We start from the raw sequence: 100,233 nt of genomic DNA on the forward strand, positions 1-100,233 counted from the left end.
GCTCATCCACGCTCTCCTCACGGAGCCTGAATCAGATCGCGCCTCTCACATCAATGGGTCCTGACCCTAGGAAATAGAATGACGGAGCTAAGTTTCGGTGGATCGCTTCGCAAATGCTCTTGCCGGTCATCCGATGAAAGACAATTCAGTAAGTAATGTCTTCAGAGATCAGTTCGCCAAGCTTAAGTCTCGTTTGATTGGCAGCCCGGAAGCGGAAGCCGAACAGGCGGTGGAACGCCAGCGCAAGCTGGCTGAGGTCTTTGCGCGGCCGCAACAAGCGAAGTTTAGGCGCGAAGTCTTCGCCCTGTGGGGCGCGCGCTGCTTGATCAAGAAGTGCGAGACTTTGCCTGCTCTGGAAGCTACGTATCCGGAAGAGCGGGAAAGGCCAAGGTCTTGCTGCAACGCTTCGCAAGCGAACCCTTTGTTTGGTGGTTTAATGAACACGTGGTTGGGCGGCGAGCTCGCTACCGCAAAGACGCTAAGACCCATAATCGGTCATTTTTGCATGGGCTTGGGCTTAATAAGTTCTGCCATTCATTCATGAAGATGAACGGCAGAGCTCGGGAGCCAGTCCGCTGCTTAACCTCAGTCGAACTTAAAGCGCACACCAAGCGCAAAGGTTCGGTCGATCAGCAGCGTGCTGGAGTTGAACTGCTCAGGGTTACCGACATTGCCGAACTTGTAATAGCTCTGCTGATTTGCCTTGGTTAGATTCACAGCGTCGAAGGTCAAGCCAATATCGTTATTCACATTCAAGGTGAGCTGGAAGTCCAGGCTTTTTTCCGGCGCGCGCCAGAAGCCGATCGGGTTGGCAAACGCCCGGGCTTCGTTACTCTGCAAGAACCCTTTGCGCCAGACGTACGATAGACGCGCACCAATCGGACCGTTGTCGTAGGCCAGCGTCGCATTGTACGACAGTTTCGATACGCCGAAGAAGGCCGACTTCGTCGAACCCGTAATCTCGCCGACAGCGTTGGTAAGCGGAATGGTCTGTTCGGAATCTAGGATCGTAGCGCTGCCGGTGACGCCCAACCCGTTCAGCGGACCAGGCAGATAGGTCGGGAAATAGGTCAGACCCAGTTCGACGCCCTTCAGGACGCCGTCCGAGGCGTTCACCGGACGAGTGATGTTAAACAATTCGGTATAGGTTTCATTGCGCGGTAGATAGTTGTTCGGGATCGCTTCACGCACTGTGAGGGGCACGACCAGCCCGTCGATCTCACGACGGAAGGCTGTTACGTAGATCGCGCTGTTGCGTTCGAAATACCATTCGACCGCCAGATCGATATTCTTCGAGTGCGTCGGGGTAAGGTTTGCCGTTCCCGACGTGCCCGAACCGAAGCCGATGCGCGACAAGTCGCCTGTCAGCACTGGATTGGGGTTCAGATCGCCGAAACTGGGACGCCGGAGCGTTTCGCCATAGTTGAAACGGACGCGCAGATTATTCCTGATCGCATAGCGCGCGGTAAACGAGGGTAGCCACTTCTCCGAACCGGTGGACACGCTCGTCCGAGCAAAGTTGGCACCGCGATCGAAATAGTCATAATCGGTATCGATCGCGACATAGCGTACGCCGGCCTGCAGCTGCAGCGGACGCCCGAAGATGCTGACTTCGCCATCGGCAAGCGCATAAGCGGCCACGTTCTTTTCCGAGATGCCGAACACCTGGCCGAAGCTCAGCTGATCGGAGAGCAATAGGCCGGGGGCCACGGCGCGATACAGCGTGCGGACGGCGTCGCGGTCCATGCTGCGCGGATCCGCCAGCACCCAGCTCGTCGGAATGTTCGCCTGACCGTCGAAGAAGCCGCTGTTGGTGAAGGGCTTGCCCTCGCCGAACGCCGCCAGCGTGGTGCCCAGCCCACCCGCGCCCTGGTCGCGCACGTAATTGTCAGCCTTGCGATCATCGAACCGGAAGCCCGTCTTGATGCGCCGCAGGAATCCTTCGTCCCAGCCATATTCGCCATCGAGCATCATTGTCAGCGCGCTACCGGTATTTTTGGTACCGCTGTCGAACAAATTACCGATCGTCCACGCCGTCGCGTCGGTCAGCACGGACTGATTGCCGAAGCTGTAAGACGGCAGCCCACCGCCCGCGTTGAAGTCCACGTCGATGTCGAGCGGCCCGCGATCCGTGCGGATGGCGAAGAACGAGGTCTTGTTCTTGCTGTCCTGATACGCGATGTCGGCCGAGATCTTGCCGCGATCGGCCACGTCCCACTTGGCGTTTAACGCATAGACATAGCTGTCGGTCTTGCTGGTGCCCGTGTCGCCGCTGTTGAACCCCGCGACCGATCCGACCTGACGCGACTTGATGATGTTCGTCCCGTCGAACAGCTCAAAGCTTGCTCCAGGATTGGCCGGCAGGTCGCCCCACCAGTCGACGAAACTGAAGTTCAGGCTGTTGAACGTCTTGCCCTTGAAGCCGGTGTAGAAGACTTCCGCCGTGTAGACCGAACGATCGTTAGGCGCCCATTGCAGCGCTGCATTGAACGCGCGACGTTCGCGCTTGCCGTAAACATCGGACGCGATGACCGCGTCTCTCGACAGATAATACGGCGTATTCACGCCATTGATGTTGAGCGTGGAGCCCGGCGCGGTGGGCAGACCTGCATCCAGGCCCGGCGTCCAGTTCTGGTTCCTGTCACCCGGGAAGATCCGCTGCAACGGGGTAAGGCCCGAACCCGCCGCCGGGTTTTCCGTTGCGAACGGCACCATCGCGCCAGCCTGCAAATTCTGGTTGCGGAATTGAGCGCGCGTGTAGCTGCCGTTTACGAGCAGCCCGATATCGCCAATGCCGGTTTTCCAACGGTCGCTGATTAACAGCGCAGCGTTTGGGTTCACTTTGTCAGCGAGTTCCGAATAGAGTCCGCGTACGAGGCCCGATATCGTGAAGCCGTCAAAATCGAGCGGGCGCCGGGTCTGAACATCGATCTGCCCGGCCAGGCCCGTTTCCAGCTGGTCAGCCGAGCGGGTCTTGTAGACGTCCACCTGCTTGACGAGGTTCGCCGAGATATCCTGTAGGGCGAATGACGTGCCGGCCGCGGTGAAGATGTTGCGCCCGTTTAGCGTCGTCAACGGATCGGTCAGACCTCGGATGGTGATCGTCGCCGCTTCGCCGCCGGCGCGATCAGTGACCTGAATACCGGTAACACGCTGAAGCGCTTCGACGACGTTATTGTCGGGGAGCTTACCGACATCTTCCGACACGATCGAATCGACAATCTGGATCGAATTCTTGCGCACGTTAAGCGCACCGACGATGCTGGCGCGGACACCTGTCACAACGATGTCAGCGTCGGTCTGATCAGTGGCAGTCTGGTCAGTCGCGGACTGCTCAGCCGCGGGCGGCGTCTGGGCAGCGTTGTTAACGACGCCCGCGGGCGTACCGGTCGCTGGCAGGCCGTTTTGATCCTGTGGCGTGGTCGGCACGGCCTGCGCATGTGCGGGGGCTCCCAGCACCAGCGCTGCGATCGATGCGGAACACAGAATTAATGATTTCATCGCCATCTAGCCTCTCCCTATCATGTCTATCCGACCTTATTGGCAGTCGGTATTACTCGGACATTCGTTATGATCGGAAGGACGTTAAAGCAAGGGTTATTTGGCCGACTACTCAGCAGGATATTTCAGCGAGGACTGAGGCGGTGCAATGCGGCGCCGTGCGGTGGCAGGCTTTTTACTAGCGTACCCGACGCCCTTTCCAGATCGCGTCGTATCCAAAGATCACGGACACCGACCGGTCCGTTCAGGCCGATCATGTCGAGGCAAAACCGCACAGATCGCCGGGATTTGTCGGTGTTAAATAGAGCGAGATAGCGGTCTCGCGATCCCGGCACACGCGCCGACCAGACCCGAATTCCGTCGGCGACGAAATGCGGCTGGTTGTCGTAGCTTGCTTGATTGACCGCTATGACCTCAGGGTTGGCGAGAAGGTCGAGCGTCGGGCGGTCGAGATAACGCAGGTCGCCGCCCATAATCAGCGGCGATCGCGCAATCGACCACAGGGTCATCAGTGTGCGCTGTTCGTCGGACGTAAACTTGGTGTCGCGCGCGCCCAGCGCCAGACGCCCAAGCGGGAGCATGTCCGCATCGGGCCAGCCGCCACGTACGCGGTGCGGGTTCCAGTTCTCCAAGCGGGTGAACTGCGCTTCGAGCAACGGCCACTCGTCCCAGAAATCGTCGCTGATCCGCCACATCTGCGCAAAGCGGCGAACGTGATCGGCACGGGATAGGGGCGTTTCTCCGGGCGACAGGCTCAGGATGATCGACCGCTTAGTCGCGACGATCGCGGCATGTGCAGCTTCGATCTCGGGGGCATGCGCGTCATAGGGGCGACTCATGTCGTCCATCTTGACCAAGTCGACGCCCCAGGATGCGTAGAGTGCGAACACGCTGTCGTAATAGGCTTGTGCGCCGGGCTTACGCATGTCGACGCCGTACATGTCCGGGTTCCAAGCACAGATGCTGGCGGTGTCGGCGATTTCGCGCGCGCGGTATTTCGTCCCGAACACCGGCAGGTTGTGCTCCACCGCCAGTCGCGGAATACCGCGCATCAGGTGGATGCCGAACTGCAGGCCGAGCGCGTGCACCCGGTCGGCGAGCGGGCGGAAGCCCTTGCCGCCGGCACTCGACGGGAACCGGTTCGGCGCGGGCAGCAACCGGCCATAGCCGTCCATCGCCGGGGTCGACTTGGTCGCGTAGGTGTAGCTGGTCGCCCCAGGCTCGTACCACTGAATATCGACGGTGAAGACATCATAGCCCGACGGTAGCAGCTTCTCCGCCATGATCGTCGCGGTCTCGATCGCCTGCGCCTCCGTGATCGTCGTCGCAAAACTGTTCCAGCTGTTCCAGCCCATTGGCGGCGTCGGCGCCAAGAGCTTCGAGCCAGCACTTGCGCCAGCGCCGATCGCGGCCGCGGGTACGGCTGCGGCTCCTGCTGCAAGGAACGTCCGGCGATCGAGACCGCTCACCGCAATGGGCCGTTGGCAACCGGTTCGCCGAAATTGGGGGTGCCGTCGGGCATGTACGTGAAGGTCTGGACGCGGGTGTGGCGGTTGGGATCGAACAGCGGGTCGCCCTTGATCGCCTCATAGTCGCGCGCGTGATAGACCAGAATATCGCGGCCGCGCTCGTCAACGGTGAAGCTGTTGTGGCCAGGCCCAAAGACCTTGTGCGCTGGCGAGGACTTGAACACCGGCTTCGGCGATTTCGTCCAGGCTGCCGGATCCATGATATCGGCATCGTCGCGCGCGGTCAGCATGCCCAGGCAATAGCGCGCATCGGTCGCACTCGCCGAATAGGTCATGAACAGCTTGTCGTTGCGCGCCAGCAGCGCCGGAGCCTCGGCGACCTTGAAGCCGCGGATCTCCCAATCAAGCGTCGGCACTGCCAGCCGCGCGGGCTTCGCCGCCAGCGTCAGCGGGGTTGCGAGCGGTGCGAGATAGAGGTTGCTGTTGGTCTCGATCCCCGGCTCGCGCTGTGCCCAGGCGAGATAGCGCGTGCCGCGGTGAACGAAGCTGGTCGAGTCGAGCGTGAAACTGTCCCACGGCGTCGTCAATTGCCCCAGCACGGTCCAGTTGCCGGTCATCGCGTCGGGTCCGTCGCAGACCACCGCGAAGGTGCGGATACGGAAAACGTCCTCGCCGCCGCCGCTCGGGCCTGCCGCGAAATACATGATCCAGCGGCCGTCGATCATGTGCAGCTCGGGTGCCCAAAGAAAACCGGACATCGGCCCGGTTTTCTCATGCCGCCACAACACGCGCTCCTTGGCTGTCGACAGCCCTGCCAGCGTGCGCGAGCGGCGTAGTACGAGCCGATCGTATTGGGGCACCGAGCCGGTCATGTAATAATAGCCGTCGGTGTGCAGAAAGACCTGTGCATCGGCACGCTGGCGGACCAGCGGGTTGACCGGCAGCGGCACTTTGGCCGCAAGCCGCGCGAGGGCGCCGCTTGCGGTCGCTGCGCCGGCACCGGCCAAGAACAGCCGTCGTGTGAAATTCATCATCATGGTCGGTTCTCCGCAATTGGCCAGCCATCTGCACCCCAGGCGATCGGTGCGATGCGCAACGTCGGGGTGCCTTTGGTCTGGGAATCATAGGCATGGTAGACGACATAGTCCTTGCCGTCGGTATCGTGCATCACGCCGGGGTGGCCGGGTCCGCGAAAGCGCTGCGTTTCCTGCAGGTCGGCGCGCAGGAAGATCGTCCCCCCGCCCTGCATCATCGCGCTGCCGTCCTTGCCGAGATACGGGCCGGTGATCGCCTTCGATCGGCCGACGACGGTGTAATAGGTGCTGTTCACGCCCTTGCAACAATAGTCGTAGCTCGCGAGCAGCCAGTAATAGCCGCCATGGACGATGATGAACGGCGCCTCGACCGGGGCGGGTCCGCCGGCTGGTGCGGGGCGGCGCGCGATCGCGTGAGGCTTCTCTACGGGGTCGAGTAGCTTGCCGGTCTTCGGGTTCAGCGCGAACAGCTTGATGCCGGTCCAGAAGCTGCCGAGCGATAGCCACTCGCGGCCCTGCGCATCGACGACATGGTTGGGATCGATCGCGTTGAAATCGTCCTTGGGCGTCGACATTACCACGAGTCCCTCGTCGCGCCAGCCATAGTCGGGCGCCTTGGGGTCGAGCGTCGGGCTGGTCGCGAGCCCGATCGCCGAGCGGTTCGAGCCGAAGGTGGAGACCGAATAATAAAGCCGGTACCGCCCGTCCCCGCTCCGCGAGATGTCGGGTGCCCACATCCCCTTGGTGCCCGGCACCGCTTTGGTCGCCCAGTCGGGCAGGCGCGACAGCGGCGGCGTACCCGCGGTCCAGTGGACCAGATCGGGCGAAGTGCGTGCGCTCAGCATCTGGCCGTCGAGCCCGGTGCCGTAGACGTAATAGGTATCCCCCGCCCGGATCATTACCGGGTCGTGAACGGGCACGATATCGCCGGTTAGACTGGCATTTAGTGTCGGCGGCGCATCGGCGGTTTGCGCCAGCACGCTACTTGCGAGCGTCAACGCGATCAGCCCGGTCGCCCATTTCGATGCGGCCATCGTCTCTCTCCCGGTAGGTACGCCCGCCGGTTGCTCCGGCGGGCGTCACGATCACTTCAGTTCGAGCATCACCACCGACATTGGTGGCAACGTCACCGACAGGGTGCCACCGCTCAGGCTAGCGCCAGTGAATGCCTTCGGTGCGACCGCGTTGGGCGCCTCGAAGGTGTTGAGCGCAGTCATCGTCGGCGCGGTCAGCACCTGCCCGGTGACGGTCTGCGCCGTCACGCCCGGCAGCGCGGCGGACACGCTGGTAGGCTTGTTCGGATCGAGGTTCGAGAGCGCGATCCGCACCACGCCGTCCTTGCCGCGGACGGCAGATGCGCTGACCGACGGCATCGTCCACTGGTCCTTGTTGTACCAGGGCGACTTGATGTCGATCGGCAAGACAGTGCCGTCCATGTACGGCTTGTACATCGCGAACACGTGATAGGTCGGCGTCAGCACCATCTTGCTGCCGTCGGTCAAGATCATCGCCTGCAGCACGTTCACCATCTGCGCGATCGCGGTCATCTTCACACGGTCGGCATGCTTGGCGAAGATGTTAAGGTTGATCGCGGTGACCAGCGCGTCCCGCAGCGTGTTCTGCTGGCGCAGGAAACCGGGGTTGGTGCCCGGATCGCCGGCATACCACGTGCCCCACTCGTCGACCGCGAGCCACATCGTCTTCTTCGGATCGACCTTGTCCATGATCGCCGAATGTTTGGTGATCAGCTCGTCCATCCTGAGCGTCTCGGACAACGTCTCGGCCCAGCCGCGCTCGTCAAACACGGTCGCGGACGCACGCGGCGGCCAGCCACCGGGGATCGTATAGTAATGCAGCGACAGCGCATCCACCTTGCCGACCAGCTCACGCGCCATTGTCTCGGTCCAGTGATAGTCGTCGACGTTGGCGCCGCTCGCGATCTTCATGACGCGCGTATTTGCGGGCGCCTTGATGAAGGTGGCGTAACGTCGCGTGACGTCGGCGGCATACTCCGCGCGCATGTTGCCGCCACAGCCCCACAGCTCATTGCCGACGCCGAAATACGGCACTGCCCACGGCGCCTTGTGGCCGTTTTTTGCGCGTTCGTCGGCCAGAGCGCCGGCGGGCGAGGTCATATATTCGACCCACTCCGCCATTTCCTGCGGCGTGCCGTTGCCGACGTTGCCCGCTATGTAGGCTTCGGCGCCCAGCTGTCCGGCAAGCTCCATGAACTCGTGCGTGCCGACCGTATTCGGCTCGGTCACGCCGCCCCAGTGCGTGTTGATCTTGGTCGGGCGCTTAGCCTTGGGGCCGATCCCTTCTCGCCAGTGGTATTCGTCGGCAAAACAGCCGCCCGGCCAGCGCACCACCGGCACGCCTATCCCGCGAAGCGCGGTGACGACGTCAGTACGAAATCCGCGGACGTTGGGAATCTTTGACTTGTCCCCAACCCAGAGCCCGCCATAGATGCCGGTGCCGAGATGTTCCGCGAACTGCGTAAAGATGCGGCGATCATAGGTCGGGCCGGGCGTGTCCGCATGGACGGTCACGGTTGCCGCAGCCGACGTGGGGGCGTCGGTCTGCGCGGTGCCGATACCGGCGGTCGAGAGCAGCAGCGCGGCGGCGAGGCCCTTCAGCGTGCGGGTCATTTTTGCCTCAATCATTAAAAGTCTCCACGGATTTGCGGGTGCCGCGCAGGAATGCGTCGGCGACGAGTGTGAAGGGGGTCGTGTCGACCTCGCTGCGCCCGTCGCGGACCAGGGCGGCGAAGCGCGCGTAGAGCCCGGCATATTCGGCATCGTCATGCTCGCTGCTGCCTTCGGGCAGCGTTAGCACCGCGCCGCCTTTGGCGAGACGGAGCGTGCCGGCGTCGGTGTCGACGACGATGTCCCAGCTTTGCGGGCCCGTCTGGCGCCAGTCGAGATCCATCGTGATCGGCGTGCCCGACGCACTGCGGAAGGCAAGATCGGCAGCAATGGGCGCGGCACGATTGGCCGGTGTCGACAGGGTCGCAGACGCAAGGAAGAACGGCTCGGGCAGGATCTCCGTCGCGATCGACAAGGCATTGATGCCAGGATCGAACACGCCAAGCCCGCCCGGCTCCCAGATCCACGCCTGGCCAGGATGCCAGACGCGGACGTCTTCGCGCCAGACGATCGACACGCGGTCGATGCGACGGTCGGCAAGCCAGGCCTTGGCGGGTGCGACACCCGCCGCGAACCGCGAATGCCAGCCGGCGAACAGCGTTGCGCCGGTCTGTGCGGCCTGAGCCTCGAGCGCGTCGACCTCCGCGAGTGTCGCGCCCGGCGGCTTTTCGAGGAACACGTGCAGGCGCTTGTCGAGCGCCATCGCGGCGAGCGAGTAGCGCACCTGCGGCGGCGTGCAGAGCGCGATTGCGTCAATCGCCGGACCGTCGGCGAGCAACGCCTCCAGCGACCTGAAGTTGGCGACGCCCTCGACGCCCGCATCCCGCGGGCTGACGCTGGCGACGAGGTCGAATTCGGCGTTGCCTGCGATCGCGGGGAGATGCTGGTCGCGGGCGATCTTGCCCATGCCGACAATCGCGATGCTGATAGCTGCCATACTCAGAGCGCCTTCACGACGACAGGCTGCGGTGCTGCCTTGGTCAGCGTGTTGCGCAAGGGAAGCGTGAACGGCGCGGCCTCGATCTCGAATACGTCGCCTTCGCGCGTTGTCACGCCGTCGGCGAATGACAGCGTTGCGGTGCCGAAGAAGTGGACATGGACATCGCCTGGGCGACGGAACAGGTCATATTTGAAATGATGCGTCTCGAGGTTGGCAATGCTGTGCGACATGTTCGCCTCGCCCGACAGGAACGGCTTTTCCCACAGGACGGCGCCGTCGCGGTGGATCCGGCTCATGCCCTCGATATGCGCGGGCGGCGTGCCGACCAGCAATTCAGGCCCGAGCGAGGCCTGGCGCAGCTTGGAATGCGCGAGCCAGAGGTAGTTGTGGCGCTCCGTGACATGATCGCTGAACTCGTTGGCAAGGCACAGACCAAGGCGAAACGGCGTTCCGTCCGGACCGATCAGGTAGATCCCGGCAAGCTCAGGCTCCTCGCCGCCGTCTTCGGCAAAATCGGGCATCGCGAGCGCGGCACCCGGTGCGACCAGACCCGAGCCATCACCCTTGTAGAACCATTCGGGCTGCTGGCCGCGTGTCCCTTCTTCCGGCTTGCCGCCCTCGACGCCTTCGAGGAACATCCGCATCGAATCCGTCTGCTTCTCGGCGTCCGCGGCCGCGCGGTGCATCTTGTCGCGGCCCTCAGCGGAACCGAGATGCGTCAGGCCGGTGCCCGTCATTATGAGGTGGGCCGGATCGACATGATCGATCGGTGAGGTCAGGCGACCAGCGGCGAGCTCAGCGGCGATGTCGACGCTCGCGCCTGTTCCACAAGCTGCAACTGCGCCGGCGAGATCGGTGCCATCGGCGAGCGCACGTTCGGCGAGCGCGCGGACGCTGTCTACGCCGGTAACGAACGTGGCCCCTTCACTAGTGGCAGCGATCACCGATCGCGTGCCGTCGACGCCAACATGCTGCAACAGGCGCAAAATCATCACACTCTCTCTCCTAAGCGGGACGCCGTTGTTACGGTTCGTCCCCAGTATCTTGATTTAGATGGCGGGAACGCCGTCGATAAGTCGCGGCACGGTCGTGCCGTCACGCAGAACCTCCGGCAGTAGTTCGGGCAGCAGATTCTGGTACGACACCGGCCGCAGGAACCGGTCGATCGCCAGGCTGCCGACCGAAGTCGTGCGGCCGTCCGACGTCGCCGGGAACGGCCCGCCATGGACCATGGCATGCGCGACCTCGACACCCGTCGGCCATCCATTGGCCAGGATCCGCCCCGCCTTGCGCTCGAGCCGCGGGATCAGGCGCGACGCCATCCCGGCATCGCCCGTATCCATCTGGATGGTCGCCGTAAGCTGACCCTCGGCGGCACCCAGTACGGCGTGGAGTTCGTCCTCGCTCGTGCAGCGTACCAGCAACGACGACGCACCGAACACCTCATGGCCCAGCGCCTTGTCGCTCAGGAACTGTGCGGCGGTCGTTTCGAAGAATACCGCCTGCCCTTGCGCAACGCCTTCGCCGACCTTGCCGCGCGCGATCTCGTTCACCGCGTCGTGGCCGGCAAGGGCGGCGATGCCCTGCTCGTAGGCGGCATGGATGCCGCTGGTGAGCATCGTTGCGGCAGGAGCCTCGGGCAACGACGTTGCGGCCGCGGACACGAATGCGTCGAGCCCCTCGCCCTCGAGCGCGAGCACGAGACCGGGATTGGTGCAGAACTGGCCCGCGCCCATCGTCAGTGACCCGACGAACGCCGTACCGAGCGCAGCGCCACGGGCCTTCAGCGCTTCGGGCAGCAGCACCACCGGGTTGATGCTTGACATCTCAGCATAGACCGGGATCGGGACTTCGCGAACCTGCGCCAGCTTGGCCAAGGCCAGCCCGCCAGCCCGCGAACCGGTGAACCCGACAGCGGCGATCCTCGAATCCTGCACCAGCGCGCTGCCAAGCTCGTTGCCGGGGCCGACCAGATGGGAGAACACGCCCTTGGGCAGCCCACACGCCGCGACCGCGGCATCGATCGCGCCAGCGACCATTGCGCCGGTGGCGGGATGTGCAGGATGACCCTTGACGACGACCGGGCAACCGGCTGCCAGCGCCGACGCGGTGTCGCCACCGGCAGTCGAAAAGGCGAGCGGGAAATTGCTCGCCCCGAACACCGCGACCGGACCGAGCGGGATCATACGCAAGCGCAGGTCAGGACGCGGCAACGGTGCGCGATCGGGGAGTGCCGGATCGATCCGCAACCCCATCCAGCCGCCACGGCGAACGACGCCTGCGAACAGCTTCAACTGGCCGACGGTACGCCCGCGCTCGCCCTCCAGCCGGGCGCGCGGCAGGCCACTCTCGCGCATCGCGGTGACGATCAGGTCGTCGCCCAGTGCGACGATCTCCGCGCCGATCCGCTCCAGGAAGTCCGCCCGTGCGTCATTGGTGGTCGCGCGGTATACGTCGAACGCGGCTTCTGCAGCGGCGCAGCCCGCTTCGACGTCGCCATGACCATGAACCGCAATCGGATCGCCTACGGTCGCACCCGTTGCCGCCTCGACGGACCAGAAGCCTGTATCGTGAACCTTGTTCGTGAAAAACACGTCGGCCATGTGGTATCCACTCCTTATACTCTGACATATAAGGCTCGTTTGAGTTTGGCAATCTACGACATTCCTCCATTTGGAACGGCGTGGTATCTGTCGAACAGGGAGCGCGAATGACTAAGACTCAAGACGTTAACGACGTCGTTGATGCGATAAGTGAACCGCCGCGGGCCACCCGTGGTACGGGAAGACGGTTGCACGGGGCCGTAGCTCACAAGCTGGGAACGGCGATATTGTCCGGGAAATACGCGCCTGGCGACACGCTTTCCGGGGAGGTCGAGTTCTCAGCGATGCTGGACGTGTCGCGTACTGCTTACCGCGAAGCCATCCAGGTCCTGACTGCCAAGGGGCTCGTGGAGAGCCGTCCGAAAATCGGAACGCGCATACTGCCGCGCAGCCGGTGGAACTTGCTCGATCCCGACGTTCTGGCGTGGTCGTTCGCCTGCGAACCTGACATCGGATTGATCCGCAGTCTCTTCGAACTTCGCGCGATCGTCGAGCCTGCCGCGGCGGCGCTGGCCGCCCAGAGACGCGAGCGCAGCGACCTCAAGATCATGAAGGATGCGCTGGCGGCGATGCGGCGGCATACCTTGGCCACCGAAGCCGGCCGCGCGGCGGACCGCGAGTTTCACGATGCGGTACTGACCGCGACGCGCAACGATGCATTGATCGTACTGAGCGCGAGCATCGGCGCCGCGGTCGGTTGGACCACTCAGTTCAAGCAGCGCGCACGTGCCCTGCCTCGCAATCCCATCCCGGATCACGCGCTGGTCTACGACGCGATCGCTTCAGGCGATGCGAACGGTGCCAGCACGGCGATGCGAACCCTGGTCGATCTGGCGCTGGAGGATACGAAGCTGGCGATGGCGGGCTGATCGCACGCCACCGTCGTTTCGGCGTCCTTTGCTCTGACTAACCGGAGCCTGGTTAAGCTGAACTCTGATTAAGGAACGGGAACGGGATCAGGCAGCGCGTCGGTCACGCGCGACCCCCATACCGCGTAGAACAGGATATAGAGTTCGCACACGGCGGTCAGCAGGAACGAGATCTGCAACCCGTAGGTGTCGGCGAGCCAACCCTGGACGATCACTAGCGCGCCGCCGGCTATTGCCATGATCAGCAGCCCCGACCCTTCTTCGGTCAGCGGCCCCAGGCCACGGATGCCGAGAGTGAAGATCGTCGGAAACATGATCGAGTGGAAGAGCCCGACCGAAATCAGCGACCACATCGCGACATGGCCGGTGGTGAAGGTCGCGATCAACATGACGACGAACGCGCCGATGCTCGCCACCGCCAGCACGCGCTCGGCGGGGATCGTCCGCATCACTACGCTGCCGACCAGTCGGCCGACCATCATACCGCCCCACAGGACGAACAGGTAATGCGAGGCCTGCTCGTGCGTGAGGTTGCCGATGTCCGGCTGGCTGACGAAATTGATGAACAGGTTGGCGACGCCGATCTCGGCGATAAGATAGATGAAGATCGCCGGAATGCCGAGTACGAGGTTGCGGTGCGACCACAGGGACAGCCCCTTACGCTCCGTCTTTGCCGAGCGCTGCGTCGATGCGCCCATCGCCGGCAACGGGAAGCGCGCGATGACGATCGCGAGCACCACCAGTACGCCGGCGACGATGAGATACGGCAACACCACCGACTGTGCGTCGGCGAGCCGTTCGGCCGGCGTGAGGACTGCCGTTGACCCAGCAACCGCGGTACCGGAGGTTGAGCGGCCGAGGATCAGATATCCACCGAACAGCGGCGCGAGCGTGGCGCCCGCCGAGTTGAACGCCTGGACCAGGTTGAGCCGCGACGAGGCGGTCTCAGGCGGGCCGACGACGGCGACATACGGGTTGGCGGCGACCTGCAGCAGCGTGATCCCACTGGCGATCACGAACAGCGCGAATAGCGTGACGCCGTAGGAGGGCAGCCGCGCGGCGGGTACCATCATCAACGCTCCAACCGCCATCAGACCCAGCCCGAACACCATCGCGCGCTGGTAGCCGACCCGTTCGATCAGCTTGGCCGACGGGATCGACGCGAAGAAATAGGCGATGAACCAGACGCTCTCGATCAGCGTGGTCTGTGTGTAGCTGAGGTCGAACACGCTGCGCAGGTGCGGCAGCAGCGTGTTGTTGATGACGGTGATGAAGCCCCACATGAAGAACAGACTGGCCAGCAGCGTCAACGCGGATCGGTAGCTTGGCCCCCCGCTTGGCGGCACTTGTGTCGCAGCACTCTCAACCTGTCGTTGCATCTGTATCGGCATCGCCATAATCGTTCATCCTCCGTGCCATGTCGGCGACTGATCGACGGACTTTGGTCGATCGTCTTTTCCCGCACGGCTTGCCCAGAAATATATTGTCTGACTATATAGCCGCATAAGGCGCGTCAACGGCGCCGAACGATTAAGGACGGGATGCGCGCAATGATTAAGTCGGTGTCGAAGTCGGGGATCATACTATCAGTCGCACTGGCGGCGCTGACGGCTCAGGCCGCCAACGCCGCGACGGCCAAGCGCGGTGCATTCGGCACCCTGCCCGACGGTACCGCGATCGAGGCGGTGACGTTGACCGGCAGCAACGGCGTCAGCGCGAGGATCATGACGCTCGGCGCGACGCTCCAGTCGTTCAGCGCGCCCGACCGCAACGGCAAGACGGTCGACATCACGCTCGGCTATGACGATGCTGCAAGCTATGTCAGCGCACCGAACTTCTGGGGCCAGACGGTCGGACGCTATGCCAATCGGATCGCCGGTGGCCGTTTCGAGCTTGACGGCAAGGCGTATCAGCTCCCGCTCAATGACAAGACCAACAGTTTGCATGGCGGCACTACCGGTTTTGACAAGCGGGTCTGGAAGATCGTCTCGGTCACGAACGGCGCGCAGGCGAAGGTCGTGATGACGATGACCAGCCCGGCAGGGGACCAGGGCTATCCGGGCACGCTTGCGGTCAAGGTCGCCTATGCGCTTGACGACAAGGGCGGACTGACGATCGACTTCGATGCGACGGCCGACGCGCCGACGATCGTCAACCTGACCAACCATGCGCTGTTCGACCTCGCCGGCGAAGGCTCGGCGACCGGGATCTACGGCCAGCGTCTGACCATCCGCGCCCGCCGCTATACGCCCGTCGATGCTGCGCTGATCCCGACCGGCGAGTTGAAGCCAGTAGCCGGCACCGTGTTCGACTTCACCAAGGGCCGGGCGCTGTCAGATGGCATCCGTGACGGCCGCGATCCGCAGATCGTCATCGGCCGCGGCTGGGACCACAATTTCGTGCTCGACAAGGGCGCGAGCGCGGAGCCCGGCTTGGCCGCCCGCGTCGAGGACCCTGCATCGGGTCGCGTGCTCGAAGTATTCACGACGGAGCCTGGCGTGCAATTTTACTCGGGCAATTTCCTCGACGGCTCGCTGGTCGGCAAGTCAGGTCACGTCTATCGGATGGGCGACGGCCTAGCGCTCGAACCACAGAAGTTTCCCGACACGCCTAACCAGCCGGCGTTCGGCTCAGCGCGCGTCGACCCGGGCAAGCCCTATCACCACCGCATGATCTACCGCGTCTCCGTCGCCCGCTGACCCCCCGCTGATCCGATTTCCAGAAAGCCCAATCGATGACCGACTTGACCACGCCTCTTCAGAAGCTTCGTTCGCGCGCCTGGTTCGACAACCCCGAGAACATCGACATGACCGCGCTTTATCTGGAGCGCTATCTGAACTTCGGGTTGAGCCTGGAAGAACTGCGTTCGGGCAAGCCGATCATCGGCATCGCGCAGACCGGCAGCGACCTCAGCCCCTGCAACCGCCATCACCTCGTGCTCGCCGAACGGCTGCGCGAAGGCATCCGCGAGGCGGGCGGCATCGCGCTCGAATTCCCGGTCCACCCGATCCAGGAAACCGGCAAGCGCCCGACCGCGGGGCTCGACCGCAACCTCGCCTATCTAGCGCTGGTCGAGGTGCTCTACGGCTATCCGCTCGACGGCGTCGTACTGACGATCGGCTGCGACAAGACGACGCCCGCCTGCCTGATGGCCGCCGCCACGGTCAACATTCCCGCGATCGCACTGTCGGTCGGGCCGATGCTCAATGGCTGGCACAAGGGCGAGCGGACCGGCTCGGGGACGATCGTGTGGAAGGCGCGCGAGCTGCTCGCGACCGGCGCGATCGACGATGAAGGCTTCATCAAGCTCGTCGCTTCGTCGGCGCCCTCGACCGGCTATTGCAACACGATGGGCACCGCGACGACGATGAATTCGCTCGCCGAGGCGCTCGGCATGCAGCTGCCCGGCTCGGCCGCGATTCCGGCGCCCTACCGCGACCGCCAGGAAGTCGCGTACAAGACCGGCAAGCGCATCGTCGACATGGTCGCCGAGGATCTGAAGCCCAGCGACATCCTAACCAGGGAGGCGTTCCACAACGCGATCGTCGTCAATTCGGCGATCGGCGGATCGACCAACGCGCCGATCCACCTCGCCGCGATCGCGCGCCACATCGGCGTCGACCTGCCGATCGACGACTGGCAGACGCACGGTCACAAGGTCCCGCTGATGGTCAACCTTCAGCCCGCCGGCGAGTATCTCGGCGAGGATTATTACCATGCCGGCGGGGTGCCAGCGGTGGTCGCCGAGCTGATGAAGCAGGGCCTGATCCACGAAGACGCGATGACCGCCAACGGCAAGAGCATCGGCGACAATTGCCGCACCGCGACGATCGAGGACGAGCGCGTCATCCGCCCGTTCGCGACCCCGCTGCTGGAGGATGCCGGCTTCATCGTCCTGCGCGGTAACCTGTTCGACAGCGCGATCATGAAGACGAGCGTCATCTCGCCGGAATTCCGCGAACGCTATCTCAGCAATCCGGACGATCCCGAAGCGTTCGAAGGCCCCGCGGTCGTGTTCGACGGCCCCGAGGATTACCACCACCGGATCGACGATCCGTCGCTCGGCATCACCACCGATACGCTGCTGTTCATGCGCGGTGCCGGCCCGATCGGCTATCCGGGTGCCGCCGAAGTCGTCAACATGCGTCCGCCCGCTTATCTCATCCGCGAAGGCGTTCACGCGCTTCCCTGCATCGGCGACGGTCGCCAATCGGGCACGTCGGGCTCGCCGTCGATCCTCAATGCCAGCCCCGAGGCGGCGGCGATGGGCGGCCTCGCGCTGATCCGCACCGGCGACCGGGTTCGCATCGATCTCGGCAAGGGCAGCGCCGATGTCCTGATCTCCGATGAGGAACTGGCCGAGCGGCGCCGCACGCTGACTGCGGCGGGCGGCTATGCCTTCCCGCGCTCGCAGACGCCGTGGCAGGAAATCCAGCGCGCCACCGTCGGCCAGATGGAAACCGGCGCCATCCTCGAAGGTGCCGAGAAATACCAGCGGATCGCGCAGACGATGGGTCTACCGCGCGACAATCACTGATAAAGATGCAGTATCGCCTTCCTATGTGAAGGCGATACTGCATAGGCCTTCAGCGTTGGCGCCGTACCGCTGGCACTTCGGAAAGGGCCACCGGTACGACACCCTTCGGCGCTGCACTCGATCGACGGATCAGATCGGTCTCGGCCTGCCGATACGGCGTGCCGTCGTTCCGGAACACCTCGTGAAACCAGATCGTCGGCTCGGCCAGCACGTACGGTTTCTGCCAGCTGTCCCAGGGTAGACGCGTCTGCGTCTTGCCATCGACGAACCCCCAGTTGATCATCCCAACATTGTAGCGCTTGCCAATCGGCAGCGAACCGTCAAAGGTCGAGCCGTTGCCACGCGCCATATACTCCGTGCAGATTACAGGACGATCGTAGGCCAGAAGCTGCCTGATCCGCCGCTCGAACGTCTCGGGCCAACTATAATCGTGGAATGTCACCACGTCCGATTGCGCAAGCTGAAGCTTTTCCATCGGTGAGGTCTTGCCGCCCGGCGTCCAATCGTTTCCGATCCACACGCCCGAGGTCAGCGGCTGGGACGGATCGGACTCGCGTGCCCAGTCGAACACCTGCGCCAGCAGTGCGCGAACCAGCGGCTCCTTGCCCTCCTGCCCCTTATACTGGTCGGCACCATTGTCGGGCTCGTTCCAGACGTCCCAGCCGAGGATCCGGTCGTCCTTGGCGAACGCACCGATCACGCCCTGCACATACGCCTTGTAGCCGGGATAGCGCGTGCGATCGCGTAGACCTGGCATTCCCGGCCCCTGCACCCACCCCGAATTGTGCACGCCGGGGATCGGCGGATGCTGCGGCCCGAGTTTCGGATCCGGATCCCAGCAACTGTCGAACAAGACGAACAACGGCTTGATCCCGTGTGCCCGAGCGATCGTCAGGAACGCGCCTATCCGCTGCTTGAAGCCCTCGGGGTCCTGCTGCCAGAGCTGGTCGTGAAGAAAGACGCGCATCGTGTTCATGCCGATGCCCTGCGCAAGGCCGAGCTCATAATCGATCCGCTTGGGATCCCAAGTTGCCGCCTGCCACATCTCGAGCTGGTTGATCGCAGTTGATGGCGCATAGTTTGCGCCGACCAGCCACGGTTGCGCGGCATACCATCCCTTGGCTTGTCCCTCGGTCCAGCGACCCCTCGCTTGGGCGGGGCTGACTGATAGGACGATCGCGGCAAGCAGGACGGGGGGCAGCGCCCTCATGGGCGCGACGATTCTTCCGACCGAAATCCTCCGATGCGGCTTATCGGAGCAAACTTCTCGTTCCGATCCATCCCGCATCTGCCTCGACGTGCGTTGTTTCACCGGTTGTCCTCTCCTGTTGAGCGATCGTGCCGTTCATTCACTTAACGACGCGCCACATCACCGCAGCGCTGTTCGCCGCGCCTTTGATCATCCTAGCTGGCCACGCTCCGGATCACCAAGAACCAACCGAAGAGTTGTTCGGTATTGTCCTACAAACGGTTGTCAGCTCTGTAGGATAATCTTAGCGTGGAATCAGGTCGCGTGGAAAACCATCGACATCGAAGGGGAGAGAGACATGAAAGCGAAGGCACTTCTCTGCGCATCCGTAGCCACCATGGCACTGCTTACCACAGCGTCCGCCAGCGCGCAGATCTCCGACAAATCGACAGCCGAAGTTCGGGCGGGCGGTCAGGATTCCCCCAAGCCGACCACCGCCTCCGATCAGAACGCGAACCCCGCCGCCCCGCAGCCATCGCTGCAGGAAAGTCCTACGGAGGGAGACGGCGAGATCGTAGTTACCGGCCTGCGTCGCAGCCTTCAGTCGGCGCAGGCGATCAAGCGCAATTCTGACGGCATCGTTGATGCGATTGTCGCCGAAGACATTGGCAAGCTGCCGGACACGTTCGCGTCGTCCGCGCTCGCGCGCGTGTCGGGTGTGCAGGTGACGCGGGGTGGTGGCGAGTCGGCGGGTGTCACGGTGCGCGGCCTACCCGATCTCAGCACCACCTATAATGGCCGCGAGATTTTCACAGCCGAAGGTCGTTTCGTCCAGATCCAGGATTTTCCTGCCGGCACGGTCGCAGCGCTGGAAGTCTATAAATCCGGCACTGCCAACCTGATCGAAGGCGGCATCGGCGGCCAGGTCAACGTCCGCGGCCGTCGCCCCTTCGACTTCAACGGCTTCGAACTGTCGGGATCGTTGAACGGCGTAAACTGGCAACAATCGGGCAAGATGTCCTGGAACGGCAATCTGCTCGTCAGCGACCGCTGGGACACCGGGATCGGTGAGATGGGCCTGCTCGTCAACGCGTCCTATGTCGGCATCAATTTCCTGGACTCAACGCGCGAGCAATCGCTGGTCGTCGCGACGACCAATGCCGTGAATGCGCCTGGCACGACCGGCGGTGTTCGCTATCCAGACGCGCAGTCGCTCTTCCTCGGCTATGGTCGACGCTGGCGGCCGTCCGCCAACGCCGCATTCCAATGGAAACCAACGCCGGAACTCGAGATCTATGCCGACGGTCTCTACCAAGGTTATCGGGGGCGCGATTCCAACCGGTTCATGTTCGTGCCGAACTTCGGCGGCGCCGATTTCCAGCTGAACAATGTGGTCACGCGCCCCGGCAACGCAAACGTCGCGCAAAGCGCGACGGTTTCGGGCGCTAACGCACCGGATGGCTATTATGGATCGGCCAACGGGACGACCAACACGTATCAGGCTGGCGGTGGCGCAATCTGGAAACATGACAATCTCCAGATTTCCGGAGACATCGCCTACACCGACAGCACCTACACGTTCGATGCGGTCAATATCGACTACACGTTCCGCAGTTCGCCGGTCCGCAACGTCGTCTTCGAGTCGCCAGGAACGGACGGTGGTCCGAGTTTCGACCTGGGCACCTTCAACCTGACCGATCCGGCGAATTACCTCAGCCGCGGCTTCTTCCAGGAATATACCAAGGTCGGCGGCAAGGACATCCAGTCGCGCTTCGACGTCCAGTACGACATCGGCGAGGGCCTGCTTAAGCGCCTGCAGTTCGGCATTCGCTACAACGATCGCGACGCCAACCGTGATCGCGGCGCGCCCTATATTTTCAACTTGCCGGCTCAGATCCCCATCACCGCGCTGCCGGTCAGCACCGAAAGCACGTTGGCCGGGTTCGGCTATAACAACACGCTGCCGATCCATACTTTCACCGCAATCCCCTCGAGCAGCATCCGCGATAATCTCGTCGCGTTGCGGAGCTTCTACGGTGCGCCGGCTGGACGACCGGAGTTCAATCCCTCGGAGAATTTCCGCGCGAACGAAAAGGCGCTGGCAGCCTATGCTCAAGTCAAATACGGCTTCGACATCGGCAGCGTCGTCGTCGACGGCGTGGTCGGTTTGCGGGCCGTCCGCACGAAAAATCAGATCAGCGGCTTCCTGCGCGACGAACAGACGCCGGGGAATTTCGTGATCACCCCGATCACCGCGAAGAACGAATACACCGATTACCTGCCCAACGTCAGCGCGCGCGTTGCCGCCACCGATGAACTGCAGTTGCGGCTCGCCTATACGCAGACGCGGACCCGGCCGAACTTCTTCGACCTCAATCCCGCACTGACCGTCGGATCGCCGCCGACGATCGATCCGAACAATCCGCCGAACTCGAACGATCCAAACAGCAACGCCCGCAATATCACGGCCGGCAACCCAAACCTGTCGCCGTTGACGTCAAACAACTACGACGCGAGCCTCGAATGGTATTTTTCACGGACCGGCTCGCTGACCGGTGCGATCTTCCGGCGTGATGCGCAGGGCTTCATCTCGAACACGACCGTCTTCACCACCGACCCGACTTACGGTCGCGTGCGCTTCACCAGGCCCGAAAACACCGGCGCAACGCGGTTCCAGGGTGTCGAAGTCGGCTTCACCAGCTTCCTCGACATTGACGGACTGCCTGACTGGGCGAAGGGCTTCGGCTTGCAGGCCAACGGCACCTACGTCGATTCTAAGGGCGATCTCGCATCGACGCTCGCGACGTCCCCCAACGTCGCCGGTCAGCAGCAACGCTTCAACGGCGTGTCGAAATGGACTTACAACCTGGTCGGGCTGTACGAACGGCCGTTCTTTTCGGCGCGGATCGCGTATAATTTCCGCTCGGACTTCGTTCAATATTACAGCCAGGAGCCGCTCGACGTCGACGTCAACGGCGCTCAACGCACTGGCGGGGTGATCGAGAAGGCGCGCGGGCAACTCGATCTGTCCGCAACGGTCACGCCGATTCCGAGCGTCACGCTGGCGTTCGACATCGTTAACGTTCTGGGCAATCCGATCCGGCGCTATCGCCAGTTCGATGACGCCGGCGATCAGTTCGCACGCCAGATCTTCTATCTCGAGCGTACCTACTCGCTCGGCGTCCGGTTTCGGTTCTGACCTGACCTGACCTGACCTGACCTGACCTGACACAGCGATCATAGGAGATACTGTCATGCGGATTGCTTTCTTCGCTACGCTGGAGCTCGGCGCGCTTATGTCGGCCTCGTACGCCACCAACGATGCGCCGAGTGTGGCGCCCGACCTGGATCTCTTGTTCGTGCTCGACTCCGGGCAGCCAGCGCAATGACGCGGCGTTGGGGACCGTGGATCGCAAGCACAATCGGTGTCGCTCTGGTAACGGCCGCGGCAGGCCTCGCCCGCAACCCAGTGTTCCAGGGCGCCGACCCGCATGCGATGATGATCGATGGCGAAATGTGGATCTTTCCGACTGGCGGCCCGGGCGGAAGCTGGGCCGCGGACCGGTTCGGTGCCTTCTCGTCTCGTGATCTCAAGACTTGGACCTCCCGTGGCGAGATCCTGCGCCGCGATCAAATCCGCTGGATCGGCGACGATGGCGCGAAGGCGCATTTCCTGTGGGCGCCGGGCGTTGCGACACGGGACGGCAAATGGTATCTTTATTATTCGGTCGGACCGCAGAACCCTACGCCGAGCCGGATCGGTGTTGCCGTCGCGGACGCACCGCAGGGCCCGTACCGCGACAGCGGACGGCCACTGGTCACCGGCGGTCGTCAGGCGAACGGGGAATTCGAGGCGATCGACCCGATGGCATTCGTCGACCCACGGTCCGGCAAGGCCTATCTCTACGCCGGCGGCAGTGCCGGCGCGAAGCTGCGTATCTGGGAACTCAGTCGCGACTTGGTCAGTCTCGCGCGCGAAGTTCCGGTACACCAGCCGCCCAATTTCACCGAGGGTGCGTTCATGCACGAGCGGAATGGTGTGTATTATCTCTCGTACAGCCACGGTCACTGGAACGGCCCTGATTACTCGGTCCATTACGCAACTGCGCCCTCCCCCATCGGCCCGTGGCGCTACCGTGGCGCAATCCTGACGAGCAACACGCGACATCAAGGGCCGGGCCACCACAGCTTCGTCCGTACACCACAGGATGAGTGGTTGATTGTGTATCATCGTTGGGACCAGCCCCCCGGTCCAGCGCCGCTTAAGGGCGAGCGCCAGGTTGCGATCGACCGGGTATGCTACGGCACCGACGGCACTATTGTGCCCGTTATTATGACCGAAGGCGACGCGGTCCCGAAGCTGCACGGAATAGGTAATTGCGCGAGCAATTAGCGATCAGGCGGCTGCCCGTCATCTGGACGAACGGCTACTCATGCCGCTCGCCGCGCGAATGCGGACAGGCGACTTTCCACCAGTTTCGCCTCAAAACAGACGTCCCGCTCTGCGCCCCTACTCGACTCCCGTTAGGTTTATGCGGTTGCCGAGATGCCTGAAGGCACGATCGCGACAGGTCAGTAGAATGACCTGCATCCGCGTCGCTGCATCGGTAAGAATCTCGGTCATAAGATCGAGCCGGCTATCATCGGAATAGACGAGCGGGTCGTCCAGGATCAGCGACACGGGTACGCCCTGCTCCAATAGCATGTCCGCAAAGGCAAGCCGGGTCAGGACGGCCAGCTGCTCCTGGGTGCCCCGGGAGAGATCCCCGCAGTTTTCGCCAAGACCACCGCGCACAATAGATGTCAGGCCCAGATCATCACTGAAGCTCGGATCACAGCCCGGTAAAAGTCGCTCGATATGGCGCCGCGCGCGGCGCGCAACAGGACCGACGAACGTCCGTGACGTCTCCGCACGCGTGCCTTCCAGCGTATCGCGAAGAAGCTTCAACGTGTCCGCCTCCTGCATCACTCGCGCGAGGTTAGCGGCCGCGTCCTCCGCTTCGTCTCGCGAGACCGCAGCGCGGTCCGCGAGGCCCTTGCCCCCTTCGGCTTCGATCCGCGCCTCGAGCCCGGCGATCACCTTCTCAAGATCAATACGCTGCGTCCGGGCAACCTCGGCGCATTTGTCCAACACGGCGATCTGCCGCTCGATCGCGGAGACGTCATGCGCCGTCGCTGCCCGCTCGGCATCCTGCAGGCTGACCAGCGCTGCCGCCTCTTGCTGACGAGCCTCCGACAGGGCTTCATCCAGACCGGCGACCTCAGACTTGCCTTCAAGGGCAGCAAGCTGTGCTTCGGCGTTAGCGGCATCACGCTCGGCGCCAGCTGCCTGAACCATCAGAGGGGCATTGCGCGCTTCCAGTTCGCGCAGGTGCATTGCTGCTGCCTCATCGCCTCCCTCGGCTCTCGCAAGCGGAGTCCGCTTCCGCCGCAATCGCCGTCAATGCGTCGAGGTCTGGCCCCTCTTCACTCCCCTCCCCTTCCGCGCTCTCGTGCAATCCCGCTACGAAAGTCTTCAGGGTTGAAGCACCACCTGCGATACCGAGCAGCGGCACGGCTGGGGTCATCCCGGCGATTTTCACCTCGAGCGTACGGGCGTTAGCAGCGGCATCTCGTGCAGCCTCATTATGAGTTCGCGCATCGGCGACACTCGCCACCCCGTGGTCAGCCAGTACAGCGCTCAGATCGTCGCGGGCGTTGACCAGCACTGTTTCGGCGCTCTGTAGCTCTGCTGGCGGCCGGATGATCAGCATGGCGCCACCAAGCTGAATGCGCGTCTCACGCGATAGCGTCCGGTCGCCAGGCTCCGCTGGCATGCCGTCGATCTGAACGCCGCTGACATCGCCCGTCAACTCGACCCGGGTCGCACCCGCCCCCACGGCCGCACGCGCCTTGTCGACGGCCCGTTCGCGCTCCTCCAACATCTTGATGACGTTGGGTGGAATCAGCGTCTTACCAAGCTCGCGCGCCACATCGAGTTGCGCTCCAAGAGGCAGTAGTTCGTCGTGCCGCTGACGTACTCGGGCGATCTCGACATGGCGTGCTTGGGTGGCCACCAGCCTGCCGGCAGCATCGAGCGCGGCATGGGCGTTTCGCCGGGTATCCCGGGCCGCCGCCAACCGATCACGCGCCGTACCCGCTCGCTCCCGCGCGTTGGCCAATTCCTCTTCCAGGGCAGATCGGTTTCGAAGGCGCTGGCAAGCTCTGCGACCGTCTTGCTGACGGCCTTGCGGGCATCGACCAGACGCGCGGTAAGTTCCTCGAGAGCCTTGACCTGGTCCGCAAGGCGACCTTGCTCGGCCCGCCGCGTATCGCGCAATTGCGCCGCGGATCGTGCGACGTCGACCTGATCGACCAGAACCCTTCGCCGATCTGCATCCGCCGTATCGGCAAGATCGCGATCCAAGAGCTTCAGCCTGGCCCGAGCAGCTTCAAGATCAGCGAAACCCTGCTCGAGGGCGGCGAGCCTAGTTGCGGCTTCGGTTGCAGCCCGCTCGGCCGCATCATGTTCGGTACGGGCTGTCGACTGTCGAGCGCCAGGCCGACCAGTGCTGGTCCAATAGTCTGCGAACTGGCTGTCGATTCGGGGCCGGACACGCTGATAGGCAGCACCGCCCATGATGGTACCAACCTCGGCTTCCAGCGTCGCGCGCACGCTGTCGCGGACAATCTCACCGGGAGGCGTGACCTCGAGTGCCTGCGCCTGCCCTACCCAGAGCAGTCCGAGCGCGCCGTATGCGGCCACGTCGCCGGCTTGGCTCGTAGCAAAGGTCGGGGCAACGCTCAGTGCCCTTGACCGGAGTACAATCGATTTGAAGTGCAGCCAGCGCTAGAATTTCTCGTTTTGTGATCGTTTTTGGAAAAGGCGGCAGCCCGCCAGGAACGTCGGCCGATCACCATCCTCTTCCCGAAAGCGGACTGTCGCCTTTCCATCATTTATTGCCCTTCAGCGGTCGAAAGTACGGAAAACCCGGTTCCCGTCACCCGTGTGTGACAAACAGGTGCTTGGTGACGCCTCAGCGAGCCTGCCGACGCTAACTGTGTATCTGTGTCCATTTCAAATACCGATCCCGGATCGCTTCGTGCTCGGATGCCGGAACTTGCTGGTAAAGCATGGCGATTGATACGTTGATCGCCGGGGCGATCTCCCGCGCCCCGATCGAGCGACGAGCGCGCCGTCCGCCATATTGCTCCGTCGACGAGCGCGATGCCTGCTTCCAGGATGCTGCGGTCCGCTTAGCTTTGCAATGACAGCGTGTTTTCGCCTGAGCCTTGTACCATAGCGGCGTGGCTTGAACACCATCCTTGGCCCGCAAGTGCGGTCGAATGCTGGGTCCCCGACTTCCGTCGGGCGGCCCGCAAGATACATGACCTTGCTACGGCTTGTCGGTGCGGGGAATACGTGGGGCGTGGTTACCAGTGTTGCCGCGTGTTCAACCGTCCCGGCTACCGGCGGTTGATGGAACGCGCGCCATGTCCTTGATCAAAAGTTTGCTCACGAGGTTCCGCCGGCGCCAAAGCCCTTCGAAGGATTTCTCGAACAGTGGTTCGGGAATGCTTCAGATCGAAGCGCTGGTGCAGGCACATGGCGACTGGCTCGCGCTGCTGGCCACAATACTGGAACGCGAACGCGTAATCACAGGTGCCGAACTCGCCCGCACCCTGTCCGAGTTTGCCGCGTATACAGCCGACGATCGCCCGGTGGAGGGGCAGATCCTTTCCTTCTGGGCTTCCCGCTTGAACGACACAGCGGCAACCGTCTGCATATTCTCTTCCGTCCATTAGCTCTATTATTCATGCTGAGTGGCGATCGCAGTTGATCGCTACGCTGGTCTTGGCTTCAGCCTGCGTCGAAAGTGAGAAAGCGGCGAGGCGTCGTGGGCTCTGGAACGTGCCCGGTCCGTCGCGTTCGAGCGACGTTTGAACCTTGTGATGTGGATTTGATAGACGGGCCCCGTCAGGAGTCATCGCAGACATGGAGCCGAATCATTCCGGGTTGCGAGTATTTTCACGAGCATGCTGACGATCGAACCGGGCAAACGTCCTGCCCAACGGACGCCTCCAACACCGACGCCGGGTGTAAGCACACCGGAGCGCGTTGCTCTGCTGACCGATCGTCAGCGGTCTTATCTCCGCCTGGTGCTTCAGAACCGCAGCTCGAAGGAGATCGCGGCAGCCACGGGTAGCAGCCACCGGGCGGTCGATAAGCAGCTGTTAAAGGCAAATAATATCCTCGGCGTGCCGACCCGTTATGATGCCGCGCGGCTCCTGGCGGAGTACGACGGAGGGGTAGAGCCTTTACCCCCTGCAAACGACCTACCTTCCGCGCCACCAACTTTACCGCTTCCCCTCCCGTTGCCGACCGCTGGGGCGGCAGCGAATATGCTCACCTGGAAGCAGGTTGCCTTCTGGACCGCGATCATCTCGATCGTGACCCCCTTGGGCCTAACTGCGGCCGGCATGGCGATCGTAACGCTGCTTCTCCTGCTTGGATTGAAACCACTGTGATGGGCGCTCGGTGCCCAAGGAGGCCTTATGCAATCACTTTCCGACACAAGCCGGATCGTCGCGGACGACCTGCGCCGAGCGGAGCGATCGATCACTCTAGCCACACGTGATACGGCGCAATTTCTACTGACCATACTCGAGGCGACGGAGGCCCACAGCTTATCTGCCGCGATGACGCAGCAAACGGTAAAGGCGACGGTCGCGGCACTGTCGGCCCTCGTTGATGTTCAGGATCAGCTGGCAATGCGAGCACATCTGTCTGTCGAGAAGGTCGGTCGCCAACTGGGCCTGACAGAAACGAACTGAGGCGAGAACTTGCCGAAGCCGCCATCTGTTTCGATCAAGGAGATCGACGTTCCGCGGATTGCGGAGGCTACGTCACCGCGGGGGTAACGGCGGGTAGGCCGCGAGAAATCCTATGAGCGCCCAGATAATCCTCGCGGTCATCTTTAACGTCGTCATGTTCGGCGTGCTGCTCTTCGCGGCACTCAGAGGGGGCAGGCCGGAACGATTGGGGGCGCTCATCAACATGGCGGGGTTCGCCACCACTACTGCTATTCGATTGATCGCGGCGAAAGAAGGCTGGGCCTTGGGTGAGGTATTGATCCTGGTGATTGATGCGGGCGTCGCTGCGGGCTTCTACTGGCTGGGCGTAACGACGATCCGCTTCTGGCCAATTTGGGCAACAGGTTTTGCAGTAGCCGACCTCTTCATGAGCATCTTCGGCGCTCTGCTGCCCGGTGTGCCACTCTTTGCCTACCATACAGGCCTTGGGATCTACGCTTATCTCGCGCTTGGCACGCTTGCGCTCGGCACGCTCCGCTTGCCGGCGAACGCCGAGCCCCACATCCGAAACGGATCGAGACGATTATGGGTGCAGCATCTGAACGAGATGACCTGATCGACGTCGTTGTGCGGCTGCCGCGCAAGGCGATAGAGGAGACGTTGCTGTCTATGCCGCCAGACGCGAGAGAGCTGTCCGAGCGCAGGCTTGCCGAGGCTAGGGCGGTGTTGGTCGGCCGGCGCCGGCGGGCGACCCACTTCAACGGGGTCCGCTTCTATGATCCGAGCTGGGACATGTTCCTGGAACTTTACGTAGCCGCATGCGAGCGACGCCGCATCGCTGTGTCCCAGCTATGTAAGCTGAGCGGAGGCTCGACGACCACCGCTTTGCGCCACATCGAGCATCTCGAGGCGCTTGGATACATAGTCAGACAAACGGATCCCGAAGACGGACGCGGCCTGATCGTCGGTACGCTCACTCCCCTTCTTGTCGCTTCGGAGCAGTGGCTCGATCTTCAAATTGCCGAGTTCCGAATACAGGATCGGAGATCGGGCTGACGATGTCTACGGGTCACACTAGACTCCGGTCTTTCAGCCACCAGTGACATATCGAATGCCCGAAAACGTCCAACTCGCTCCCCTGCTTGGACAAACGGCATCAGCCAATTTCGAGCCTGAACTTGCAGTCTCTCGCTGACTCAATTGCCATTTGCCTGCCACGCCTACCCGGCGCGCCGATGAGGAGGCTGCTCTACGTCTGCGCAACATGTCACGTAAGACTGCCGAAACGCCCGATTCTCACGCCGTTACCGAAAGCACGAGCGAGTGCGCGACGGCGTTACCGATAGCACGTGCCTCTGGGGACAGCGTTATCGATAGCACGAGCGAAGATCGACACGTCGTTACTGATAGCACGTGATTATCACCCATTCCGTTACTGATAGCACGATTCATCGCGCACGACCGACCCGCCAGTGATGCTTAACAATCGATGCTGTGGATCAGCTCGACGCTGACCTCCGCCGTCCACTCGGGCGCGCGTCACAACGATCAAGGGGGACGCTGTGCAGATATGAAAAACCCGGCACGAGGCCGGGCTTTTCGGGACGCCTGCTAGGGCGGATGTGAGAAACCTCACTTTAGCTGGCTTCCTTTCCTATTGCTACCCCAAAGCGTCGATCGTGGCGCCACGGTGTCGCTTTGTCTGCACGGGCTCCCCTCCCAGGGAGAACGAACAATGGCTACTGCCCATAGCCCCGGCCGGGGACTGCGCCGGTTTGACGAGCATGCCGCCAAGGCGACGAAACTTGCCGAGCAATTTTGCGGTCTTGAAACTGGAATGGCACCTTCCAAAGCGCTTGCGGCGCTCAAACGAGCGGCTCCTTACATAGGCGTGCCCCTGCGCGTGGTTTCCGTCATCGATCTCCTGTTTGCCTGGACGAAGCCGCAGGACTGGCAGGGTGGACAAATCCCCGTCGTTTGGCCGTCGAACGACCTGCTCGCGCAAAAGCTGGGCGTAACCGTCCGACAGGTTCAAAAGCTCTTAAATCAGGCACAGGCCTTCGGTCTGGTCAGCTTTCGGGATAGTCCGAACGGTCATCGTGGTGGACGCCGCGGGGCCGACGGCTTCATCACATGGGGCTACGGCATCGTCCTCGCTCCGATCGGCACTAGGCTTCAAGAATTTGCTGCCCGCGCGGCCAAGGGAGCCGCAGAGGACGCGGCACTGACAGTGCTCCGCAAACGCCTTGCCGCTGCCCGCAGGAATATCAGGGCTCTGGCCCAAACGGTATTCGATGCCGATCTTCACGATTTAAAGGCGGGTGACGATCTCGCGTTGGCGTTGATGGCCACCGACCAGATGCGTTGCGTCCGCGATGTCGGCCTTCTGACGGCCTGTGTGGAGCAGATCGAAGAGCGTGCGCGTCGTTTAGCCGGGGCTGTTTCGGCCGAGATCGCTGTCCCCAGTACCGGTAGCGATCAGGATGATAGTTCATGCTGGGATGGACCTAGGGACATCCACTCTACAACTACAAACCAACTCCAATCTGCTAAAGCAGATACCAGTAGCGGCTTGGCGGAAAAAAGTAGTGGAAATGGGGACGCCCTCTCCTCTCAACCTCAAACTGCAGTCGACGACGATCTGGAGAAACACGGTGTCGATCCGGAATTCATGATGTCGATCGCGCCGGAGCTCTGTTCCGGTCTGCTCCACCGCGATGGATCGTGGGGCGAGGTGGTCGCCACCGCGGAGCGTCTTGCGGGACAGTCGGGGATCAGCAATCACGCGTTCAAGGAAGCCTGTCGCATCATGGGCCAGCGAGGTGCCGCTGCCTCCGTCATCGCCACGATCCAGAAATACCGGCGCGGCGAGGTTCAGCGGCCCGGCGCGTATCTCCGCGGAATGAGCAGCAAGGCTGACAAGGGCGAATTGAACCTTGGGCGGACGCTCCACGGCCTCAAGGACACGAGCCGCACGGTCGCCATGCGGGGGATGTCCGATGGGACCGACGCGACGCCGATCGGGAGCCTGATGTCGCGGCTGGTTTCCCGGGGGGCTGAACTGCGATGACAGGATTTCGTCACCTTCTCAAAGACCTGGAACTCGTACTGCACACCGGGTCTCCGAATGAGGTTCACGGCGTTACCGATAGCACGAGTCTCGACCGGGTTTGCGGTGGCCCGTACCTATCAAAATGTGAAACACACCCCGATTTACCGGCTAAATCGCTCCAAATCCTCGTGCTATCGATAACGCGGTCGCTTATCCGACTGCAGGTTTGCGGCCGATCCGCTATAAGCGGCCTTGCTAAGTGAAGCTGGTGGGAGCCCCGACGATGGATTCGCGAGAAGTCGCTCTCTCCCAGGGCAAGCTGTTCGACTATCTCGACAGCCCGCTGCACGGCAAAGTCCGCGGCGAGCAGAGCATCATGGACTTTCCACTATTCTCGTTAGCGAAGCGGCCTCAGATGGAGGCCATGACCTACGAGATGGACGGCGTCAAAATCGAGATCAAGCCCAGTTCGAGCGGTATCGCGACGATGTGGGATAAAGAAGTCCTGATCTACGTCCTGTCGTTGATGGTGCAGCATATTGGCCGGACCGGGGGTGAAGTACAGAACGTCTTTACCTTCAATGCACACGACTTCTTCCGGGCGACCGGCGTCGGTCGCCCATCGAAGCGTGATTACGATCGCTTCATCGAAGCACTCGGTCGTTTACAGGGCACGCAAATCCGAACAAACATTAAAACTGGCACCGTGGGGACGAAGGGCTTCTTCTCATGGTTCGCGGAGGCGCAGGCGACAACTCGCGAAACAGCGAGCGGCGTCGATCAACTCATGCCGGTCCGCGTCCAGCTCTGTGACTGGCTCGTCCGCGCGGTTTCGCGTGACAGTCGTATCTATGACTACCACAACGACTATTTTCGTCTTGGCTCGATTGAACGACGCCTTTATGAATTGGCGCACTGCTATTGTCGTGATGAAGAATATGAAATGCCTCTGGAGATGCTGGGTGCGAAAATCGGCTCCACGTCGCCGCTACGCACGTTGAAAAGTCAGCTGAAGAAGATTGCGGCCGACAATAAGATGCCGAGCTACTCAATTGAAGTGCGCGAAGTTGTTCCGGAGGTCCCTGCGCGGGATAAACTAGGACGACGGGTCGGGAAGCCAGAAACGGTCGTTGTAATGAGGCCCAAGGATCGGTCGACAGGCGGTCGGGCTACGTTGGCCGCGTGATATCGATCCATATGCCTGACATCCTGCGCGACTAGCCGCGGCCGACGCCGCCCGACCGGCTTTGGAAGATGGCTTCGCGGTCGCGATGCTTTGTCGGGCACAAGGTGTTCAGAGGAGAGGGAGCCTTCGGCTTGTTGATTCGGTGATGATCACCGGACGACTTAACCGAGGCCCTCGATGCGAACCTCAGACGCAGCTCTCAAACTCGATTTCACCGAACCGTCAGTCACCGCTGCCAAGGCCGTCGCCGAAACCATTGCCAAGAATGGATCGCTCCAGCGCGACATGCTGTGTGGGTCATGGAGCAAGCCTATGGCGCTTCGACTGCAGATGGTCGCTGGTCGCTGGTCGCTCCGCGACATGCTCGAACTCGTCGAAGTCATGTACTTCGCAAAAGCAGGCCTTCCCGCCGATCCTGGCGCTTGTGTCGCTGCACTTACCGAACTGGTCGCCAATCTGCCGACCCACACTGTTCGCAGCGAAGAGCAGATTGAGCTCCAGCAATTCTCGACACCGGCGCCCATCGGGTACCTCGCCGCGCTCGCTGCGCGCATCGCGCCCACGGACCTGGTGCTCGAGCCATCTGCCGGCACTGGTCTCCTCGCTGAGTTCGCCTCCCGCGCCAATGCTCGCCTAGTCCTGAACGAGATCGATCCGGCTCGCGCCGAGATGCTCGCAGCCGACTCCCCCGGGGCTGCCGTCACGCGGCACGACGCCGAGCTGATTCACGACCTGCTGGCGCCGAGCATCCGGCCTTACGGCCGTTCTTATCAATCCGCCTTTATCGCGCAGCATCGGTCGTCACGCCGACCGCCAAACAGCGTTCCGGCATCTTCGCACCGCTTTGATGCGTCTGGGCACGGGAGGCCGCTGCGCCGCCATCTTGCCCGACCGCGTCGAGACGTCGAGTCGCGCGTGAGCGAAGGCGACCGAGGGTTGTACGCTGACGTTGCACCTTGAACTGCCGGCGAATGCCTATGCCAAGCATGCCACCAGCCAACCTGTGAAGATCATGGTGCTGGAAAAGGTGACCGGCACGCCTGCCGAGATGATCCGCTGCACGACGCTCGCCGATGCGCCCGCGGCGATCACCGCCAAGACCGCTCCGTCTGTGTCCGCGTCTGTCCCGCGCACGGCCTCGCTGCTCATCCGCCCCCGCGGGCGCAGCTCGCGTTTTGGCGGCTTGGCGAGCAAACCGCGGCTGAGCGCACCACCCGCAAAAGGCGCGCTGTCGCAGACCGCAACGCCGATCGATTACACCGTGTTTGTCAAGCCACTTCCGACGGGGGAGTCTGTCGGTGTGTACCTGCCCTATCGGCCAAGCCGTATCGCGATCGGTTGCGCGTCGGCGCATCCAACCGCGCTGGTAGAATCGATCGCGATGGCTTCGATCACAGCGCCGCGGCCAATCTATGTTCCGACCCTGCCCCAGGCTGTCGTCTACGCGAAGGCGCTCTCCGACGCACAGCTCGAGACGCTGATTTATGCCGGCGACGCGTTTGGGCGTAACCTACTCGGCCTGTTCAAATCCGTCGAGGAAGGTCTCTCAATCGCTTCTCCGAGGATGGCCGTCCGTACCGGACCGGCTTCTTCCTCGGTGACGGCACCGGCGCCGGCAAGGGTCGCCAGGTCGCCGCGATCATCTTGGATCAATGATTGCGCGGTCGCCGCAAGCAACCTCGGCGCTCCTCGCGCGAGCGGCAAGAGGCTTTGCGTCACCGTCGCCGGCTTCGGCCCCCCGCCTGCATGGTGAGGACGCGGATCGCGCTGTCGAGGCCATGATCGGTCGTGCACGCTCCCAAGGCGAACAGCCGAGCGGTGATGACTGGTTCCTAAGGGGCAAGCTCGCGATGGTTGGTGGCGAATAGTGTAACGACCAGCGCGCTATGCCGCTTCGCTCCACCGAGTTCCTAGCCGGTCTTGGCCCGTCCGGGTGACGATCGACTGACGGGGGCTTATCGCGCCCAGATCGCGATTCCGACGCGGAGCGGTTCCGTGGGGCGAGGCCGGAGTCTGCCCCGCGCCGTGTGCTTCTCGTTCAGGCCGCACGCTAACTCACAGCGATGGCCTTTGCGCCGGCTTCGCCGCGGTGTGCCAGGCGGGACGCACTACCGGCAGGCACGTCAGCCGCGCTTGGTTCCTGCAGTCCGGGCGGGATGCTGCGAAGCACGAACCGTCCCATCGTCATCTCGACATGCTCGGCGCGCGCGCGCCGTGTCAGCGAAAGCCGCACCAAGGTCCACGCCGCAACCATCATCCTTCACCACAGACACCGGCGCAGGGCGCGAGCACCAGCGAGGGAGAGTGTCAGAGCCGCCCGGGATAACAGGATTGAGGCAGAGTGGCACTTCCGGACGAGTAACGCGACAAAGACGTACTGCTTCACGGTTCCATGACCGCTGCCCGCCGGGCGGTCCATCCCCTCTCTTTCCTGAACGACCTAATTCGGCCGTCCACCCCCTCCAACCCGCGATCATTCGGGCCGAGTTGCCGTGTGCCACGGCTGCCCGCACCACCCCTTTGATCGGGGTTCCCCTGCGCGTCTACGCGCTTGCGGTGGAGGGGGCGTCCTGGCCGTCTTTTTTGGTGCTCAGTCGAGGGGACGGACCCCCCGGCGAGTAAAAAAAGGAACTTCGAAATGCAGAACCTCGTCATCCTCACCGGCAACGTCGGCGCCACGCCTGAAGTCCGCACCACCCAGGGCGGCACCAAGATCACCAACTTCTCCCTCGCCACCTCGCGTCCCAAGCGTGACCAGGACGGCAAGACCATGAAGGATGGCGAAGTTTGCCGAGTCGAGGACACCGAATGGCACCGGATCACCTGCTTCAGCGGCGTCGGCCAGACCGTCGCGCAGTATGTCGAGAAGGGCCAGAAGGTCATGGTCCGGGGCCGCATCCACTACACCCGCTGGACCGACGACCAGAATATCGAGCGCTACTGTGTCGAGATCATCGCCGACGAAGTGACCTTCCTCTCCTACGGCAAGAACCGCCAGGAACGCCAAGGCGCCGCGCAGGAAAATGAGGCCGATGACGTCCCCTTCTGAGGGAGGCAGTACGGGCCCGGAGCTGACGCTCCGGGTCTCTTATCGCGTTCATTGGCGATCAGGACCGTAAGGTCACAAGTTCAGGAAAACTCAGCTAAACCGCCCGCTTGAGCTGCTCGGGTTGCTTGTTGTCCGGTAGCGTCTGCCTAAGATGTCGGTGAACCATGCGATCGGTGAACGGTTTGCCGATAAACGTAGCCTTGTCGGGCATGACCCCCGGACCCGGACCCGGACCCGGACCCGGACCCGGACCCGGACCCGGACCCGGACCCGGCTTCCGGTTGCCGCTTGCGATCACGATTTCAATCCCGTGCCAATGGTGGGCAACGTGATGGGCTAGCGCAAACCCGTCGGTGTCGCCGGGCATCTCCACGTCGGACAACAGGAGCATCACATTGTCGGCATGATCGCCCAGGAGGGTCTTCGCCTCATCCCCCGTACCCGCCTTGTGAAAGCGAAACCCGGCGGCCACGAGAGCGTCGGACGCGTGCATCAGGATAAGCGGATCATCATCGACTACCAAGGCATAAGCGACGGTAGAGATCACCTTCCGATCTGAAGCCTCGTTATAAAATCTGGTTGCCGTTGTTGGCGTTTCGAAATGAGATGGCGTCTCCCGGCGAAGCCGGGACCGTCGCTCTATTCCGCTTCGCTTCACCGATGCCGTAGCCGGTCTCGGCCCTTTCGGGTGACGATCGACTGACGGACGCACAGCGCGGAAACGTCTTTCCGGAAAGCGGCAACTTCCTTCCATCCTGGCCCGGCCGGGGCTGCACCGCCGCGCAGCGCACTGTCCCCGTCGACATCGGGGCGCAGAGAGGGGCACGGACTGGGCAGGTGTCCACCGCGCCTGCGAGGGGCGCGTTACTGGCAAAGCAACGCTGAGCACGACGTTCCCGGCAGGCGGGCTTCCCCCCCGCTTTTGAGGCGCAATCCTTGGGCCGCCTCAGGGCCCTGTACGATCAACCCGCAAGGGGTCCGGGCGCTTTGCTACGGCTTTCTTGCCTGCGGCAACAAAGTGATCGCGGCCCTTCCCCGTCCTGTCGGGCGCCTGTCGAGCGGGGATGAACCCCGTCGGCTTCACAGGAGCCTCGGACATGTTCAACGATATCTGGATCGCCCGCAAAAACGCCATGTGCCTAGCAAGAACCCTCATGGTGGCAACCATCGTCATCGCCGTCGGCACGGGGTACGTCGTCATCACCGCCGAAGATCACGACAGCTCGCTCACGATCGTCAACGAATACGACCCTTACGCCTAAGCCTCCCGGGGGCTTCGGCCCCCCTCCCCTCCCCGCTCGTCAACCGTGAAGGCGCCGGAGCGGGCATCGAGCCCGCCCCGGCCCCGCTGCGCAAGCACGGCAGCGCCGCTGGACGACGCGCTTCTGCCCCCTTCTACCCACCGCTTGGGTGCGGGATCCAAATTCAGGCGGTATCTCTTCCGAAGGCGGGCAATCAGCTCCACGCCGTCCGGACAGGCGGCAGTTCCTCGAACACCTTCATCAGCCGCGGGTCGCGCAGGAGCGTCACCCATTCGCGGCCATAGGTTCGCGACACCAGATAGAAGGTAGACCCTTCGCACTCGACCATCCGACAGCGCTCCAGCTTGTCGACCAGCGAATAGTCGGAGCCGCGGCGTGCCACGATGTCTTCCAGCTCGGCCCGCATTAGCGTCCCGCATTTGCAGCACCGGGTCCGGACCAACGCCTTCATCCGGAGCATATCGCCAGCGCTGTCCATCCAGCGGGGCCACAGGGCAACGATGTCGGCAGCCGTTTCCATGATCAAACGATACGCCGCGATCGGCGTGGTCGTCCAGCATCAGCATGGACCTGAAGTCTTCCCGTGTCGACGATCCGCGCGGCATTTCGGGCTCGTACGTCCTGGCCGGGGCGCTCCCCCGCGCAAGCCCGCCAGCGGGCTTCTCCACTCCGTTTCGACCCTATGGGTGCGCGAGCGACCTGTGCCCCGGCCGTCCTGTCGCCTGTCGAAAGGCCCCGATCGTCGGGGTCAATGGCAGGAGACCATCATGGCCGAGCAAACGCCCCAATCAAACCACGCCAAGGGTGGCGCAGCGGAGATCGCCCGCCTCAACGACTGGCTGCGCGAGCATCTCACCGTCCCGGGCAACAACCGTATCGTGATGACCAGCGGGATCGCAGATCTGATCGGCGACGTCACTCTTTTCCGAAACTTCCGCAAGCGGGCGGAACTGCTCCGAGAGGTTCGCGACTTCGATGGCTTTGACGACGCCATCGACCCGTATGGCGAGCACGACCTGGGCCGGTTCCGGTTTGAAGGCACCGACTGCTACTGGAAGATCGACTATTACAATCACGACCTGAGCGCGGGTTCAGAGGATCCGGCCGATCCCTTCAAAACGACGCGCGTCCTGTCCCAGCCCTATCGAGGGGATGGACGATGGAAGCATTATCGATTGGCGAGATTGCGCGGAGCGCGATCGGCGGATGGAACTCCGCGCGTAAGCCTAAGCCGTCAGGTGCAGCGCATAGGACCGGCGCGCCGGTGCTGCGTAACAGCATCGAAGAAGGCACGTTCGAGGATATGTTTTTCGCGGTTCCCGCGAAGGGCGAAACCGACAAGACGTTGAAGGCAGCAAAGGAGCTTTGCGCGCGTCGTTCGGCAATCTGGGCGACGATCGGCCGCGAGGCGCGCAAGGCGTCGCGGATCGAGCGCGCTATCCTATCGCTCAACGGGAACGTGATCCTGATATTTGAGCGGATTCTAGAGCTGGCGCGGCTTAACGCAGGGCGGGTTTATCCGACCTATGAATGGTTGATGGAAAAGACGGGCATTAGCCGGGCAACGGTCGCGCGTGCATTGGGGATTTTGGAGGCAGTCGGCTTCATTGCCCGCAGCGCCGTTTCAAGCGGGTTGAGGTCGAGGGCATAGGGCCGCGGTACAAGCAAACGTCGAATGCCTATCGCACGATGCTGCCGGCGCGCGTCCTGGCCTATCTCCCGCGCTGGATGCGACCGGCGCCGGTCCCGATCGATCACGAGCAGCACCACGCCGACAGCGCGGCCGAGACGAAGGCTATGCTAGCCACCCTCTCCTGCCGCGACTTCGCGAAAGCCACAGTAGGCGGGCAGTTGGGGAAGATGCTGGAGAAATTTGGCGCGGCGATCGATCGGAAAGACAGCGAGTCTCAATTACAGACGCAACCGCTAATAGATTCATTTAATCATAGCTCGGATGGAGTTGGCCTAGTCGGCCAACACGTTTTCGCCTGATGGCGGGAGGCGAGGAAGCCACTGGAAAGGATCTAGAACGGTTTCCTTGTGGATAGTGCGGGAGTGTCGGCTGCGCCGCCACGATGCTCCACGATGGAGCAAGCGGCTTTGTCAGCTTCCATTTGAGCGCGTTCGTCCCGTTGAAACGGTGCAAAGGGTCACGAACACGACGAGAGCGGCACCGACTATAGCAGGAACAGCGCCCGAGCGGCGCCGAACCCAGCGAGCGCCGCAATTCCATAGCCTAGCAGATTGAGGCGATAGCCAATCGTTCGCCAGCGGTCGCGGCGTTCGTTGAGCTGATCGCGCAGGACGGCGATCATCCGGCGATCGTCGTCGGCTTCTAGCATCCGATCAATCATCGCGGTTAAACCGGCCGTCAGGTCGACGCGGCGCACGTCTGCCAACAGCTCTTCCGGATATTGTTTGAGAGCGTCGACCGTCATCGGCTTAGACGGGAAATGGCGACCCCAGCCATCGGCCGGGCGATCCCAGGCGAAACCGAACCGACCATAGAACCGCGTCAGGCGGTCGAACTGCGCCGCAGTATCTGGACGAACTAGGGTTATGGGATCGACGGCCACGCCGGGGAAGGTGCGTTGCGCCCATGCGGTAACGACGTTGAACACGAGCGTTCCTATCCCCTGCGCTCGCAAACGGGGATGGATCACCTCGACAAAACCGTCTGTCAGCTTGACCCCGGAACCGGAGAAACGGCCGAGGCTAGTCATCACCAAGCGATGCCATCCTAGCCTCGTCACATCGACCACCCGCACTTTCAATTCGCGGTTTCTCCCGCCTTCCTCTTCTAGCGTGCCGATGGCGATCAGGCAGCCCGAGGGCTGCGTTCCTACCTCGAATAAGGACCAGCTATAGGGTTCGTCATGCTCCCCCAGCGTTGGAAACAAGGCAGCGAGTTCGGGCGTGAGCAGCATCTAAAAGCCTCCTAACCTCCCCAAAACAATACGATATCGAAAAATATTAGGCAATATGCAAAATCCCTATTGCATAGCAAATGATATCGTTTAATATCGTGAGTGGAAGGACTGCCTTCCCGCCGATTTGCAGCGGCGATCACCAACCGGAGACAGACCCATGAACGCCACCCTCGCAACCCGCTTCGCTCGCAACGCCCGCCAGATTCGCGGTTGGGAAGCACTCGACAACGACACGCTCCGCGCCCTCGTCCCCTCGATCTTCGCGGAAGAAGCGCACGACAGCCGTTCGCAGCGTTACGTTTATGTCCCGACGATCGAGCTGGTCGACGGCCTTCGCAAAGAGGGTTGGGCACCGTTTTTCGCGGCACAGTCGAAGCCCCGCGACCTGGGCCGCATGGCGCATACGAAGCACATGCTTCGCCTCCGTCGTCCCGACGATATCGGCAACGCCGAGGCCGCAGAGGTCATCATCGTCAACAGCCATGACGGCACGAGCGCTTATCAGATGTTCGCCGGGATGCTGCGTTTCGTCTGCACCAACGGCATGATTTGCGGCGATCAGTTTCAGGAGGTCCGCGTTCCCCACAAGGGCAACATTCAGGATCAGATCATCGAAGGCGCGTACACCATCGCCAAGGACTTCCCGCGCATCATCGACGCCACGGCCGAAATGAAGGGAACGCGCCTTAGCGAGGCCGAGCAGCGCGTTTTCGGTGAGGCGGCATTGATCGCCCGCTACGGCGACGACGAAAGCCCCATCCGTCCCGACCAGATCATTCAGCCGCGCCGTTCGGCCGATGTGGGCGGCAGTGTCTGGAGCACGTTTAACGTCATTCAGGAGAACGTCATTCGTGGCGGCGTGCACGGGATGAAGCGCACCGACGAGGGCCGCATTCGCCGCAGCAAGTCGCGCGCGATCAACGGCATTGACCAGAATGTCAGCCTCAATCGGGCCATGTGGACACTGGCCGAGGGGATGCAGCGCCTAAAGGCCGCAGCCTAACAAAGGTGGGGGGACGGCATTGCAGCGCCGCCCCCCCGGTTTTGCCGACAATCGGAGACAGACCCCAAGCCGACGCGCGCCCCCTAACAGGGTCGCGTCGTGCCGTCACGGAGACAGACCCATGACGACCGTTGCACAAACCCGCTGGCGTCACCTGGCCCCAGCCCGCGCCGCTCTTTCCTTCGTCAACTGGCTGGACGCCAACACGTATCCGCCTTGCCGCGTATGCGTCGCGCACGAGCTGCGCCGCGCCGCTGGCATCCGAAACCGGAGGTTTGCACGATGACCGTTCCCGCATGGCGCGGCGCGATTATCGGGAAGGCCGATAATCGCGCGCATCGCTTCGCGATGCAGAAATCAACAATTTTGCATCATTTCAAAAACGGCTGTTTTCCGCGGCCTTCCGCTATGCACATTTCTGATACAAAAGAGGGCCATGATTTTGGGCTATGCGCGCGTCTCGACAGGGGGACAGGATTTGACCCAGCAAGCGGAGGCGCTTCGCGCCGCTGGTTGTCAGAAGATTATTCGCGAGACGCGCAGCGCCGGCGCCAACGCCGACCGGCCGAAATTACGGCAAGCGTTGAAGTCGCTGGAACCGGGCGACGTGCTGGTGGTGACGGCAATCGACAGGCTTGCACGCGACACGCGCGACCTTTTGAATATCTTGCACGAGGTCAAACTATCGGAAGCGGCTTTCCGATCGATCGCGGAGCCGTTGGTAGATACGTCGTCGGAGCTGGCCGAGGTAGTGATTGCCGTTCTCGGGATCGCAGCCAAATGGGAGCGAGGCCGGATCATCGCACGGACAACGGCGGGACGGGTTCAGGCGAAGGCGGCAGGGATCAAGTTCGGTCGCAAGCCGACACTCACACCCCACCAAATACGCGAGGCATCTGCACGCGTCGCAAGCGGCGAGACACAACGCAACGTCGCGCGATCCTTCAACGTGAGCCAAGCCACAATTTCGCGGATCGTGACGCGGACCGAGGAACAGCAAATATGAGCCGGTACGATTTTGAGGGGAACGGCGCGCGCCTCGCGATCGGATGGGACGCGCCGCTTGCGTCGTTCTTTCTGACCGTCTGGACGGACGCCCTGCAGGACGGTTCGGAAGACGAGCCGCCTTTGATTTGGTTAGGTGCGTCCTATGCCGAGGTCAGTCATCCCGGCGTATTGGTGACGATCGCGAAGCGTCACGTTCCGGAGATCCCGGCCGACCTGGCGCGAACGCTTATGGTCGACCAACTCAAGGCCCCTGCCCGGCCGCTTGCGGCTGGCAACTCGACAATGGACCGCCTCTTAAACACGTTGACCGGCCAACCGCCGATCAACCCGACAGCGCACTAGTCCTTATGTTCGGTATAGCCCTCTTGCTTCGCCAGCGCGTCAACAGCGCGCTCGATCGCCGTCACAAGCGACCAGCCCTTTTCTTCGCGGATACGCTGCAACAGTTCGTGCTTATCGGCCGCGAGACGGGCGTAAACCGACCCCATCGCGCCACGAGAAGGCCGACCGCGCGGCTTTGCTTGATCGTCCATAATGCTCCTACACCGATCGCGTTTGACGATGGCAGGAGCGATCATAGGCGATTTAACGATATCGTGCTAGGGTGGCGTCATCGGATGACGTAAGCACCCCCGGCCGAGTAACGGAGGAACGATAATGCAAGAATTATGGGACGGCATTCGCGGTATTAGCGAAGCGATCGGCTACCTATTCATTGCAGGATTGATCCTTTGGGGACTGTTCGTGCGCGGATCGACGCCCTTCGGGCGCAATCGCGGAGCAGGACGCGGAGGGGAAGGCCCCTACCGTTACGATCAATCGGCCCAAGAACTTTATGACCGCAATCTCCGGAAGGGTCCGGACAACCATTGATCCCGGCATAGCCGGTGGAGGCTTGAGCCATGCAGACGATCGTAATCAACAACCAGAAGGGCGGCGTCGGGAAGACGTTGTTTTCCGTTCACCTTGCTTGGTTTCTGGCCGAGCTAAAGGCGAGTGTTCTGTTCATCGACCTAGACGGCCAAGCCAACTCCAGCACCGTTCTACAGGCTGAACGAAAGGGCGGCTATGCAGCCGACCTATTCGAGACGGGTAAGCTAGATCCTTTAACCGCTGAACCCGGCATCACCGTTCTAGCCAGCGACGGACGCCTAGACACCATCGAGGCGGCGGGTGCGGATGCGATGATTCCGCAGTTTGCGACGATCGCGGGCGCGTTTGACTTTTGTGTCGTCGACACCCCGCCCGCCTGGGGCTGGCGCAACTTCTCTGCAATGGCTGTGTGCGATCATGTAATTGCGCCCATCGAATTGAAGGACTTCGCCATAAGTGGCGTCGGCAAGCTATTACAGTCGATGAAGAATGTTCAGGACAAGGGTAGAAACGGGAAGCCCGTTAACTTCCTTGGTTTGCTCGCTTCGCGGTTCAACAGCCATTCTAACCGAGAGCGTGACAACCTCCAGACGCTTATAAACGCGCTTGGCTCTGATATGTTGTTTCCGGGTGTAATTACTAACCGAGACGGATACGAACAGGCCATGTCGGACGCCGTTCCAGTTTGGACAATCAAAACTTCCGGCGCGAAAGTAGCGGGCGCAGAAATCCGGAAGATACTTACGACGGTTTACGACCGGGTTGCACCTAAGCAACCCGAAACGACGGAGGCTAAGTAATGTCCAAATTTGGAAGCCTACTTGGCGACGTTGCATTTACGCTTAATTCTAACGCGAGCGCGGTTGCTATTCAGATGATCCCGCTCGATCGGATCACGAGCGACCCAAACAATCCCCGCAAGATTTTCGATCAGACGCAGCTTGAGGAAATGGCGCAGTCGATCAAAGAGCGCGGGATACTCCAGCCGATCACCGTTCGCCCGCTGGAAGGCGGAACGTCGTTTATGGTCCGCTATGGCGATCGGCGCTTTCGCGCCGCTCGAATAGCGGGGCTGACTGAAATCCGCGCGATCGTGACGACGGCCGATGTTTCCGAAGATGATTTGTTCGATCAGGTCATAGAGAACGACCAGCGCGCGCCGCTGACGACCGCCGAAATGGGCGAGGCGATCGGAGCCGCGTTGGCGCGGGGCGATAAGGCAGCGGACATAGCGAAGAAGCTAGGACGGCCGAAATCGGTAATCGCGGAATATTCCGCGTTGCAGGAAATGCCGCCGTTCCTTCGCGCCCTGGCCGACACGACCGCAATCCGAACGCTCTACGAGCTTTATCAAGGTTGGAAGGCAGACCCGGCAAAGGTCGAGGCGTTCGTTGCCGACAGTGACGGAACAGGCATTCGACGAGCTGCCGCGCGTGAGCTTGTACGCGGAGCAGACGCGGTAAATAAGCGCCCGGCACCAGCTCCAGCAGCTACCCCAAACGCCGATGAGCCACCCCTACCGCTGGAACCAGACGACAAAAGTTCGTCCGGACGAACTTCTGCCGACGATGAAAAAGGTTCGTCCGGACGAACTTCCGAGCCAGCTCCAAACGGATCGACAGCGACAGACCCACCGGCCGCGATGGGAAAAGACGCGGAAAACCTACCAGCTCCAGTAACGAAGCCCGTTGCGAAGAATGCGACACCAGCAACGCCAAAGGGTGAGGGAAAGCCCGCGCAATCCACGCCTGAAAAATCCCGTGCGGCTGACAGCAGCAAGCCAAGCCTTCCTGTCATGGTGTATGGGCGAGCAGCGAGGCTTATCATGCCGCCAGTTGTTCGCGTCGTGTTTGACGATGACGGAGCGGAAGAGTCCGTTGATCCAAACGACGTTAGCCTTTTGGCTTTCGGTTCATAAAGGGAGGGGGATGGCGTCTGCCGCTTCGCGGCACCGTTCATTCAGTCGCTACGCTCCCCAAGCCCCCAAGCGGGGTCTTGGCCCTTACGGGTTCCAATCACTGACGAAGAGGCGACGCGGAAGAGCGCCGCAGAAAGTGCCGGCGAAAGCCGGCGCGTAGTTTGTAGAAAGGGGGGAAAGGACGCACGCGCCCTCTCCCCCGCAACGACAATCTAGGGGACCGAGGCTCAGTCGCTAAAGCTCCCTGCGCCCGCACCACTCCCCTAGATTCTCGCTGCCCCCCTCTCCCCGTTAGATTCCACGATGAAGGAGTTTGCGGGGTGTTCCCGCCAGCCAATGAAGGGATCGCAAAATGCGCTGGATCATCATCACCGACAAAATCGACGACGGTAACGCAGTCAACTTCGGCCAGTTCGACGACGAAACGCGGCGCTACCAGAACGAGAGCAAGGTTGCCGACGCACTGGCAACGATGCCGACCGAGTTCGAGCTTTTGGACGATGACGGCGAGGTCTATTTTGAGGGTCGCACCCGTTGCATCAACCACGGCGCGGACCTCGCTTTCGCCCCGCTCGATTGGGCCGAAGCCTACGGCTGCACCGAATTACGATATCGGCCCGTCCGTTCGGACGAACCTTGGAAAACCCTCTGATCCATTGCGGGCCGGGCAACGCCCCGGCCCCTCTTTTCGAGGATGCCGATATGACCACCACCAAGACCCGCGACGAGCTAGGCGAACAGATCATCACCGCAGGACTTGCGGAGAACGATTTCATTCTGGACCTTAATGGCGGTTTGACCGTGCCGAGCGGCTTCCCCCTGCCCTCCCCTTGGAATCTCCCTTCCCGCCTGTTCCGGTTCCCGATCGAGGTATGCAAGGCGCGAGGCGATCGGCCCCGCACGATCGGCCTTCGTCACCCTGATCTAGCCGGGCATCCCTTCGTGCAGCACGTCGAGGCCGCGCTAGGGTTCAAGCTGGACCCGAACGGCGCACCCAACGAAAACGGCTACAGCACTTCCGAAAGTTTCGGTTGGTTTCACGCGGTCGACCTCGTGACGGCGGGCCAGTGGCGCGCGTTGCTCGATACGTCCGCCTTCACCACCACCCGCAGCATCTTCAACGCGGTGGATTTTGGTTTGCGATATTCAGACCATAGCGAGGGGGGGAAGCGCCACGGCCACCTTTCCACGTTGGATGCCCGGCAGATCATGGACGAGCTTGGAGCCACCGAACCGACCAATCGCGCCTCTATCATTAGAGAACTCGGGAAACCGTCAGCTTGCAATTCAGAGGGCAAGAAAGGCGGCGAGCGTTGGCCGATCAACGGGAAAGCCAGCAGCCTTGAGGATCAGGCGTGGGCGATGATTTTCGGAATCGAAGACGGATGGTTTGAGTATGACCGCGCCGGATTCCTGCAATGGTCCGTGAAGGGACGCGACAGGTACAGCGGCGGGAATGCCGTCACCTACGTTGAGGCAAAGACAGGACAGGCAGCGTTCGCGTTTTAGGATGGGTAAGTGACGGCGCGGAAACAGGGGGGAAAAACCGCGCCGTCATAATCTGAACGAGGCGCGGAGGGTTACGATCCGATCGGCCGAAATTATGGAGGGGTGACGACGCGAAGACCGGAGGGAGAACGCGCCGTCAGAAGGATAACAGAGGGTAGGGGATTACGATCCGGGCGGAGCGAAAATGCCCCCGTGACGATCGGCGCNGGGCAAACAAGCGGTCAGAAGCGATCATTAGCGAAAGTTCGTCCCGACTAACGATTTTAACTCTTGTGGTATGATGGCCGGACGAACGATTTTAACTCTTGTGGTATGATGGCAGGATAGGCTTACAGCCGGTTTTGTAATACATTCCGCCGATGGCTACATTCATTGTTAGATTGGCTGACGACGTTGGCGCCCGGTTTGATAAGCTCGCCGCGAGTTATGGCGGACGGTCGAAGGCGTTGCGCCTCGTCATCGGGGACGCGTGCGATCAGGCGAAACCGCTTCCCGAGGTTCAGCCGTCGAGTGGTCGATACCGCGTTGAGATTAAGTTGAACGAGGGTGACGCGAAGCGGCTGGAGGCGATGGCCGACGAGCGCGGGTTGACGCGAACAGACTGGATTGTCGCACTGATCCAGACCCGGCTAAACGGTGCGCCGGTCCCGGTAGTCGACCAGCGGCAGACGCTAACAGACATTCGCATTCAGCTTCGCGGGATCGCGAAAAACGTCAATCAAGTCGTGAAGGCGTTCCACGCTGCGAACATGGAGGATAGCCGTTTGGAGGTAAGCCGCGAGGTTGCGCGCTTGGCCGCGATGGCGGAATCAGTAAGCGAACAAGTCGAGGCGATCGGTGACGCGATGCGCGGCGACCTATCCTATTGGAGAGCCGGGGATGAGTGACGGCCCGAAGATCGAGTTTCTAGACACCACCTGGCGCGCACCAGCAGGAGGCAAAACAACAGGCTCGAAAGGCCGGTTGAACATACCGGCTGGCAAAAGCTCCAGAGGGGGAGGGGGCGGGAGCGTTGCGGCGACAAAGGCAAAGCTCCAGCGGATCACGAACCGCGTCCCGGAGGTCATGGTCAAGGTTTCCGGCCGTCAACGTGGTGGCGGGCATACCGCCGCGCACTTGGAGTATATCGGCCGACACGGAAAACTTGAGGTCGAAACGAGCGACGGCGAAAAGCTGGAGAGCGTGAAGGACCTTCGCGAGTTAGCGCAGGATTGGGCCGAGGATGAAGCGGCGACCACCAAGCGCCGCGAACCGCTTACGTCAATTTCGATGGTTCTATCCATGCCGCCCGGCACCGATCCGGACACGGTGTATCAAGCAGCGCGGGCGTTCGCTCGCACCGAGCTGGAGCGCTTTCCTTACGCAATGGCGCTACACACAGACGCGGATCATCCGCACGTTCATTTAACGGTCGCGGCCCGAGGGGAAGGCGGGGAGAGGTTCAATCCGAGAAAGGACGATCTAGCCGGATGGCGCGAGAGCTTCGCACGCGAGTTACGAGCGCGCGGTATCGAAGCCGAGGCAACACCCCGCCGAGCGCGGGGCGTTATTCAGAAGATGGAGCGGACGCCTATCCGTAAGATACGCGATCGGGCGGAAGCCGGAACGGCCGAGCTGCCCCGCGTATTGCAATCGAGCCGAGCCGAGGCGGCAGCTATGGCACAGGAGAAGCCAGCCAAGGCGCGACCTTGGGAGGTGAGCGCGATCGTTCGGCAATCCGAGGTGCGAGCGTCTTACGAGAAGGCCGCTAGCGAACTGGACGCCAGCGCCGACCCCGCCGATCGAAAGCTGGCCGAGCAGACGCGGGCGTTCGTCGCATCGATGCCTGATCCAATGACACGGGATCGCGACCAAGCCCGGCAGATGGCAGAGGCGACAAGGAATGTCCGCGATAGCGAACGGGATCGGGAGGGTAAGCCAGTGACGCGAGCCGAGCCGGTTCCTCCAACAAGGTCAGAACGGCAACGGCCGACACAACAGCCGCAGCCAGAGCGGACGCCCGACAAGCAGCGCGAGATACCGAAGACGCCAACGCGGCCCGATCGCACCCGATAGATCGGCGGAAAGTTCGTCCGGACGAACTTTCTCGGTCACGACGAACAGACGGCTTTCCCGGTATCGACCTCATGCCTATGATCGCACCAGCAAAAACGCTCAAGGGATCTACAATGCCGAAAGCCAACGTAAGCTATAAGACCCCCGCCCTTGCGGTCCTGATGGCGCTGACGTTGGCGGCATGTAATCGCGACCCTGCGAAAGCCACGGTGCAAACGAAGCAGCCCGATACCGTTGTGACCAGCCGTTCTAACGGGAAGGCTGTCCCTAACCCCCGCAGGGGAAGCTATAAGAAATCAGACCCGAACGCTCCGGCTGGCTACCGATCGCCGGACTGAAAGTTCGTCCGGACGAACTTTCTGCCAGCTATCGCTCTTTACGGCGTGTCGGAAAGACAGGGCCACGCACCGTCATTTTATCGGGATCAAAAGGCTTTTGGAGCCGAACAACGTCGTCGTATGAGCCGCGCAACCACGTCTCGATATCGTCGGGATCGAGTATCGTAATCATGGCGTTGGGGTGGATCGGGCTAACCAGCGAATTGGGATCGCACGTCACCATCGTAAAGCCGTTGCCCTCCGCTGTGGTCTGCCAGAATCCCGCAACAGCGAACACAGGCTGACTTGGCACCGAGAACCACATTTCGCCTTTGAGGGGCGGTTTGCCGTCCTCCAGATCGTGCTTCTCCGGGGTGAACTCGCAGAACTCCGTGAGAGGCACGAGGCAGCGATTTTCCGGCTTCTCGGCCAGTTTGCGCCATTGTGGGAGCGCGAGGTTCCGCACGTTCGTCATGGGCCAAGGGGCTTTGCCGCCCGTAACGTCCCACGTCATCACGTCCCAGGCGCGTTCGCCGCCCTGTTCGCGGATGATGTAATTGCGGCTTTTTGGTCGCAGCTCGCGCGGATTAAACCGATTGTCGCGGGGGCGTTCGATAAAGAGCTTCGACGCCGATCCCCATAGGGTTTCCGGTTCGCCGTCCATGCGGGCGCGGTTGCACATTATGCGATCCCTAGTCGTCTATTGCGTGGTCACGGATCGCTTGAGCGATCTTACGCAGCAGCTCCAGAACGCGATCGTCGGTTTCGCCTTCCGCGAACGCTTCAACGATTTGGGCGGATTGTTCAAAGGCGTCGGGCTTATCCATTGCAGAATGATGCGGCATCGATAGCCGGGCGGCAACGTCTGTCATTCCCAGCCGTTTTTTTCGGTATCTAGAAACACGGCCTCGATGGTTTGGCAGCTCGCGTCGAACGTGGCGATGATGCGCAACCTATCGCGGTCCAACTTGGCTAGCGCTTTGTCCCGAACTTCACGGGCGCGGACTATTTCAGAATAGCGCGCTTGTTCGGCACGCTGGCGAGCTGGCGACCAGTGGGACCAGTAAAGCGACATTTGTTCAGGGAGCGGGGGCGGCTTGCGGTAGACCATCCCCGCTATTCTATCCGAAAGCACGAAGACGACGCCGCAAAAATGCGATCGGTCGCGCAGCTTTACCCGTTCCCTTTCTGTTCTTTGATGCGTTATGAGGGGCCGAAGGGAGACGCCAAAATGCTGCCGCTGATGCAGCCAATTCCGATCGCAGATATTCCGCTAGGCATATTTCCGCGCATTCTCGCAGCCGCTGGAGCTGGATTCCCCTCGCCCGCGCAGGACTGGGCCTGCGAGTCCGTCAATCTGGTGGACCTGTTACGATTGGATCGAGCCGCGAGCTTTGTTTTCCGGATCGAGGGAAGCAGCATGAGGGACGCCGGAATCCACGATAACGACGTGGTTGTGGTCGACCGAGACACGCGCCCGTCAGACGGTCACATTGTAATCGCGGTTGTAGATGGCGGGTTCGTATGTCGCCAACTGGTGTTCCGCGAAGGTGTGCCGCACTTGGAGGCGCGCAACGTATCGACGAGCTACCCCGTGACGATCGCAGATGAGGCGGTCGACGTGTGGGGCGTCGTGCGATCGGGCGTCCGCGACTACCGGCGTTAGATCGAGCTATGTCCTACGCAATCTGTGACGTGGCAAACTTCTATGTATCGAGCGAGCGGCTTTTTGATCCTCGCTTGCGTGGCGTGCCGGTAATCGTACTATCCAACAACGACGGATGCGCCATCGCTAGAAGCGAGGAAGCAAAAGCCCTGCATATAAAGATGGGCGATCCTATGTTTAAGACTCGCGACGTTGTAAAACGTCACAGAATACAGGTTCGTTCGTCTAATTACGAATTGTACGCCGATCTAAATAGGCGTTTCAATGCCGTGATTGCAGAATTTTCTGATACCGTTGAAGTCTATTCAATAGACGAGAGCTTTTTTCGTCTTCCTGTTCTTCCTAGCGGCGTTGGAGATGTAGCAACCGCTTACCGCGTCATTGATGCTATATCACGAAGCGTTGGTTTGCCTACCCGCATAGGCTTAGGACCAACACGAACGCTATCAAAGGTTGCCAATGCTCTTGCAAAAGCGACTGAAAAGATTTGGGGCGGCGTCGTCGACCTTCACGACGAGGAATTGCGTCGCCGGCTGTTCGCGCAATGGCCGGTCGGAGAGGTTTGGGGGATAGGTAAGGCTCTGGAGGCCCGCCTGAAGCCGCTAGGGGTGCGAACTACGGCTGACCTTGCTGCATTGCCCCCAGCGGTCGCGAGAGACGCCGGGACAGTCGTTCTGGAGCGCCTTGTGCGTGAGTTGAACGGTATCGAGTGCGCCGAGTTCACAGTTGAACCGGAGGCTATGAAGGGAACAGCCGTCACGCGGCAGTTTGGCGCACCTGTCAGCACCTTAGACGACCTATGCGAGGCGATGGCACGTCGCGCAGCTCGCGCGGCTGAGAAGATACGCGCGCAGGGGCTGGTGGCGTCTCGCATGATAGTCTTTGCGCACGGCAGCAAATACCGGCCGAATCCGCCGAGCGCATCGCGATCGGCGCGCTTGTCCCCAGCGAGCCATGACCCGCGCGTAATTGTCGCGATGGCAACGAGGCTTACCGAGGCGATGTTTCAGGAGGGCGGGGTATATACGAAATGCGGCGTGCTTCTGGAGGATCTAAACCCGGCCGGAGCGGCACAGACCGACTTGTTCGCTATTCCCGACCCGCGCGCTCCTGGCCTGTTAGCCGCGATGGACGGACTAAACGCACGGTTCGGGCGAGATACGATCACCGTTGCGGCGCAGGGGCGCGGGCCAAAGGCTTTCGACACGAAGCGCAGCCAGAAATCTAATTCGTGGACGACAAACATCGCGGAAATCCCGGTTGCGCGATGAGTACCGCGCGTTTTGAAACGACGATGGATTACGCGCGTCACCGTGCAGATATGCGGATCGTGTGCCATTGCGGGCGGACGATCAATGTCCCGTTCGCCAACGTGTTGAAGCTCTTTGGCGGTTTGCCGCAGACAATGCCGCAGGCGATTGCGCGGCTAAAGTGCAAGCGGTGTTTTAAGCGGGGGCAAGTAACTGTTTCACCTGTTCCAACCGTACGGCGATAAGTCGTTACCAATCAGAAACATAGTAAAGTCCGGCCGCTGCTCCAGCGAATAGGAGTGCACTGGAAAGACGCCCATAAGCCTTAAAAGATAGCGCTAGAGACTTGTTATCTTTTTTGTGCGTGAGGTAACGCTTATCAAGCCATTCTCCGATCGAGGGGAGAAGGATGCCCAGCAATGCACAGATGGCTAGGGTAAACTTAAATATACCTTCCCAACCTTTAGCGTCGCGGCTGGAAATCCAAGCCGTAAAGCGAATGACGAGATCGAGCACCGGCACCACGTTATTGATAACCGTCATCATCTTTGACGATCGGGCGTTGCGCGTGCCGCTACCGTGGGGCCGGGAATACCTCGATGGGGGGTAGGATCAGGGGAACGGTTCAACATGACGCCCCGGCCGTTGTCGTATCCGATCCGCGCACCCTCCCCGACGTGCGGCGTTTCCTTAAAGCGGTCGCGATCGTGGCGCACCACCTGGCTATCGTTGCCGAGCTGGTAAATGTTGGCTTTGTCGACGTGCAGCACCGCACCACGATACTCGCCCTTGGTCTTGGGATCGGCGTCCCGAGCTGTATCGAGGCGATGAATACCACGAGGGTTCATGCCCTGCGGTTCTGAATCCATAACGGTCCACTGGCCGCCAAGGTGCCTTTCGTGGAGGCGGCTACCGTTCATAATGACGAGGCGTTCGGCACGTTCGGGCGGTCGATCAGAACTCATGATCGGAGCCTTTCATTCTAATTCTGTGAAGAAAGAAAATCTTAAATCTCGAAGCTTGGGCTGCGAGGGTAAGACGACTCTTTTTCTCGCAAGCTTCTTTATCTTCTTCGGAAAATGTCGACGAAGAAAGATCGCAGAGAAGCCAAATACGAATGTGTTAAAAAGGCTTGTCACATCGCGCGTGTGGTCCATCAAAGCCATTAGCGAAGCGGCATCCTCAGACGACGATTTTTCAATCTTTGCGACGACCTCTAGATGCACCATCTCCGTCGAAAAGTAGAGAGTGTTACCCATCGTTTTGCACAGGTATTCACCCATTATCGCATCATCTTTACACTCGTCAAACGCTGCGGCCGTCATCTTAAAATCGGCATGGAAACCTATCTTATCGCGAACCATCGCGAGTAAAGCGCGCGACGGTTTTGGCTGGCCCTCTGCCTGCTTCGGAGAAAAATAATTCTCTAAGTCGGTCAATGCTGACTTTGCGTTCGGTTTTAGCTCTTTATCATAAATATCCGATATCTTCGGATAATGCTCTTTGTGAGTTTTCCAGCCCTCATACAAACGACCGGCAAGCATTCTTAGGTTGAGCATCGCCATTGCATGAGCGCCATGCTGGACGACCTTGATATCACTTTCTTCTCTAATCGAGGTTTGCATTTGCTTGTTTAGCATCTGCACATCGTTTGCGAGGCTAGTCATAACAAGGAAGAATGTTCGTTCCTCGTCGGGAACCTTAGCTAGCTGCGCCTTGGTATATTCAAGCTCGAATATCTCGATCATGGTTTAGGCGCTGTGTGATTACGTGGTTGCATTACCTCGCGTATGACGAAGGCAATTACCGCAAGCATCGCCCATACGATCCAATCCCTGATGCCGTGGGGCATGAAGACGGAATGGCGTGCAGCGTAGATCGCTTGCGGGAGGGTGGCGTTGTATCGATCAAGGCTGGTGGAGATTTCCAAGCCCAGCTCGATCGCAATCCCGATCGGAATTGCTGCGATCGATGCGACTGCAATGCGCCCGGCTTTCGTCATGCAGAAGTCCGCACGTCCTACCGCTCGCGGTCGGGAGTCGTGCGGGTTGGCGTTTGGCTTGGCGCTGCCGGCGTCTGCACGGTTGGGGAAGGTGCAGCGCGATCGGGAGTAGGTTCGGCCGTGCGCGTCAGCACAGCGGCTTGGCCTTTGTCGTATCCAATTCGAGCATTGTCCCCGACGCTAGGTGCATCCTTGAAGCGGTCGCGATCGTGGCGCGTTACCTGGCCGTCGTTGCCGAGCTGGTACACGTTCGCTTTGTCGACGTGCAGCACAGCGCCGCGATACTCTTCCTTCGACTTAGGATCGGCTTCCCGCGCGGTATCGAGACGATAGACCCCCTTGGGGCTAGAACCCTGTGGTTCCGAGTCCTGCTCGCGCCAGCCACCATCAATGCGCTTTTCGTGAATGCGCGTTCCGTCCGCGATGATGAGGCGTTCGCCAGTGTTCGCGCGATCGGCATCCGGACTCGCCCGGTTTGGGGCCGCTGCGTCGATCGATGGTTCAGCCGGTAGGCGTTCGTGAGAGGCAACGCGAAAGCCTTCAATTTTGCGCTGTTCGTCAAGATCAGCGCCACGGAAGCGCATAAGATCCGATGCGCGATCCCAAGTTTTAGCAGCGTCTTCTAGGCTGCGGCGATCGGGGTTGTTGTGAATGTCGCGAAGGGTATCCGCTAGGCGTTCATCGGGCACCCACTTGCCATTTTCTAGGTTACTACTGCCCACAACCTTTCCGTCACGACCGTAAAGAACGATCGCGTGAGCATTGTTGTTCTGCTGCAATTTCTCGATCGTATCGACTAGACCTTTTACGGCCTGATCGTGAAAATCATCACTTACTCCACGACCGAACCCGGTTTTGGAGTCGACGATTTCGAACTCACGGCGATCGTAAGTGCTTGCATGACTTAAATCTGGAGACGCAGCCATTCCGTGAACCTCGACACGGTAGCCCTTATCTTTCAGTTCATCCATACTTTTGGATGAATTGCCGTAGTTCGATAGCGTCCCACCATAAATGATATTCCGCCGCTCTTCTGCGGATATCTGCATGACACGGTGCGCGAGATTGCCAGCGTCAGAGAATGCGACTTGCGGAATATCTAAATCGCCGCGCTCGATCCGGTCGCGCATGTATGGAATTTGCGGCCTGATTTTATCCGGATCAATTTCGACGGCACCGCCAACACCCTCGAATTGAATCCGCATCGAGTTGACGATCATGCTCTTTCCAGAACCCGACTGCCCCGCTGTAAAAATAGCCAACGGCTCTTTTACAGCGGTCGATTTCTCGATTCCGGTTTCTGCTAGATCGCGAGCAAGCTTCTCGCGTTCATCGTCGCGCAATGGCTTTTGATCGTCACTCACTTTGTTTTGCGAGCTTCTATCTGTTCCATTGCGCGCTGCACTAAAGGGGCGCGGCTACTCTCTACATCGCCGCGCGTATCATAGTGCTTTGAAAGCGCCTCTTTTGCAGCAGCCTTTTCGGCGTCTGGAGCCTTATCGATCACACCACGAAGCCGACCCTGTTCTACGGCCCAGCGTTGCGAGTGGAGATAAGGGAGGTTCGCGTCGATACTTTCCCGAATAAGCTCCGCTTCCGTCTTCCCGGTAGCTAGTCCAACATCGGCCATCACGCGCTCCTTGTCCTATCAAATATAGGGTGCAAACGGCTAAAGATACAGAGCGTAACACCACCCATCCCAGCCAATTCGCTACCTACAAACGCGATCATCGCACGCAGCGGGCTAACCGTTGGGTAGGGTCGAACTTAGCCCAGCGAACGGCGATACCGACACGGATCGCGACGCAGCTCGCGTCCTGGCCGTTCGATAGTTGGCACCACGCAACGGTCCTATTCCAGCTTGTCCCGACCGCTTCGCACGAGAGGCGAACCGGCCGGGCGAAAGTAAGATATCCGTCCGGCCGTCGATTGTCCGCCCCGATGCCGCCACCCAGCGCGACAGCCATTGCGCGGCGTTGTGCGAACGGATCACCCGCAACGCCGGGTTGTCCCGGTCGCTGCGAGCCGTCGAGTTCAGTTGCACCGACACCGGCAAGGCGGATGCGTTCGCCCGACTGACACCGAATAGGACCGTCAACGTCGTGCAAGGCGATGGCGAGGCAGAGCAGCAGCATCGCCTATCGCCCCCGCGATCGTTGCGGGGGTTCGCGCCGAGGGGTTGGCGGAACAGGTGGCGCACCCTCGACCGCACGAGCTGGAGCGGGTTGGCGGGCTGGCGTTGCTTGTGAACTTCCGGATTGCTGCGTGCGATCGGGACCGCCGCGGACTTGCGGGGTTCGGAGGCCGGTTCCCTGTTCGACACGATCGGCAAGCTGCGACCGGGCCGACGCCAGCACCTTTTTTGCGGCTTCCGGATTGTCAGCCAGTGCCTTACCCACGACGCTTTCAATCATCTTCATGTTAGCGCGGGCGGTGCGATCGGCGCCGATGAGTTTTGAGGCGCGATCGTCGCCTTGATCGCGAACCGTGAATCGTTCGAGCTTGGCCGGGTCCGCGCGTTCGCCAACGTACCAACGCTTTTCGGCTCCGTCCCACCGTGCGCCAGCCGCCTTCGCGGCTTCACGCTCCTTGTAGGGAACCGCGAGATATTGGCGTTCAGCCGGGGCAGCGTCAGAGCCACGGGAAGGCCCGTCACGAGGCGTTGGCGGTGTTTGGGGCCGGTCAGGCGCACTTGCGGCCGAACGGTCCTGCGTCGGCTGGCGATCGGGTGTTTGAGGCGAGCTAGATCCTCGATCGTTCGCAGCGCGGTCAACCGACTGCTGGCGATTAGGTTCGGTCAGCTCGACAGACCACCGGGCGCGTTGCGCCTCGATCGTCTTCGTCGACCATTCGCCGGTTTCCTTATCCTGCGTGCGCTGCGGGACTTGGACCGTTTCACGCTCGCCGCGTTGAACCACAACGCTATCACCGATTGCCGCGCTCGAGCGCGCGAGAGCATCGGGAAGGCCGACACCCCAAGCGCGCCGACGATCACCGTTCGATAGTTCAACATCGACGTAAGGCGACGAGCTGGACGGATCGCCTTCCTTGAAGTTTGCCCGGCCAGTCTCGACCAGCTTCCCGCGAACGCCGTCCTTAAAGTCGGCCGCGCGATCGGCGGGGGGCGCACCTGGCACACGATCGGCGCTATCAGCACGACGCGGCGAGACACGTTCCGCGCCGCTGCGTTCGATCGGCGCAACGCTATTGTTCTGGCGATCGGCGTTGGCCTCCCGAAGCCGGTTCAATTCCTGTAGATCGCGTTCGGTAGGCTTGTAGCCCTTTACGCCGATATCCTGCTGCATCGCCTGCAACCAGATTTCGCGCTTAAAGGCGTCGGTCCCGGTGACTTGGATTTCACCCCAGCCGCGATGTTGAGCAACCGCGACCAGATCGCGTGCAGTCGCCGGGCTATCGGTATGCGCGACGAGCTTGCCGCCTTGATCGCGAAACGCCGGGTCTTTTGCTGTGCTAGATTCATAGAAACCGGGTTCGCCCGACCATTTGGATTTCTGGACGAAATAACGGCGCGCAATCTCGTCCGGTACGTCACCCGGTTCTAGCGACTGTTCGCGCTTCTTCGCGGTAGGATCAGACGGGCGATCCGGTTCGCCGGGAGCATCGCGCGAGGGAGCGGCCGAACGGTCAGGGTCCACGCGGCTATCGCGATCGATCGGTGGAACGCCGGCAGCGGTAGCACCCGGCCCCCGATCGCGGGCGCTTTCAGGTCCGACCGGGCCAATGGTGTTTTCGTTGGCTGGCGAAGGAGGCTGATTTTCCGCCGCGCCCCGTTCGTTATCGGCCGCTTTGCACGCGGGTTGAGCTACCGGAGCCGGATCATCGGCGCGCTCGGGTGGCGTGCTGGCGGGCGCGGTATCCTCCCGAAAAGTTCGTCCGGACGAACTTTCGCGGTCAGCATCGAGCTTTGCAGGGGCAACGGGAGGGGCTTCCGGCGCGGGGACGGCAGCGGCGGGACGCTCGATCGCGGGCGCATTGCGCTCCGTATCGCGACCCGGTTCCGGGTTTGCGTCGTCAGGCATAGGGCGCTCCTTGTTCGCGTCTGTTTGATGGGCTGTTCGCTCTTGCTCGGCGCGGGCGGCAGCAAACACCACCTCACGCACAGCTTCGGCAAATTGGAGGGAAATGGCGACATGCCCGTTCGGGCTACGCATCTTCAAATCGTTGAAATCGCTATATGCGCCGGGGTTGGCGTCGCGCTCCTGGCCGAACTCCGGAAAGATCGCCCGACCATTCACGGCCAAGGCAGCGGCGACGGCCTTATCCTTGCCGGGGTTTGGTCGACCTTTCAGCTCTTCCGCGCGATCGTCATCCCCAGCGATGATTATCGGCTTGTCGGGAAAGCGATCGTGCAGGGCGAGAGCTACGGCTTTGAGGTTGCCGGAATCGAACGCTGCAACAGTCGGGAAACCGACTTCCTCGCCAACGGTGCGGGCAGTCGCATACCCCTCGCCAATGATGATGACAGGCACCTTTTCCAACGAAGCGAGGTTGCCCCCCGCAACGTGGAACGTGCCTTCCTTGTGGCTATCTTTTGCAAACCGCTTCGTCCCATCGTCACGGATATATTGCATCGTCCATTGTTTGCCGGTGACGTCGATCGCGGGGAGATACGTCGTCTTTCCGTCGCGATCCGTAAGCGCACCTTCGGCCGGGCTGATGCCCTTTGCGACCATGTATGGCGTAGCCGCGACCACAGGCGACAGCCGATCAGCTTGACGGGTAACGCGCCGCGCAGTTGCGTCGAAGGTGGCGGTGCGTTCGGCCGCACGCGCTTCCGATTTGGCTTCAAATTCAGCCTTCAACCGGGCGGATTCTTCGGGGGCGATGGTGACGCCCTCCAACTTCCACGGCGTATCGATGCCGCTTTTATAATTCTTGATATGCCCGGCCGGATGCCCGTCGAGATACCCGACATACCGACCGGACTCCCGACCGCCCTTCTCACCCTCGACCGGGATGCGATGCGGCTTGCCGTCCATAATTGGGTGTTGCCCGGTTGGATTAAGGCCGAGGTCACGCATTGCACTCGCGAAGGACGCCCGGATATCGGATTCCGATAGCTCTTCCCGAGGGCGCTCGCGCCAACGCGCTACAACGGCCTCCGCGTCGGCTTTGGGGCCGACGTACCAACGCTTCTTATCCTTGTCCCAGCGCGCTCCAGCGGCCTTTGCTTCGTCCCGTTCAGCGTAGGGGACCGAGAGATATTGGCGATCGGCCATCGGTTATCCTCCTTCGTGGTTATGCGGCATCCCGCTCGCGGTCTTCGGGGTGCATCACGCCAGCCAGCCAGTTTTCGACCGCTACAACCTTGTCAGCACCGGCTTTGATTGCCTCGAAAGGATCGTCATCGCCCAAGATGAGCGCATTGGTATCGAGCAACGCAGGACTATCGATTTCCTCGTCCGTCAGCTCGCGCGGAGCCGGGGAAGCCTGTTGCGGGGCATCGGCTGGTGCATCCGCAGCGGCACCACCTGGAGCGGCGGGAGCCGGTTCCGTTGGCGGCGTTGGCGGTACTGCCCCGGCATCACGGGGAGCCTTATCCACCCAGCTAGGCGGGGGGAGCGCCGAGGCGTCGCTAGCTTGTACCTTTGGCGCGGGCAGAAGGCGCGACGTGAACTCTTCCATCTTGTAGTAAATGAGCTTCGCCGCCTTAATCGGCAAAACGCCACGCTTAAAGATTAGAATCTCGTCGAGCGGCATGGATAGAACTTCCTGCGGCAACATGAGTGCGCGGGCATGTTCGCTTTCCGATACGCTGTTGTTTGACTGCCCGAACAGTGACCCGCCCCGGCTTTTCGACTTAGCGCCAAGCCCATGTGTCCCGAGGCGATCGGATATGTCCTTGGCGTCCTTAAACTCCTTCGGGGTATAAACCACCGTAACGTCGCTGTTCGCGCTGATTTCGTCGGCACCGTCCTTCAACTGTGCTTTGTTTTGGACCACGATTAAGAGGTTCAAGCCGTAGCTACGAACGAAGGAAATTGCCGAGACGATCACCGGCACACGGCCGAGCTTCGCGAACTCGTCGAGCAGGATCAAACAGCGATGTTGCGTTTTCGGATCGTACTCACCGATATTTGAATCTGTGTTGAGGTCTACAATCTGCTGAAAGATCAGGTTGTAGAGCGGCGCAAGCCGGTCGATGTTGTTGACGGTCGCACCGAGATAGATCGACATTGGCTTTAGGCGCAGCTCGCGCAGATCGAAGTCACTCGTCGCTGTGGCCTTGTCGATATACGGATTGAGCCAAAGCCCGAGCTTTGTCGTGACGCTCTGTTTGATACCGGAAAAGGTATTGTCCGACGCCGAGGTAAAATCAGATAGCGCCGTAATGCACGCGATCGAGAGCGGCTTTCCAGCCGCCTCCCGGTCGATGATTTCTTGCGCGAACCGGGTCTTTGGATCGCCCGTCGTGATGCTGCGATAGATTTCCCCGATCGTGAACGGGAGCGTTGGCGTTGCGGCCAGCCAAGCGCCGACACCGACAAAAGCCGTCCGAGCAGCTTCCGCCCAGAAAGGATCTCCCTTTTCCGGCGCGGCGAACAGCATCGCGCCGATCTTTTGCAACTCGTCGACGACCTGAACGGGATCGGCGCGGTCGATATAGCCGATCGGGTTATAGCAGGACGTAAGCCCCTCCCGGTTGACCGGATCGAACAGATGCACCGCCTGGCCGTGCTTGGCGCGGAAGCCAGCCGTCTTGTTGAAGTTCTCTTGCTTCATATCGAGGCAGACGACCGACCCCGCCCAATTCAATAGATTGGGAATGACGATCCCGACGCCCTTACCGGCACCCGTGGGAGCCTCCAGCAGCACATGCGCTTCCGAATTTGTAGTTAGCCAGCGCCCGGCAAACTTACCCAACAGGATGCCGTCATTCGACCGAAGCCCAGCGGTTTCGATTTCCTTGGTGTTGGCAAAGCGCGCCTCGCCGTGGAGCGATTTGGTATTCCGGAACAGGAGTAGCGCGCCGATCGCCACCAGCGCCGCGCCGAGAAACGACCCGCGCATGAGCCACGTTTGCAGGATCGGATCATACCGATAGTACCAGACCCACTTAGGGATCGCGGCAAAACTCATATGCGAATTGATCTGTTTCAACGCCGCCAGTGCAATGAACACACCGATGACGAATGATAGAACAGCGAAGACGATCACGGCGCAGACGACAACAGCCGTCTTAGTTGCCGGACTTTTCCCCCATATACGGTTCAAAGAATACCTCCTTCACTTTCCAGCGGCCTTTAACCTTATGCGCTTGAACAACCACGTCGATAAGACTGCGAAGCAGACCACGGATATCGTCACGGGCAAGATCACGCCCGCCTTCCGATTCCTTCACGAGCAAGGTTAGCTGTTCAAACGCACCTTCGGCCGAACTGGCGTGGGTGGTTGTAATCGAGCCGGGATGACCCGAGTTGACGTTGCGTAGGTAGAAGAACGCGGTCCCGTCGCGCAGCTCTTGGAGCAGGATGCGATCAGGGCGCATTCGCAGAGAGCTTTCGAGCAAGTCTTTCGGCCCGATCTTGGCGAGGCTTTGCCCGTCCTTTGCGTACATCATATGGACGACGTTTTTATGCGGCATCGTCAGCTCGCGGGCGTCCTCGATCGTCAACAGCCGTTCGTCTTCCGGTATCTCCCGGATTAACGCCTTCGATATCGTGGTCTTACCCGAGGCGGTCGCGCCGCTGATGAGGACATTTTTCTTGCTGACGACAGCGAGCTTTAAGAAGGCTTTCCAATCTTTCGCGGCGTGCAGTCTTTTCAGCTCTAGATCGGTCGGAGAAATGGTGCGTGACGCCGGTTCTGTTTCATCGAACACGCCGCCATCTATTAGCGCGTCGAGGTCCATCGTGACCGTTGAGGGCTTGCGGAGCGTAGCCGACACGATGCCGTCTAGCGTCGCGGGCGGGATCACGAACTGACAGCGTTCCCCACTTGGGAGAACCGTCGAGCAAATTGGTGAGGTGGCCGATATGTCCTGTTTGGTGACGGCAGCGGCGGCACGGGCAAGCGTCATAAGCCATGCAAAATCAAGCTCTGGCATATCATGCCACACCCAACCGCCGCGCCGTTCTATGCCGACCTCACCCGGCCGATTGATGACAAGTTCGGTTACGTCGTCCGGCGCGAGAAGAGCGCGCAGCGGTTCCATGTAGTGATCGAGAAGATGGCTCGATACGTTCACTTGAGCGCGAGTCCGTAAACGTCCGCGAAATTGAAATCCTTCGCGACGAAAATGCCGACTTCCTCGCCCTGGTTCTTTTTGAGGACCGGGCGGATATTCTGCGACTGCTGGAGCGATTGCCCGGCCGCGTTGGACGGCTGCGACACGTTATAGCTTCCGCTGCTAGCAACTGCGTTCGATCCCGCCTGTCCGGCCGCATCGATGAGCGACAGCATGACAGCACCGCCGAAGCGCGCCCAAAAGAACGTATCGACACCGCCAGCCATGCCAGCCCGGCCGAGAGCGTCAGACGCGGGCGAGCCGAGTTCGATCGCAACGCCGCGAGGCGTCGTGGCGCGAGTCCAGACCACGAAAAGGCGGTTTTGCCCCTGCTGGAGTCCTCCCTGATACTGGCCGAGAACCTTCGTCCCCTTTTCCAGCAAAACGACACGACCATTCTCGCTGAACACGTCGCGCGGCACGATGCAGGAGGTATAGCCCGGCTGCGTCGAGTTCATCGCGGTTTGCAGAATGCAGGGGATCAGCGTCCCGGCTGTGATGAGGTAATTTCGGTTTGGCATCATCGTCGCGCGAGATTCACCGATCGACGATGCCCGGCGCAGCCGGTCGAGTTCGCCGGGCGCTTCCTGTTCCGCCGAAGCGTTCTGGATGCCCCCGAGCTGACCGCCGCCATTGTTACCCGCTGGCGCCCCAGCTTGCCCGCCCGGGCCGCTATCGTCGCCAGCACCGAACACGAGCAGCGGGGATCGGCGGCTTTGTTGTGCGAGAGTTTGCGCGGGCGACATTTGGTTTGCGCCCCCCTGCCCGGTCGCTGGATATGCGCCCGGTTGGATCGCCGGCACGACTTGGCCGTTCGCGAGCGTCGTCGTCCCCGGTGTACCTGGCGCGACGTTCAACGCCCCAAGCGTCGGCGCGTTGGGATCGGTCGCAGCGGTGGCGATCGTCGGCGTACCGTTCTGATATTCGGCAACCTGTCTTGCCGTATCGGTCTGCCGCTCCTTGGCGCTCTTTGCCATCGCCATAGTGTTTGTCGTTGCGGAGTCATCGCGGCCCCCGAGGTTGATCCACAAGAGCGCCGCAACGACAAGAGCGCCGCCCGCGATCGGAGCAATCTTGCCGGTCTGTTTCGCCCGGCTGACTGGCGTAATACCGCGCTGGATATCGGCCTGTTCGGGCGTGCGGTCGCGGATTGGCGGGGTACGGTCGACAGGCTCGCTATCGGTAATGGGCGGAATCGTGCTCAACGCTCTTCCTCCTTCATAGTCCGCTCCACGAGGGGCGAGGCGGTATCGGTGCCGTGGTCGACGCCGTAGGTTTTGGGGTTTTCGTTGTAGATGCAGACGACTTCCGCACCCCGACGGAGGCGGAATTGTTTGGCTACCGTGTGGATCACCATGAAATCGTCGCGCACGTCGAACGGGACTAGGGTTTCCTCACCCGTAGGTCGCACGAGGTAGACCGCTGGCATTTCGCGATTTGCAGGAAAGCGCAGCACCGTAAATTGCCCGTTGTCGGAGACTTCCGAGGGAGCGAGATCCGATGAGCCTTGGAGCGAATAGGCGAGGTTGCGCGGCCCTTCCAAAACGCCATGATCGAGCGCGCTTTTCATCGCGGTTTCCTGCACCTTGGCGAGCTGGAGCGCCGCTTGCAGGGTCCGCATCCGCTCTTCCTTCAATCGTTCGTCTTCCGGATACCGAAAGCGAACCTGAAAGAATGTGTCGCGGGCATTGGCTTTGATCGAGCCTGTCCGTGCGGTCAGCTCGAATGTGTAGTTTCGCAACTGCCCGGCGTGCATCGTCGAGACGATCAGGTTCGTAGGACCGGCGCGCTCGCGAGGCTTAATAAACACTAGGTTGCCGCGCGGAACGACCTCCCAAGCGATGCTATCGCCAACAGCGACGTTGACGATTTCCTCGTCACTACCGAACAGCACCTGTGTTGCCGTGCGGAAGACGCCGACGATCCGGTAAACCTGTTCCGGATCATAATTGACGGTGCGAACGCGTGGATCGGCAAAGCCAGCGCGAGGCGTTTCGGATGCCAGCGCAGGAACCGAGATTAGGCCCAGCGCCAAGGCCGCGAGTGCAACCCGCGTCATCGTCCGACCACCACTGGATCAGCGCGGTAGTTCTCGACTTGGAACCCGAGAGGATTCCGGTAGCGGTCGCCTTCCGCCATTGGCGCATTGGTGTAACCGAACGTCACAGTCGCAATCCAATCGGTTGATGTGGGTTCCGTGGTCGCGGTCTGAACGGTGCGCGTGAAGCGCACGTTAGCAACGCGGTTGTTGATGAAAGTGATGTTTGTCACCCGAGCATTTGCAAATCCGTTTTCACCAAGCACAGCCCGAGGGCTTTTAGGGTTTGCCACGTTCATAAGATCGGACAAGCGTTGTTGCTCTGGTGTAGTAGATAGGATTGCTACAGCGTTGAAATCTTCCTTACCAGAAGCTGAGTTCCAGCTTTCACGCAGACGAACGTAATTCGCGAGGAAATACTTGGAAACCGCTTCATCGTAAGCAATCTGTTTTTTGCCACTTAGCTCCGTTTGAACGTCGACAGCGCCCGTCGTTTGATTAACGCGGACGGTGACGAGTTCTATACGCTTGAGCGGCACGAGCATTGCGACAGCCCCAAGGCCAGCAATGCCGGTTGCAGCACCAACACCCGCGATGATGTAGGCAAACCGCTTCGATTTGATCGCAGCGCGGGCGCGGTCCTCGTCCCAGCTTCGCGCATCGGCGAAATACTTTTGGAGGTCGGACTTTGAGACACCTTCGGCCAATTTAGGCTCCTATCAGCAGCTAGCGAAGACCCGACGCGAGGCGTCGGGCGTGAGGGCGGACGTTGCCGCAGGATCGGGCGAGAAGACCTGTGCGGGCGCACCTGGCGCTGGTGGCGCTGGTATGGGAACCGGCACGCCCTTTTTACCGGGGACGTACACGACAGGCGGCGCACCCGGCAGGATGCTTCCGTAAGGGTTCGCTGGCCGCTTGTGTCGACCGTCACAGACAGCGAGCTTAGGCGTTTTGGACGTGGCGCACCCAGCGAGCGGACCCGCAAGAGCGATGACGATTGCCGCGAGTCTAAACCCGCGCGAGCGTCGGTTATTCAAATTGCAGATCATGACGTTCCCCGAGCTAGATTAAGTTTTCGCGACCGAGCCGCCACCGGAGGATTTTCCACCCCCGGCCCCGCGACCGCCGCCACTACCGCCCTTTGTCGGCAACCACCGTTGACCCGCAGCACGGGCGACGTTGCCAACAAGATCGCTCGCGCCAGCCGACGCGCCGCCAGCAATGCCGGAAGCGATTGCGGGAGCCTGAAAGAAGAAGAATGCGCCGAGCGCAAAGAATGCGATGTAAAACATTGCTACTTCTACAACATCGCCCGTACCGGCCTTTTTCAAAACCACATCGCCCATATCCGTTATGAGCGCTGCCATTGTCGTTATGATGGCGAGCAGAATAATGTAATTGAAGGCTTGGTTAAGCCAGCCGTTAAAGTAACGCTTCCCCCAATCGAAGAGGGATAAGGCGATGAAGATCGGCCCCATTGCAATGATAATCGCTAGCGATACCAAGGCCAGCATACTCACACCAAAACCTATAACTGCCGCGATTTCAGCAAAAAGCTGCACAACCAGCGACAGAACGTAGAGCTGAATTGCCTTTCCGGGTGAGGTCCACGTGACCAATCCGGCCTCTGTCTGTAGTCTGTCAGCGATTACCAACGACTGCGCCTCAAGGCCGTCAAAGACCGCCCCCATTGAGGTGTAGGACTTTCCAGCAACGGCTTGAGTAATAGCCTCTGGAGCGCCGTGGAAAAGCGGATTGGTAATCCAATCTTGGTAAGCAACAGTCGTTGCCGCTGCGAAGATAATCGCCAGCTTAACGCCACGGTAAACGAAGTCGGTAAGTGGCTCTTGGACAACCCCGCGCATGATCGCGAACGCATATACCGCAATGTATATGACCAGACCCGATAAGAGCGGCCCGCGTACTCCGTCGACTACGGATGCATAGCGAGCATTTAGAAATATATTGAGTTGCGTAGTAAGATACACATATGCGCTCGAAAAAAGATCGGGGCTGTCCATCGGCTTAATTTCCTAAGCGACGTTTGATGGTTGCAGCACGATCAACCCGAGACTGTGCCAGAACTGCGTCCCCGCACTCCACTTGTGGTTGATAGTTGTGGTCCCCGACGCCTGTTTTACACGCCTTGATGACGGTCGCTCGTTCCTGATCGTGCGTCATGAAGAACTCTTGCGAGCGCGGCTCGACTGGCACCTCTTTTTGACACCCACTTACAGCGAAGGCCGTCGCAATCAGCAAAACTGCGATCTTCACTGTGTCACCCTCCGCTTGATCGTCGCGGCGCGATCGGCAGCAGACTTTTCAAGCATTTGCTGGCCGACTAACTCGCGTTCCGCCGTGCGCCGCGCTTGCACCGCCTGGAACTGCATTAGATCGTTATCGATATGCGCTTGCTCGACCGCGATCCGGGCCTGAATGTCTTGCACCTGTTTTTGCGTTGTTGCCGTGTCGAGCGACTTGCGAAGCTGCTCTAGCCCCTGCGTTCGCGTGCCAGTCGCGCCATAGGCAGCCTCAGCAATTGCGGCGTCTGTCGCGGCAGAATTGCCAGCGGAATCGAGCGCCGTCCTGTTGGCACGGTCCCGATCGGAAGCGGTGCCATTCAGCGCGGGAATGTCCACGCGACGCCCGTTGCGGATATTCGTTGCAGCCGTGCCAAGCGACCCGAGCTGATTGTTCGCGCCGCTCATCAGCTTTTGGATATCCTTCGCTTCGGAAGGGATCCAATTTCGCGATTGCGGGCTGTTGAGGATCGAGCCGATATCGTTGACGTTGGTGATACCGTTCGCGGCGTCATACGCCTTCACCGCCTGATTATACGTCTCTTGCAGCTTGTTGAGCTGCGACGCGGCGGTCTTCGCCTGTTCCAGCAGCTTGAGGTATGAAGTCCCATCATAGACGGGGATGCCCTGCGCTGCCGCTGGTGCGGTTGTGCAGAGCATGAGCGCGGCGAGTCCGATTACATATCGTTTCATCGTCTTCTCTCCTTACTTGAGCCACTTGCGGCGGCGGTGGAACTCGGGAAGCCAAGCCTTGGGATCGTCCCCCAACTCGGCGCGCAATTCGTCGAGAAGCCCGACAGTCGACGACCGGCCCGACAGGATCGCCAGCGCGTCGTCGAGGCCGTCGAGGTCGAGTTTCACCACGATTGAATCGTGACCCTGCTTGATGAGGAATTGCCGGGATTCCGGAACCAGCTCGCGACGGATCAGATTGAACTCTTTCGCGGTCAGACCCAGCCCGACGCGATAGCTTTCCTCGCTCGCCTTCGGGTTCGGCATGATGATGAGCGTTGCGACCTGGCCGACGATGCTACTCGCGATCGGAGAGCGCAGCGCATGATCCGGGTTCTGTGTGCCGAAGATCAGGAAGGCGTTGCGCTTACGGTAGGTAAGCAATGCGTCTTCAATGTACCGGGTGAATTGCGAGTCACCCAGCGCCTTCCAGAACTCGTCGATATCGATGACGAGACGCTCTTTGCGGTCCAACAGCTCTTCAAACCGCTGGAACATATACATCATAACAGGGGTGCGAACTTCCTCGTTATCGAGGAAATCCGTCATATCGAACCCGAGGAAACGCGCCTCCAGCCAGAGCGCATCGGCCTCGTTGTCGAATACCCAGCCGAGCGGCCCGCCTTCCGCCCAACGCTCCAGACGCGCGCCGATGCCTTCCGCATCCTTGAACCCCAGCACTTCGCGAAGGGCGCGGATCGAGCGTTGGTGAGCAGGAAGACGGCCGAGAGCAACCAAGCCCTCGTGAATTAGCCGCTCTTCCGCGACAGTCAGATGCGTGTCCTCGCGGCGTACCAGTTGGCGGATGAAACCGCTAAGGAACGACACATTTTCCGGGGTATAATCAAACGCCTTGAGCGGCGCGAAGCCGGTCGGAAGGCCGTTTTGCAGGGACAGATATGTCCCGCCAGATGCACGGACATAGATTTCCGCGCCGCGATCTTTGTCGATAAAGATTTGCCGCGCGCCGCTTTTTTCCAGCATCGCCATGAAGAAGTTTTGGACGACGGTTTTACCGCTGCCGGTCGGTCCGAAAATGGCCGTGTGACCAATATCGGCAACGTGGAAATTGAAATAGTACGGGGACAGCGCGGTTGTCTGGAGCAGCGCAACGGCCGACCCCCAATGGTTGCTATCGGGCCTTCCAGCCGGCAAAGTATGGAACGGCGACATTGCCGCAAAATTGCGTGACGTGATGACCGAGGGCCGCGCGCGCCAAGTGAAATTGCCGGGGAGCTGACTCCAGAACGCGGCTTCGTTCGCGCTTGTCTCGCGTGCTGACACCATTGCGGCGTCCGACAGAGCAGCGCGCGCCGACGACAGGTTATCGTTGAGCTGGCGAACGGTATCGCCAAATACAGCGATCGAGAAATGATGTTCGCCCATCACGAAATGGTTATCCGCCAGATCGTTCGCGGCGTCGTACAGCGCTTCGGCCTGCGACACGGCTTCGTCGTCAGTGCTGCCGAGCTGGCGGCGCTTACGGATCAGTCGCGTCATTCCGTCATTCTTGCCGAGGAACGCAAACGAGTGCGTCATCACGAACTCGAAATCCGCGTTGAGCAGGGAATCAAGCATCCCCGGCCGGGTGCGTGACGGATATTCGCGAATGCCGAAAAGGCCGAGAAAGCGGCTACGGTCATGCGCGCGAATTTCGACGGCTTCGCGTCCGAAGATCAGGCGTTCGCCATAGAGCGCCGAACCTAGATGACCACGCACCAGCGGAATCCGCCGATATGCGCCCATCATAATCAGCTCCAGAACCTCCAGCGGTTCGGAGAACAGCAGATCGTCAAACTCATACAGGCCGAGGCGTTTCGGAGAGAGCCGCCCGAGCAGCTTTGCCGTCTCGCTGGCGCGTTCGTTAAATCGCTGTAGGTCTTCCTCGTCGACCTTTGCCAGCGCATCAACGCGAGCCTGTTTCGACACCAGATTTTTGAACGCCACCGCGAGCTTGTCAGCAGCGCCAACAGCCGGGCGCATGACGATCGACAGGTAGAGTTCGTTGACGAACATGCGTTCCGACGTGACCCGGCCGCGATACGTCTCGTTGAGGTCGCGGGCGAACTCCGATCGGAATGCGCCATCCGGATAAGTGTCGGTGCGGCGGCGAACGGTATGCGTCCACCATGCAACGCGTTCGTCCGCGCTATTGCGGAGAATGCTGTTTAGATTTTCGTGCCACGAATTGAGGTCCGAGCGATCGGCCGTCTCAAATGCCATGCCGTCGAGACGAAACATCGTCAGGAGCGAGCCGTCATCGAGCGCAATCACATGATCGTCGATATGGCGTGAGTATGGGAGGAAGCGCTTAGGTTCCTGTTCGCGCTTGGCGATGTTCCAAGGCGTCTGGAGCTTTTCGGCGACGGTCGGTTTATTCACCTGCAAAACCCTTGCGCTTGAGAGCCTTCACAGGGAGCGGCGAGTAAGAGCTACCGCCCCACCACGCGCGGTCCCGGTTTTTCCACTTCGTTTGAACGCCGAGGTTCAGGAGCCGGAAGGCGTTGGGATCGTGACGCACGACAAGCCGGGCGATCCCGAATCCGACGACTGCGACAATCACGCCGTAAATCGGATTGTCCGAGACGATCAGGACGAGGACGCCCGCGATCGCCATCGGAATACCGGCCTCGATGGGGACGCCGAACCACATAGCCGGGCGCGTGACCGCCAAGAAAAGCGGCTCGCTGATTAGTGGTTCGTCGTCACCCAAGATCGTTCTCCAGTTGGTTTAGGCGTCGTCAGCAGCGATCGATCAGCCGCCCACGATTTGATCGAGGAACCACGACGCGCCGAAGATCAGGAAGCAGCCGCCAACGACGGCGATCAGCGGCCCGGCACTCGCGCGGCCGGTGAAGAAGCGATAGCCGGTGACGGCAATCGCGATGACCGCGACGCTCTTTGCGAACGTCCCGGTTACGAACTCTTTGATCGAGTCCGCAAAGCTCTGAATGTTGCCCGTGCCTTGAGCGTAGGCAGGATGAGCGATCAGGCAGCACGCGACCGCCGCAATGGCGAACCGCGTCAGATCCTTTGTACGACGGGCGGAATCATAATGCCCGTTGAGGTGTTCGTGGTGTCGTTTCAGCACTTGTCCGTCCTTTCGGTAGGTGTTGCCCGTCATTGAAACACCATCACGCCTTGCACGCTCACAGCAGGAGCCTCCCGAACGGGAGAGCCTTCCTCTGGTAGGCGTACAGGCGGAGCGGGTTGGGGATCGGCACGGCGGGCGACCGCGCCGAAATCTGATGGCCGGTTCATGGCTAGAACCGTGGAAGGGGGAGCCAGCTTAGGAAGCCCGGCAATGCTAGGAACGACCGTCCCGGCCGAGCCGTACACGCGGCCGACATAGCCGTTCGTAAAGCCGCGCCATTCCTTGCCGGTGTTATACATCGACAGCGCCGTAGCGAGCGCGTGCTGCGTCGACTGCGAACGCGGCAGGACGCGGAGATAATTCGCGGTCAGCACTGTAGCGGCTGCGGTCAGGCTACGGCACGGATCAAAGGCGTCTTCGATCGACAGGTTTAACCGTCGAAGGTTCGCGCTGTTAATCTGACCTAGCCCGAGGTCGATATTATATCCGGCACGGATAAGGGCATACGCCGTATTTACGGCTTCGGCGTAGCTGCGCGGTTTCGGCTTGGACCGACCACCACGATTGACGCCGATCGCCAGCGAATTGAACCGGCTTTCCGTGTGGATCACCGATAGCATCGTTTCAACGGCCACACCTGGCGCGCATTGACGCGCCAGATCAGCGGCAGCAGCGATCTTAAAAATCATGGATGCTGCCCCGGTTAGTGGAGCGAGCTAAATCGTTTCGCGGGGGCCATCCGTAGAGTGACTTGACCGAACAACCTTGCAGTCCACGATCCAGGCGTATGAGCGTAAAATGACGTAGCTATGTCAGCAATGCTGCCCTTACATTACAGTGTTTGTTGAAAGTTTCACTCTTCAATCTCAGAATTTACTCGTACGGGTGAGCATGGAAAAACAGGCAAAACACAATCCTTATAATATTAAAAACAAGGTAAACGTCATAAACAGTCATAGATTCAATCGCTTGGACGGATGGTCGTGGTCAGCTGGTGGGACCGCTTTCGCGCGCCCTTCTCGGCCTCCAGCTCCAGCCAATCATTCATGTTCAATAGTACAAGGCCGACGGCCGTGATCGCCGCGGCATAGCTGGCCTCGTCCAAGAACGCGCGTTACGAGCAAGCATGCCGCTTCCTTACCATCCCCGACCGGGCACAATCGTTATCTGCGATTACACTACAGGCTTCAGAGCTCCGGAGATGATCAAGCGACGGCTAGCGGTTACGATCTCGCCCAAACTCAAACGTCGAGACGCGCTGGTGACCGTCGTACCACTATCAATGTCTGCCCCTACCCCGGTCGAACCATGGCACATCGAGGTGCCCAATGAGATTTCAGAGCCGTGGGGACCAGGGCCGCGCTGGGCCAAGTGCGACATGGTAGCAACTGTGGGCTACACTCGCCTCAACCTTCCTCATAGCAAGCATCGCGTGACCGGCGTTCGGCAGTACCATCAGATCGAACTTGAAAAGGCTAAGGTTGACCAACTTCGCCGAGCTGTCTCAGCAGCAATCGGGATCGTCATTGAACCTTAAGGAACAGCAGCGTATATGCCTCTCGTTCCTGCGCTACCCGGCTTGCCGGGTATCAGGCTTAAGTCCGGAGTAATCCGGCAGGACCCTCGGCGATGCAAGCTAGGGGTTCGATAGACCCCAGCCGGGAAACCGGTTGGGGTTTTTCGTTTAGCGCCTGGGGCACGTATAACTTCTGACAGCAGGCATTTTGGTCGATGGCCCAACAGCGAGCTCGCGATCCCCAGATCACGCCGTTTACTGTTAAAGCTGTACGTTCCTGCCGCTTCGCGATCTGCTGCCGGAACGAGGTCCGGCTCTCCACTAACGAAGCTTCTTTCGCCCGCAGATAGGGCATTTTGGCTGAATGACCTCGGCAAATCACCCGTAAATGCCACTGCCGCCCCCGCGACGTTTATGATAGAAAGCCATATGCTCAAGACAAGAATGAAGCGGGTCGCCGATCGCGGCGATCACGCAGTGCGGCGCCTTGCCGAGATCGAAGCCTCAATCGCGAACCTTTCCAAAGAAGATCTGCTCGATTTGGCTGACATATTTAAAGCCGAACCCCGCTCACCAATCGGGGATACGGCGTTTGTTGAAATGGCGCGACGTAATATCAGCCTTTGAAGACCGATCGAGAACAGGTTAGCAGAATCATGAGCCCCACCGAAGTAAATCGATAACGCGCAATGATATCCCGCAAACTCTCACGATCATGATGAAGTAACGGCGTAGCGATGGTGACGAATGAACCCGGATCAATGAGATTGGTACCCTGATACAAGATGACGGGGCCTTCTATCTTCGCCGCGATGTTGGTGGCGCTACGAGCTGGAACTGCACCACACCCCGATAGATCCGGTAACGAAGCGCGTCCGGCTCAGTGGTACGTTGATTGGCTCATGTCTGGCAAATGCCGACGGGGTTGCCCCAGTTTAGCTGGTCAAGCATGCCTCTGGTTTACATTGTCAGCTACTCAATGCAATTCTGATTCAACCTGACTAATTGCCGTTGCGCACAAACCACGAACAGCCATGAACCAGCGGATCATTCATGCCTGCGGTCACGAGCGGGCTCACTATCTTTCCGGCTTTGACAGCTAGCAGGAACGAAAGGCTAAGTGGCTCAAGACGACTACCTGTCGAGACTGCATCGTTGCGGAAAAGCGGGCTGAGAAGGTGCCGCGGTAGCGTTAAGCAACGCAAGTCTCACACCTTGCTCTTCCACCGCTAACCGGCACCGATCGGCAAATCAGCTGGGCGTCGACGATCAGGGCCAAGCAGCTCGCAGCGCTAACCAAACCCAAACAGTGACGCCGACTGTAACGCATGCCTTCGATCACTGACGTCAAATGATGGATCGATTGCCGCGATCTGACTGACGTTGATCTGATGGCAGCCGCGAACCAGGCGTCAAACATGCAAAACGTGCCGATGCTCATGCCATCGACTACGAATCTCGTGATCGCCCTCTAAAGGCAGAGGCTGACCCAGCGATCCACGCGGCTAAGCCAGACGCATCCCTAATGTGTTCGAGCAGGGTCTAGACCTCCGGAATGAGGTGTTCGATCTCGCTGTTTCCAACCCTGTTTGAACGAGGATTGTGTCCCAAATCGCATGCTTACTCAGGGTATACCAGCAATATACGCCAGACAGTCAGACAGTCTGAAAACGTCATGATGGATTATTTCGTGGTGGCCGGATCGATATGATCCGGCATGGAATACAGGAAGGGCTTTCCCGTGATCAAATACTGCTGCTGGCGTCGGTTGATGACTACGTATCGGTGAACAACCTGACATGGTTCATCGCGGTGTTCATCGACGAGCTAGACATAGATGAGCGTGCTTTTGGCTGGAGCGACCCAAGGCGCAGGTCGGCCCGGCTATGACCCTGCTGATATGCTGAAGCTGTACCCCCACCTCTACGGCTATTTCAACCGGGTCCGGTCGAGCCGGTGCCTGGCGGCAGAGGCGGGACGCGACCTGGGAGTAATGTGGCTGCTGGGCGGCCTGCGACTGGACGTTCGCACGATCGCGGATTTCCGGGGGCGTTCCCCCCAAGCTCCAGGCAATGGCTTACGCCGCCCTCATCTCGCATGCGTTCCGGGTCGCCTCACCCAATTGAATGCCATATCGCGGCCGAGGGCGGACTGATCCGCAATCGGTATCGATGGGCAAGGGTATCGAATGACGGACTTGTCGGGGGACGACCGAAACAGGCTCGCCCGTCCCGCGCCTATGGAGCGCGGGGTCAACCATCTGATCGCAGGCGGTCATTTCGAACGGAAGTTCGGGCGATGGCCGCTTCCCCCGAATGATGCCGTCGCGACGATCAACGACCTGATCTTCGCCCGCATGATCAACCCCGATTGGTCGGCGCTCCAGCGTACGTGAGATCAAGCACATAGACAATGAGACAGGTCCGAGGAATGCCTTTATCCGGGCGTATCAGCATCTTCTACGGTATATAGCCATACGCAAACTGGATCCGGAGCAGATATGCGTCAGATAATGATTGTTCTTGCCCTCACTTTAGCACCGGTCGCTAGTGCACAGTCGAGTAACGATGTCATCGAACTTCACAATGACACCGGCATGGTCGTCCGTCTGATTCCATTCGGCGCTACGGTTACACAGATCGAAGTCCCCGATCGTGACGGCATCCCCGCGAACATACTGCTCGGCTTCGCGACCCCGGCAGAGTTTCGCGCTAAGAACAGCAAGGTGTCGTTCGGTGCGACGATCGGCCGCTATGCTGGACGGATAGCAGGCGCGGGTTTCACGATCGACGGCAAGCCGGTGCGGCTTATGGCGGACGACGGCCCCAACGCGCTCCATGGGGGCGGCAAGGCCAAGTTCGACACGCAGCAATGGTCGGTGCGGTCGCGAAGCTCCCGAGCGGCAACCTTTAGTCTGGACAGTCCTGACGGCTTCCAAGGCTTTCCAGGGCGACTGCAGGTCGCGGTAACCTATCGGTTGATTGGCGGGAACGCGCTGCAGATCGACTACGAGGCGCGGACCTCGAAGCCGACGGCGCTCAATCTCACCAACCACGCCTATTTCAACCTGGCTGGCGAGGGCAGCGGGTCGATCCGCGGGCAGCGCTTGCAGGTGCTCGCGCGACGCTATGTCGCAACGGACGCCAGCGGCATCCCAACCGGCGCCTTTCCGTCCGTCGTCGGCACTCCGCTCGACCTGCGGCAACCGCGCGCGCTCGGGCAGGCGATCGACAGCCGCGTACCGCCGATGGGCGAGCATGGCTACAACCACGCCTGGCTGTTCGACAAGCCGCTGGGTAGACTGGCGACGGTAGCGCGGCTCGACGATATTGGATCGGGCAGGACATTGAGTGTGGAGACGACCGAGCCGTCGATCCAAGTGTATTCGGGCGGCTATATCGACGGGTTGGACAAGGGCCCTAGCGGCCGCGTGATGCGCGCGTTCGACGGCATCGCGCTCGAGACGCAGCATCTGTCGGACAGTCCGAACCGCCCGGACTTCCCTACCACGCTACTGCGCCCCGGGCAGGTTTTCCGCTCGACCACGATCTGGCGGTTCGGAGTTAGTTCGCGCTAGCGACGCCGCGGCCGAAAGCGCGGAACGAATGGGCCGGAATGCTAAGCGCGAACGCCGGCCGGCTGTCTCCCATCGCACCGGTGATCTCGCCGGCTGCCGTGAGCGAGGTCGGCCCGCCGATCTCTTGCAGCCGCGCCGCACCGGTGACGCCGACCCGGATGGTGACCGCCGTGTCGCGGTAGTTCTCTATAACGAACGTGCCGTTGTCGTAGGTAAACAGCGCGACCTCGGCGGGGGCATCGAGCAGTACCGGGGCATGACGCGCCAGCACCGAGCGCAGCTGCGTCAACACCGGCTGGGGCAGCGCATAGAGGTCGGCCGGGTTCTCAGGCACGGTCACCATGTACAGCGTGCCCTTCGAATAATGGTTCATCAGCAACATTGGATAGCCCTTGGCGCCGGCATATGCGCGCACCAGCATCCAACTGTCGTTGGTGTAGAAACGGATGTCGGGGATCAGCACCGGTCGTGGATCCGACGCGTCGACGAGCGGGGTGCCGTTGCCAGCCCCGAAGCCTTGGATGTAGTTCGACACGCTTACGGTGTTTCCAGTGGGGTTCCATTCTGCAAGGTCGGCAAAGCTATGACCGGACAATGCCTTAACAAGTCCGGAGGTGACCACGACGTCGGCACCGCGCCGCAGCGAGCCCTTGATCTTCTCGATGATCGCCGGGTCCGCAGCGGCCGCCTCCGTTAGCAGCACCGTGTCGGCGGTGTCAGGATATCTAGGCGACAGTTCGACCGGCACGCCCATCGTGCCGAAGTAGTTGTGAAGGAAGTCCTCGCCCGACGACTGATAGGGCTTGTAGCTCGCGACGCCGACGGGCTTGCCAAGCGCCCCCAGGATCGGATCTATCCGCTCGAGCGCGAGCCCCGCCGCACGGCCCCAGCCGGGTGTTCCCGGCGTGCCACCTGATCGCCAGCGCGCCAGCTCGGAGGTCCAGTCGAAGCTCGTCCGGTCGGACGACCATGGCCTGTCGCCGGCGATGGCCGGCGCATCCTCGCTCATCGGACGCCAGTTGAACAAGGTGACCTCGGGCGCCTTTGCCCAGAACGTGTCCCACAGCTGTTCCGCATAGCGATCAACCGAGCGAATGCTGGCAATGTCGACCCACCCCCCGCCATTCCCGCCGGGGCGAATATTCTCGTAATAGCGGATGATCAAATAGCTTTCATATTGCTGCAGAAACTGATCGGTCAGCGTCGGATCGCGCGTCTCCGTGCCCGCATAGATACCGTCGAACGCCTGCGCGTTCTGGTCGAGATCGTAACCCAAGCCCTGGAAATGCTCGTACCAGTTCGGGTATTTGATAATCATCCGGACGCGCGCATTCTCCGCCTTGGCGGGGCGGATCACCAGGTCACGCGCTACCTTGCGCATGCTGTCGAGCCGATATTGCGTCCAGCTGCGCTTGCCCTTGGCGGCGATGTTCGCGTCGGATTTCGACGTGTAGAAGAAGAAGTCGTCCAGGATCACTTCGTCGAAATGGCGTGCTGCCAGCCGGCTGGCGCGTTCGCATTCTGCCCGATCGTCCGCATCCTCATAGTCGAAGGTGCCGAACTGGCCATTCTTCCCACCGGCCGCGAGCGTGATGCCGCCCGCGGTCGCGATGCCCTTCTCTTGAAAATAGCCCTTCACCCGCTCCAACTCCTCGGCGGTCGCGAATTCGTGGTCGCGATACGCCTCGATGTAGACCTTATCGAAATGCAGCTGCGAGGCGGCGCGAGCGAACTGTCGGTCGAACGTCGTGCGGTCCGCGAGGGCGCGGGCGTCCTTGACCGCGATGTAGATCGCGGCGCGTAGATTGGCATAGCGTGCCACCGGCCGCATCGGCGACTGCTTTATCGGAGCCTGGCCCGATTGCGCGATTGCCGTGGTTCCGGCTCCCATTGCGGCCATCAGGGCCAAGGCGCGCCATACCGTCATCTGCATTCCTCCCATGTCGTCTGTCGTTGGTCGTCGCCGTCAGCGGTTCCGTCTCGCTAGTTCGACCGGCCGGCCAGTGTAGGTGACCTCCGCGTCGTACGCGTCGTCCTTGGCCGTCTGACCCGCGACGACCCATTTCACGCGCAACTTGCGCGTCGCAGGCATGCCTTCCCATCTGCCGCCTTCAAGTGGCCCGAAGCGCACTGTGCCGCTGCGGTCGTCATAGGCGATCGGAATGCGCGAGAAGGCGCCCGTCTTGTATCCGGTGGACCGTCCGTCGTCCTCGTACAGCGAGAAGCTGCCGTCGGCGCCCGGGTAGATCAGGATCGTCAGCGGCGCGTCGCGGCGCTCGTCAACATATTGCGTCACCGGTCCCGTCGGCACGATCGCCCCCGCCCGCACGAACAGCGGCAGCCGTTCGAACGGCGCGTCGACCGTAGCGCTGGTGCCACCCTTATAGACCCGGCCGCTATCGAAGTCGTACCAGGTCGTGCCGCTGGGGAAGTAGACCGACCGGTTGCGCGCCTTGTACGACGTCACCGGCGCCACAAGGAACGCGTCGCCGAACAGATACTCGTCGTCGATCCGGCGCACTTGGCGGTCACCAGGGAAGCCGGCCGCGAGCGCGCGCATGATGCTGCCGTCCTTCATGTAGGTGTCGGCACCCACCGTGTAGATGTACGGCAATAGGCGATAGCGCAGTTCGTCGTAGCGGATCATCGACGCCCGCATCGGTGAGCCTTCTGGGCTGATCTCGTAGATCTCGCGATACGGATATTCGCCATGGCTGCGGAACAGTGGGCTGAACGCGCCGAACTGGAACCAGCGCAGATTGAGCTCGCGCCACTCCTGCAGATCGGCTGCGGTCGGCGTCTTGCTTGCGAAGCGATCCTCGACCGCAAAGCCGCCGATATCGTGCGTCCAGTTCGGGATGCCCGACATCGATGCGTTGACGCCGGCCGAGATCTGCGCTCGCAGATCGTACCAGCGGCTGGCCACGTCGCCCGACCAGATCGCTGCGCCGTAGCGCTGCAGACCGGCGAACCCGGAACGGGTGAGCAGGAACGGCCGCACGTTCGGCTTGTACGCGGTCCAGCCGTCATAAAAGGCGCGCGCGTTCATCAGCGGATAGCTGTTGAAATACTGAGCTGCGGGCCCGATCGCCGTCGGCCCCATCTGTTCGATACGCTGGACGATCGAAGTGTTCGAATGCTGGTCGGGCTCGGACGCGTCGGCCCACCAGGCATCGACGCCCAGGTTCGCGAGCCGCCCCTCGATCTGCTTCCAGAAGATGTCGCGTCCCTTGGCTGAATAGGGATCGTAGATCGTGCTGGCGAAGCCTGGGCCGACCCAGTCCTTGTTCCCCTGGCGCAGATTGCCCTGGTACACGAGACCCGCCGCCGCGAGCTCCTTGTACGTGTCGGTCGTGGGATAGAATTTCGGCCAGACCGAGATCATGAAATTGGCGTGATCGCCGTGCACGTCTGTGAGCATCTTCGCCGGATCGGGAAAGCGCGTGGCGTCGAAGCGGTGGCTACCCCACTCGGGGTCGCGCCAATAGCGCCAGTCGAGCACGATGTTGTCGAGCGGGATGTTCAATTTGCGATACTGATCGACCACACCCGTCAGCTGGTCCGCGGTCTCGTAGCGCTGACGCGACTGCCAGAAGCCGTACGCCCATTTGGGCATCATCTCCGACTTGCCCGTGATCTGTCGGTATCCCGCGATCGCGCCGTCGATGCCACCGCCGGGAATGAACCAATAGTCCTTCGCCTGACCTACCTCGCTGGTGAACCACAGCGAATGGCGGTCCGCGTCGGGCATAGGATCATTGTGGAAGAACGCGATGTAGCCGGCGTTCGGCTCCCACTCGATACGGATTGCCACAGGCTTGCCGGCCGTCATCGGCAAATCAACGTTGGCGAACCACGGGTTCCAGTTCTGTCGCCAGCGGTCGAGCACGAGCTTCCCGTCGGCGTAGACCTTGTAGTAGCTCGACCCGTAGAGCTTGAACTTGTGGGTGCCAGTCGCGGTAGGCATAACGTCACCGCTCCACACCACCGTCTGCTTCTGCACCGCGTTGCCAGCGGTGTTCTGGCCGCCAGTCGCCGCGACGGTACGTGCCTTCGCGGCCTCTGGCCACTTCTTTTGATCCTCGATGAACTGGTAGTCGATCGTGGGCTCTTGCCGCGTCACTGCGGACTTGCCGTCCAGGAAATACTCGGCCCGCCAGCCGGGCTTGCCACCGCTCGTGACCTTCATTCCCTCGCCTACGAAGGCGTAGGGCTTGGGATTGCCGACGCGAGTGATCGAATTATTGTCCCACAGCAGGCCGTAACCACGCGTCGAGACGACGAACGGAACGCCGATATCCATGTTGTGCTGCGCGAGTTCAACGTCTTCGCCGTTATAGTCCATCTGCGTGTTCTGATGCTGGCCGAGACCGTAGAGCGCCTCGTCGGTGCCGCGGTTGAACTGCTGCGAGACGGAGACATATGGCTTCCCGTCCGCGGTGGCCGGCGCGAAGCGGACGGGACCGGCTTCGGCGAGCAGCGGCTTGCCGGAGGGGTCAAGGAAGCGGACCTGACCGGTGGCGAGCGCAACTTCCGCGGTTGCCTTGCGGGTGGTGATACGCACCTGTCCGGCGGACTTGGCCACTTCGAACGTACCCACGGCGGGCGGCTGCGCCACCATCAGGCTTGGAGCGCGAGGGGCCGTACCGGCACCCTTCGGCGTCGTGACGACGTGGATGATGCCGTCGCCGTGCACGGAGACCTCTACGCTCGCGGCGGAACCACCTGCGGGGGTCACCTTGACGCCCCCCGTGGTTCGTTCGAACCTCTGTGCGTGTGCATGAACTGTTGTCATCGCGCTGCCGAGCAGCAGCGCCGTTAAAATTGCCTTCATCGTCATTCTCCCGGATGTCGTTCGTGGCTCAGTGCTAATGGCCCCTCGTGGACTTCAGCACTCGCGGCCGTTCTGGAAATCGCTAGACTCTCAATATTCTGGTGTCCCGCCCGAGGGCAGGTTGCGCTGCGTGCATTCCCGCTGGAACGATACCTTGCGGGCTCATCGAACCTCCACGGGGTCGCCGTAGAACAGGCCGCGACCGTCTGTACCGATATAGACGCGGCCTTCGCGCCGAGGATCGCCCGAGATGACACGGTACCGTGCACCCCAGCGATGCGCGTCGTCGTCGATACGCGACCAGCTTCCCCCGCGGTCTACCGATCGCCACACACCGTGAATGCCGTCGAGCGTTCCGACCGCGAACAGGCCGTTCTTGCCGAGCCCGTAGAGTTCGACACGGAGGTTGCCGCTGGCCGGCGCGAAGCTTTGCCCGGCATCGGTGCTGAGGAACAGCCGCTCGCCCGCCTGCAGCCACAGCGTGCCCGTCCGCGCGGGGTCTGCGACAAGCGCGCTCTGCGCCTCGCGGTCCTGTCGCCCGGCCCGGCTGAGACCGGCGGGCAGTCCGCGCGCCGTCACGGCCGAGAAACTAGCCGCCGCATCGCGCGAAACGAGTACCCGGCTGCGCTCGACGTCCACGGCGTAGAATAGACGCGGATCACGCTTGTCGGCCACTGCGCGGGTCCTGCCCTGCAGGCCGCGAACCACGGACCAGCTGTGTCCGCGATCGCGTGAGACTTGCGGAACGGGGGTCGCCACCACCATCGTCGCGCCGTCCGCCGAGACGGTGATCGGCCAATCGCCATTCAGATCCTCGCGTTTCGCCGGATCACCCATCGGCGGCAACTTGACCATCGTCCACGTTCGGCCGCCATCCTCGGAGCGGCCCATCGAAGCCTCGCGTGGGCGATCAAGATACAGGCTGCCGCTACGCACGATCACGTTCGGGTTGAGCCCGGCGTAATCGACATTGTTGGTATTCGACATGTACGGATTGATGAAGGTCGGCTGTGGCGAACGGTCGAGATCATCATGGACGAAGCCGGCCAAGTCCCCAAAGCCCGAGATCAGTGGCGCGCCGCCTGTCGGCGACGCGAGGGTGATGACTGCGGTCTGTTCGATGCCCTTGGTCCACGGCGTCCAGTTGACGCTCGTACTGCTCACCCCGTGTGTCGCATAGACCGTCGCACCGGTCGTATAGGCGATGTGTGCCGGATCGAATGGATCGATTGCAAGACCTGAGATCCAGTGTCCGAAATCCGCGCCTTTGCCTTCATGCAGCAGGAACGGCGTCTCGGATACGTTGCGCCTGCTGCGAGGACCGACATCGTCCCAGCTGCGCCCGTCGTCGCGACTGATCCAGAGCGAATCCCCATGCCGATATCGGTCGACGGTCGTGACCGCGACGGTGCCTGGCGTCATCCGCGAGACCGAAACACCAAGGAATGCTCCCTCCGCGCCGGTTTCGCGCCACGCCGTCGGCGTCACGTCGCGTCCGCGTCCGTCTGCCTCGTAGCGCCACACCGCGCCGGTCGCGATTCCGCTTGGTCCAAGCCCGCTCGCATAGCCGACCCACAACACGCCACGCTCATCGACCACGCCCTTTGCCGCCAGCATCGGCGGTCCTTTGACCGCAACCCACGTCTGTCCACTGTCGTCCGATCGATAGAGATGTACTTCACCCGGATCTGCTACGCCCGCCCATATTCGACGGGACGGCCTGCTTTCACTACCGCTTGTTTCGTCGATCGCCACGAAGGAGACGCCGCCATGCGTTTTTCGGGACGCCGGGCGTCCGAGCCCCGCGACGGGGAAGCTTGCGACCTTGCCCCAGGTCGCACCGGCATCTTCGCTGCGCCACAACCCGTCATGACGCGAACCGAAGAACAGGCGACGCGTCTGATTTGGATCGACAGCTAGCCGCTCGCCGAGCCCGCGGCCGTCCTCATTACCGCCCATCGCGAACGGCACCGGCGTGACGCGCCATGACCGCCCCCGATCCCCGGACCGGAGGATCGCGGCCGGTTGGCCCGCGTTCATGCCGGCGGCCATGTAGACAATATCCGGGCTGCGCGGATCGGGCGCTATGCTTTCGATGCCCATGTAGCTCGGGACGGCGTTGCCGTCCTGCAGCGGCAGCCAGCGCTGTTCCCTGTCGTCCCAGCGATATGCGCCCCCCATATCCGTGCGCAGATAGGCGAGACCGCGCTCCGCCGGGCTGAAGACGATGTTGGGAGCATAGCCGCCTGCGCCAACCTTCACGTTGGTCCAGCGGTACGGGGCAATTTCAGGCGGGCGAGCCGACGCAGGAACCGTGAGCATCAGCACAGTTGCACCAATCGCGCGCCATCGTCTAGGAAGTGATCGGATCATGAGGGCTCCCGCATCGTTGCAGTGCAATTTCGTGCGATGACCTGTTCGTGAACCGGCATTGCGGTCCCAGCTTTATTAATCATGTCGCAAGTGCGCCTTACCAGATCGACGGCCGCTAATACATCACCCGTCGACTCTAACTCTTAAATGGCCTTAAAACCGTACACCTGCATTGTCAGAGTCTGGCCGTCATAGCTTAATTAAATCATCGTATATTCGATCAGCCAGATGGGGGGGGCAAACACCAAAGACGGTGGCGTCAAGATTGACCTACCTGCCTTCGTTCTCGACCTTGCGGATCAGGATCATGAGGTCTTCGATAATCGATCGAGACGCAATACTGGCGGAAATTGGGTCATGCGCGGCAATAGCATCGAGTACCGCCCTGTGCGCTGCAAGGCCTGCGTCGCGGTCGTTGAACCGGTTAGTAAAGCTGATTGAAGTCCGCAATGCAGTCGAGACGAAACTCTCGAACTGACTGAAAAAGGGATTGTTGCATGCTTGTAGAATGGCGATGTGAAACACGATAGTAGCCTCAAGTGCGTCATCATCGCCTTGCTGAGATGATTCCATCTGTGCATAGCCAGCGGCAATCACCGCAATATTTTTAGGCGTCGCAGAACGCGCAGCGAGCTGTGCAGCCATCGGCTCAACGGCAAGGCGAAACTCAATAAAGCTGCGCAACAAAGGTAGCGTGAATCGACGTTCGAGCAACCAGTTGAGCACGTCAGCGTCGAAGAGGTTCCATGCTGAGATGGGCTGTATAAAAGTTCCTTGTTTCGGACGCGCATAGAGCAAACCCTTCGCAGTCAGCATCTTGATCGCCTCACGTGTGACCGGCCGACTTACATGATGCTCAGACGCCAAAATGGCTTCCGTAGGAAACCGCTTTCCATCGTAACGCCCGGTAACGATCTCACGCCCCACGAAATTGAATAGCCGCTCAGTCAAATTTCGGCCCGGTGTCATGCGCATCTGGCTTGGCTTAGCTTCGGTCATGCTGTTCGACCGCTCAATTCAGATGTGACTACAAACACTCCTGTTAGATTACGTCATCATCTCAACGTGAAAAAGTCGCGATCAGAAGGTGATTCGCGCCACGCCGCTGATCTGACGATCGTTCGCAATCGAATCACGGGGGCGGGACTCAAGGCCATAATAGGTCTGCTGGATCGTATTCAACAGATTGACCCCGTTAAGCGTCAACGACAGATGTGGCGTCACGTTCGCCGTGATCGACGCGTCGAACTGACCCGACGCCTTTTGAAACACCGGCAGATTGCCCGATCCGTTGCCGGATGTGAGCCTCAGATACTTGCTGCGCCAGTTGTAGGCGACGCGCGCCGAGATAATGCCACGCTCGTAAATGCCGATCAAGTTATAATTGTACTTCGACAATCCTTGTAGCGGCAGCTGACGGACGGGGCCCTCGGTCGCTGGGCTAGGCGCCGATGAGTCGACGAAGGTGAAGTTCGCCTGCGCGCCCAGGCCCGCGAGCGGCCCCGGCAGGAAATCGTAGAATTGCTGATAGGCAACTTCAGCGCCCTTTACCTTGGCGTTGCTGACGTTGCTGTACGAGGTGACGTTGTATAGCGCGGTCTGGCCGTCGGTAAAGGTGACGTTACGCTGCGAGATGCCGGTCTGGATATAGTCCGAGATATCTTTGTAGAACCCGGCGACGGTGAGCGATCCGGTGCGCGAGAAATACCATTCGGCTGACGCATCGAGGTTTTTTGAGGTCATCGGCTTCAGATCAGGGTTGCCACCCGAGGTGTACTGCTCCTGCCGGATCTGTGCGATGCCCGGCTCGGTGATGTTCAGGCTCGGGTTGAGCTGGCTCAGCGTCGGGCGCGATATGTTCTTAGACAGCGCCAGACGAAGCTGCATCTTTTCAGTGAGATGTGCGCGCAGGTTCAAGCTCGGCAACACCGAGGTGTAGTTGTCGCTGCTCACGATCGGCACGAAGGTGGTAGGCCCGGTTACCTGCGGACCGCCGGCAACCGGGGTGACTAGGTCGGTCTGCTGATAGAAGCCGTCGACGTTCAGCTTGGTCCGCACCACGCGTACACCGATATTGCCGTCAATCGGCACGGGCAGTGTATCCGCTTTGAAGAAGGCAGTGGCATAGCCAGTATAGGTCTTCTGCGACTGGTTGCTTGTGCTGCTAGGCAGATAGGACGGCGTTGTCGGGATACCGAGTGTGCCAAGCGTCGTACCATAGTCACGCGTGATTCCGCGTGAGAACAGCAGCGCATTGCCGAATAGATCAGCGTCCCCCCGGAAGAACTTGCTGAAATTGCCGAATTCAAGCTGCGCAGGCACCGCGTTCAGGCCGGTGTAGCGATAGCCGGTGTCGCTCGAGCGGCTGGAGCGATCGGCATAGCGAGCACCGACCTTGATCGACTGCAGGACACCGCCGTCCAACTTGTACTCGGCATCGAGGCGGCCGGTCTTATCCTTGCCACGCGAGTTGCTCAGGTTATCAAGATAGAAAGCGGACGCGTAATTCGCGGGGTTCTCCAGTCCGCCGGGCGCGGTGATCTGGAACGAGGGGATGTCGCCGCTGATGTCTTGGATCAGCGTAGCATTGCCAACGCCGTTGAGGCCCACGATCGAGCGGAGGCCGTTCGTCTTTGAATCGACGAACTGGCCATCGGCGGTGATCGTTAGGCTTGCGCTCGGGCGCCATTTCGCGTTCAGCGAATAGTCGGTGGTCGTCGAGTGACGCTTTTCGAGGCTGGTGTTGGCCGCAAGGCGGATGTCCCGGAACGATCCGCTTTGAAAATCGCCATTCGGGCCAAACGCGAACGCGGCGCCCGGGATTGGGACGACGTTCAACGCGCCTTCCGCAGGCTCCGCGAAGTAGCTGAAATCGTCATAGCGGAACTTGTAGTCGTTGCGGAACAGTTCGCCCGTGATCTCCAGCGTGTCAGTCGGCCGCCACTGCAGCGACGCGTCGATCCCGAACCGCCGGCGTGCGCCATTGACCTGGCCGATGCCGGTGCCGTGCGGAATGGTCGTGACCTGCCCAGTGCGACCAAGCGACGATAACGCCGCGAGGGATGCCGCGCGAATGATTGGATCAGGATCGTTCGGATCGAGCGTCTCGAACGGCTCCGTCGAGATCGTGTCCTGGCTAAACACGGTCTTCTGGTACGAAGCGCTGACGAGCAGGCCGAATTCGCCGATCCCGGTGTTCCAGCGATTGCTGACGAGCAGCGAAGCGGTCGGCTGGCTCTTGCGCGCGAGGTCGTAATAGGTGTTCGTCGCCGCGGCTGAGACCTTGAAGCCGTTGAAGTCGAACGGCTTGCGGGTACGGAAATTGATCGTACCGCTCAGCTGGTCCTCGATAAGGTCCGCCGACGGGTTCTTGTAGACGTCGATTCCGGCGAGCAATTCCGAAGGCACGTCCTCCAAACTCAGCGAACTGCTGTTGGCGCTAGCAGTGAAGATGTCGCGGCCATTCAGTTCGGTGCGGACCTGCGTCAGGCCACGGATCGCAACCGAGCTGCCCTCGCCGTAGTTACGCTGAATCTGGATGCCCGAAATGCGCTGCAGCGCCTCGGCGATGTTGCGGTCGGGCAGCTTGCCGATGTCTTCGGCAACGATCGAATCAACGATCTGCGCAGAGTTGCGCTTGATATTCTGGGCCGACTGAAGGCTGGCACGGACGCCGGTGACGACGATATCGGCTTGATCCTGCGCCGGTGTAGTGCCTTCGGCCTGAGCGCCGGCGACGCCCTCCTCCGCGCTAGGAGCAACCGTACCGCTCTGCTCCGATGCCGTCGGCACAGGTGTTGCCGTCTGCGCAGAGGCGGGCATAGCCCAGCCCAGTAGGAGCGCAACAACGGACGTCCCGGTTGCCAGATGCATTCCTCGAACGCGACGCGCAGCAGCCGAATCAATCATCGTGTAATCCTCTTCAGACCCCGGCTTCTCATGGCCAGAGCGCTGTACAATCCTATAAACCTGATAAAACGATTATGAAATATAAAAAGTGCTTTCATGTGTGAATCTTTGATGGCACCTCTGACCCGATCAGCGGTCTCGCAGAAGCCGTGATAAGGACGCTGGAGAGAAGGAATGGCCGACAAATCGCGCTATCAGGCGCCTGCCCTGACCAAGGGTCTTGAGATCCTGGAGATGCTCGCCTCTGCAGCCGGCCCGCTCAACATGTCCGACATATCCATCGCGCTTGGACGCTCCGTCAGTGAGATTTTCCGGATGCTGCAAGTGCTCGAAGAGCATCACTACATCACGCGCGGCGACGACGGCTATCGCCTCACCAACCGGCTCTTTGCGGTGAGCATGGGCCAGCCGCCGGTTCGCGATCTCGTTTCGACGGCCCTCCCCACGATGCACGACGTCGCGCGCAACACCGGACAGAGCTGCCATATGGCGGTTGCGTCGGGAGCCGAAATGGTGGTGATCACCGGGGTCGAGGCGCCCGGCTTATCGGGCTTTGCGGTGCGCGTGGGCTATCGCCGTCCGTTATATAGTTCGGCCTCGGGGCGCATTCCGCTTGACTTCCAGCCGTCGGAAGCACGGCGAGCCATGCTGGAGGAGATTCGCCTGACCAGTGTAGCGATTGACGAAGCGGCGCTCGTTGCGCAGCTCAACAGGCTCGTCGCGGATGGTGGTGGCGCAACCGCAAGCCCTGTACTGACCGGCATCACCGATCTGTCGGTGCCAATCCTCACTGCTGGCTTCGCTCGCGCGGCGCTGACCGTGCCGTTCGTTGACGGTCCCGCCAGTCGCTTAACGCTGACAGCCTCGCAGAATGTGCTGCGCACGGCAGCCGCAGCGATCGCGGGACAACTTACGCCTGTGGTAAGGGACGGCGCCGGTGCTATCCAGCAGGTGGAGAGCGCAGCATGACCCCTTCCCGCCGAACTGTCTTGGGCGGAGGAGCGCTGATGGCGTTCGCCCGCCCTCTCGCCGCGCAGATCAGCGCGACGGACCAGGTAGTTGCGCTGTGGCCCGGGGCTCCACCCGGCAGCCGAGGAACGATCCCCGCGCGACGGATCGACGACCAATCGCAAGATCCCGCGCACCCCGATCGTTGGGTCACGGGCATCGCACAACCCGTGTTGATCGTGCGTCGTCCTGCGCGCGCAAATGGGTCTGCGGTGCTCGTCGTCCCCGGCGGGGGCTACGCTTTCCTGTCGTACGACAACGAGGGCACCTCGCAAGCGGCGTGGCTAAACGCGCGCGGGATCACCGCGTTCATACTAATGTACCGCCTGCCCGGTGAAGGGTGGGACGACCGTTCCGACGTGCCACTGCAGGACGCGCAGCGTGCGATGCGCCTGATCCGCAGCCGCGCCGCGGATTTCGGCGTGCGGGCCGATCGTCTCGCAGTGGTCGGTTTTTCGGCAGGTGGCCACCTCGCAGGCTTGCTTGCTACGCACCATGCGCGGGCGGTGTACGCACCTGTCGACTCCGCAGACGGACAGAGCGCCCGTCCCGATCTTGCTGCGCTGGTATACCCGGTGATCAGCCTGTACGAACCCTATACGCATGCCGGCTCGCGCGATCAGCTGTTGGGGGCCGAAGCTATGCTCGAAACGCGCCGCCGGTATTCGGTCGAACACTGCGTCGACGCGAACACCCCGCCGACCTTCCTCGTTCATGCCGCCGACGATGGTCTCGTGCCCCCGGCGAACAGCATCGCGATGTTCGGCGCGATGACTGACGCCAAACGCCCGGTCGCACTGCACATCTTCGAGGACGGGGGGCACGGCTTCGGCAGTCGGCTGCCCGCCGACCGCTCGGCGATGGCATGGCCCACGCTGTTCATGGCGTTCGCTGCGCGCCACGGCCTCCTCGGATGAAGGTCGGCGTCTTCGTATTGGCCTTGTTGTCGAGCGCGGCCGTAGCGCAAGGTTATCAAAGCTCGCCCGAGCGCAGAGTCGTCGTGGAGCGGGACTGGGGCCAGTGGCTTGGGCCCTTCCGCGCCAAGCTCGTCCCAAGCCTGATGCAGGATTTTGGTGAACGTTACATCTACCGGCAAGCCAATGCCGCTCTCCCCGCCCGCAAACCCGGCCAGCGTCGCGTAGTGTTCCTCGGCGATTCGATCACTGACCGCTGGAACCTGTCGGCCAGCTTTCCCGGCCAGCCCTATATTAATCGCGGCATCGGCAGCCAGGTCACAGCGCAGATGATCCTGCGCTTCCATCAAGACGTAATCGCGCTGCACCCGCGGGCGGTCGTGATCCTCGCCGGCGTCAACGACGTGCAGGGCTTCCTGCAACAGGAAACACCCGAGCAGATCAAGACCAACTGGGAAGCAATGGCCGACTTAGCCGACGCGCACCACATTAAGGTCGTGTTCGGATCGCTGCTCCCGGTGAACGACTATACCGAAGCCGCGCGCAACGTGGTCGGGGAGCGCAAGCCTGACGAACTACTTGCGCTCAACACCTGGCTGCGCGTCTTCTGCGCTGAGCGCGGTTATGCCTATGCCGATTACTACGCTGCCCTGGTTGATGCCCGAGGCATGCTCGGCCGCTCGTACACAACCGACGGCATTCACCCGCTCCCTAGCGGCTATGCCCGCATGACTCCCATCGCCTCGCGCGCGATCGCCGCTGCGCTTGCAAGGAACTGATATGCGCATCCAAACCCTCACGGCGCTGCTCGCCGCCATCTCGTGCTTGGCCCCCGGTGCCGCGCAGACCAAGGTCCCCGGCGATCCTTATGCCGACGACCTCGTCGGCATCGTCGCAGATCCGTGCCCGACGCACCCCAAACCCGCCGCCGACTATCAGATGTACAATCTGCATATGCTAACGCGCGATCACGGGCAGCTGTGCCGCGACGCCGCGCAGAACGCTGCGCTCAAGACCCCCGTGCGTGTCGTGTTCATGGGTGACTCGATCACCGACAACTGGATCGGCGCCGATGCGTCGCCGTTTACCAACGGCCTGGTCGACCGCGGGATCAGCGGCCAGACCTCGCCGCAGATGCTGATCCGTTTCCGCAACGACGTAATCCTACTTCATCCGACCGCGGTTCACATTATGGCAGGCACAAACGACATTGCTGGCAACACCGGTGCTGTGACGATGGCAACCGTCGAGGGCAATATCACCGGCATGGCCGAACTGGCGCGCGCGTACGGCATCAAGGTCATCCTCGCGTCGGTTCCGCCCGCCGCCGCCTTCCCCTGGAGCCCCGCGAAGCGGCCCGTCTCGCAGATCGCCGCGCTTAACACCTGGTTGCGCGGCTATGCCAAGGTGCACGGGCATAGCTAAGTCGACTATCATGCCGCGCTAACCACGGCCGAGGGCGGCATGAAGCCGGGCCTTTCGACCGACGGCGTCCACCCTACCCCCGCCGGCTACGCCATCATGAAAACCCTCGCGCTCGCCGCGATCGCAAAGACGTTGGGATCCGACAAATGACCTATAATCGCCGCGGCTTTCTCGCCGGCACCGCCGCCCTGAGCCTTGCCACCGCCGCCCGCGCAGCCAGCCCGATGGGCCGCGCGAGCGGTCCGGTGCAGGCAAACTGGCCCTCGCTCGTCGACAATTACCGCTACCCCGACTGGTTCCGCGACGCGAAGCTCGGGCTGTGGTCGCATTGGGGCCCGCAGGCGGTGCCCGAGCAGGGGGATTGGTACGGCCGCTTCATGTATATGCAGGGCCATCCGATGTACGAGCATCACCTCAAGTCCTACGGCCATCCGTCGGTTGCCGGGATGAAGGATCTGCAGCACGCCTGGAAGGCCGAGCGCTGGGACCCGCAGGCGCTGATGGACCGCTACGTGAGGGCCGGCGCTAAATATTTCGTCGCGCTCGCGACGCATCACGATAATCTTGATTGCTACGACAGTCGCTACCACGCGTGGAACTCGCTACGGGTTGGGCCGAAGCGCGACATCGTCGGCGAATGGGAAAAGATTGCGCGTGCCGCCGGCCTTAAATTCGGCGTGTCGAACCACGCGGCGCACGCCTGGCACTGGTACCAGCCCGCCTATGGCTACGACCCGATCGGTGCCAAGAAGGGTGTCCGCTACGATGCTTTCACGCAAGCCAAGGCGGACGGCAAAGGCCAATGGTGGGAAGGACTCGACCCGCAGGAGCTCTACACCGGCGGTCATGCCGTGCTCCCCGACGGCATCGACACGATCGAGGCGATGAACGCCTGGCACGACAAGAATAACGGCCGGTGGGTCGAAACCGGTCCCAAGGACGACCCTGCCTATGTCACGCGCTGGCTGCTTCGCCAGACTGATTTGGTCGAGAAATACAAGCCAGACCTTGTCTATTTCGACGATTATGGGCTGCCGTTCGGCCCCGTCGGGCTTGAGGCAGCAGCGGATTATTATAACCGCTCGATCCAATGGCACGGCAAGATCGACGTCGTGCTGACCGGCAAGCAGCTGAAGCCGAACGAACGCTTCGGCATCGTCCAGGACGTCGAAAAGGGCTTCACCGATCATCTGTGGGACGAGCCGTGGCAGACAGACACGTGCCTCGGCGACTGGTTCTACAACGTCGCACGCCTCAACGATCGCAGCTACAAGACCGCCGAGGAGGTGATACAGCGCCTCGCCGACGTCGTATCCAAAAACGGCAATCTGCTCCTCTCTGTACCGCAGCCTGGCGACGGCTCGATAGACTCGGAAGAGGAGAAGATCCTCGACGGCATGGCAGCCTGGGTCGCAACCAACGGCGAAGCGATCTTTGGCTCGCGACCTTGGCGCATTTACGGCGAAGGTCCCACCAAGCTTGCAGTTGGCATGCAGAACGAGGCGACTGCCAAGCCGTTCACGCCGCGGGACATACGCTTCACGACTAACAGGAGTGCACTCTACGCACTATTCCTCGCCCCCCCGCGCGGCCCTGCGACGATTGCGTCACTTGGAACGGGACGCACAGCGGGGGAGATCGAGCGGGTATCACTGCTCGGCGGTGGCACATTGAAGCATCGCCGCGACGCCGCCGGACTGCATCTGGACCTACCGGCGTACACGGGCTTTGTCCCAGCAGTCCGAATCGAGGGGCGTGGGTTGGTGTGACCCCCTCAGCAAGCCGGCGCGTGGACCAAATGGTCCCGGCCTAGGCCGAGACCCGGTTCCAACTACGCGCGAGCCTTTGCAAAAGAAGTAATGGAAGCGGACGTCTATTTGTACACCCCCATCGTAACTTTAAGCAGCGTCGGTCGATTGACGATGTTGAGTCCGTAATCCGTTTGATCCCCGTTCCACACACGGGTGGTAGTCCAACGCTCATCGGTCAACGTCCCCTCCTCGACCCGCAGCATCATGCCCTTGGCGGGCCCTCCGGTCTTCGCGCTGAAGTTCAGGCGGACATAATCCCCCGCGACCAAGAACTCGGTCGGCGATAGTTGTGCGACGACCGCGCCTCCGACGGGCTGATCGGCCCAGCAGGGCTTGTCGGACTTGATCCAGGTCCATTCTTTCTGTCCGAACTGCCACTGCCCAAAGCTCGCCGTAATCGACCAATCGCCCATCACGGTCGACTGCGCTGCGCCGTCTTCACCCTTGGCAACGCCCCAGGTTGGATGCGTGAGCGCAACGCCCGCCCATTCTCGTGCGATCGGCGCGAACAGCGCATATTTCCTGCCGATCGCACCTAGCGTCTCGTCATCGAGCGTTTTCGCGCCGAGGGGATAGTTGGAATATCCCGTGTCATCCATCCCGAACGGCGCATAGCCGATCGCGTCGCGCCCCAGCGCCGGCCAGAAGAACCGCGCAAAATCCTTCGCGTTGCCGATCTCAGGCACCAACAGCGCGTTGTCGGGCCGCGCATAGGCGCTCAGATACGCAATTACATTGTCGTGTTTGCGATCGTAGATGTCGGGCGCCGCGGCATCGATCGACGGTGCCGCCGCCTTCCAGATGTCGAGCACGTCCTGCTGCGGGCCGCCGCTCGCGACGCCGTTGGGATCGGGCACGTTCGAGGGGCCTGCGAGCGACGCGTTCACATACATCGGCAGCGGCTTTACCGCCTTTCCCGCCGCGGCGATCACATTAACGAAGCGCGCGACGTGCCAAGTGTTAAACGCGCGGTCCGCCTGCACGCCGAACACCGCGCTCCACGTCCCAGGCGCCTTGCCGAGCGCCTTTATAAGCTGCGCCGGGACCGCCTGTGCGAACAACGCATTCGCCTTCGCACTGTAATCACGCGGATTACTGTAGCTCCCCGTCTCGTTTTCCGGCTGGACCATGATCACCGTGTTCTGCGGATCATGCGACTTAAGATAAGTCATCAGCGCAACGAACGCCTTCTTGTCCGCCTCCATCGTCGTGGAGAACATCGCCGAGAGGACGCCGTGATCCTTGCCGTCGCGCGTCTTCATTCGCGGGAAACGTATATTGTCGAGTTTTACCCAATCGGGCGTGTACGCCAAGGACGTGTTCTTCCACGTTCCGAACCAGAGCAGGACGACGCGCTTGTCGTGCGCGCGTGCCTGGTCAAGCAGCGCCTGCACGAAGGAAAAGTCGAACTTCCCCTCGACCGGCTCGATCTGCTGCCAGGCGACCGGCATTTCGAGCGTGTTGGCGTGCATCCGGTCGAGCATGGGCCAGACTGCTGGCAGCTGCGAGACATAGTTGCTCGAATTGTTGGCCTGCGCGGCCAGCATCAAGAATGGTGCGCCGTCAACAATCAGCGCGTGACGCCCGTCGCGCGCCTCGATCTTTGGAATTGGCGTCGACTGCGCGCATGCTGCGCCGGACACGAGCAGGGCTAGGGTTGCAAGTGCGATACGCATGAAATTCCTCTCCAGACGGAGCCCCTATGGTCCCGACATTATCTGTACAACCAACCATGGGTGCGCTGGTGAACATGGATATCATAAGTGAAAATATGGAACTTCCAACCGCGCCGTAGCATTTCAAGCACATTGCTCACTAGATAGAATGCCGTCGCGCTCGTTCGCGTCGTCAAAGGCCAAATAAGGTGTCCAGCATGTCTAGTCGCACAGTCGCGCAACTGTAACACCGCTTGGTCGCGGCAGATGCGCTTCGACATGATCTGCGAAGCGAACGACATAGAGCACCGGCTCACCAAGGCTCTCCCGAGCTCAGTTAAGGGGCCGATCCATCCCTACCATCTCTGGACCAACGGACAAGTCGAGCGGATGAACTGCACGATCAAGGAGGCGACCGCCAAACGCTTCCATTACGATAGCCACGAGCAGTTGCCTGTGCACCTCGCCAACCTCATGGCGGCCTATTATTTTGCCCGTCGCCTCAAGACGCTCAATGGCCTCACGCCTTACAAATACATTGCAAGATCTGGACGTCAGAGCCGGACAGATTCATTGTTGATCTGATCCACCAGATGCCGGGACCAAACACCTAGCAGGGTTTCGTAGCGGTCGGCGATCAGCCAGCGCTGACAGATCAATCTACCCGCCTATTACACTCCGTCTTTTGCGCAAACGGCAGCCGCTAATTCCCGCCTCAACGGCCGATCGGCGATGGAGCTTAGTTCGACAGGTCTTGATAGCCCTGCTTCTACAAAAGAACGTCGATCTGACAAGGCCAGCACCCGCATCGAGCGCTCTGCACAATCGACCTCAATGCGACCGTAACCTACTTTCTCGGCAAGCTCCTTGCGGATGACGGCTATACGCGTGCCATGTAACAATCGCGCTCGCGATTTGATTAGAAAATATCGTGCTTCCTTATCGGACGGCGCTCGAATCAGTTTTTCCTGAGGTTCTCGGCTTCCCTCTGCAAGCTGGGCATCCGAGGATTGTGCCAATTGTCGCAGCACACGTTCACGGTCAGGCGTACGGTCGCCACATCCGATCAATGAGACACAGGCAATCATGAGGGTTAAAAAGCAGCGAGCCGGCATCGAATGCCACATAACGGATCGCTGACCAGCAGTCCGGTATTTAATGATGGCACGCAGTTCGGGGCGGTCTCACTTTCCGTGTGCGCCCCGCCAAGCTCCAGGCAATGGCTTACATTACCCTCATGTCGCATGCATTCCGGGTCGCCTCACCCAATTGGATGCCATATTGCGGCCGCAGGCGGACTGATCCGCGATCGGGATCAATGGGCAAGGGTATCGAATGACGGACTTGTCAGGGGACGACCGAAACGGGTTCGCCCGTCCCGCGCCAATGGAGCGCGGGTTCAACCATCTGATCGCAGGCGGTCATTTTGAACGGAAGTTCGGGCGATGGCCGCTTCCCCCGAATGATGCCGCCGCAACGATCAACGACCTGATCTTCGCCCGCATGATCAACCCCAATTGGTCGGCGCTCCAGCGTACGTTCGTTGACAAGGGCACTGCCAAGGCGATGGCGACGCGATCATGCCCGGCTTTGCGCGTGCTCGAAACGCTGGCGGTCATCCCGATGGCGGGTGTGCGATCCGTCGACCGCCTCCACGAGCTGCTGCGGCCGTTCATTGGAACCCCTGCGATCGCCAAGCCGACCCATGCCAGTGGATCGCCCGTCTTTCTGCGGAACGTCACCTCGCCGGCAGATCTTGCGGCGATGCACCAGCTGGCATCAATCGATTATGCGCTCGTGATGCGCGAGATGCAGTATTGGAACCTGCCGCGGCAGATCATCGTCGAAACGCTGGTGCCCGCCCATAACTCCGCCCCGCCCGACGATTACAAGTTTCATTGCATCCACGGCGAACCGTTGCTGTGCCAGGTCGATCACGCCCGGTTCGGTACGGCATGGAGCCGCCTGTTCCAAGTGCCAGGGTTCGAGCCCATGGACGCAGACGACGGGTTCACGACCCCGGAAGATTACTGGCTTCCAGATGCTGGTCGCCTTGCTGAGATGACCGCGGCGGCTCGAGCACTGGCGGCACCGTTCGATTTCGTCCGCGTTGACCTCTATGACGGGGCGGACGGCATCTATTTCGGGGAACTGACGTTCACACCGGCAGCTTCGCTTGGCATCGCGCCATCATCTGCCGGGTGCCACCGGGAAACTCCGACCCATCGCGAATACAGCCGCACGCTGATGCGGGCGTTCAGGCGCGAGGGCTGACGGGCGTCAGCATCAAGCGGGACGCACCACGCAGGCCCCCACCGCCGCGATCCGCTCTACACTGGCACAGGCGGGGGTCGCCAGCTCCTCGCCGAAGATGACGGGGTAGAGCTCGTGATACCCCAGGCTGCATCCGTGCCAGCCAGCGCCGCCTCCAGATGCGGGCGCAGGACATTTGCCCGTCCACGACCGACACGCCGGTATGCAGGATCAACCGTTCGCTCGGTCTATTACAGGCCTCGCCGACACCGATCTGCTCGATCGCGCCGACATTTTCACAGTCGCGCTCCGCGCGCCAATCGGGATATGGCATTCTTTGGAATGCAACGGCGCAATATCAGTTTCAAAGGCAGGGCGACCGGACGAAGGTAACCCTATGTGCCGACGATGAGCTCAACTCGTCGTCGGTGACGCGGATCGCCAGGCTATGCCGCCTAAGCTATCCTTGGCATGGCTCGTTCCTGGGCATAAAGCGTGTTGTATTTGACTAACCTATAGCCATAACGAGCCAGCCATCATGCAGATCATCGTCCGCGACAACAACGTCGACCAAGCCTTGCGCGCCCTGAAAAAGAAGCTGCAGCGTGAAGGGGTGTACCGTGAGATGAAGCTGCGCCGGCATTATGAGAAGCCGTCCGAGAAACGGGCGCGCGAACATGCCGCGGCCGTCAGTCGTGCGCGGAAGGCGGATCGCAAGCGCGCCGAACGCGATAATTGAACGACAACGCGATCGTGCCGTTGATCGGTATGCGGGTAGATGAGATTGGTACATTGATCCGCGACGGTGGCGCCTTTTACCTGCGGCGGGACCTTGGGGGTCGCTACGAATTGGAATTGCAGCGCCATTCGACCTCGTAGAGAAGCGGGTTCGTCTGGTCGGCACGCTTGTCGGCCCCGCTCTCGTGAATGCCGATGGAGTAGCCCCCAACTAAGTGATTGAAGTTGGAAAGTAGTCACGCCAACGGCTCAACGCATTCGTGATTGAACCTGACTCATCCCGGTTGCCTCGAAACGGCTGTCGAGCATCATCATGTTATGGGACAAATCATCACGCACGCCTGCGGGCATGAGCAGATTCACTATCTTTCCGGCTTTGCCAGCCAGCAGGAGCGCAAAGCCCGCTGGCTGAAGGCAACCAAGTGTCGCAACTGTTTCGTCGCGACCAAGCAAGGTGAGCAGGCGGAGGCGGCGGTTCGTAACAGTGCAGCCATTGCCCACCTAGACCTTCCCTTGCTCACAGGCAGTGATCGCCAGGTTGCTTGGGCGACAACCCTACGGGCCAGCCGCTTTTGCGCGCTCATGGCGAATTCGGGCACAGACGGAAACGGCCGCCATGTTTGTGCCGTCGTAATTGATGCGAAGTGGTGGATAGACCACCGCGCCCTGTCAGATGCTGAATTAGTCGCAGAAGCCGAACGCTACGGAGCCGCAACCGACACGTCGGTGGGCGGAAAGATCAAATCGGGCCTACCGCCAGCTGTCTGACGACGGCTTATTCCACTGTCGTCGAAGCACGAACTTTAAGCTGGATCCGTCCTCCGACGACACCCCCTTGGTTAATGAAACGCCTGCTTTCGCACGATGCAGAGCTGTCACTCGCTTGACCTGCGCAATGCTGCATTCGGCCAGCTCGGCCGTCCTAACAATGCTCATGCCAGCGTCACGAAGCGCGATAATGCGGCGATGGTGCGCGAGGTCAGGCTTCCGCCCAGTATACCGGCCTTCCCGCTTGGCAATCTCGATCCCTTCGCGCTGGCGTTCACGACGGGTCTCGTAATCGTCGCGGGCGGTCTGAACCGCTACCCGTAACAGCATATCCTGCACCGCCTCGAGCACGATCCGGGCAACACCAGAACTATCGGCAACGAGGTCGGACAAATCAACGATCCCCGGCACCGCGAGCTTAGCTTCCTTCCCTCTGATCGTCGCGACTAACAACTCCGCCTCGGGCAAAAGCAGACGACTGATCCGATCGATCTTCTCCGCGACAACCACCTCACCAGGCTGGAGGTCGGCAACCATGCGCAGCAGTTCTGGCCGGTCCGGTCGTGCACCTATGCTTTTTCCCGGTAGACTGCTGCCACATAGTACCCAGCTCCTCGCGCCCCGGCGACTATCACTTCCTGGCGAGCGAGATCCTGCTCCTCAGTACTCACGCGCAGATACCCCCGCGTGGCCTTGATCATGTTCCGCTTTTCCTGCTCGCTCATCTCATCCGGCTTTCTTGGGTATCCCCATGATAGCTTGAGCTGATGACAGGTTTGTGGCGGTACCTGCCTAGCGCGAGCGGTTGGCGACCGGCAACGTGAGGCGATCGGCGATCAAAGCGGCGGTCGCGTGTTCCTGTTTCTCGAAACAGACGACTTTGCCCGTGACCACCTCGCTTACACTCAGCGGGGCATCCGTTTTGTCGAAGCGCCTCGCCATGAACCATATGGCACGGTGGCGGTCTTCGAAGACCTCTACGGAAACCGATGGGATTTGATCGAACCTAGCGTGGGCAAGGGATGACCTTCGATCCGCCATTCTATGCGGTAAGGGCATTGGCTGGGATCGAACGCAGCGGTGCCCCAATCTTGGCAGCCACGGCCCGTCTGGGTGTTGCGCCGACGGAGGCTGACGGCCGGCGCTCGCTTCAGCGCGGCCGAGCAGGATACCCGAAAGCAGATTGACGGCGCCAGATCAGGCTGCCCCCCCTCCCCTGCAGACCGGCCATAGCTTGCGACGTGTTGGCGGCCGGGGCTCGCCCGTGCGCCGCGGCACACGGGCGCGGCTCGTATGGTGTTTCGGGCGCCGTCTCGGTCGTGCCAAGCGGGGTATCACGCCCTATCCATCGATCGTGGGGCCGCCTTTAACGGGGGTCTGCGGCGCGCGGGCGGTCGACCAGGATTGCGTTGCGTCGCCGCGCTAACGGCCATGCAAGGCCCCTGCCCTACCTATGGAGCAGCCCCGCCAATCTCCTTCTTGTAAAGCAAGAGCGCCGCATCTGCTACGACGTCGGCGAGCACGCGCTTGAGTGCCGGATCCGCGTCACGAAGAGCATAGAGTCTCGCAGCGGTCTCGGGATCTACCCTCACGTTGATCGCGATATTGCGATTGCCGGTTACGCGTGGCGGCCGTTGGAATGTCCCGGCTTGGGGACGCTCTTTAGGCACGGGCGCCGCTACAGGCGGGGCAGCTACAGCTGGGACAGCCGGACGCGACGGAAAGCCCGCCCCGTCGCTTATCTCGCGTAGCTTTGCTGGATCCTTGTTCGCGGGCGTATCATCGAACTCCGAGAGATCGAGCCTGGACCGGGTCATGCTGCCTCCTTCACGGTACGCGCCTTACGGAGCCTAGCGATCACTGTTGCCGCATAGGCTTCGGCGTTCTCGAGCGCCGCCTTCATGTTACCGACACCTTTGTCGTTGATGGTGCGAAGCGTGCCACCAGCGGCGAACATCGCGCGATAGGCCTCGCGATTGTAGATCATGACGGGAAGGACCGGAATATCAGCATCGTTGAACTGCTCCGCGATGTCCTTCTGATTGTTCGAGCGCAGCGCTGGCGGGATTTGGCTGAACAGTATAGCATAGTCGATCTTTGTCTTGGTGCCTCTCGCCGTCTGCTTGACGAGCTTAATAGCGCGGGCAGCCTGGGTGGCATCCAGATGCGACCCCTTGCAAGGAATGATCACCAGATCGCTTTGAGCGATTGCGAACGTGACGGTCGCGGTTGCCGCGCCTTCGAGGTCAACGAGTGTGAAGCGCGCCTCCGACGCGCCCCGCTCGATTTCATCGATGATCGCGTTTTCGTCGCGGCACGCGACGACAGTTATCGCATCCGGTCGTCCCGGTAACTGGCCCCAGTCGACCAGCGGAAGGTTAGGGTCAGCATCGATCAGGCGTACGGTACCCCCCGCCTCCGCCAACTCTCCGGCGAGCAACAATGTCGCCGTGGTCTTGCCCACCCCGCCTTTCGGCGACACGAAACTGATGACTGGCATACTGCTCTCCCGTTGCGGCCAGGTTGCTACCATGTAGCAGCCAGCGTTCATGAAGCGGCTATATCGCAACCTACCAAGTAGTGTCTAGCGACTTTGACACAATCTAGCAGCGACCAACCTGCGTTATAATTGCGATTTGCTCGCAATTAGCACGCGAGTTAGTAGCAGGCTTGTCGCGACCTAGTTGCAGTTTCGATGCGATGATGTTGCGGCCGGGAAGCGACGTGCTCGCGATCCAATTGGTAGTCGGTTGCTGCATGCTACCAACTAGCGACACGCGCCTTTGCGATACCGTCAAGACGCGGTTGGCAAGCCGCGAGAGGCAGGCCACCAACCGTGTATGAACATGCTACGTCATAGCTGTCTAGTTGCTACCCTAACGCAATCCGCGATCAAGTCGCTACAGTATCGCTAGCTCGTTGCTACCACGTGGCTACCAGACGAAGGAACGGTTCCCCTCAGTTCCCGTATCGCCAAAGCAATTGATGAATCCACAGTGCCACGCCACAAATCGATAAGAGATTGAGACGCCGAACGCGACAAACGCGATCGGCGTTCACCAAAGCGCAAAATGGCGAAATTGATCGTGAAGTACCCACGGCCCGATCTCGTTCGACACGACCTGCACCACACCGGATACAACGACGCTCAAGACGAAGACCCAATCCTAATCGGGCGGCTGAGGCCGCCCGGACGATGCTCATTTCTCCCAGAGTGGCTTGAGCTTGCGAGTTCGCTTTACTGCGGGGAGGGGTGCCTGCTCGGGCATCCCGTGTGCTGCGATCTCCGCTTGGATGCTTGCAAGTTCAGCGAGCCATGCCTGGGTGCGTGCGGTTTGGACGTGCAGGTAAACCTCCGTCTGTTCGTTGAGACGGATGCCGGCTGACGATCGGGTGGGGTCAGGGTCACAGGACCGCGCAGCGGCCGCGCAAGCGGGGCGTGGGGGTGCCGATTTTGTCGTGGTCGAAGCGAAGCGAGGGCCACGTCAAAATTGAGGGAACCGCGCATCCTTGACGCTGACTCCGCCCGGTCGTCACGATGGACAGAGTCGACGACAGAGCCTTTCCGACGTTGGTAGGGCAGGGGAGGCGCCGACCCACGCGACGGTCTTGCCTCCCACACGCACCAGTCACTCTTCCCGGACAACCGTCGATGTCCAGATAGCGACCGTCAGCCGGTCTCATCAAATTCGGCGGCAAGTCGCGGGCATTGAAGCACTCGATCTCATCGGAAAGAATGCCGCCATCACGACGACCGCTGCCATGAGCGAGGCGATCTAAGACCCCGGGCGCTCCACACGGCCGTGCTGATCGCCGAGCGTGGTGTGGGGAAGGGGGGCTCGAAATTGATGATCTCATCCTTTCCGCAGCAGGGGGAACCCCGGCGCCATCGCGCCGGGGCGGTGCGTCATCGTTCGTCGACGCGCATGATCGTCCGGGCAAAGGGGTAGCGTGGCGCAAAACGCGCATCCTTGAACTTACGTTCGTTCAGAGCTATATGGAGGGGACAGCAATAGACCCGGTTCGACGTTTGGCGACGTCGCTCCACACAATCTCTGGGATGCCCGGCCTTTGTGCCGGGCTTTCTTTTATGTGGTCACAGCTCATTTTCCCTTCGCTGACGCTCGTTTCGTCAACTCTTCGGTATTTTTGGAGGAAAGAAGCCCTGTGCGAAATAGCCAGTATTCGTGCTTCGCCGGACCCACGGGGTAATAATTTCGTGCTTTCACGGACAAGTTTAATCCAGCTTCGTGCTATTGCGGACCGAGTATGCTTATAGTTCGTGCTTTGCCGGACCCGACTTCGTGCTTTAGGGTCAGGACTCATTGGTCATAGCCAGAAGATGACGGTGGCCGCGAGCGCGACGGCAGAGAAGAAGAC

At 61.1% G+C, this 100,233-nt stretch carries 93 protein-coding genes and 3 pseudogenes; 48 read left to right on the top strand and 48 right to left on the bottom strand.

Annotation, left to right across the window (positions count from 1 at the left end; translation table 11 throughout):
* Positions 1-97: 97 nt before the first annotated feature.
* A complete protein-coding gene (locus IFT71_RS18570) occupies positions 98-544 on the top strand; it encodes a hypothetical protein (RefSeq protein WP_192142799.1) in 447 nt (148 codons plus the stop codon).
* A gap of 41 nt (positions 545-585) precedes the next feature.
* Here IFT71_RS18570 and IFT71_RS18575 read toward each other — a convergent pair whose 3' ends face one another.
* From IFT71_RS18575 to IFT71_RS18610, 8 genes and pseudogenes are all read right to left on the bottom strand, one after another.
* Positions 586-3,507, bottom strand: a complete 2,922-nt coding sequence (locus tag IFT71_RS18575) for a TonB-dependent receptor (protein WP_244655046.1) — start codon at positions 3,505-3,507, stop codon at positions 586-588.
* 119 nt (positions 3,508-3,626) lie between these two features.
* The gene (locus IFT71_RS18580) at positions 3,627-4,970 is read right to left on the bottom strand and encodes a glycoside hydrolase family 27 protein (protein WP_342212698.1); all 1,344 of its coding nucleotides are present in this window, start codon (positions 4,968-4,970) and stop codon (positions 3,627-3,629) included.
* A 2-nt stretch (positions 4,971-4,972) separates the two neighbouring features.
* Positions 4,973-6,001 (bottom strand): annotated as a pseudogene (locus tag IFT71_RS18585) (glycoside hydrolase family 43 protein); the annotation flags it as partial.
* A 2-nt stretch (positions 6,002-6,003) separates the two neighbouring features.
* A complete protein-coding gene (locus IFT71_RS18590) occupies positions 6,004-7,038 on the bottom strand; it encodes an arabinan endo-1,5-alpha-L-arabinosidase (RefSeq protein WP_192142802.1) in 1,035 nt (344 codons plus the stop codon).
* 51 nt (positions 7,039-7,089) lie between these two features.
* Positions 7,090-8,652 (bottom strand): alpha-N-arabinofuranosidase, encoded by a 1,563-nt coding sequence (locus IFT71_RS18595; protein WP_192071709.1) that lies wholly within the window; start codon positions 8,650-8,652, stop codon positions 7,090-7,092.
* 7 nt (positions 8,653-8,659) lie between these two features.
* Positions 8,660-9,586 carry a Gfo/Idh/MocA family protein gene (locus tag IFT71_RS18600; RefSeq protein ID WP_192071710.1) on the bottom strand — a complete coding sequence of 309 codons (927 nt, stop codon included), beginning with the start codon at positions 9,584-9,586 and terminating at the stop codon, positions 8,660-8,662.
* A gap of 2 nt (positions 9,587-9,588) precedes the next feature.
* Complete coding sequence (araD1, locus tag IFT71_RS18605) at positions 9,589-10,581, bottom strand: AraD1 family protein (RefSeq protein ID WP_192071747.1); 993 nt, start codon at positions 10,579-10,581, stop codon at positions 9,589-9,591.
* A gap of 57 nt (positions 10,582-10,638) precedes the next feature.
* On the bottom strand, positions 10,639-12,192 hold the full coding sequence (locus IFT71_RS18610; protein WP_192071711.1) for an aldehyde dehydrogenase (NADP(+)): 1,554 nt from the start codon (positions 12,190-12,192) through the stop codon (positions 10,639-10,641).
* Positions 12,193-12,299: 107 nt separating this feature from the next.
* Between IFT71_RS18610 and IFT71_RS18615 the strand changes: the two genes are divergently transcribed.
* Positions 12,300-13,061: a FadR/GntR family transcriptional regulator gene (locus IFT71_RS18615; RefSeq protein ID WP_192071712.1), complete on the top strand. Its 762-nt coding sequence runs from the start codon at positions 12,300-12,302 to the stop codon at positions 13,059-13,061.
* Positions 13,062-13,129: 68 nt separating this feature from the next.
* On the opposite strand, the gene IFT71_RS18620 is transcribed toward IFT71_RS18615, so the two are convergent.
* Positions 13,130-14,440 (bottom strand): sugar MFS transporter, encoded by a 1,311-nt coding sequence (locus IFT71_RS18620; RefSeq protein ID WP_192142898.1) that lies wholly within the window; start codon positions 14,438-14,440, stop codon positions 13,130-13,132.
* Positions 14,441-14,602: 162 nt separating this feature from the next.
* Between IFT71_RS18620 and IFT71_RS18625 the strand changes: the two genes are divergently transcribed.
* Positions 14,603-15,760 carry an aldose epimerase family protein gene (locus tag IFT71_RS18625; RefSeq protein WP_192071713.1) on the top strand — a complete coding sequence of 386 codons (1,158 nt, stop codon included), beginning with the start codon at positions 14,603-14,605 and terminating at the stop codon, positions 15,758-15,760.
* Between the two features lie 35 nt (positions 15,761-15,795).
* Entirely contained in the window at positions 15,796-17,598 is a 1,803-nt protein-coding gene (locus tag IFT71_RS18630) for an IlvD/Edd family dehydratase (protein ID WP_192099356.1), read from the top strand.
* A 49-nt stretch (positions 17,599-17,647) separates the two neighbouring features.
* Here the strand turns inward: IFT71_RS18630 and IFT71_RS18635 are convergent, their stop codons facing one another.
* Positions 17,648-18,808 carry a cellulase family glycosylhydrolase gene (locus IFT71_RS18635; RefSeq protein WP_192142804.1) on the bottom strand — a complete coding sequence of 387 codons (1,161 nt, stop codon included), beginning with the start codon at positions 18,806-18,808 and terminating at the stop codon, positions 17,648-17,650.
* Here IFT71_RS18635 and IFT71_RS18640 point away from each other — a divergent pair.
* From IFT71_RS18640 to IFT71_RS18645, 3 genes are read left to right on the top strand one after another with little or no spacing between them, the layout of a single operon-like run.
* Positions 18,807-21,986 (top strand): TonB-dependent receptor, encoded by a 3,180-nt coding sequence (locus tag IFT71_RS18640; RefSeq protein ID WP_206757461.1) that lies wholly within the window; start codon positions 18,807-18,809, stop codon positions 21,984-21,986. The two genes, IFT71_RS18635 and IFT71_RS18640, sit on opposite strands and share 2 nt — an antisense overlap.
* A 55-nt stretch (positions 21,987-22,041) precedes the next feature.
* On the top strand, positions 22,042-22,176 hold the full coding sequence (locus IFT71_RS21765; RefSeq protein ID WP_274602349.1) for a hypothetical protein: 135 nt from the start codon (positions 22,042-22,044) through the stop codon (positions 22,174-22,176).
* Positions 22,173-23,180, top strand: coding sequence for a family 43 glycosylhydrolase (locus IFT71_RS18645; protein WP_051916310.1), 1,008 nt, complete (start codon positions 22,173-22,175; stop codon positions 23,178-23,180). The genes IFT71_RS21765 and IFT71_RS18645 overlap by 4 nt, the downstream gene beginning before the upstream one ends.
* Positions 23,181-23,297: 117 nt before the next feature.
* Here the strand turns inward: IFT71_RS18645 and IFT71_RS18650 are convergent, their stop codons facing one another.
* The 3 genes from IFT71_RS18650 to IFT71_RS18660 are packed head-to-tail and all read right to left on the bottom strand — an operon-like array spanning position 23,298 to position 25,532.
* Positions 23,298-24,164 (bottom strand): ATP-binding protein, encoded by an 867-nt coding sequence (locus tag IFT71_RS18650; RefSeq protein WP_192071717.1) that lies wholly within the window; start codon positions 24,162-24,164, stop codon positions 23,298-23,300.
* Between the two features lie 10 nt (positions 24,165-24,174).
* Entirely contained in the window at positions 24,175-24,759 is a 585-nt protein-coding gene (locus IFT71_RS18655; RefSeq protein WP_192142808.1) for a hypothetical protein, read from the bottom strand.
* The gene (locus tag IFT71_RS18660; protein WP_192142810.1) at positions 24,732-25,532 is read right to left on the bottom strand and encodes a hypothetical protein; all 801 of its coding nucleotides are present in this window, start codon (positions 25,530-25,532) and stop codon (positions 24,732-24,734) included. Before IFT71_RS18660 ends, IFT71_RS18655 begins: the two co-directional genes overlap by 28 nt.
* 728 nt (positions 25,533-26,260) lie before the next feature.
* On the opposite strand from IFT71_RS18660, the gene IFT71_RS18665 reads away from it, so the two are divergent.
* The 10 genes from IFT71_RS18665 to IFT71_RS18705 all read left to right on the top strand — a co-directional run bounded on the left by IFT71_RS18665 (position 26,261) and on the right by IFT71_RS18705 (position 34,867).
* Positions 26,261-26,572, top strand: a complete 312-nt coding sequence (locus IFT71_RS18665) for a hypothetical protein (RefSeq protein WP_244649245.1) — start codon at positions 26,261-26,263, stop codon at positions 26,570-26,572.
* 231 nt (positions 26,573-26,803) lie between these two features.
* Complete coding sequence (locus tag IFT71_RS18670) at positions 26,804-27,295, top strand: LuxR C-terminal-related transcriptional regulator (protein ID WP_192071720.1); 492 nt, start codon at positions 26,804-26,806, stop codon at positions 27,293-27,295.
* Positions 27,296-27,322: 27 nt separating this feature from the next.
* Positions 27,323-27,601, top strand: a complete 279-nt coding sequence (locus IFT71_RS18675; protein ID WP_244649247.1) for a hypothetical protein — start codon at positions 27,323-27,325, stop codon at positions 27,599-27,601.
* Positions 27,602-27,713: 112 nt separating this feature from the next.
* A complete protein-coding gene (locus tag IFT71_RS18680) occupies positions 27,714-28,196 on the top strand; it encodes a hypothetical protein (protein ID WP_192142812.1) in 483 nt (160 codons plus the stop codon).
* Entirely contained in the window at positions 28,166-28,636 is a 471-nt protein-coding gene (locus tag IFT71_RS18685; protein WP_192142820.1) for a MarR family transcriptional regulator, read from the top strand. Before IFT71_RS18680 ends, IFT71_RS18685 begins: the two co-directional genes overlap by 31 nt.
* A gap of 679 nt (positions 28,637-29,315) precedes the next feature.
* Entirely contained in the window at positions 29,316-30,650 is a 1,335-nt protein-coding gene (repC, locus tag IFT71_RS18690; protein ID WP_192142822.1) for a plasmid replication protein RepC, read from the top strand.
* A gap of 265 nt (positions 30,651-30,915) precedes the next feature.
* On the top strand, positions 30,916-31,818 hold the full coding sequence (locus tag IFT71_RS18695; RefSeq protein WP_031393304.1) for a replication initiator protein A: 903 nt from the start codon (positions 30,916-30,918) through the stop codon (positions 31,816-31,818).
* A 177-nt stretch (positions 31,819-31,995) separates the two neighbouring features.
* Entirely contained in the window at positions 31,996-32,778 is a 783-nt protein-coding gene (locus IFT71_RS21610; protein WP_244655047.1) for a hypothetical protein, read from the top strand.
* On the top strand, positions 32,768-33,571 hold the full coding sequence (locus IFT71_RS22030) for a strawberry notch-like NTP hydrolase domain-containing protein (protein ID WP_446740773.1): 804 nt from the start codon (positions 32,768-32,770) through the stop codon (positions 33,569-33,571). The genes IFT71_RS21610 and IFT71_RS22030 overlap by 11 nt, the downstream gene beginning before the upstream one ends.
* An 885-nt stretch (positions 33,572-34,456) precedes the next feature.
* On the top strand, positions 34,457-34,867 hold the full coding sequence (locus tag IFT71_RS18705) for a single-stranded DNA-binding protein (RefSeq protein WP_192071724.1): 411 nt from the start codon (positions 34,457-34,459) through the stop codon (positions 34,865-34,867).
* 94 nt (positions 34,868-34,961) lie between these two features.
* Here IFT71_RS18705 and IFT71_RS21620 read toward each other — a convergent pair whose 3' ends face one another.
* Positions 34,962-35,414: a response regulator gene (locus IFT71_RS21620; protein ID WP_342212699.1), complete on the bottom strand. Its 453-nt coding sequence runs from the start codon at positions 35,412-35,414 to the stop codon at positions 34,962-34,964.
* Positions 35,415-35,964: 550 nt separating this feature from the next.
* Between IFT71_RS21620 and IFT71_RS18715 the strand changes: the two genes are divergently transcribed.
* Entirely contained in the window at positions 35,965-36,129 is a 165-nt protein-coding gene (locus tag IFT71_RS18715; RefSeq protein ID WP_192099366.1) for a hypothetical protein, read from the top strand.
* Positions 36,130-36,322: 193 nt separating this feature from the next.
* Here IFT71_RS18715 and IFT71_RS21625 read toward each other — a convergent pair whose 3' ends face one another.
* Positions 36,323-36,511, bottom strand: coding sequence for a hypothetical protein (locus IFT71_RS21625; protein WP_244655048.1), 189 nt, complete (start codon positions 36,509-36,511; stop codon positions 36,323-36,325).
* Between the two features lie 499 nt (positions 36,512-37,010).
* Here IFT71_RS21625 and IFT71_RS21915 point away from each other — a divergent pair.
* A pseudogene (locus IFT71_RS21915) lies at positions 37,011-37,202 on the top strand (DUF3768 domain-containing protein); the annotation flags it as partial.
* 86 nt (positions 37,203-37,288) lie between these two features.
* Positions 37,289-37,780, top strand: a complete 492-nt coding sequence (locus IFT71_RS18730) for a helix-turn-helix domain-containing protein (protein ID WP_244649251.1) — start codon at positions 37,289-37,291, stop codon at positions 37,778-37,780.
* Between the two features lie 526 nt (positions 37,781-38,306).
* On the opposite strand, the gene IFT71_RS18735 is transcribed toward IFT71_RS18730, so the two are convergent.
* Positions 38,307-39,056: a hypothetical protein gene (locus IFT71_RS18735; protein WP_192142826.1), complete on the bottom strand. Its 750-nt coding sequence runs from the start codon at positions 39,054-39,056 to the stop codon at positions 38,307-38,309.
* A 160-nt stretch (positions 39,057-39,216) separates the two neighbouring features.
* On the opposite strand from IFT71_RS18735, the gene IFT71_RS18740 reads away from it, so the two are divergent.
* The 3 genes from IFT71_RS18740 to IFT71_RS18750 all read left to right on the top strand — a co-directional run bounded on the left by IFT71_RS18740 (position 39,217) and on the right by IFT71_RS18750 (position 41,412).
* Positions 39,217-40,062: a DUF932 domain-containing protein gene (locus IFT71_RS18740; RefSeq protein WP_192142828.1), complete on the top strand. Its 846-nt coding sequence runs from the start codon at positions 39,217-39,219 to the stop codon at positions 40,060-40,062.
* Positions 40,063-40,498: 436 nt separating this feature from the next.
* Positions 40,499-41,068 (top strand): recombinase family protein, encoded by a 570-nt coding sequence (locus IFT71_RS18745; RefSeq protein WP_192099419.1) that lies wholly within the window; start codon positions 40,499-40,501, stop codon positions 41,066-41,068.
* Positions 41,065-41,412, top strand: a complete 348-nt coding sequence (locus IFT71_RS18750) for a hypothetical protein (RefSeq protein ID WP_192071732.1) — start codon at positions 41,065-41,067, stop codon at positions 41,410-41,412. The genes IFT71_RS18745 and IFT71_RS18750 overlap by 4 nt, the downstream gene beginning before the upstream one ends.
* Here the strand turns inward: IFT71_RS18750 and IFT71_RS18755 are convergent.
* Positions 41,409-41,603 carry a hypothetical protein gene (locus IFT71_RS18755; RefSeq protein ID WP_010218566.1) on the bottom strand — a complete coding sequence of 65 codons (195 nt, stop codon included), beginning with the start codon at positions 41,601-41,603 and terminating at the stop codon, positions 41,409-41,411. The genes IFT71_RS18750 and IFT71_RS18755 overlap by 4 nt on opposite strands.
* A 124-nt stretch (positions 41,604-41,727) precedes the next feature.
* On the opposite strand from IFT71_RS18755, the gene IFT71_RS18760 reads away from it, so the two are divergent.
* The 7 genes from IFT71_RS18760 to IFT71_RS18790 all read left to right on the top strand — a co-directional run bounded on the left by IFT71_RS18760 (position 41,728) and on the right by IFT71_RS18790 (position 47,425).
* Positions 41,728-41,943 (top strand): hypothetical protein, encoded by a 216-nt coding sequence (locus tag IFT71_RS18760; protein ID WP_138995683.1) that lies wholly within the window; start codon positions 41,728-41,730, stop codon positions 41,941-41,943.
* A gap of 29 nt (positions 41,944-41,972) precedes the next feature.
* Positions 41,973-42,743 carry a ParA family protein gene (locus tag IFT71_RS18765; RefSeq protein WP_192071733.1) on the top strand — a complete coding sequence of 257 codons (771 nt, stop codon included), beginning with the start codon at positions 41,973-41,975 and terminating at the stop codon, positions 42,741-42,743.
* Positions 42,743-43,861, top strand: coding sequence for a ParB/RepB/Spo0J family partition protein (locus IFT71_RS18770; RefSeq protein WP_192142830.1), 1,119 nt, complete (start codon positions 42,743-42,745; stop codon positions 43,859-43,861). Before IFT71_RS18765 ends, IFT71_RS18770 begins: the two co-directional genes overlap by 1 nt.
* A gap of 352 nt (positions 43,862-44,213) precedes the next feature.
* Positions 44,214-44,513 (top strand): hypothetical protein, encoded by a 300-nt coding sequence (locus IFT71_RS18775; RefSeq protein ID WP_192071735.1) that lies wholly within the window; start codon positions 44,214-44,216, stop codon positions 44,511-44,513.
* A gap of 50 nt (positions 44,514-44,563) precedes the next feature.
* Positions 44,564-45,370, top strand: coding sequence for a hypothetical protein (locus IFT71_RS18780; RefSeq protein WP_192142832.1), 807 nt, complete (start codon positions 44,564-44,566; stop codon positions 45,368-45,370).
* Between the two features lie 359 nt (positions 45,371-45,729).
* On the top strand, positions 45,730-46,257 hold the full coding sequence (locus IFT71_RS18785; protein WP_192142834.1) for a mobilization protein: 528 nt from the start codon (positions 45,730-45,732) through the stop codon (positions 46,255-46,257).
* Positions 46,250-47,425: a relaxase/mobilization nuclease domain-containing protein gene (locus IFT71_RS18790; RefSeq protein ID WP_244655049.1), complete on the top strand. Its 1,176-nt coding sequence runs from the start codon at positions 46,250-46,252 to the stop codon at positions 47,423-47,425. Before IFT71_RS18785 ends, IFT71_RS18790 begins: the two co-directional genes overlap by 8 nt.
* Positions 47,426-47,791: 366 nt before the next feature.
* On the opposite strand, the gene IFT71_RS18795 is transcribed toward IFT71_RS18790, so the two are convergent.
* The 3 genes from IFT71_RS18795 to IFT71_RS18805 are packed head-to-tail and all read right to left on the bottom strand — an operon-like array spanning position 47,792 to position 48,853.
* Positions 47,792-48,424, bottom strand: a complete 633-nt coding sequence (locus tag IFT71_RS18795) for an SOS response-associated peptidase family protein (protein ID WP_192142836.1) — start codon at positions 48,422-48,424, stop codon at positions 47,792-47,794.
* Between the two features lie 10 nt (positions 48,425-48,434).
* On the bottom strand, positions 48,435-48,614 hold the full coding sequence (locus IFT71_RS18800) for a hypothetical protein (RefSeq protein WP_192142838.1): 180 nt from the start codon (positions 48,612-48,614) through the stop codon (positions 48,435-48,437).
* The gene (locus tag IFT71_RS18805) at positions 48,611-48,853 is read right to left on the bottom strand and encodes a hypothetical protein (RefSeq protein WP_192071739.1); all 243 of its coding nucleotides are present in this window, start codon (positions 48,851-48,853) and stop codon (positions 48,611-48,613) included. The genes IFT71_RS18800 and IFT71_RS18805 overlap by 4 nt, the downstream gene beginning before the upstream one ends.
* A gap of 120 nt (positions 48,854-48,973) precedes the next feature.
* On the opposite strand from IFT71_RS18805, the gene IFT71_RS18810 reads away from it, so the two are divergent.
* Positions 48,974-49,408, top strand: coding sequence for a LexA family protein (locus IFT71_RS18810; protein WP_244650394.1), 435 nt, complete (start codon positions 48,974-48,976; stop codon positions 49,406-49,408).
* A gap of 8 nt (positions 49,409-49,416) precedes the next feature.
* Positions 49,417-50,679, top strand: coding sequence for a Y-family DNA polymerase (locus tag IFT71_RS18815; protein ID WP_192142840.1), 1,263 nt, complete (start codon positions 49,417-49,419; stop codon positions 50,677-50,679).
* A 228-nt stretch (positions 50,680-50,907) separates the two neighbouring features.
* Here the strand turns inward: IFT71_RS18815 and IFT71_RS18820 are convergent, their stop codons facing one another.
* From IFT71_RS18820 to IFT71_RS18910, 19 genes are all read right to left on the bottom strand, one after another.
* Entirely contained in the window at positions 50,908-51,201 is a 294-nt protein-coding gene (locus IFT71_RS18820; RefSeq protein ID WP_206757462.1) for a hypothetical protein, read from the bottom strand.
* A complete protein-coding gene (locus IFT71_RS18825) occupies positions 51,201-51,623 on the bottom strand; it encodes a KfrB domain-containing protein (RefSeq protein ID WP_192071742.1) in 423 nt (140 codons plus the stop codon). Before IFT71_RS18825 ends, IFT71_RS18820 begins: the two co-directional genes overlap by 1 nt.
* Positions 51,624-51,635: 12 nt before the next feature.
* Complete coding sequence (locus tag IFT71_RS18830; protein ID WP_192142844.1) at positions 51,636-52,406, bottom strand: hypothetical protein; 771 nt, start codon at positions 52,404-52,406, stop codon at positions 51,636-51,638.
* Positions 52,403-52,660, bottom strand: coding sequence for a hypothetical protein (locus IFT71_RS18835; RefSeq protein WP_192142846.1), 258 nt, complete (start codon positions 52,658-52,660; stop codon positions 52,403-52,405). Before IFT71_RS18835 ends, IFT71_RS18830 begins: the two co-directional genes overlap by 4 nt.
* A gap of 17 nt (positions 52,661-52,677) precedes the next feature.
* Complete coding sequence (locus IFT71_RS18840; protein ID WP_192142848.1) at positions 52,678-54,024, bottom strand: zeta toxin family protein; 1,347 nt, start codon at positions 54,022-54,024, stop codon at positions 52,678-52,680.
* Entirely contained in the window at positions 54,021-54,290 is a 270-nt protein-coding gene (locus tag IFT71_RS18845; RefSeq protein WP_192142850.1) for a hypothetical protein, read from the bottom strand. Before IFT71_RS18845 ends, IFT71_RS18840 begins: the two co-directional genes overlap by 4 nt.
* Before the next feature lie 508 nt (positions 54,291-54,798).
* Positions 54,799-57,900 (bottom strand): DUF5710 domain-containing protein, encoded by a 3,102-nt coding sequence (locus IFT71_RS18850; RefSeq protein WP_192142852.1) that lies wholly within the window; start codon positions 57,898-57,900, stop codon positions 54,799-54,801.
* A 19-nt stretch (positions 57,901-57,919) separates the two neighbouring features.
* The gene (locus tag IFT71_RS18855) at positions 57,920-59,896 is read right to left on the bottom strand and encodes a type IV secretory system conjugative DNA transfer family protein (RefSeq protein WP_197976233.1); all 1,977 of its coding nucleotides are present in this window, start codon (positions 59,894-59,896) and stop codon (positions 57,920-57,922) included.
* Positions 59,862-60,836: a P-type DNA transfer ATPase VirB11 gene (gene virB11, locus IFT71_RS18860; RefSeq protein ID WP_192142854.1), complete on the bottom strand. Its 975-nt coding sequence runs from the start codon at positions 60,834-60,836 to the stop codon at positions 59,862-59,864. Before virB11 ends, IFT71_RS18855 begins: the two co-directional genes overlap by 35 nt.
* A gap of 29 nt (positions 60,837-60,865) precedes the next feature.
* The gene (virB10, locus tag IFT71_RS18865) at positions 60,866-62,113 is read right to left on the bottom strand and encodes a type IV secretion system protein VirB10 (RefSeq protein ID WP_192142856.1); all 1,248 of its coding nucleotides are present in this window, start codon (positions 62,111-62,113) and stop codon (positions 60,866-60,868) included.
* Positions 62,110-62,967: a P-type conjugative transfer protein VirB9 gene (virB9, locus tag IFT71_RS18870; protein ID WP_010218643.1), complete on the bottom strand. Its 858-nt coding sequence runs from the start codon at positions 62,965-62,967 to the stop codon at positions 62,110-62,112. Before virB9 ends, virB10 begins: the two co-directional genes overlap by 4 nt.
* On the bottom strand, positions 62,964-63,653 hold the full coding sequence (locus tag IFT71_RS18875; protein ID WP_192142859.1) for a virB8 family protein: 690 nt from the start codon (positions 63,651-63,653) through the stop codon (positions 62,964-62,966). Before IFT71_RS18875 ends, virB9 begins: the two co-directional genes overlap by 4 nt.
* A 360-nt stretch (positions 63,654-64,013) precedes the next feature.
* A complete protein-coding gene (locus tag IFT71_RS18880; RefSeq protein ID WP_192142861.1) occupies positions 64,014-64,967 on the bottom strand; it encodes a type IV secretion system protein in 954 nt (317 codons plus the stop codon).
* Positions 64,968-64,971: 4 nt separating this feature from the next.
* Entirely contained in the window at positions 64,972-65,220 is a 249-nt protein-coding gene (locus IFT71_RS18885; RefSeq protein WP_192142863.1) for an EexN family lipoprotein, read from the bottom strand.
* Positions 65,217-65,939 carry a type IV secretion system protein gene (locus IFT71_RS18890; RefSeq protein ID WP_192142865.1) on the bottom strand — a complete coding sequence of 241 codons (723 nt, stop codon included), beginning with the start codon at positions 65,937-65,939 and terminating at the stop codon, positions 65,217-65,219. The genes IFT71_RS18885 and IFT71_RS18890 overlap by 4 nt, the downstream gene beginning before the upstream one ends.
* Before the next feature lie 12 nt (positions 65,940-65,951).
* Positions 65,952-68,360 (bottom strand): VirB4 family type IV secretion/conjugal transfer ATPase, encoded by a 2,409-nt coding sequence (locus IFT71_RS18895; RefSeq protein WP_192142867.1) that lies wholly within the window; start codon positions 68,358-68,360, stop codon positions 65,952-65,954.
* Positions 68,353-68,691, bottom strand: a complete 339-nt coding sequence (locus IFT71_RS18900; RefSeq protein WP_026046796.1) for a type IV secretion system protein VirB3 — start codon at positions 68,689-68,691, stop codon at positions 68,353-68,355. The genes IFT71_RS18895 and IFT71_RS18900 overlap by 8 nt, the downstream gene beginning before the upstream one ends.
* Positions 68,692-68,733: 42 nt before the next feature.
* Positions 68,734-69,102, bottom strand: a complete 369-nt coding sequence (locus IFT71_RS18905; protein ID WP_192142869.1) for a TrbC/VirB2 family protein — start codon at positions 69,100-69,102, stop codon at positions 68,734-68,736.
* Positions 69,099-69,761, bottom strand: a complete 663-nt coding sequence (locus IFT71_RS18910) for a lytic transglycosylase domain-containing protein (RefSeq protein ID WP_192142871.1) — start codon at positions 69,759-69,761, stop codon at positions 69,099-69,101. Before IFT71_RS18910 ends, IFT71_RS18905 begins: the two co-directional genes overlap by 4 nt.
* Before the next feature lie 437 nt (positions 69,762-70,198).
* Here IFT71_RS18910 and IFT71_RS22035 point away from each other — a divergent pair, with 437 nt between their 5' ends.
* The 5 genes from IFT71_RS22035 (at position 70,199) to IFT71_RS18935 (ending at position 74,165) form a co-directional block, all read left to right on the top strand.
* Complete coding sequence (locus IFT71_RS22035; protein ID WP_192142873.1) at positions 70,199-70,609, top strand: type II toxin-antitoxin system PemK/MazF family toxin; 411 nt, start codon at positions 70,199-70,201, stop codon at positions 70,607-70,609.
* A gap of 423 nt (positions 70,610-71,032) precedes the next feature.
* Positions 71,033-71,215 (top strand): hypothetical protein, encoded by a 183-nt coding sequence (locus tag IFT71_RS18920; protein WP_244655050.1) that lies wholly within the window; start codon positions 71,033-71,035, stop codon positions 71,213-71,215.
* A gap of 1,210 nt (positions 71,216-72,425) precedes the next feature.
* Complete coding sequence (locus IFT71_RS22040) at positions 72,426-72,743, top strand: transposase (protein WP_446740774.1); 318 nt, start codon at positions 72,426-72,428, stop codon at positions 72,741-72,743.
* Between the two features lie 33 nt (positions 72,744-72,776).
* Positions 72,777-72,983, top strand: a complete 207-nt coding sequence (locus IFT71_RS18930; protein WP_192142880.1) for a hypothetical protein — start codon at positions 72,777-72,779, stop codon at positions 72,981-72,983.
* A gap of 117 nt (positions 72,984-73,100) precedes the next feature.
* Positions 73,101-74,165 carry an aldose epimerase family protein gene (locus IFT71_RS18935; protein ID WP_192142882.1) on the top strand — a complete coding sequence of 355 codons (1,065 nt, stop codon included), beginning with the start codon at positions 73,101-73,103 and terminating at the stop codon, positions 74,163-74,165.
* Here the strand turns inward: IFT71_RS18935 and IFT71_RS18940 are convergent.
* The 5 genes from IFT71_RS18940 to IFT71_RS18960 form a co-directional block, all read right to left on the bottom strand.
* Positions 74,152-76,092, bottom strand: a complete 1,941-nt coding sequence (locus tag IFT71_RS18940) for a hypothetical protein (protein WP_192142884.1) — start codon at positions 76,090-76,092, stop codon at positions 74,152-74,154. The genes IFT71_RS18935 and IFT71_RS18940 overlap by 14 nt on opposite strands.
* 39 nt (positions 76,093-76,131) lie before the next feature.
* Positions 76,132-78,999, bottom strand: a complete 2,868-nt coding sequence (locus IFT71_RS18945) for a glycoside hydrolase family 31 protein (RefSeq protein ID WP_192142886.1) — start codon at positions 78,997-78,999, stop codon at positions 76,132-76,134.
* A gap of 162 nt (positions 79,000-79,161) precedes the next feature.
* The gene (locus tag IFT71_RS18950) at positions 79,162-81,372 is read right to left on the bottom strand and encodes a hypothetical protein (RefSeq protein ID WP_244655052.1); all 2,211 of its coding nucleotides are present in this window, start codon (positions 81,370-81,372) and stop codon (positions 79,162-79,164) included.
* Between the two features lie 270 nt (positions 81,373-81,642).
* Positions 81,643-82,371 (bottom strand): FadR/GntR family transcriptional regulator, encoded by a 729-nt coding sequence (locus IFT71_RS18955; protein ID WP_192099406.1) that lies wholly within the window; start codon positions 82,369-82,371, stop codon positions 81,643-81,645.
* 81 nt (positions 82,372-82,452) lie between these two features.
* Positions 82,453-85,281 (bottom strand): TonB-dependent receptor, encoded by a 2,829-nt coding sequence (locus IFT71_RS18960; protein ID WP_244655053.1) that lies wholly within the window; start codon positions 85,279-85,281, stop codon positions 82,453-82,455.
* A gap of 174 nt (positions 85,282-85,455) precedes the next feature.
* Here IFT71_RS18960 and IFT71_RS18965 point away from each other — a divergent pair, with 174 nt between their 5' ends.
* The 5 genes from IFT71_RS18965 (at position 85,456) to IFT71_RS18985 (ending at position 90,397) form a co-directional block, all read left to right on the top strand.
* Positions 85,456-86,250: an IclR family transcriptional regulator gene (locus IFT71_RS18965; RefSeq protein WP_192142888.1), complete on the top strand. Its 795-nt coding sequence runs from the start codon at positions 85,456-85,458 to the stop codon at positions 86,248-86,250.
* Between the two features lie 38 nt (positions 86,251-86,288).
* A complete protein-coding gene (locus IFT71_RS18970) occupies positions 86,289-87,206 on the top strand; it encodes an alpha/beta hydrolase (protein WP_244655054.1) in 918 nt (305 codons plus the stop codon).
* Positions 87,203-87,982, top strand: a complete 780-nt coding sequence (locus IFT71_RS18975; protein ID WP_192071919.1) for a GDSL-type esterase/lipase family protein — start codon at positions 87,203-87,205, stop codon at positions 87,980-87,982. The genes IFT71_RS18970 and IFT71_RS18975 overlap by 4 nt, the downstream gene beginning before the upstream one ends.
* A gap of 1 nt (position 87,983) precedes the next feature.
* On the top strand, positions 87,984-88,628 hold the full coding sequence (locus IFT71_RS18980) for a GDSL-type esterase/lipase family protein (RefSeq protein ID WP_244649318.1): 645 nt from the start codon (positions 87,984-87,986) through the stop codon (positions 88,626-88,628).
* A 146-nt stretch (positions 88,629-88,774) separates the two neighbouring features.
* Positions 88,775-90,397, top strand: coding sequence for an alpha-L-fucosidase (locus IFT71_RS18985; RefSeq protein ID WP_192071920.1), 1,623 nt, complete (start codon positions 88,775-88,777; stop codon positions 90,395-90,397).
* 104 nt (positions 90,398-90,501) lie between these two features.
* On the opposite strand, the gene IFT71_RS18990 is transcribed toward IFT71_RS18985, so the two are convergent.
* Positions 90,502-92,115, bottom strand: coding sequence for a DUF5597 domain-containing protein (locus IFT71_RS18990; protein ID WP_192071921.1), 1,614 nt, complete (start codon positions 92,113-92,115; stop codon positions 90,502-90,504).
* Positions 92,116-92,367: 252 nt separating this feature from the next.
* Between IFT71_RS18990 and IFT71_RS18995 the strand changes: the two are divergent.
* The 5 genes and pseudogenes from IFT71_RS18995 to IFT71_RS19010 all read left to right on the top strand — a co-directional run.
* Positions 92,368-92,708 (top strand): annotated as a pseudogene (locus tag IFT71_RS18995) (integrase core domain-containing protein); the annotation flags it as partial.
* Positions 92,709-93,429: 721 nt separating this feature from the next.
* On the top strand, positions 93,430-94,368 hold the full coding sequence (locus tag IFT71_RS19000) for an ATP-grasp fold amidoligase family protein (protein ID WP_192142892.1): 939 nt from the start codon (positions 93,430-93,432) through the stop codon (positions 94,366-94,368).
* 517 nt (positions 94,369-94,885) lie between these two features.
* Positions 94,886-95,086 (top strand): 30S ribosomal protein S21, encoded by a 201-nt coding sequence (rpsU, locus tag IFT71_RS19005; RefSeq protein ID WP_031393196.1) that lies wholly within the window; start codon positions 94,886-94,888, stop codon positions 95,084-95,086.
* Between the two features lie 29 nt (positions 95,087-95,115).
* Positions 95,116-95,226: a DUF5818 domain-containing protein gene (locus tag IFT71_RS22045; RefSeq protein WP_446740775.1), complete on the top strand. Its 111-nt coding sequence runs from the start codon at positions 95,116-95,118 to the stop codon at positions 95,224-95,226.
* Between the two features lie 123 nt (positions 95,227-95,349).
* On the top strand, positions 95,350-95,853 hold the full coding sequence (locus IFT71_RS19010; protein WP_192099413.1) for a hypothetical protein: 504 nt from the start codon (positions 95,350-95,352) through the stop codon (positions 95,851-95,853).
* On the opposite strand, the gene IFT71_RS19015 is transcribed toward IFT71_RS19010, so the two are convergent.
* Positions 95,836-96,390, bottom strand: coding sequence for a helix-turn-helix domain-containing protein (locus IFT71_RS19015; protein ID WP_446740691.1), 555 nt, complete (start codon positions 96,388-96,390; stop codon positions 95,836-95,838). The genes IFT71_RS19010 and IFT71_RS19015 overlap by 18 nt on opposite strands.
* Positions 96,391-96,705: 315 nt before the next feature.
* Between IFT71_RS19015 and IFT71_RS19020 the strand changes: the two genes are divergently transcribed.
* Positions 96,706-96,879, top strand: a complete 174-nt coding sequence (locus IFT71_RS19020) for a VOC family protein (protein ID WP_197976235.1) — start codon at positions 96,706-96,708, stop codon at positions 96,877-96,879.
* A gap of 425 nt (positions 96,880-97,304) precedes the next feature.
* Here IFT71_RS19020 and IFT71_RS21235 read toward each other — a convergent pair whose 3' ends face one another.
* On the bottom strand, positions 97,305-97,670 hold the full coding sequence (locus IFT71_RS21235; RefSeq protein ID WP_206757463.1) for a hypothetical protein: 366 nt from the start codon (positions 97,668-97,670) through the stop codon (positions 97,305-97,307).
* Positions 97,667-98,353 carry a ParA family protein gene (locus tag IFT71_RS19025; protein ID WP_192071925.1) on the bottom strand — a complete coding sequence of 229 codons (687 nt, stop codon included), beginning with the start codon at positions 98,351-98,353 and terminating at the stop codon, positions 97,667-97,669. The genes IFT71_RS21235 and IFT71_RS19025 overlap by 4 nt, the downstream gene beginning before the upstream one ends.
* Positions 98,354-100,233 lie beyond the last annotated feature (1,880 nt).

This window comes from Sphingomonas sp. CFBP 13733 (assembly GCF_014841795.1).
In the GTDB taxonomy this organism is placed as follows: domain Bacteria; phylum Pseudomonadota; class Alphaproteobacteria; order Sphingomonadales; family Sphingomonadaceae; genus Sphingomonas; species Sphingomonas aerolata.

Coding starts and splice junctions, on each gene's coding strand:
- IFT71_RS18575 (WP_244655046.1), bottom strand. CDS start 3,507: ATGGCGATGAAATCATTAATTCTGTGTTCCGCATCGATCGCAGCGCTG.
- IFT71_RS18590 (WP_192142802.1), bottom strand. CDS start 7,038: ATGGCCGCATCGAAATGGGCGACCGGGCTGATCGCGTTGACGCTCGCA.
- IFT71_RS18595 (WP_192071709.1), bottom strand. CDS start 8,652: ATGACCCGCACGCTGAAGGGCCTCGCCGCCGCGCTGCTGCTCTCGACC.
- IFT71_RS18600 (WP_192071710.1), bottom strand. CDS start 9,586: ATGGCAGCTATCAGCATCGCGATTGTCGGCATGGGCAAGATCGCCCGC.
- araD1 (WP_192071747.1), bottom strand. CDS start 10,581: ATGATTTTGCGCCTGTTGCAGCATGTTGGCGTCGACGGCACGCGATCG.
- IFT71_RS18610 (WP_192071711.1), bottom strand. CDS start 12,192: ATGGCCGACGTGTTTTTCACGAACAAGGTTCACGATACAGGCTTCTGG.
- IFT71_RS18615 (WP_192071712.1), top strand. CDS start 12,300: ATGACTAAGACTCAAGACGTTAACGACGTCGTTGATGCGATAAGTGAA.
- IFT71_RS18620 (WP_192142898.1), bottom strand. CDS start 14,440: ATGCAACGACAGGTTGAGAGTGCTGCGACACAAGTGCCGCCAAGCGGG.
- IFT71_RS18625 (WP_192071713.1), top strand. CDS start 14,603: ATGCGCGCAATGATTAAGTCGGTGTCGAAGTCGGGGATCATACTATCA.
- IFT71_RS18630 (WP_192099356.1), top strand. CDS start 15,796: ATGACCGACTTGACCACGCCTCTTCAGAAGCTTCGTTCGCGCGCCTGG.
- IFT71_RS18640 (WP_206757461.1), top strand. CDS start 18,807: ATGGGCGCGACGATTCTTCCGACCGAAATCCTCCGATGCGGCTTATCG.
- IFT71_RS18635 (WP_192142804.1), bottom strand. CDS start 18,808: ATGAGGGCGCTGCCCCCCGTCCTGCTTGCCGCGATCGTCCTATCAGTC.
- IFT71_RS21765 (WP_274602349.1), top strand. CDS start 22,042: ATGCGGATTGCTTTCTTCGCTACGCTGGAGCTCGGCGCGCTTATGTCG.
- IFT71_RS18645 (WP_051916310.1), top strand. CDS start 22,173: ATGACGCGGCGTTGGGGACCGTGGATCGCAAGCACAATCGGTGTCGCT.
- IFT71_RS18650 (WP_192071717.1), bottom strand. CDS start 24,164: ATGCACCTGCGCGAACTGGAAGCGCGCAATGCCCCTCTGATGGTTCAG.
- IFT71_RS18665 (WP_244649245.1), top strand. CDS start 26,261: ATGTCCTTGATCAAAAGTTTGCTCACGAGGTTCCGCCGGCGCCAAAGC.
- IFT71_RS18670 (WP_192071720.1), top strand. CDS start 26,804: ATGCTGACGATCGAACCGGGCAAACGTCCTGCCCAACGGACGCCTCCA.
- IFT71_RS18675 (WP_244649247.1), top strand. CDS start 27,323: ATGCAATCACTTTCCGACACAAGCCGGATCGTCGCGGACGACCTGCGC.
- IFT71_RS18680 (WP_192142812.1), top strand. CDS start 27,714: ATGAGCGCCCAGATAATCCTCGCGGTCATCTTTAACGTCGTCATGTTC.
- IFT71_RS18685 (WP_192142820.1), top strand. CDS start 28,166: ATGGGTGCAGCATCTGAACGAGATGACCTGATCGACGTCGTTGTGCGG.
- repC (WP_192142822.1), top strand. CDS start 29,316: ATGGCTACTGCCCATAGCCCCGGCCGGGGACTGCGCCGGTTTGACGAG.
- IFT71_RS18695 (WP_031393304.1), top strand. CDS start 30,916: ATGGATTCGCGAGAAGTCGCTCTCTCCCAGGGCAAGCTGTTCGACTAT.
- IFT71_RS21610 (WP_244655047.1), top strand. CDS start 31,996: ATGCGAACCTCAGACGCAGCTCTCAAACTCGATTTCACCGAACCGTCA.
- IFT71_RS18705 (WP_192071724.1), top strand. CDS start 34,457: ATGCAGAACCTCGTCATCCTCACCGGCAACGTCGGCGCCACGCCTGAA.
- IFT71_RS18715 (WP_192099366.1), top strand. CDS start 35,965: ATGTTCAACGATATCTGGATCGCCCGCAAAAACGCCATGTGCCTAGCA.
- IFT71_RS18730 (WP_244649251.1), top strand. CDS start 37,289: ATGGAAGCATTATCGATTGGCGAGATTGCGCGGAGCGCGATCGGCGGA.
- IFT71_RS18735 (WP_192142826.1), bottom strand. CDS start 39,056: ATGCTGCTCACGCCCGAACTCGCTGCCTTGTTTCCAACGCTGGGGGAG.
- IFT71_RS18740 (WP_192142828.1), top strand. CDS start 39,217: ATGAACGCCACCCTCGCAACCCGCTTCGCTCGCAACGCCCGCCAGATT.
- IFT71_RS18745 (WP_192099419.1), top strand. CDS start 40,499: ATGATTTTGGGCTATGCGCGCGTCTCGACAGGGGGACAGGATTTGACC.
- IFT71_RS18750 (WP_192071732.1), top strand. CDS start 41,065: ATGAGCCGGTACGATTTTGAGGGGAACGGCGCGCGCCTCGCGATCGGA.
- IFT71_RS18755 (WP_010218566.1), bottom strand. CDS start 41,603: ATGGACGATCAAGCAAAGCCGCGCGGTCGGCCTTCTCGTGGCGCGATG.
- IFT71_RS18760 (WP_138995683.1), top strand. CDS start 41,728: ATGCAAGAATTATGGGACGGCATTCGCGGTATTAGCGAAGCGATCGGC.
- IFT71_RS18765 (WP_192071733.1), top strand. CDS start 41,973: ATGCAGACGATCGTAATCAACAACCAGAAGGGCGGCGTCGGGAAGACG.
- IFT71_RS18770 (WP_192142830.1), top strand. CDS start 42,743: ATGTCCAAATTTGGAAGCCTACTTGGCGACGTTGCATTTACGCTTAAT.
- IFT71_RS18775 (WP_192071735.1), top strand. CDS start 44,214: ATGCGCTGGATCATCATCACCGACAAAATCGACGACGGTAACGCAGTC.
- IFT71_RS18780 (WP_192142832.1), top strand. CDS start 44,564: ATGACCACCACCAAGACCCGCGACGAGCTAGGCGAACAGATCATCACC.
- IFT71_RS18785 (WP_192142834.1), top strand. CDS start 45,730: ATGGCTACATTCATTGTTAGATTGGCTGACGACGTTGGCGCCCGGTTT.
- IFT71_RS18790 (WP_244655049.1), top strand. CDS start 46,250: ATGAGTGACGGCCCGAAGATCGAGTTTCTAGACACCACCTGGCGCGCA.
- IFT71_RS18795 (WP_192142836.1), bottom strand. CDS start 48,424: ATGTGCAACCGCGCCCGCATGGACGGCGAACCGGAAACCCTATGGGGA.
- IFT71_RS18800 (WP_192142838.1), bottom strand. CDS start 48,614: ATGACAGACGTTGCCGCCCGGCTATCGATGCCGCATCATTCTGCAATG.
- IFT71_RS18805 (WP_192071739.1), bottom strand. CDS start 48,853: ATGGTCTACCGCAAGCCGCCCCCGCTCCCTGAACAAATGTCGCTTTAC.
- IFT71_RS18810 (WP_244650394.1), top strand. CDS start 48,974: ATGCTGCCGCTGATGCAGCCAATTCCGATCGCAGATATTCCGCTAGGC.
- IFT71_RS18815 (WP_192142840.1), top strand. CDS start 49,417: ATGTCCTACGCAATCTGTGACGTGGCAAACTTCTATGTATCGAGCGAG.
- IFT71_RS18820 (WP_206757462.1), bottom strand. CDS start 51,201: ATGACGGTTATCAATAACGTGGTGCCGGTGCTCGATCTCGTCATTCGC.
- IFT71_RS18825 (WP_192071742.1), bottom strand. CDS start 51,623: ATGAGTTCTGATCGACCGCCCGAACGTGCCGAACGCCTCGTCATTATG.
- IFT71_RS18830 (WP_192142844.1), bottom strand. CDS start 52,406: ATGATCGAGATATTCGAGCTTGAATATACCAAGGCGCAGCTAGCTAAG.
- IFT71_RS18835 (WP_192142846.1), bottom strand. CDS start 52,660: ATGACGAAAGCCGGGCGCATTGCAGTCGCATCGATCGCAGCAATTCCG.
- IFT71_RS18845 (WP_192142850.1), bottom strand. CDS start 54,290: ATGGCCGATGTTGGACTAGCTACCGGGAAGACGGAAGCGGAGCTTATT.
- IFT71_RS18850 (WP_192142852.1), bottom strand. CDS start 57,900: ATGGCCGATCGCCAATATCTCTCGGTCCCCTACGCTGAACGGGACGAA.
- virB11 (WP_192142854.1), bottom strand. CDS start 60,836: ATGGAACCGCTGCGCGCTCTTCTCGCGCCGGACGACGTAACCGAACTT.
- virB9 (WP_010218643.1), bottom strand. CDS start 62,967: ATGACGCGGGTTGCACTCGCGGCCTTGGCGCTGGGCCTAATCTCGGTT.
- IFT71_RS18880 (WP_192142861.1), bottom strand. CDS start 64,967: ATGGACAGCCCCGATCTTTTTTCGAGCGCATATGTGTATCTTACTACG.
- IFT71_RS18890 (WP_192142865.1), bottom strand. CDS start 65,939: ATGAAACGATATGTAATCGGACTCGCCGCGCTCATGCTCTGCACAACC.
- IFT71_RS18905 (WP_192142869.1), bottom strand. CDS start 69,102: ATGACGGGCAACACCTACCGAAAGGACGGACAAGTGCTGAAACGACAC.
- IFT71_RS18910 (WP_192142871.1), bottom strand. CDS start 69,761: ATGATTTTTAAGATCGCTGCTGCCGCTGATCTGGCGCGTCAATGCGCG.
- IFT71_RS22035 (WP_192142873.1), top strand. CDS start 70,199: ATGCCGCTTCCTTACCATCCCCGACCGGGCACAATCGTTATCTGCGAT.
- IFT71_RS18920 (WP_244655050.1), top strand. CDS start 71,033: ATGAAGCGGGTCGCCGATCGCGGCGATCACGCAGTGCGGCGCCTTGCC.
- IFT71_RS22040 (WP_446740774.1), top strand. CDS start 72,426: ATGAGCGTGCTTTTGGCTGGAGCGACCCAAGGCGCAGGTCGGCCCGGC.
- IFT71_RS18930 (WP_192142880.1), top strand. CDS start 72,777: ATGACGGACTTGTCGGGGGACGACCGAAACAGGCTCGCCCGTCCCGCG.
- IFT71_RS18935 (WP_192142882.1), top strand. CDS start 73,101: ATGATTGTTCTTGCCCTCACTTTAGCACCGGTCGCTAGTGCACAGTCG.
- IFT71_RS18940 (WP_192142884.1), bottom strand. CDS start 76,092: ATGACGGTATGGCGCGCCTTGGCCCTGATGGCCGCAATGGGAGCCGGA.
- IFT71_RS18945 (WP_192142886.1), bottom strand. CDS start 78,999: ATGAAGGCAATTTTAACGGCGCTGCTGCTCGGCAGCGCGATGACAACA.
- IFT71_RS18950 (WP_244655052.1), bottom strand. CDS start 81,372: ATGATCCGATCACTTCCTAGACGATGGCGCGCGATTGGTGCAACTGTG.
- IFT71_RS18955 (WP_192099406.1), bottom strand. CDS start 82,371: ATGACCGAAGCTAAGCCAAGCCAGATGCGCATGACACCGGGCCGAAAT.
- IFT71_RS18960 (WP_244655053.1), bottom strand. CDS start 85,281: ATGATTGATTCGGCTGCTGCGCGTCGCGTTCGAGGAATGCATCTGGCA.
- IFT71_RS18965 (WP_192142888.1), top strand. CDS start 85,456: ATGGCCGACAAATCGCGCTATCAGGCGCCTGCCCTGACCAAGGGTCTT.
- IFT71_RS18970 (WP_244655054.1), top strand. CDS start 86,289: ATGGCGTTCGCCCGCCCTCTCGCCGCGCAGATCAGCGCGACGGACCAG.
- IFT71_RS18975 (WP_192071919.1), top strand. CDS start 87,203: ATGAAGGTCGGCGTCTTCGTATTGGCCTTGTTGTCGAGCGCGGCCGTA.
- IFT71_RS18980 (WP_244649318.1), top strand. CDS start 87,984: ATGCGCATCCAAACCCTCACGGCGCTGCTCGCCGCCATCTCGTGCTTG.
- IFT71_RS18985 (WP_192071920.1), top strand. CDS start 88,775: ATGACCTATAATCGCCGCGGCTTTCTCGCCGGCACCGCCGCCCTGAGC.
- IFT71_RS18990 (WP_192071921.1), bottom strand. CDS start 92,115: ATGCGTATCGCACTTGCAACCCTAGCCCTGCTCGTGTCCGGCGCAGCA.
- IFT71_RS19000 (WP_192142892.1), top strand. CDS start 93,430: ATGACGGACTTGTCAGGGGACGACCGAAACGGGTTCGCCCGTCCCGCG.
- rpsU (WP_031393196.1), top strand. CDS start 94,886: ATGCAGATCATCGTCCGCGACAACAACGTCGACCAAGCCTTGCGCGCC.
- IFT71_RS22045 (WP_446740775.1), top strand. CDS start 95,116: ATGCGGGTAGATGAGATTGGTACATTGATCCGCGACGGTGGCGCCTTT.
- IFT71_RS19015 (WP_446740691.1), bottom strand. CDS start 96,390: ATGGTTGCCGACCTCCAGCCTGGTGAGGTGGTTGTCGCGGAGAAGATC.
- IFT71_RS21235 (WP_206757463.1), bottom strand. CDS start 97,670: ATGACCCGGTCCAGGCTCGATCTCTCGGAGTTCGATGATACGCCCGCG.
- IFT71_RS19025 (WP_192071925.1), bottom strand. CDS start 98,353: ATGCCAGTCATCAGTTTCGTGTCGCCGAAAGGCGGGGTGGGCAAGACC.